Annotated in this window: 100 protein-coding genes and 3 pseudogenes (2 of these 103 cut by a window edge); 49 read left to right on the top strand and 54 right to left on the bottom strand. The window is 71.9% G+C overall.

The window, feature by feature from the left end; translation table 11 throughout:
- On the top strand, nt 1-316 hold the 3' portion of the coding sequence (locus tag ACQB60_RS20750; RefSeq protein ID WP_496927501.1) for a hypothetical protein. It extends 149 nt beyond the left edge of the window; 316 of the gene's 465 nt are visible here — the last part of the coding sequence; the start codon falls outside the window, past its left edge; its stop codon occupies nt 314-316.
- Nucleotides 317-324: 8 nt separating this feature from the next.
- Here the strand turns inward: ACQB60_RS20750 and ACQB60_RS20745 are convergent, their stop codons facing one another.
- The gene (locus tag ACQB60_RS20745; RefSeq protein WP_496927500.1) at nt 325-1,470 is read right to left on the bottom strand and encodes an FAD-dependent oxidoreductase; all 1,146 of its coding nucleotides are present in this window, start codon (nt 1,468-1,470) and stop codon (nt 325-327) included.
- A 109-nt stretch (nt 1,471-1,579) separates the two neighbouring features.
- Here ACQB60_RS20745 and ACQB60_RS20740 point away from each other — a divergent pair, with 109 nt between their 5' ends.
- Complete coding sequence (locus ACQB60_RS20740; protein ID WP_496927499.1) at nt 1,580-2,299, top strand: TetR/AcrR family transcriptional regulator C-terminal domain-containing protein; 720 nt, start codon at nt 1,580-1,582, stop codon at nt 2,297-2,299.
- 36 nt (nt 2,300-2,335) lie between these two features.
- Here the strand turns inward: ACQB60_RS20740 and ACQB60_RS20735 are convergent, their stop codons facing one another.
- Together ACQB60_RS20735 and ACQB60_RS20730 are read right to left on the bottom strand one after the other, a co-directional pair.
- The gene (locus ACQB60_RS20735) at nt 2,336-2,659 is read right to left on the bottom strand and encodes a WhiB family transcriptional regulator (RefSeq protein WP_496927498.1); all 324 of its coding nucleotides are present in this window, start codon (nt 2,657-2,659) and stop codon (nt 2,336-2,338) included.
- Between the two features lie 137 nt (nt 2,660-2,796).
- Nucleotides 2,797-3,192, bottom strand: a complete 396-nt coding sequence (locus ACQB60_RS20730; RefSeq protein WP_496927497.1) for a cupin domain-containing protein — start codon at nt 3,190-3,192, stop codon at nt 2,797-2,799.
- Between the two features lie 52 nt (nt 3,193-3,244).
- Between ACQB60_RS20730 and ACQB60_RS20725 the strand changes: the two genes are divergently transcribed.
- Complete coding sequence (locus ACQB60_RS20725; protein ID WP_496927496.1) at nt 3,245-4,294, top strand: GlxA family transcriptional regulator; 1,050 nt, start codon at nt 3,245-3,247, stop codon at nt 4,292-4,294.
- Here the strand turns inward: ACQB60_RS20725 and ACQB60_RS20720 are convergent.
- Entirely contained in the window at nt 4,291-4,629 is a 339-nt protein-coding gene (locus ACQB60_RS20720) for a cyclic-phosphate processing receiver domain-containing protein (protein ID WP_496927495.1), read from the bottom strand. The genes ACQB60_RS20725 and ACQB60_RS20720 overlap by 4 nt on opposite strands.
- A gap of 32 nt (nt 4,630-4,661) precedes the next feature.
- Nucleotides 4,662-5,348, bottom strand: a complete 687-nt coding sequence (locus ACQB60_RS20715) for an IclR family transcriptional regulator (RefSeq protein ID WP_496927494.1) — start codon at nt 5,346-5,348, stop codon at nt 4,662-4,664.
- A gap of 88 nt (nt 5,349-5,436) precedes the next feature.
- On the opposite strand from ACQB60_RS20715, the gene ACQB60_RS20710 reads away from it, so the two are divergent.
- From ACQB60_RS20710 to ACQB60_RS20695, 4 genes are all read left to right on the top strand, one after another.
- A complete protein-coding gene (locus ACQB60_RS20710) occupies nt 5,437-6,087 on the top strand; it encodes a nitroreductase family protein (protein WP_496927493.1) in 651 nt (216 codons plus the stop codon).
- A gap of 68 nt (nt 6,088-6,155) precedes the next feature.
- Complete coding sequence (locus ACQB60_RS20705) at nt 6,156-6,578, top strand: NlpC/P60 family protein (protein WP_496927492.1); 423 nt, start codon at nt 6,156-6,158, stop codon at nt 6,576-6,578.
- Nucleotides 6,579-6,687: 109 nt separating this feature from the next.
- Nucleotides 6,688-8,526, top strand: a complete 1,839-nt coding sequence (locus tag ACQB60_RS20700; RefSeq protein ID WP_496927491.1) for a histidinol-phosphate aminotransferase family protein — start codon at nt 6,688-6,690, stop codon at nt 8,524-8,526.
- A complete protein-coding gene (locus ACQB60_RS20695) occupies nt 8,523-9,326 on the top strand; it encodes a phosphatidate cytidylyltransferase (protein WP_496927490.1) in 804 nt (267 codons plus the stop codon). Before ACQB60_RS20700 ends, ACQB60_RS20695 begins: the two co-directional genes overlap by 4 nt.
- 62 nt (nt 9,327-9,388) lie before the next feature.
- On the opposite strand, the gene ACQB60_RS20690 is transcribed toward ACQB60_RS20695, so the two are convergent.
- The gene (locus ACQB60_RS20690) at nt 9,389-10,036 is read right to left on the bottom strand and encodes a winged helix-turn-helix transcriptional regulator (protein WP_496927489.1); all 648 of its coding nucleotides are present in this window, start codon (nt 10,034-10,036) and stop codon (nt 9,389-9,391) included.
- Nucleotides 10,037-10,101: 65 nt separating this feature from the next.
- Here ACQB60_RS20690 and ACQB60_RS20685 point away from each other — a divergent pair, with 65 nt between their 5' ends.
- Nucleotides 10,102-10,584 carry a PaaI family thioesterase gene (locus ACQB60_RS20685; RefSeq protein ID WP_496927488.1) on the top strand — a complete coding sequence of 161 codons (483 nt, stop codon included), beginning with the start codon at nt 10,102-10,104 and terminating at the stop codon, nt 10,582-10,584.
- On the opposite strand, the pseudogene ACQB60_RS20680 reads toward ACQB60_RS20685, so the two are convergent.
- Nucleotides 10,554-11,485: pseudogene (locus ACQB60_RS20680) on the bottom strand (GNAT family N-acetyltransferase). The gene ACQB60_RS20685 and the pseudogene ACQB60_RS20680 overlap by 31 nt on opposite strands.
- Before the next feature lie 128 nt (nt 11,486-11,613).
- Between ACQB60_RS20680 and ACQB60_RS20675 the strand changes: the two are divergent.
- The 4 genes from ACQB60_RS20675 to ACQB60_RS20660 all read left to right on the top strand — a co-directional run bounded on the left by ACQB60_RS20675 (nt 11,614) and on the right by ACQB60_RS20660 (nt 15,676).
- Nucleotides 11,614-12,501, top strand: a complete 888-nt coding sequence (locus ACQB60_RS20675) for a LysR family transcriptional regulator (RefSeq protein WP_496927487.1) — start codon at nt 11,614-11,616, stop codon at nt 12,499-12,501.
- Nucleotides 12,502-12,649: 148 nt separating this feature from the next.
- Nucleotides 12,650-13,708, top strand: a complete 1,059-nt coding sequence (locus ACQB60_RS20670) for a tartrate dehydrogenase (protein WP_496927486.1) — start codon at nt 12,650-12,652, stop codon at nt 13,706-13,708.
- Between the two features lie 27 nt (nt 13,709-13,735).
- On the top strand, nt 13,736-15,187 hold the full coding sequence (gene dctA, locus ACQB60_RS20665; protein ID WP_496927485.1) for a C4-dicarboxylate transporter DctA: 1,452 nt from the start codon (nt 13,736-13,738) through the stop codon (nt 15,185-15,187).
- Between the two features lie 174 nt (nt 15,188-15,361).
- Complete coding sequence (locus ACQB60_RS20660) at nt 15,362-15,676, top strand: hypothetical protein (protein ID WP_496927484.1); 315 nt, start codon at nt 15,362-15,364, stop codon at nt 15,674-15,676.
- Here ACQB60_RS20660 and ACQB60_RS20655 read toward each other — a convergent pair.
- A complete protein-coding gene (locus tag ACQB60_RS20655) occupies nt 15,636-17,261 on the bottom strand; it encodes a PH domain-containing protein (RefSeq protein ID WP_496927483.1) in 1,626 nt (541 codons plus the stop codon). The two genes, ACQB60_RS20660 and ACQB60_RS20655, sit on opposite strands and share 41 nt — an antisense overlap.
- 193 nt (nt 17,262-17,454) lie before the next feature.
- Here ACQB60_RS20655 and ACQB60_RS20650 point away from each other — a divergent pair, with 193 nt between their 5' ends.
- Nucleotides 17,455-18,606, top strand: a complete 1,152-nt coding sequence (locus ACQB60_RS20650) for a serine hydrolase domain-containing protein (RefSeq protein ID WP_496927482.1) — start codon at nt 17,455-17,457, stop codon at nt 18,604-18,606.
- Here the strand turns inward: ACQB60_RS20650 and ACQB60_RS20645 are convergent.
- The 7 genes from ACQB60_RS20645 to ACQB60_RS20615 are packed head-to-tail and all read right to left on the bottom strand — an operon-like array spanning nt 18,545 to nt 30,505.
- Nucleotides 18,545-20,233 carry a PucR family transcriptional regulator gene (locus tag ACQB60_RS20645; protein ID WP_496927481.1) on the bottom strand — a complete coding sequence of 563 codons (1,689 nt, stop codon included), beginning with the start codon at nt 20,231-20,233 and terminating at the stop codon, nt 18,545-18,547. The genes ACQB60_RS20650 and ACQB60_RS20645 overlap by 62 nt on opposite strands.
- Before the next feature lie 41 nt (nt 20,234-20,274).
- Entirely contained in the window at nt 20,275-21,423 is a 1,149-nt protein-coding gene (locus tag ACQB60_RS20640; protein WP_496927480.1) for a GNAT family N-acetyltransferase, read from the bottom strand.
- A 1-nt stretch (nt 21,424) separates the two neighbouring features.
- Nucleotides 21,425-24,796: a serine hydrolase gene (locus ACQB60_RS20635; protein WP_496927479.1), complete on the bottom strand. Its 3,372-nt coding sequence runs from the start codon at nt 24,794-24,796 to the stop codon at nt 21,425-21,427.
- A gap of 14 nt (nt 24,797-24,810) precedes the next feature.
- A complete protein-coding gene (locus ACQB60_RS20630; protein ID WP_496927478.1) occupies nt 24,811-25,827 on the bottom strand; it encodes an ABC transporter ATP-binding protein in 1,017 nt (338 codons plus the stop codon).
- A complete protein-coding gene (locus tag ACQB60_RS20625; protein WP_496927477.1) occupies nt 25,824-27,872 on the bottom strand; it encodes a dipeptide/oligopeptide/nickel ABC transporter permease/ATP-binding protein in 2,049 nt (682 codons plus the stop codon). Before ACQB60_RS20625 ends, ACQB60_RS20630 begins: the two co-directional genes overlap by 4 nt.
- On the bottom strand, nt 27,872-28,867 hold the full coding sequence (locus tag ACQB60_RS20620) for an ABC transporter permease (protein ID WP_496927476.1): 996 nt from the start codon (nt 28,865-28,867) through the stop codon (nt 27,872-27,874). Before ACQB60_RS20620 ends, ACQB60_RS20625 begins: the two co-directional genes overlap by 1 nt.
- Nucleotides 28,868-28,879: 12 nt before the next feature.
- On the bottom strand, nt 28,880-30,505 hold the full coding sequence (locus ACQB60_RS20615; RefSeq protein WP_496927475.1) for an ABC transporter substrate-binding protein: 1,626 nt from the start codon (nt 30,503-30,505) through the stop codon (nt 28,880-28,882).
- A 435-nt stretch (nt 30,506-30,940) separates the two neighbouring features.
- Between ACQB60_RS20615 and ACQB60_RS20610 the strand changes: the two genes are divergently transcribed.
- Entirely contained in the window at nt 30,941-31,237 is a 297-nt protein-coding gene (locus ACQB60_RS20610; RefSeq protein WP_496927474.1) for a hypothetical protein, read from the top strand.
- 42 nt (nt 31,238-31,279) lie between these two features.
- Here ACQB60_RS20610 and ACQB60_RS20605 read toward each other — a convergent pair whose 3' ends face one another.
- The 3 genes from ACQB60_RS20605 to ACQB60_RS20595 form a co-directional block, all read right to left on the bottom strand.
- Nucleotides 31,280-33,670, bottom strand: coding sequence for an FAD-dependent oxidoreductase (locus ACQB60_RS20605; protein WP_496927473.1), 2,391 nt, complete (start codon nt 33,668-33,670; stop codon nt 31,280-31,282).
- A 1-nt stretch (nt 33,671) separates the two neighbouring features.
- Nucleotides 33,672-34,760, bottom strand: coding sequence for an alpha/beta hydrolase (locus ACQB60_RS20600; protein ID WP_496927472.1), 1,089 nt, complete (start codon nt 34,758-34,760; stop codon nt 33,672-33,674).
- Nucleotides 34,761-34,978: 218 nt separating this feature from the next.
- Nucleotides 34,979-35,998, bottom strand: coding sequence for an NAD(P)H-dependent flavin oxidoreductase (locus ACQB60_RS20595; RefSeq protein WP_496927471.1), 1,020 nt, complete (start codon nt 35,996-35,998; stop codon nt 34,979-34,981).
- A gap of 20 nt (nt 35,999-36,018) precedes the next feature.
- On the opposite strand from ACQB60_RS20595, the gene ACQB60_RS20590 reads away from it, so the two are divergent.
- Nucleotides 36,019-36,237 carry a hypothetical protein gene (locus ACQB60_RS20590; RefSeq protein ID WP_496927470.1) on the top strand — a complete coding sequence of 73 codons (219 nt, stop codon included), beginning with the start codon at nt 36,019-36,021 and terminating at the stop codon, nt 36,235-36,237.
- 74 nt (nt 36,238-36,311) lie between these two features.
- On the opposite strand, the gene ACQB60_RS20585 is transcribed toward ACQB60_RS20590, so the two are convergent.
- Together ACQB60_RS20585 and ACQB60_RS20580 are read right to left on the bottom strand one after the other, a co-directional pair.
- On the bottom strand, nt 36,312-37,955 hold the full coding sequence (locus ACQB60_RS20585; RefSeq protein WP_496927469.1) for a GMC family oxidoreductase: 1,644 nt from the start codon (nt 37,953-37,955) through the stop codon (nt 36,312-36,314).
- An 80-nt stretch (nt 37,956-38,035) separates the two neighbouring features.
- Entirely contained in the window at nt 38,036-39,079 is a 1,044-nt protein-coding gene (locus ACQB60_RS20580) for a DUF5954 family protein (RefSeq protein ID WP_496927468.1), read from the bottom strand.
- Nucleotides 39,080-39,194: 115 nt separating this feature from the next.
- On the opposite strand from ACQB60_RS20580, the gene ACQB60_RS20575 reads away from it, so the two are divergent.
- The 3 genes from ACQB60_RS20575 to ACQB60_RS20565 all read left to right on the top strand — a co-directional run bounded on the left by ACQB60_RS20575 (nt 39,195) and on the right by ACQB60_RS20565 (nt 41,659).
- Nucleotides 39,195-39,680 (top strand): hypothetical protein, encoded by a 486-nt coding sequence (locus ACQB60_RS20575; protein ID WP_496927467.1) that lies wholly within the window; start codon nt 39,195-39,197, stop codon nt 39,678-39,680.
- A gap of 135 nt (nt 39,681-39,815) precedes the next feature.
- On the top strand, nt 39,816-40,478 hold the full coding sequence (locus tag ACQB60_RS20570) for a response regulator (RefSeq protein WP_496927466.1): 663 nt from the start codon (nt 39,816-39,818) through the stop codon (nt 40,476-40,478).
- A gap of 92 nt (nt 40,479-40,570) precedes the next feature.
- Nucleotides 40,571-41,659: a sensor histidine kinase gene (locus tag ACQB60_RS20565; RefSeq protein ID WP_496927566.1), complete on the top strand. Its 1,089-nt coding sequence runs from the start codon at nt 40,571-40,573 to the stop codon at nt 41,657-41,659.
- Between the two features lie 15 nt (nt 41,660-41,674).
- Here the strand turns inward: ACQB60_RS20565 and ACQB60_RS20560 are convergent, their stop codons facing one another.
- Both ACQB60_RS20560 and ACQB60_RS20555 read right to left on the bottom strand, forming a co-directional pair.
- A complete protein-coding gene (locus ACQB60_RS20560; protein ID WP_496927465.1) occupies nt 41,675-42,202 on the bottom strand; it encodes a SigE family RNA polymerase sigma factor in 528 nt (175 codons plus the stop codon).
- On the bottom strand, nt 42,195-42,815 hold the full coding sequence (locus ACQB60_RS20555; RefSeq protein ID WP_496927464.1) for a TerD family protein: 621 nt from the start codon (nt 42,813-42,815) through the stop codon (nt 42,195-42,197). Before ACQB60_RS20555 ends, ACQB60_RS20560 begins: the two co-directional genes overlap by 8 nt.
- 318 nt (nt 42,816-43,133) lie before the next feature.
- Here ACQB60_RS20555 and ACQB60_RS20550 point away from each other — a divergent pair, with 318 nt between their 5' ends.
- Nucleotides 43,134-44,354 (top strand): DUF418 domain-containing protein, encoded by a 1,221-nt coding sequence (locus ACQB60_RS20550; RefSeq protein ID WP_496927463.1) that lies wholly within the window; start codon nt 43,134-43,136, stop codon nt 44,352-44,354.
- Nucleotides 44,355-44,438: 84 nt separating this feature from the next.
- Nucleotides 44,439-45,737 (top strand): chloride channel protein, encoded by a 1,299-nt coding sequence (locus ACQB60_RS20545; RefSeq protein WP_496927462.1) that lies wholly within the window; start codon nt 44,439-44,441, stop codon nt 45,735-45,737.
- 55 nt (nt 45,738-45,792) lie between these two features.
- On the opposite strand, the gene ACQB60_RS20540 is transcribed toward ACQB60_RS20545, so the two are convergent.
- Nucleotides 45,793-46,536, bottom strand: a complete 744-nt coding sequence (locus ACQB60_RS20540; protein WP_496927461.1) for a Type 1 glutamine amidotransferase-like domain-containing protein — start codon at nt 46,534-46,536, stop codon at nt 45,793-45,795.
- A gap of 253 nt (nt 46,537-46,789) precedes the next feature.
- Here ACQB60_RS20540 and ACQB60_RS20535 point away from each other — a divergent pair, with 253 nt between their 5' ends.
- Nucleotides 46,790-47,098 (top strand): hypothetical protein, encoded by a 309-nt coding sequence (locus ACQB60_RS20535; RefSeq protein WP_496927460.1) that lies wholly within the window; start codon nt 46,790-46,792, stop codon nt 47,096-47,098.
- A gap of 87 nt (nt 47,099-47,185) precedes the next feature.
- Here the strand turns inward: ACQB60_RS20535 and ACQB60_RS20530 are convergent, their stop codons facing one another.
- Nucleotides 47,186-47,767 carry a TetR/AcrR family transcriptional regulator gene (locus tag ACQB60_RS20530; protein ID WP_496927459.1) on the bottom strand — a complete coding sequence of 194 codons (582 nt, stop codon included), beginning with the start codon at nt 47,765-47,767 and terminating at the stop codon, nt 47,186-47,188.
- Between the two features lie 328 nt (nt 47,768-48,095).
- On the opposite strand from ACQB60_RS20530, the gene ACQB60_RS20525 reads away from it, so the two are divergent.
- Nucleotides 48,096-49,256 (top strand): agmatine deiminase family protein, encoded by a 1,161-nt coding sequence (locus ACQB60_RS20525; RefSeq protein WP_496927458.1) that lies wholly within the window; start codon nt 48,096-48,098, stop codon nt 49,254-49,256.
- Nucleotides 49,257-49,354: 98 nt separating this feature from the next.
- On the opposite strand, the gene ACQB60_RS20520 is transcribed toward ACQB60_RS20525, so the two are convergent.
- Nucleotides 49,355-50,860, bottom strand: coding sequence for a serine hydrolase domain-containing protein (locus ACQB60_RS20520; protein WP_496927457.1), 1,506 nt, complete (start codon nt 50,858-50,860; stop codon nt 49,355-49,357).
- 156 nt (nt 50,861-51,016) lie between these two features.
- Between ACQB60_RS20520 and ACQB60_RS20515 the strand changes: the two genes are divergently transcribed.
- Entirely contained in the window at nt 51,017-51,679 is a 663-nt protein-coding gene (locus ACQB60_RS20515) for a TetR/AcrR family transcriptional regulator (RefSeq protein ID WP_496927456.1), read from the top strand.
- 129 nt (nt 51,680-51,808) lie between these two features.
- Here the strand turns inward: ACQB60_RS20515 and menC are convergent, their stop codons facing one another.
- The 4 genes from menC to ACQB60_RS20495 form a co-directional block, all read right to left on the bottom strand.
- Nucleotides 51,809-52,930 carry an o-succinylbenzoate synthase gene (gene menC / locus ACQB60_RS20510; protein ID WP_496927455.1) on the bottom strand — a complete coding sequence of 374 codons (1,122 nt, stop codon included), beginning with the start codon at nt 52,928-52,930 and terminating at the stop codon, nt 51,809-51,811.
- A gap of 14 nt (nt 52,931-52,944) precedes the next feature.
- Nucleotides 52,945-53,685 (bottom strand): GNAT family N-acetyltransferase, encoded by a 741-nt coding sequence (locus ACQB60_RS20505; RefSeq protein ID WP_496927565.1) that lies wholly within the window; start codon nt 53,683-53,685, stop codon nt 52,945-52,947.
- Nucleotides 53,686-53,783: 98 nt separating this feature from the next.
- On the bottom strand, nt 53,784-54,866 hold the full coding sequence (locus tag ACQB60_RS20500) for a M20 family metallopeptidase (protein WP_496927564.1): 1,083 nt from the start codon (nt 54,864-54,866) through the stop codon (nt 53,784-53,786).
- A 91-nt stretch (nt 54,867-54,957) separates the two neighbouring features.
- Nucleotides 54,958-56,130 carry a dipeptidase gene (locus ACQB60_RS20495; RefSeq protein WP_496927454.1) on the bottom strand — a complete coding sequence of 391 codons (1,173 nt, stop codon included), beginning with the start codon at nt 56,128-56,130 and terminating at the stop codon, nt 54,958-54,960.
- A 353-nt stretch (nt 56,131-56,483) separates the two neighbouring features.
- Here ACQB60_RS20495 and ACQB60_RS20490 point away from each other — a divergent pair, with 353 nt between their 5' ends.
- Nucleotides 56,484-57,563 (top strand): serine hydrolase domain-containing protein, encoded by a 1,080-nt coding sequence (locus ACQB60_RS20490; protein ID WP_496927453.1) that lies wholly within the window; start codon nt 56,484-56,486, stop codon nt 57,561-57,563.
- A gap of 17 nt (nt 57,564-57,580) precedes the next feature.
- Here ACQB60_RS20490 and ACQB60_RS20485 read toward each other — a convergent pair whose 3' ends face one another.
- From ACQB60_RS20485 to ACQB60_RS20470, 4 genes are all read right to left on the bottom strand, one after another.
- Entirely contained in the window at nt 57,581-58,132 is a 552-nt protein-coding gene (locus ACQB60_RS20485; RefSeq protein ID WP_496927452.1) for a hypothetical protein, read from the bottom strand.
- 525 nt (nt 58,133-58,657) lie between these two features.
- Entirely contained in the window at nt 58,658-60,325 is a 1,668-nt protein-coding gene (locus tag ACQB60_RS20480; RefSeq protein ID WP_496927451.1) for a PucR family transcriptional regulator, read from the bottom strand.
- 154 nt (nt 60,326-60,479) lie between these two features.
- Nucleotides 60,480-60,989 carry a DUF3291 domain-containing protein gene (locus ACQB60_RS20475; RefSeq protein WP_496927563.1) on the bottom strand — a complete coding sequence of 170 codons (510 nt, stop codon included), beginning with the start codon at nt 60,987-60,989 and terminating at the stop codon, nt 60,480-60,482.
- Nucleotides 60,990-61,095: 106 nt separating this feature from the next.
- The gene (locus tag ACQB60_RS20470) at nt 61,096-61,779 is read right to left on the bottom strand and encodes a helix-turn-helix transcriptional regulator (protein WP_496927450.1); all 684 of its coding nucleotides are present in this window, start codon (nt 61,777-61,779) and stop codon (nt 61,096-61,098) included.
- A 121-nt stretch (nt 61,780-61,900) separates the two neighbouring features.
- Here ACQB60_RS20470 and ACQB60_RS20465 point away from each other — a divergent pair, with 121 nt between their 5' ends.
- The 3 genes from ACQB60_RS20465 (at nt 61,901) to ACQB60_RS20455 (ending at nt 63,850) form a co-directional block, all read left to right on the top strand.
- Complete coding sequence (locus tag ACQB60_RS20465) at nt 61,901-62,620, top strand: Clp protease N-terminal domain-containing protein (RefSeq protein ID WP_496927449.1); 720 nt, start codon at nt 61,901-61,903, stop codon at nt 62,618-62,620.
- A 279-nt stretch (nt 62,621-62,899) separates the two neighbouring features.
- Complete coding sequence (locus ACQB60_RS20460; RefSeq protein WP_496927448.1) at nt 62,900-63,229, top strand: 5-carboxymethyl-2-hydroxymuconate Delta-isomerase; 330 nt, start codon at nt 62,900-62,902, stop codon at nt 63,227-63,229.
- Nucleotides 63,230-63,433: 204 nt separating this feature from the next.
- Nucleotides 63,434-63,850 carry a hypothetical protein gene (locus ACQB60_RS20455; RefSeq protein WP_496927447.1) on the top strand — a complete coding sequence of 139 codons (417 nt, stop codon included), beginning with the start codon at nt 63,434-63,436 and terminating at the stop codon, nt 63,848-63,850.
- A gap of 21 nt (nt 63,851-63,871) precedes the next feature.
- Here the strand turns inward: ACQB60_RS20455 and ACQB60_RS20450 are convergent, their stop codons facing one another.
- On the bottom strand, nt 63,872-64,411 hold the full coding sequence (locus ACQB60_RS20450; RefSeq protein ID WP_496927446.1) for a hypothetical protein: 540 nt from the start codon (nt 64,409-64,411) through the stop codon (nt 63,872-63,874).
- Between the two features lie 25 nt (nt 64,412-64,436).
- On the bottom strand, nt 64,437-65,627 hold the full coding sequence (locus ACQB60_RS20445; RefSeq protein WP_496927445.1) for an MFS transporter: 1,191 nt from the start codon (nt 65,625-65,627) through the stop codon (nt 64,437-64,439).
- 207 nt (nt 65,628-65,834) lie between these two features.
- Here ACQB60_RS20445 and ACQB60_RS20440 point away from each other — a divergent pair, with 207 nt between their 5' ends.
- Nucleotides 65,835-66,503 carry a DNA alkylation repair protein gene (locus ACQB60_RS20440; RefSeq protein ID WP_496927444.1) on the top strand — a complete coding sequence of 223 codons (669 nt, stop codon included), beginning with the start codon at nt 65,835-65,837 and terminating at the stop codon, nt 66,501-66,503.
- Between the two features lie 70 nt (nt 66,504-66,573).
- On the opposite strand, the gene ACQB60_RS20435 is transcribed toward ACQB60_RS20440, so the two are convergent.
- On the bottom strand, nt 66,574-67,002 hold the full coding sequence (locus tag ACQB60_RS20435) for a MarR family winged helix-turn-helix transcriptional regulator (protein ID WP_496927443.1): 429 nt from the start codon (nt 67,000-67,002) through the stop codon (nt 66,574-66,576).
- Between the two features lie 196 nt (nt 67,003-67,198).
- On the opposite strand from ACQB60_RS20435, the gene eno reads away from it, so the two are divergent.
- Together eno and ACQB60_RS20425 are read left to right on the top strand one after the other, a co-directional pair.
- Entirely contained in the window at nt 67,199-68,485 is a 1,287-nt protein-coding gene (gene eno, locus ACQB60_RS20430; protein WP_496927442.1) for a phosphopyruvate hydratase, read from the top strand.
- Nucleotides 68,482-68,793, top strand: coding sequence for a hypothetical protein (locus tag ACQB60_RS20425; protein WP_496927441.1), 312 nt, complete (start codon nt 68,482-68,484; stop codon nt 68,791-68,793). Before eno ends, ACQB60_RS20425 begins: the two co-directional genes overlap by 4 nt.
- Before the next feature lie 424 nt (nt 68,794-69,217).
- Here the strand turns inward: ACQB60_RS20425 and ACQB60_RS20420 are convergent, their stop codons facing one another.
- Nucleotides 69,218-70,120 (bottom strand): hypothetical protein, encoded by a 903-nt coding sequence (locus ACQB60_RS20420; RefSeq protein ID WP_496927440.1) that lies wholly within the window; start codon nt 70,118-70,120, stop codon nt 69,218-69,220.
- A 175-nt stretch (nt 70,121-70,295) separates the two neighbouring features.
- On the opposite strand from ACQB60_RS20420, the pseudogene ACQB60_RS20415 reads away from it, so the two are divergent.
- The 3 genes and pseudogenes from ACQB60_RS20415 to ACQB60_RS20405 all read left to right on the top strand — a co-directional run.
- Nucleotides 70,296-70,427 (top strand): annotated as a pseudogene (locus ACQB60_RS20415) (maleylpyruvate isomerase N-terminal domain-containing protein); the annotation flags it as partial.
- 73 nt (nt 70,428-70,500) lie between these two features.
- Nucleotides 70,501-70,638 (top strand): hypothetical protein, encoded by a 138-nt coding sequence (locus ACQB60_RS20410; RefSeq protein WP_496927439.1) that lies wholly within the window; start codon nt 70,501-70,503, stop codon nt 70,636-70,638.
- Nucleotides 70,635-70,718 (top strand): annotated as a pseudogene (locus ACQB60_RS20405) (hypothetical protein); the annotation flags it as partial. The gene ACQB60_RS20410 and the pseudogene ACQB60_RS20405, both read left to right, overlap by 4 nt.
- 213 nt (nt 70,719-70,931) lie before the next feature.
- Here ACQB60_RS20405 and ACQB60_RS20400 read toward each other — a convergent pair.
- The gene (locus ACQB60_RS20400; RefSeq protein ID WP_496927569.1) at nt 70,932-71,402 is read right to left on the bottom strand and encodes a hypothetical protein; all 471 of its coding nucleotides are present in this window, start codon (nt 71,400-71,402) and stop codon (nt 70,932-70,934) included.
- A gap of 70 nt (nt 71,403-71,472) precedes the next feature.
- A complete protein-coding gene (locus ACQB60_RS20395; RefSeq protein WP_496927438.1) occupies nt 71,473-73,473 on the bottom strand; it encodes a hypothetical protein in 2,001 nt (666 codons plus the stop codon).
- 171 nt (nt 73,474-73,644) lie between these two features.
- On the opposite strand from ACQB60_RS20395, the gene ACQB60_RS20390 reads away from it, so the two are divergent.
- Entirely contained in the window at nt 73,645-74,394 is a 750-nt protein-coding gene (locus tag ACQB60_RS20390; protein WP_496927437.1) for a hypothetical protein, read from the top strand.
- 39 nt (nt 74,395-74,433) lie between these two features.
- Here the strand turns inward: ACQB60_RS20390 and ACQB60_RS20385 are convergent, their stop codons facing one another.
- The gene (locus tag ACQB60_RS20385) at nt 74,434-77,484 is read right to left on the bottom strand and encodes a CARDB domain-containing protein (protein ID WP_496927436.1); all 3,051 of its coding nucleotides are present in this window, start codon (nt 77,482-77,484) and stop codon (nt 74,434-74,436) included.
- Nucleotides 77,485-77,699: 215 nt separating this feature from the next.
- On the opposite strand from ACQB60_RS20385, the gene ACQB60_RS20380 reads away from it, so the two are divergent.
- The 3 genes from ACQB60_RS20380 (at nt 77,700) to ACQB60_RS20370 (ending at nt 81,952) form a co-directional block, all read left to right on the top strand.
- On the top strand, nt 77,700-79,751 hold the full coding sequence (locus tag ACQB60_RS20380; protein WP_496927435.1) for an ATP-binding protein: 2,052 nt from the start codon (nt 77,700-77,702) through the stop codon (nt 79,749-79,751).
- Nucleotides 79,752-79,881: 130 nt separating this feature from the next.
- The gene (locus ACQB60_RS20375) at nt 79,882-81,264 is read left to right on the top strand and encodes an FAD-binding oxidoreductase (RefSeq protein ID WP_496927434.1); all 1,383 of its coding nucleotides are present in this window, start codon (nt 79,882-79,884) and stop codon (nt 81,262-81,264) included.
- A 154-nt stretch (nt 81,265-81,418) separates the two neighbouring features.
- A complete protein-coding gene (locus ACQB60_RS20370) occupies nt 81,419-81,952 on the top strand; it encodes a cupin domain-containing protein (protein ID WP_496927433.1) in 534 nt (177 codons plus the stop codon).
- A gap of 10 nt (nt 81,953-81,962) precedes the next feature.
- Here the strand turns inward: ACQB60_RS20370 and ACQB60_RS20365 are convergent, their stop codons facing one another.
- Nucleotides 81,963-82,583, bottom strand: coding sequence for a TetR family transcriptional regulator (locus ACQB60_RS20365; RefSeq protein ID WP_496927562.1), 621 nt, complete (start codon nt 82,581-82,583; stop codon nt 81,963-81,965).
- 49 nt (nt 82,584-82,632) lie between these two features.
- Here ACQB60_RS20365 and ACQB60_RS20360 point away from each other — a divergent pair, with 49 nt between their 5' ends.
- Nucleotides 82,633-83,100 carry an SRPBCC family protein gene (locus ACQB60_RS20360; RefSeq protein ID WP_496927432.1) on the top strand — a complete coding sequence of 156 codons (468 nt, stop codon included), beginning with the start codon at nt 82,633-82,635 and terminating at the stop codon, nt 83,098-83,100.
- 13 nt (nt 83,101-83,113) lie between these two features.
- Here ACQB60_RS20360 and ACQB60_RS20355 read toward each other — a convergent pair whose 3' ends face one another.
- A complete protein-coding gene (locus ACQB60_RS20355; RefSeq protein ID WP_496927431.1) occupies nt 83,114-83,521 on the bottom strand; it encodes a hypothetical protein in 408 nt (135 codons plus the stop codon).
- Between the two features lie 158 nt (nt 83,522-83,679).
- Here ACQB60_RS20355 and ACQB60_RS20350 point away from each other — a divergent pair, with 158 nt between their 5' ends.
- The 4 genes from ACQB60_RS20350 (at nt 83,680) to ACQB60_RS20335 (ending at nt 87,618) form a co-directional block, all read left to right on the top strand.
- On the top strand, nt 83,680-83,946 hold the full coding sequence (locus tag ACQB60_RS20350; RefSeq protein WP_496927430.1) for a hypothetical protein: 267 nt from the start codon (nt 83,680-83,682) through the stop codon (nt 83,944-83,946).
- Nucleotides 83,947-84,408: 462 nt separating this feature from the next.
- Nucleotides 84,409-85,506 carry a cytochrome P450 gene (locus ACQB60_RS20345; RefSeq protein ID WP_496927429.1) on the top strand — a complete coding sequence of 366 codons (1,098 nt, stop codon included), beginning with the start codon at nt 84,409-84,411 and terminating at the stop codon, nt 85,504-85,506.
- Nucleotides 85,499-86,749, top strand: coding sequence for a cytochrome P450 family protein (locus ACQB60_RS20340; protein WP_496927428.1), 1,251 nt, complete (start codon nt 85,499-85,501; stop codon nt 86,747-86,749). The genes ACQB60_RS20345 and ACQB60_RS20340 overlap by 8 nt, the downstream gene beginning before the upstream one ends.
- 110 nt (nt 86,750-86,859) lie before the next feature.
- A complete protein-coding gene (locus tag ACQB60_RS20335) occupies nt 86,860-87,618 on the top strand; it encodes a PIG-L deacetylase family protein (RefSeq protein ID WP_496927427.1) in 759 nt (252 codons plus the stop codon).
- A 50-nt stretch (nt 87,619-87,668) separates the two neighbouring features.
- Here ACQB60_RS20335 and ACQB60_RS20330 read toward each other — a convergent pair whose 3' ends face one another.
- The 3 genes from ACQB60_RS20330 to ACQB60_RS20320 form a co-directional block, all read right to left on the bottom strand.
- Nucleotides 87,669-88,853: a hypothetical protein gene (locus tag ACQB60_RS20330; RefSeq protein ID WP_496927426.1), complete on the bottom strand. Its 1,185-nt coding sequence runs from the start codon at nt 88,851-88,853 to the stop codon at nt 87,669-87,671.
- A 112-nt stretch (nt 88,854-88,965) separates the two neighbouring features.
- Complete coding sequence (locus tag ACQB60_RS20325) at nt 88,966-89,877, bottom strand: helix-turn-helix domain-containing protein (RefSeq protein WP_496927561.1); 912 nt, start codon at nt 89,875-89,877, stop codon at nt 88,966-88,968.
- Nucleotides 89,878-90,000: 123 nt separating this feature from the next.
- Entirely contained in the window at nt 90,001-90,810 is an 810-nt protein-coding gene (locus tag ACQB60_RS20320; protein WP_496927425.1) for an alpha/beta fold hydrolase, read from the bottom strand.
- A gap of 186 nt (nt 90,811-90,996) precedes the next feature.
- On the opposite strand from ACQB60_RS20320, the gene ACQB60_RS20315 reads away from it, so the two are divergent.
- On the top strand, nt 90,997-91,647 hold the full coding sequence (locus ACQB60_RS20315) for a maleylpyruvate isomerase family mycothiol-dependent enzyme (protein WP_496927424.1): 651 nt from the start codon (nt 90,997-90,999) through the stop codon (nt 91,645-91,647).
- A gap of 822 nt (nt 91,648-92,469) precedes the next feature.
- Here ACQB60_RS20315 and ACQB60_RS20310 read toward each other — a convergent pair.
- Both ACQB60_RS20310 and ACQB60_RS20305 read right to left on the bottom strand, forming a co-directional pair.
- The gene (locus tag ACQB60_RS20310; RefSeq protein WP_496927423.1) at nt 92,470-93,795 is read right to left on the bottom strand and encodes a phosphatase PAP2 family protein; all 1,326 of its coding nucleotides are present in this window, start codon (nt 93,793-93,795) and stop codon (nt 92,470-92,472) included.
- A 383-nt stretch (nt 93,796-94,178) separates the two neighbouring features.
- The gene (locus ACQB60_RS20305; RefSeq protein WP_496927422.1) at nt 94,179-95,153 is read right to left on the bottom strand and encodes an AsnC family transcriptional regulator; all 975 of its coding nucleotides are present in this window, start codon (nt 95,151-95,153) and stop codon (nt 94,179-94,181) included.
- A gap of 142 nt (nt 95,154-95,295) precedes the next feature.
- Here ACQB60_RS20305 and ACQB60_RS20300 point away from each other — a divergent pair, with 142 nt between their 5' ends.
- Nucleotides 95,296-96,801 carry a carboxylesterase/lipase family protein gene (locus ACQB60_RS20300; RefSeq protein WP_496927560.1) on the top strand — a complete coding sequence of 502 codons (1,506 nt, stop codon included), beginning with the start codon at nt 95,296-95,298 and terminating at the stop codon, nt 96,799-96,801.
- A 49-nt stretch (nt 96,802-96,850) separates the two neighbouring features.
- Here the strand turns inward: ACQB60_RS20300 and ACQB60_RS20295 are convergent, their stop codons facing one another.
- Nucleotides 96,851-98,419, bottom strand: a complete 1,569-nt coding sequence (locus tag ACQB60_RS20295; RefSeq protein ID WP_496927421.1) for a monooxygenase — start codon at nt 98,417-98,419, stop codon at nt 96,851-96,853.
- Between the two features lie 65 nt (nt 98,420-98,484).
- Between ACQB60_RS20295 and ACQB60_RS20290 the strand changes: the two genes are divergently transcribed.
- Nucleotides 98,485-99,321, top strand: a complete 837-nt coding sequence (locus ACQB60_RS20290) for a TetR/AcrR family transcriptional regulator (RefSeq protein ID WP_496927420.1) — start codon at nt 98,485-98,487, stop codon at nt 99,319-99,321.
- Between the two features lie 7 nt (nt 99,322-99,328).
- Here ACQB60_RS20290 and ACQB60_RS20285 read toward each other — a convergent pair whose 3' ends face one another.
- Nucleotides 99,329-99,784: a DUF6368 family protein gene (locus ACQB60_RS20285; protein WP_496927559.1), complete on the bottom strand. Its 456-nt coding sequence runs from the start codon at nt 99,782-99,784 to the stop codon at nt 99,329-99,331.
- Nucleotides 99,741-100,358 (bottom strand): TOPRIM nucleotidyl transferase/hydrolase domain-containing protein, encoded by a 618-nt coding sequence (locus ACQB60_RS20280; RefSeq protein ID WP_496927419.1) that lies wholly within the window; start codon nt 100,356-100,358, stop codon nt 99,741-99,743. The genes ACQB60_RS20285 and ACQB60_RS20280 overlap by 44 nt, the downstream gene beginning before the upstream one ends.
- Nucleotides 100,359-100,513: 155 nt before the next feature.
- Here ACQB60_RS20280 and ACQB60_RS20275 point away from each other — a divergent pair, with 155 nt between their 5' ends.
- The 3 genes from ACQB60_RS20275 to ACQB60_RS20265 all read left to right on the top strand — a co-directional run bounded on the left by ACQB60_RS20275 (nt 100,514) and on the right by ACQB60_RS20265 (nt 103,976).
- Complete coding sequence (locus tag ACQB60_RS20275) at nt 100,514-101,332, top strand: hypothetical protein (protein ID WP_496927418.1); 819 nt, start codon at nt 100,514-100,516, stop codon at nt 101,330-101,332.
- Nucleotides 101,333-102,353: 1,021 nt separating this feature from the next.
- Nucleotides 102,354-102,788, top strand: coding sequence for a hypothetical protein (locus ACQB60_RS20270; RefSeq protein WP_496927417.1), 435 nt, complete (start codon nt 102,354-102,356; stop codon nt 102,786-102,788).
- A 315-nt stretch (nt 102,789-103,103) separates the two neighbouring features.
- Nucleotides 103,104-103,976, top strand: a complete 873-nt coding sequence (locus ACQB60_RS20265; RefSeq protein ID WP_496927558.1) for an arylamine N-acetyltransferase family protein — start codon at nt 103,104-103,106, stop codon at nt 103,974-103,976.
- Between the two features lie 55 nt (nt 103,977-104,031).
- On the opposite strand, the gene ACQB60_RS20260 is transcribed toward ACQB60_RS20265, so the two are convergent.
- A complete protein-coding gene (locus ACQB60_RS20260) occupies nt 104,032-105,549 on the bottom strand; it encodes a sulfatase family protein (RefSeq protein WP_496927416.1) in 1,518 nt (505 codons plus the stop codon).
- Between the two features lie 110 nt (nt 105,550-105,659).
- The gene (locus ACQB60_RS20255) at nt 105,660-106,193 is read right to left on the bottom strand and encodes a CbrC family protein (protein ID WP_496927415.1); all 534 of its coding nucleotides are present in this window, start codon (nt 106,191-106,193) and stop codon (nt 105,660-105,662) included.
- A 284-nt stretch (nt 106,194-106,477) separates the two neighbouring features.
- On the opposite strand from ACQB60_RS20255, the gene ACQB60_RS20250 reads away from it, so the two are divergent.
- Entirely contained in the window at nt 106,478-110,365 is a 3,888-nt protein-coding gene (locus tag ACQB60_RS20250) for a CARDB domain-containing protein (RefSeq protein WP_496927414.1), read from the top strand.
- Between the two features lie 72 nt (nt 110,366-110,437).
- On the opposite strand, the gene cydB is transcribed toward ACQB60_RS20250, so the two are convergent.
- Nucleotides 110,438-111,445 (bottom strand): cytochrome d ubiquinol oxidase subunit II, encoded by a 1,008-nt coding sequence (gene cydB, locus ACQB60_RS20245; RefSeq protein WP_496927413.1) that lies wholly within the window; start codon nt 111,443-111,445, stop codon nt 110,438-110,440.
- Nucleotides 111,446-111,466: 21 nt separating this feature from the next.
- A protein-coding gene (locus ACQB60_RS20240) for a cytochrome ubiquinol oxidase subunit I (protein WP_496927412.1) crosses the window boundary here: on the bottom strand, nt 111,467-112,340 show its 3' portion. Its footprint extends 632 nt past the window's final position; the window shows 874 of its 1,506 coding nt (coding positions 633-1,506); the start codon falls outside the window, past its right edge; its stop codon occupies nt 111,467-111,469.

The raw sequence follows: 112,340 nt of genomic DNA, 5'->3' as shown, positions 1-112,340 counted from the left end.
GCTCTGGCTCACGAGGCATCGGCTACGGGATCTTCAGCGCGGCGTGGAGCTCACCAGGGAGGAGCGCCGCGAGCAGTCCGGGGAGATCCTCGGGGCCGCCAACGCCTTTCAACTCCTCTATCAGATGCGCATCATGGCGCCCGAGCCCCTCGATGACGTGGCCGTGCACGCCTTCCGACGGCTGCTTCGCCTACGGGATCGTTTCGACGAGCCCGACGTGCGCACGGATCCGGAGTGGTCGGCGACCCAAACCGCGCTCAGCGAGGCGCTGGAGGACCTTCGGCAGGCCATGCGCGCAGACCTCAGGTCGCTGTAGGGCCAGCCTCAGACGGTCTGTTCCTGCCCCTGCCCCTGTCCCGTGAACATGTCGATCAGGCCGTAGGGCGCGTCGGCGCCGAACATGAGGTCGATCTGGCGCACGGCGTCGTCGGCCTCCTTGGCGCTGCGGGGGAACATCGCCTGCTCGTACGCGGTGAGCGCGGCCTCGGTGTCGTCGGGGTGCGCGGCGAGAGAGGTGGCGAGTTCGGCGCCGTCGAACATGGCCAGATTGGCTCCCTCGCCGGACGGAATCATGAGGTGCGCGGCGTCGCCGATCAGGGTCACGCCGGGTATCCGGTCCCACTGGTGTCCGGTGGGCAGGGTGTGCAGGGGGCGCAGGACCGGGGCGGTCTCGCCGTCGGTGATCAGGGCGGTGAGCTCCGGGGCCCAGCCGTCGAACTCCTGGGCGATGCGGGCCGCGGCCGTGGCGGCGTCGGTGAAGTCGACGGCGGCGAACCAGTCCAGCGGCCTGCTGAGCGCGACGTAGGTGTGCAGGGTCCCGCCGCTCTCCCGGTGCGCCGTGATCCCCTTGCCCGGGGCGAGCGCGTACATCGCGCCGTCGCCGACGGCCTTCGCGGCGGCCGCGTGCCGGGTGTCGGCGTCGTAGAGGTAGGTCTCGACGAATGACGTACCGGAGTAGACGGGTGTGGCGTCGGAGAGCAGCGGGCGGACCCGCGACCAGGCGCCGTCCGCGCCGACCAGCAGGGCGGTGGCGACGGTGGTGCCGTCGGCGAAGGCCACCTCGTGGCGGCCGTCGTCGAGGGCCCGGACGCCACTGACCTTGTGGCCCCAGCGGACGGTGCCGTCCGGGAGCGAGTCGAGGAGCATCCGGCGCAGCTCGCCGCGGAGCACTTCGGGGCGTCCCCCCGAGCCGTCGTCGGGTTCGTCGAGCAGGACTGTCCCGTCCGCGGCGAGGGCCCGCGACGCCTCCCGTCCCTCCAGGATCAGGCCGCGGAACTCCTCCGTCAGACCGGCCGCCTCAAGGGCGAGCTGGCCGTTGTAGTCGTGGATGTCGAGCATCCCGCCCTGGGCGCGGGCCATCGGGGAGGACTCCGCCTCGTAGACCGTGGCGGGGATGCCGTGGACGTGCAGGACGCGGGCGAGCGTGAGGCCGCCGAGTCCGGCGCCGATGATCGTGACGTGCGTGGTCATGGTGGCTCCTCGGGGTGGGCAGGCCGGCCGGCGGGGCCCGGACAGCTCTCTGGAACGTCGTTCCATCACCCATGTTGGAACAACATTCCAGACGTGTCAAAATGGCGGCATGGCAACGCGGACACGCCGGACACAGCGGCGCACAGAGGCGCTCTCACGCGAGCGCATCATCGAGGCGGCCGTCGAGCTGCTCGACACGGCGGGCGAGAGCGGACTGACCTTCCGGGTGCTGACCGAGCGCCTCGCGACCGGGCCCGGGGCGATCTACTGGCACGTCGCGAACAAGGGCGAACTGCTCGGCGCGGCCACCGACGCCGTCGTCGCCGACGCCGTGTCCAGCGCGCTCGCGGCCTCCCCCGACTCGCCGCAGGACGGGATCCGCGCGGTCGCGCTCGGCCTGTTCGACGCGATCGAGGAGCACCCGTGGCTCGCCACGCAGCTCGCCGTGCAGTTCTCGCGCAGCCCCGGGGAATCGGTGGCACCGCGGATCTTCGAAGGCATCGGCCGCCAGGTCCGCGCGCTGGGCGTGCCCGAGGCCGGCTGGTTCACGGCGACGTCGGCGCTGGTGCACTACATCCTGGGCGCGACCAGCCAGAACGCCACGAACACCGCGAGCGCTCAGAATCTCGGACCGGACGCCGACCGCGCCGGCTTCCTCGACACCGTGGCGACGGCGTGGAAGGCCCTGGACCCCGACGACTACCCCTTCACCCGGGCCGTCGCCGACCAGATGCGCGACCACGACGACCGCGAGCAGTTCCTCACCGGGATCGATCTCGTCCTCACCGGCATCACCGCGCTGCAGCCGGGACAGGGCGGGAAGAAGTAGGCGGCCGCAACAGGACGTCCGCGGCGCCCCGGCGCGTCAGGACGCCTCCGCCGACTGCCCCTGCGACGCGGGCTGCCGCGCGTCGTCGTACTCGGCGCGGGCGGACTTGAGCAGCTGGCGCCAGGAGGTGACGGTCGGGCGGCGGCGCAGCAGCGCGCGGCGTTCGCGCTCGGTCATGCCGCCCCACACGCCGAACTCGATGCGCTGGTCGAGCGCGTGGGCAAGGCACTCGGTCCGCACCACGCAGCCCGAACAGACCCGCTTGGCACTGGACTGGGCGGCGCCCTCGACGAACAGTTCGTCCGGATCCGTCGTGCGGCATGCCGCGCGCTCCCACCACGTGTCCCTGCTGGCTGTCACTGCCCACCCCTTTGATCCATCGGCTACTGACCTCAGTTGGCGGGTGACTGTACGGCACCCGGGCACAAGGAGCAGCCCATCACCAGTGGTTGAACAGCGAGTTACCGCCATCTTCAAACATCCGAGGCCGCGCGACCTCAGACGTCGAGCGCGTGCCCGATGGTCGCGTCGACGTGGTCGGGGATCTCGTCGTGGCGGTCGCCCACCGTCGGTGTGCCGGTGGGCTCGAAGAGGAGGATCGCGGCGCCCGTGGGCGCGTACGGCTTGTGTTCGGTGCCGCGCGGGACGGTGAAGACCGACCCCTTGGGGAGGTGCACCGTGCGCTCCCCCGCTTCCTCGCGCAGCGAGAGGAACAGCTCGCCGTCGAGCACCAGGAAGAACTCGTCGGTGTCGTCGTGCACGTGCCAGAGGTGTTCGCCCTCCACCTTGGCGACACGTACGTCGTAGTCGTTGACGCGCGTGACGATGCGCGGGCTCCACAGCGCGTCGAAGGAGGCCAGGGCCTTGCCGAGGGCGATGGGTTCATTGGTCATGAGGGAATCCTCGCCGGTTGAACGGAGCCTGCGCGAGTGCTAGAAATCGCGCATGCCGCAAGAATCCTCGCACGGTTCGACCGCCACCCACGGCACGCGGGCCGCGCGCCTCCACCGGGTCGTCGTCATCGTGGACGAGAACTCCAACCCCTTCGAACTCGGCTGCGCGACCGAGGTGTTCGGCCTGCGCCGCCCCGAACTCGGCCGCGACCTCTATGACTTCCGCCTCTGCTCGCCGAGGCCGCGCACGCTGATGCGGGACGGCTTCTTCACGCTCACCGGAGTCGCGGGCCTGGAGGCGGCCGATGCGGCGGACACCGTGATCGTCCCCAATCGGCCCGACGTCGAGGTGCCGCGCCGCACGGCCGTGCTCGACGCCGTGCGGCGCGCGCACGAGCGCGGTGCGCGCCTGGTCGGCTTCTGCAGTGGGGCCTTCACCCTCGCCGAGGCCGGGGTGCTCGACGGGCGCCGGGCCACCGCGCACTGGCAGTGGGCGGACTCCTTCCGCGAGCGCTTCCCTGCGGTACGGCTCGAAGAGGACGTGCTGTTCGTGGACGACGGCGGCATCCTCACCGCCGCGGGCAGCGCCGCCGCCCTCGACCTCGGGCTGCACATCGTCCGCCGCGACCATGGTGCGGAAGTGGCCAATTCCGTCAGCCGGCGTCTGGTGTTCGCGGCCCACCGGGACGGCGGGCAACGGCAGTTCATCGAGCGCCCGGTGCCCGACCTGCCGGACGAGTCGCTGGCGCCGGTCCTGGCGTGGGCCCAGGAGCGGCTGGACTCGCCGCTCACCGTGTCCGGCCTGGCGATCCGCGCCGCCGTCAGCCCGGCGACCCTGCACCGCCGCTTCCGCGCCCAGTTGGGCACGACGCCGCTGGCATGGCTCACGGGGGAACGGCTCGCCCTGGCCTGCCGGTTGATCGAGCGGGGCGAGTCCCGCTTCGAGGTGGTCGCACGCCGCAGCGGGCTCGGCACCGCGGCCAATCTGCGCGCGCTGATGCGCCGCGAGACCGGCCTCACCCCTTCGGCATACCGGCACCGGTTCGGCCCATCGAACACCGCTCGGTCGGCGAACGGCAGCGATGCGATGCTGCCGAACTAGGCCGTGGCACGCCTGACCTGGTAGTTCCAGCGCGCGAGCGACCTGACGACGTTCTCGGCGCCGATGGGGTTGGCGCTGTGGACGTGGACCGTGCCGATACGGAAGGGCTGCCCGCTGAAGGCGGCCTCTTCCAGCAGGGTCACCACGGGCATGATGGTGTCGTCGCCGCCGAGATCGTGGTCGAGCCAGAGCTCGTCGATGAAGACGCCGCGGTGCTCTCGCAGGAGCGCGATCCCTTCGCGGCTGGTGCGGGCGATCCGGGTCGCTCCGGGGAGCGGCCGGAGGTCGTCGATGCCGAGGATGACGGGCGTCGGCGAGGCGGGGTCCACATGCACCTGATCATCATCCCAGGTGGGGCGGGCGCGGCTCACGGGGGCGTCAGCGCCCGGCCGACGGCGCGTGCCGCCTCCCGTACCGCCGCGGTGAGACGCCCCTGCGGGACGCTGCCCGTGCGGGCCGTCACGGTCACCGCCGCCACCGGCCGTGCGGCGGACAGCACGGGGGCGGCGACGGCCAGTTGGCCGCGGCGGTGCTCCTCGTGCGCGGTGGCGAGTCCGGTGGTGCGGACCCGGCCGAGCTCGGCGTGGAGCAGCCGTGGCACGGTCACCGTGTGCGGGGTGTACCGGGTCGGCGGGGCGGCGGTGTCCAGGGCGGCGAGGCCGTGGGCCAGCAGGACCTTGCCCGCGGCGGTGGCGTGCGGGGGCAGGCGTTCGCCGCCGACCAGGAGCAGTGCGGCGCCGTCCGAGGCGACGGCGATGTCGGCGTGCCCGCCGGTGCGGGCGGACAGGGCGCGCAGGGCCGGGAGGGCCGCGTCGAGCAGCACGCGCGGGCACGGCGCGGCGGCGCCGAGCGCCCGGATGCGGATGCCCAGGCGGTACGAGCCGTCCGAGGCCCGTTCGAGGCCGCCCCATGCGGCCAGTTCGCGTGCCATGCGCAGTGCCGTCGGCAGCGGCAGGCCGGTGCGGCGCGCGATGTCGGTGAGCCGCAGCGTGTCGGGGCCCTCCGCGAACGCGTCGAGCACCGCGAAGATCCGCCCCGCCACGCTCTGGCCCATGCCGTCCACCGTCCCTTGTCCGTACGGGGTTTCACTCAGCGAAAGCGATCCGTTGCCGCCGCACGACCCCGCGCGTCAAGGTCAACACATGGCACTCGATCTCTCTTCCGACGAGCTTCTCTCCACCACCCGCGCGGTCCGGCACCGCCTCGACTTCGACCGTCCCGTCGCCCGTGAACTCCTGGAGGAATGCGTGGACTTGGCGGTGCAGGCGCCGACCGGGCGCAACCGTCAGCGCTGGCACTTCGTGATCGTCACCGGCCCCGGGCGGCGGGCCGCCCTCGCCGACGCATGGCGTGCGGGGGTGCGGAGCCCCGGCGTCTCACCGCAGTTGCACGCGCGGGACGTGCGCCGCATGGACGTCGCGCCCGGCGTCATGAACCGGGTCTTCTCCGGCTCCTCCTACCTCTTCCGGCGGCTGCACGAGGCCCCCGCCCTCGTGGTCCCCTGCGTCGAGGGCCGCACCGAGGGCGCCGAGGCCGTGCACCAGGCCGGGACCTGGGGTTCGATCCTGCCCGCCGTCTGGAGCTTCGCCCTCGCGGCCCGCGCCCGCGGCCTCGGCACCTGCTGGACGACGGGCAACCTCGCCAACGAGAAGGAGGTGGCCCGCATCCTGGGCATCCCGTACGGGGACGTGATGCAGGCGGCGCTGCTCCCCGTCGCGCACACCCTGGGCACGGACTTCAAGCCGGCGCGGCGGGTGCCGCGCGAGGAGGTGCTCCACTGGGACCGGTGGTGACGCCTCAGGACACCAGTCGGCGAGCGGGGCAGCCACCAGGTGACGGCGAGGGCGGCCACCATGGCGTCATGGGAACGATCCTCGCCCGACTCCCCGCCGCCTTCTGGACCACTCCCTACGTCGGTTCACGCTTCCCGGGAGCGGCAGCCGTGCGGGACCTGCCCGGACTCGGCGCGGGTGCGAACTGCCAGCTGTTCGCCTACGAGGTGCTGCGCCACTTCGGCCTGTCCCCCGCGCCGCTGCGCTCCAGCGAGCTGTGGGAGGACACGGACTCCACCGTCCACGCGGCGGAGCCGGAGCCCCTCGACCTCCTGCTCTTCAACGGCTCCGCCGCCGCCTACGGTGCCCACGTCGGCGTGTGGGCCGGTGACGACGCGGTCCTGCACCTGTGTGCGGAGGTCGGGCGTCCGGCCGTATGGCGTCTGGAGGACTTCGCGGCGCGCGAGCGGTACCGGGTGCTGTTGGGGGCCAAGCGGGTGCGAGGGGAGTAGACGGCCTGCGCCTGAGTGCGCGTACTCAATTCGATTGCGTCACTTGCCCCTGCCGCGGACGCCCCGTGGTCCCGACGATGGGGTCCACGTGATGTGGGGAGAGAAAGCCATGGCCTGTGACCTGCAGCTGCGCACCGCTGCTCCGGAGGATCTCAAGTGGATCCACGAACTGCGTCATCGTGTGTACGCGGAGGAGTTGGGCCAGCACGCGCCGGATCCAGCCGGGCTGCTGCGCGACGGGCTGGACGGGGAGAACGTCTATCTCGTCGCGGCGCGCGGAGCGACCCGCATCGGGTTCGTGAGTGTGACCCCGCCGTGGCTCGGGCGGTACTCGCTGGACAAGTATCTGCGCCGGGACGAGCTGCCGTCGCTCGACGAGGACGATCCCTTCGAGGTGCGCATCCTGACCGTGGAACCGCGCTGGCGGACCACCGTCGCGGCGCCGCTGCTGATGTACGCGGCGCTGCGCTGGATCGCCTCCCGCGGCGGCCGCCGGGTGGTGGCGATGGGCCGCACGGAGCTGCTCGACATGTATCTGGCGGCCGGTCTGCGCCCGGTGGGCCGTACGGTTCGCTCCGGTGCGGTGTCGTTCGAGGTGCTGACCGGGGGCGTCGTCGAGCTGACGCGCGGCACGCTGGAGCGGCACGGGGCCACGCTGCGGCGCCTGGCGGACTCCGTGGACTGGCGACTGGACATGCCGTTCGCGCCGGCGCCCGACGGCTGCGAGCACGGCGGGGCGTCGTTCACCGCCATCGGGGCGGACTTCCGCAGCCTGCATCGGCGTCAACAGGTCGTCGCGGCCGATGTGTTGGACGCCTGGTTCCCGCCCGCTCCCGGTGTGCGGGCGGCTCTCGCGCAGGATCCGGAGTGGGCCGCGCGCACCTCGCCTCCGACCGGCGCCGAGGGGCTGTCGGCGGAGATCGCCGTGGCCCGGGCGCTGCCGGTGGAGGCGCTCGCGGTGGGGGCCGGTTCCTCGGACCTGATCTTCCGGGCGTTCGGGCAGTGGCTGACCGCGGACAGCCGGGTGCTGCTCATGGACCCGGGCTACGGCGAGTACGCCCACGTCACGGAGCGGGTGATCGGCTGCCGGGTGGACCGGCTCCGGTTGCGTCGCGAGGACGGCTGGCGGATCGATCCCGCCCGGCTGTCCGCCGCCGTCGGCTCCGGCCGCTACGACCTCGTGGTGGTGGTCAACCCGAACAATCCGACCGGACGTCACGCACCGGCCGCGCAGCTGCGCGAGGTGATCGGGGCGGCGCCGAGCGGTACCCGCTGGTGGATCGACGAGGCATACCTGGGCTATGTCGACGGCGACCTGGAGGAGTCGCTCGCGGGGCTCGCCGCGACCGACCCGCGGGTGGTGGTCTGCAGTTCCCTGTCGAAGATGTACGCGCTGTCGGGCATGCGGGCCGCGTACCTGGTGGCCGAGCCGGGCACCGCGGCGCGGCTGCGCCGCTGGACCCCGCCGTGGCCGGTCAGCCTCCCGGCACAGCTGGCCGCGGTGGCGGCGCTGCGCGACCCGGCGTACTACCGCGACTGCTGGCGGCGCACCCATGAGCTGCGCCGCCAACTGGCGGCGGACCTGGCGGAGTTGGATGCGCCGGTGATCGTCGAGGAGGGCGTGGCGAACTTCCTCAGCGTGACCCTGCCGCCCGAGGGGCCCAGCGCCGCGCGCCTGGTCGCGGCATGCCGCCGCCACGACGTGTACCTGCGCGACCTCTCCCCCTTGTCGCCGCGGTACGAGGGCCGCACCGTGCGCATCGCGGTCCGGGACACCGCCGAGAACGCGCGCATCGTGGCCGCGTGCCGGGCCGCCCTGGACGAACTGCGGCCGGGCACGGCGACGCCCGCTCCGGCGCCCTCACCCTCACCCTCGCCCTCACCCTCGCCCTCACCGTCTCCGTCTCCGTCTCCGTCCCCGTCTCCCGTCACCGAGCCCGTTCAGTGACCGGCGTGGCCTCCCTCGCTCCGTATCTGGGCGGGGCGTTGGTGCTGGGCGGCGTCGGGGCGGCGGCGTCCCGGCGCCGTGAGCTGATGATCCGGTGGTGCTGCTGGGCGGTCGGGGTGCCCCTGGTGACCGCCGCGTTCTGGTGGGGGCATCCGGGTGTCGCGGCGGTCGCCGTCGTGGCCGGGGTCGTCGCGGTGCTGGAGTTCGGCGGGCTGATGCGCCTTCCCCGTACGGACCGGGCGGTGCTGGCCGCGGCGGTGGCGGGTGTCGTGGTGGCTGCCTGGCTGGTGCCGGGGCAGGTGCTGCGCGTGGCCGCGATCGGGGCGCTCGCGGTGGCCGCGGTGCCGCTGGTGTCGGGCGACGCCGACGACGGTCTGCGCCGGTTGAGCTCCGGCCTGCTCGGACTTGCCTGGCTCGGCGTCCTGGCCGCGCTGGTGCCGCTCGGGGCCGACGGGCTCGCGCTCTTCGTGGCGGTCTCGGTCGCCGACATCGTGGCGTACTTCGCGGGGCGGCGCCTCGGCGGGCCGCGCCTGTCCCCGCTGTCACCGGCCAAGCGGTGGAGCGGGACGCTGGCCGGGGCCGCGGCCGGTCTGGGTGTGCTCGCGGTGCTCTCGGCGCTGAGCCGGCCGATGGCGCTCGCGGTGGCGGTCGGGGGTCCGGTCGGCGATCTGCTCGAGTCGATGGTCAAGCGGGGTGCGCGGACGAAGGACGCGGGCAGCTGGCTGCCCGGCTCCGGCGGGCTCCTGGACCGGATCGACTCGCTGCTCGTCGCGCTGGCCGTGCTGCTCGTTCTCCGGTGACCCCGTGGGGCACGGGCTGCCGATGCGGGCGGGCTCGCGCTCCCCGAGCCTCCCCGGACCCGCTAGGAGCGCAGCACGTACCCGGAGAACCACGTGGGGAACGCCCTGCGCAGCGCGCTCGGGCCGCTCAGCGCGACCTCGCCTGCGCGCACGATGCCCGACCAGGAGCGCTCGCCCAGCCAGTACTCGGTCAGCGCCCGCAGCTCGGCGTCCACGCGCAGGGCCGTCTCGAAGCCGCCGTCGTCCGTGCACAGGTCCACACCCGCGCGCGCGACGTGCAGGAAGTACGGTCCGGTGTCCGCGCCGCGGAACCTCAGCTCGACCACGACGCGGTCGGCCGGGAGCCGCTCGGGCACGACGCGGCGGCGGATGTCCCACACCAGTGCCTGCGGATCGAGGTGCTCGGGCCGCAGACCGCGACGGTCCCACTGCATGGCCCAGCCGCCCAGCTCCCGTACGACAGGCGCCAGTTGCTCACCCGCCTCGGTGAGGCGGTAGCCGCCGCTGTCGTCCTTGGTGACCACGCCGGCCTTCTGCAGGGTCTTGAGACGGGCCGACAGCATGGTCTTGGAGATGCGCGGCAGCCCGCGCCGGATGTCGTTGAAGTGCCGCTCGCCCAGCATCAGTTCACGCACCACGAGGAGGGTCCAGCGCTCGCCCAGCACCTCCAGCGCGCGGGCCACCGCGCAGAACTGTCCGTATCCGCTCACACCGCCACCCTAGCGGTCCAGAATCCGTACTTGAGGCTCCCGCTCACTGATCTAGCGTTGCGCCCATGACCAGCGAAAACACCACCATCTCCGCGCTCACCGGCCTGGAGTTCCTGCAGTCGATCATCGACGGGCGGACCCCGCAGGCACCCATCAGCCACACTCTCGGCTTCACCCTCGTCTCCGCCTCGCCCGGCTCGGCGGTGTTCGAGGGCGAGACGGGCGGGCACCTCCACAACCCGATGGGGACGGTCCACGGCGGCTATCTGACGACCCTGCTCGACTCGGCGCTCGGCTCCGCGGTCCTCACGCGGCTGTCCGCCGGGCAGGCGTACACGACCGCGCAGCTCAACGTGAACCTGATCCGGCCGGTGACCGCGCGCACCGGCACGCTGCGGGCCACCGGTACGGCGATCCACGTGGGCCGCACGATCGGCACCGCCGAGGCGCAGGTCGTCGGGGTCGACGACGGGAAGCTGTACGCCCACGCGACGACGACGTGCGCCGTCTTCGCGCGTCAGGACTTCACGAGCACGGCGCGCGTGTAGAGCAGGCCGAACCCCCGGCGCTGGGCGTTCTGTTGGGACGTGGACGCGGGCTGGGTGGTGACGACCGCGAGATCGCAGCCCTGTGCCTCGGCCTCCGCGAGGCGGACGGCCAGGAGCGCGCGCTCTGCACACCGCGCCGACGGTACGCGGGCAGGGTGGCGGCACCCGTGAGCTGGGCGATGCCCTCGCTGATGCGCATGCTGGCGCCCCCTGCCACCTCCCCGTCGACCCGGGCGAGGTAGCGGCGCATACCGGAGGCGGCCGTCATGTCGCGCACGGCGCGCTCCAGGATGTCCCGGGGGAACTCCTCGTGCGACGGGACGCCTTGGGTGTCGGGGGCCGCAAAGCCGCTCACCACCGCGTCCAGCCACTCCGTGAGGCCGTCCTCGCCGCTGTGCCGTACGTCGACGCCGGGGGCCCGGGGTGGCGCGGATTCCCCGGGCGGCCCGGAGAGCCCTGCTGCGCCGCCTGCCGCCCCCAAGGCGCGGCCCAGGACGTTCTCGAAGCCGACCAGACGGTAGCCGCGGGCGGTGAGCGCCTCGCCGAGCGCGGGGTCGGCGAGGTGCGCCAGCTCGACCTGGACCGGCACGCCCCGGGCCGCGAACTGCCGCTCGACCGCGTCGAGTTCGTCGGCGCTCGGCACTCCGGCGAAGCCGAGCCCGGCGACCTTGTTGAGGGGTGAGCCCTCCTCCGTGCAGCAGGCGACGCCGCCCGCGAGCGGGGTGACGAATCCGTCGCCCCCTCCCCCCGCCGTGTCCGTTTCCGTGTCCGTTTCCGTGCCCGTTTCCGTGCCCGTCTTCTTGTCCGCGCCGATGCGGGCGAGGGCGGCCCGGCTGCCGGTCGTGATCAGCTCCGCCTCGGCGCGCTCGATGCGCTCGCCGAGCGCGAGGTCACAGAACAGCGGCTCCGCGTCGTATGCCATGATCCGACCCTAGCCGCCCCCGGACCGGGACGGCACGTCCGCCGTGGAGCCAAGGACGGGCACGAAGAGGGGCACGGGGCGGAGCACGGGGAGGGGCTCGGGCAGGCATGGACATCCGGCAGCTGTCGTACTTCCTGGCGGTCGTCGACCGCGGCGGGTTCAACCGGGCCGCCTCGGCGCTTTACGTGTCACAGCCCTCCCTGTCGCAGGCCGTCCGGTCGCTCGAGCGTGATCTGGGGACGGATCTCTTCCACCGGATCGGGCGGCGGGCCGTGCTCACGGAGGCGGGCCGGGCGCTGATCGAACCGGCCCGCGAGGCCGTGCGGAGCCTGGAGACCGCCCGGGCGAGCGTGGCGTCCGTGCACGAACTGCGCGAGGGACGGCTCGACATCGCGGCGATGCCGTCCCAGGCGGTCGAGCCGCTCACCACGCTGATCCGCTCCTTCGCCGAGCGGTATCCGGGCGTGACCGTGGCGGTCAAGGCGGCCTTCACCGCCCGCGACGTCGTCGACGCCGTGCGGACGGGGGCCGTGGAGCTGGGCCTGCTGGCGTCCGTCGGTGCCGTGCCGGACCAGGAGGTCCGGGCGCATGCGCTGGGCGAGCAGCGGTTCGTGCTGGTGGTCCCGCCCGAGGGGCCCTTCGCCGGGCGACGGGCCGTGCGGTGCGAGGAGTTGGCCGGTCGGCGGCTGATCGTCGGGCAGCCGGGGACGGGGATGCGGGCGTACGTGGATTCGCTGCGGGACCAGGGCGTCGACTTCGGCGTCGCGGCCGAGACCGAGCACCGCGTGGCGCTGCTGCCGCTGGTCCTTGCCGGGGTCGGGCTCGCGGTCGTGACCGAGTCGTGGCGGGAGATCGCCCGGCGGACGGGGGCCGTCGTCCTGGACATCGAACCCGCGACCGCGCTGTGCGTGTCGCTGGTCAGCCGTCGCGCGGTGCTGTCTCCGGCGGCGGCCGCGTTCTGGGAGACGGCGCGGTCGGTCCCGGCCGACGGCTGATCACTGACCGTTCATCACTAACCGCTGATCGCTGTGCGGCTTGTGCATGCGGCGCCCGTATAGGTGGGGCCTATATAGGTGGGGCCTATAAGGCAGATCCGCATTCCGTCTTGGACGCGCCCGTCGGCGCCTTGCTGGAATCGACGGCATGACCAACCACCGCATCGCTCTCATCCCCGGTGACGGCATCGGCGCCGAAGTCCTGCCTCCCGCCCAGCAGGTGCTCGACGCCCTCGGCCGCCGCCACGGCTTCGGCCTGACCTACACCGCGTACGACGACTGGTCGTGCGAGCGGTATCTGCGCGAGGGCGCCATGATGCCCGCGGACGGGCTCGACCAACTCCGCGACAAGGACGCCATCTTGCTGGGCGCCGTGGGGTATCCGGGGGTGCCCGACCACGTCTCGCTGTGGGGGCTGCTCATCCCGATCCGGCGGAGCTTTCGGCAGTACGTGAATCTCCGGCCCATACGGGTCTTCGACGGCATCGACAGTCCGGTGCGGGGCGCACGGCCCGGCGAGGTGGACTTCGTCGTCGTACGGGAGAACGTCGAGGGCGAGTACAGCCAGGTCGGCGGGCGCCACAACACCGGGTTCCCCGACGAAATGGCCGTCCAGGAGGCCGTGTTCACCCGGGCCGGTGTCACGCGCGTGCTGGACCACGCCTTCGCGCTCGCCGCACGGCGCAAGGGCCGCCTGACGTCGGCGACGAAGTCGAACGGCATCGTGCACACCATGCCGTTCTGGGACGAGCTCGTGGCCGAGCGGTCCGCTTCCTTCCCGCAGGTCGACTGGGACCAGGAGCACATCGACGCGCTGGCGGCGAAGTTCGTCCTCGAACCGGACCGGTTCGACGTCGTGGTCGCCTCGAACCTCTTCGGCGACATCCTCAGCGACCTCGCCGCCGCGGTGGCCGGTTCGATCGGCATCGCCCCGGCGGCCAACCTCAACCCGGAGCGGGAGTTCCCCTCGATGTTCGAGCCCGTGCACGGGTCGGCTCCCGACATCGCAGGGCGGGGCATCGCCAATCCGCTGGGGGCGATCTGGTCGGCGGCGATGATGCTCGACCATCTCGGACACGCGGACGCGGCCAAGGACGTCACCGACGCGATCGCCGCGGTGCTGGCGAAGACCGATGTGCGCACGCGTGACCTGGGCGGCACCGCCACGACGTCCGAGTTCACCGAGACGTTCCTCGAACTCCTGTGACCTGTCGGCCCCGCGAGGAGAGCTGCCATGACAGCACCTGACACCCCCGCACCACCGCGTGCCGAAGCCTCCGGCGGGAAGCCCTGGTACCGGCAGCTGTACGTCTGGGTCCTGACCGCCATCGTGGCGGGCATCCTCACCGGGTGGCTGTGGCCTGCGACGGGCTCGGCGCTGGAGCCGGTCGGCACGACCTTCGTCTCCGCGATCAAGATGCTGATCGCGCCGATCGTCTTCCTGACGATCGTGGGCGGGATCGGCAGCGTCGACAGTCTCGGCCGGGTCGGCCGCGTCGGACTGAAGTCCCTGCTCTACTTCCAGGCCGGTACGCTGGCCGCCCTGCTCGTCGGGCTGGTCGCCGTCAACGTCTTCCGGCCCGGCGCCGGTGTCCACGCGGACCCCGACACGCTCCGGCTCACCGGAGACGCCGGCCAGTACGTCAAGGAGGGCGAGGCGCAGGGCTGGTGGCACTTCCTCACCGACCTCGTGCCCACCAGCGTGGTCGGGGCGTTCGCCGAGGGCGACATCCTCCAAGTCATCTTCTTCTCCGTGCTCTTCGGGGTCGCGCTCAAGGCCGTCGGCCCGGTCGGTGAGCCCGTCGTCGACGGCATCCACCGCCTCAGCGCCGTCGTCTTCAAGATCCTCCAGTACGTGATGCTGGCCGCGCCCGTCGGTGCGTTCGGGGCCATGGCGTACACCATCGGCACCTACGGGATCTCGACGCTCACCAGCCTCGGGCAACTCATCGGGCTCTTCTACGGAACGTCCGCGTTCTTCGTGGTCGTCGTCCTCGGTGCGATCACCGCCGCGCTCAGGATCAACATCTTCCGCCTCCTCGCCTACCTGCGCGAGGAGTTCGTCCTGGTCCTCGGCACGTCGTCGTCCGAGAGCGCCCTGCCCCGGCTGATGGAGAAGCTCGAACGGCTCGGCATCCGCCGGGACATCGTCGGCCTCACCGTCCCCACCGGCTACTCCTTCAACCTCGACGGCAGCTCCATCTACCTCTCCCTGGCGGCCGTCTACATCGCCCAGGCCACGGACACCCCGCTGAGCATCGGCCAGCAGCTCGGCCTGCTGGCGATCATGCTGCTCACGTCCAAGGGTTCGGGCGGCGTCACGGGAGCGGGCTTCATCGCGCTCGCCGCCACGCTGTCCAGCGTCGGCACGGTGCCCGCCGCCGGGATCATGCTCATCTTCGGCATCGACAAGTTCATGTCGGAGTGCCGCGCCCTGACCAACCTCGCGGGCAACAGCGTCGCCACGCTGGTGGTCGCACGGTGGGAGAACGCGCTGGACACGGCGCGCGTCAACGCGATTCTCCGTACCGGCACGGCGCGACCCAGCGGATCACGCCGTGGGAGTCGAACTGGAGCTGTGCCAGCGGGAGTTCAGGCACGTAGGCGGCATCCGCCTCACCCACCGGAACAGCAAGCAGGAACGACGCACACGGCCGAGGGCGAGACCACCATTCCGGGCAGGTAGGCACCACTGCCCTCGATTCAGGCCCAGGGTAAAACCTGGGCACCGACCCGCAGTTGCTCCGGCTTGCGTGCGAACTCCCACAAGTCGACGAGGACCGCGGCGCGTTGCTCGGCGATGGCCGTCCGGGGGCAGGGTCTCCTCGTGACGGTTGACCGGGTCTGCGAAAGTGCTTCCGTGACGGATGATGAGGTGGTCGAGGAACTTCGGGAGCGGGCCCGGGCATTGTCTCTGCCGGCGCCGGCAACGGAAGCGGCGGTCACAGAAGCGGAACTGGTCATCGGCTTTCCGCTCCCACCGCTGCTGCGGCGCCTCTACCTGGAGGTCGCGAACGGAGGGTTCGGTCCCGGCGAGGGCATCGTCGGTGTGCGGGGCGGTGCTTCCCAGGGCGACCGCTGGCCGCAAGGAGTGGACCTGGCGCAGTGGTTGGGCGAGGCCATGAACAACACCCTCAGCGTTCACCGGCTTCTTGCGAGCCAACCTGCCCGTTGACACCGGCGGTGTCTGCGCGGTCCAGCTGGGCGATGAGGACGTGCAGGTCCGCCGGGGCCGCGGCCAGGCGGATCGGGGTGGTTTCGTCCATGAGGTCCGCGACGTACCAGGTCGATGAGACCTCTTCCGTCGGGAGCGGGCGGCGCATGCCTTGGGCGCGCAGGCGTTCCAGCGGGATGTCGTGGGCGCCGAAGCGGCCCGGACCGGCGTGCGGGACCACGGCCATCGGGCCGGCGCCGAGCACGATGTGGGTGCCGAGGAGGTTGGGGTTGTAGGGCGTGCTGTCCAGGAAGCGGGCCTTGATGAAGACGTCCTCGCCCGCCGGGACGGGGCGGGGGCGGGACGGCAGACGTCGGCCCGTGGCCCACCAGGCCACCCCCGTCAGCGCCAGGGTCCCGGCGGCGCAGCATGCCACCGCCGGGAGTGCGATGGCGTCGGCGGGCCGTACCGCGGCCAGCGTCACGGACCACACCCACGTGAAGCCGAGAGGCAGGAGGAAAGGCAGGCCGGTGGGGGCCAACGGGGCGTTGGGGCCGACCGGTTGGCCGTGCTTGCGGCGCCGGGCGAGCGTGATGAGCGTGGCGCCCGCGAGCGCGGGGAGCACGAGGGTGACCACGACCGACAGGGCCTTGGGCTCCGGCATGCCTTCGTTGTTGCTGTAGCCGGGGCCCGATACGGACATCAGCCGGCCGCGCCACCAGGTCAGCGTGACGCGGTCGCCGGGTGCTGCGGGTGAGGCCGTGTCGTACTCCACCTCCAGGTGGTGCACCGGTATGTCGTCGACGAACTCCAGCCAGTTGTCGCTGCTGCCCCGTTTCAGTTCGGAGTGCGTGCGCTCGATCACTCCCGTCGCGACGGTCTTGCAGTCCCGTCCCATGTCATCCGGACCGGGCATGTCCGGGCACAACTGCGCCTGCTCCCACGTGCGTTCGGCGCTCTCCTCGAAGGGCACCCCGTAGACCGCCACGTACGCCGACGGCACGATCGCCACTGTCGCGAGCAGCAGGGGCACCAGCCGTGTGTGCACGAGGCGGGTGCGGGCGGATTCCGCCGGGCGGGCGCCGAAGTGCGGGAGGGCCGGGTCGGGTCGGCGCGGCGCGTGGCGCGCGTGCAGTGCCTGCAGTCGTGCCTCGTCCTGTTCGAAGGCCGCGGAGCGGGTGCTGTCGATGGGGAGCGGAAGGGGTACCAGTCGGCCGTCGGTCAGTTCCGCCGCGATACGGACGCTGCTGCCCTTGCTGTAGCGGCGCTCGACGACCCCGAAGCGCACGATCCGGTCCCAGCGCAGTCGGCGCCAGCGCCACAGGGTGCGCATCCGCAGCCCGTCCGGCCCGACGAACATCCTGCGCCGCAGGTACGCGGCGCACACCACGCCGATCAGCAGGAAGGAGAGCGCAAGCGTCGCCCACAGCACCTCCGGCCCCCGGCCTGCGGCGAGCGGCACGAGCGTCAGCGGCGCTGCCAGCGTCCCGCCCAGGGCAAAGCCCCGCAGCGCGCCCCGCCCCGGCAGCTCGAACACCGCGTCCTCGCCGGGTGCGGGACATGTCGCGCCCGGGCTGTCGGGTCTGGGAGGGGGCGTATCAGTCATGGTGTTGCTCGCTTCTTCTCTTGTTGTGCCGCTCAGGGTAAGCCGCGCCATCGGTGCGGTCGACGGGCGCGTTCGTTGGCCTCGATGACCTCCCCTTCCCACGTTGTCGCCCGCGACGAAGCTGCGGCCTTCTCGCGTGCCCTACCTTCCGGGATCACCGGTTCGAGGAACCGGCAACCGAAAGGGGAAGCACATGGCAGTGCGCACAGCACGGGTCGGCGCGGTGGGGCTGGTGGCAGCGGCGGCCCTGACCGCCGCTTCGTTCACGTCGCCCGCGGCGGCCGGCGGCAGTGTGGGGCACACGCAGACCCAGCAGGCCATGGACGCCGCGGTGAAGGCGGGGGTGCCCGGGGTCGCCGGGCAGGTCAAGGAAGCCGTCTCGGTCTGGCCGGGGAGTTCGGGGGTCGGGAACCTCAAGACCGGCCAGCCGCGCAGCGCGTTCGACCGCTACCGGATCGGCAGCATGACCAAGACCTTCGTCTCGACGGTCCTGCTCCAGCTGGAGGCGGAGGGCAAGCTCGACCTCGACGACACCGTCGAGAAGTGGCTGCCGGGCGTGGTGCAGGGCAATGGCAATGACGGAAGCCGGATCAGCGTGCGGCAGCTGCTCAACCACACCAGCGGGATCTTCAACTACGTCACCGATCCGGAGTTCCTGGAGAACGGCTTCACCAAGAAGTTCCTGGAGCACCGCTACGACACGTACACCCCCGCGCAGTTGGTGGGCATCGCCATGCGGCACCAGCCGTCCTTCGAGCCGGGCTCCAACTGGGGCTATTCCAATACCAATTACGCCCTGGCCGGCATGGTCATCGAGAAGGTGACGGGCAGGTCGTACGAGGACGAGGTCCAGCAGCGCATCGTCGGACCGCTCGGCCTGACAGCCACCACGGTCCCGCGCACCGCCTCCGCGATGCCGCAGCCGAGTTCCCGCGCGTACTCGAAGCTGTCCCTGCAGCCGCAGCCGTCGGACCCGACGTACGACGTCACCGAGCTCAATCCGTCGGCGGCGGGCTCGGCAGGTGCGATGATCTCCGATTCCGGTGATCTCAACCGCTTCTACTCGGCCCTGCTCGGCGGCAAGCTGCTGCCCGCGGAGCAGCTCAAGGAGATGAAGACCACCGTGCCGGTCAGCGGTGCGCCGTTCTCGGGCTACGGGCTCGGACTGATGAAGTTCGACCTGTCCTGCGGCACTTCGGTCTGGGGGCACGGCGGCAACATCCAGGGCTCGGCGTCCCAGGCCGTGACCACGCCGGACGGCAAGCACGGGCTCGCCTTCAACTTCAACGGCGACTGGGCGGGCGACACGCAGTCGGTGATCGAGGCCGAGTACTGCCCGAAGTAGGCGGGCCAAGCCGCAGCTGCAGCATCAGCGCGAAGCGCACATCGGGGTCGGTGAGGTCGGCCTCGGCGACCTCGGTGGCGCGGCGCAGGCGGTAGCGGAAGGTGTTCTGGTGGACGTACATCGTCTCGGCGGCGGCCGGGACGTCGCCGAAGGCGTTGAGCCAGGCGCGCAGGGTGTCGACCAGTTGGGAGTCGTGGTCGCGGTCGTAGGCGAGGAGCCGGGCCAGGGGGCCGGTGGGTGGGTCGCCGCGTTCGGCGGCGAGGTCGGCGAGGTCCAGGAGGAGCGCCTCGACGTGGACGTCCGTGATGCGGGCGAGGCGGCGGGTGCCGTTGTTGGTGCGCAGGACGCGCAGGGCGCGGTCGGCTCCTTCGCGGGAGCGGGCCAGTGCTCCGGCGTCGTGGGCGGTGGGGCCGATGCCGATGAGCGGGGTCAGGCGGTCGCCGATGCGGGTGAGGAAGTCGGTGCCGGTGCGGGCCGCCCGGTCCTGCGCGTCCGGCTGGTGGTGGGGCACGGGGAGGATGCCGTACGCGACGTCGCCGATGAGGGCGGTGGCGGCGCGGGCGTGGATGGCGGTGAGGTGCATGGCGAAGGCGTCGGCCAGGCGCTGGCGTTCGGCGGTGTGCTGGGCGTGCAGGTCGGGTGAGCCGATCAGTTCGGGCGGGTCCGGGACGGCCAGGGCGAGGACGACGCCCGCGTAGTCGGTCAGGCCGAGGCGGCTGAGCGCCTCGGTCGCGCCGGGTCCGCCTTCCAGGGCGGTGGCGACCAGGTCGGCGCGGAGCCGGCGCTCGACGTCGGCACCGGCACGCAGTCGCAGCAGGTGCAGGGCCACCAGGTTGGCGGCGTCGTGCAGCGCCTGGCCGCGCTGCGGGGTGAGCGGGGTGCGGACGGCGGCCCAGATCGAGCCGAGCACTTCGTCCCCCGCGCGCACGGCGATGGCGGCGCGCGGGACGTGGAACTCGTCGGTCTCCGGCGGGGCGACGTGGACCGGCTGGTCGCTGCGGTAGAGGGAGCGGAAGATGCCGCTGTCCTCCAGGAAGCGGGTGAAGCGCTCGGGCACCTGGCGGCCCAGGACGGTCTCCACCCGGGACGGGTCGGCCTCGTCCTGGCGGCCGGAGAAGGCCAGGACGCGGGAGCTGCGGTCCTCGATGGTGACGGGGGCGTCGATGAGTGCGGCCACCGCGTTGGCCAGGGCGAACAGGTCGCCGGACGGGGTGCCGCCGAGCGTCTGCGGACCTGCCTCGCCGACGTCGCCGTCCGCCAGCAACGAGCGCAGCAGTGCGGCGAGTTGGGCCCAGGAGGCGCCGCGGGTCAGGGCGAGCAGGGCGACGCCGGAGCGTTCGGCGGCCGCCGTCACCGTCGCGTCCGCGGGGGCCGGGGCGCGGACCACCAGCGCCGCCGCCCCGGTGTCACCGAGGGCGTCGAGCAGCCGGGCGGTCTCGTCCGGCCCCTCCACGCCGATGCCGAGCACCAGTGCCTGCCGGGGCAGCACCGGTGCGTCCAGCGGATCGTGGATGACCACGCCGCCGATGGCGTCCGCCGTGTCCGGGTCGCCGCACACGAGGTCGAGCAGGGTGGTGCCGAGGTCCTCCAGGACCCGTCTGAGCCCGGCCCGCGGCTGTCTGTTCACGATGTCCGCACTCCCGCTCCCCGTCCCCCGGGCCGTGGTGGTCACGGCCGCTCTTCGTCGGTGTCGACGGGATTGTGCGGTGCTGTGGTCGGCTGCGACAAGGGACCGGCCGCAGGAGCCGCAAGAGCTGCGGGAGTTTCAGGAGCTGCAGGAGCCGCAGCAGTCACGGACGGACGGGCGAGGAGGTACCAGCCGACGCGGTCGAAGCCCGTGACCTGCCAGCCGTCGGCGAGGAGCCCGCCGAGGGTCTCGCGCACGGCGGCACGCCAGTCGGCGGCGGACCGCGGGTCCGTGCGGCGCAGTTGCTCGATGTCGTCGGGCACGGCGACCAGGCACCGCGGCCCCGGCTCGGTGACGGGGTGCGCCTGCGGGCGGCCGCCGGGGGTGGTGTCCAGGGCGACCGCGGTGCCGCGTGCCCGTTCTCCCGCGGCGTCGGCGAGGCGGTGGCGGCCGTGGCAGGCCGCGGCCACCTCGGGCGCGGCCAACGGCCACTCCACCAGCAGGCGGTCGGTGTCGTCGGCGCCGTTGATGCCGTCGTCCATGCGGCCGTAGAAGTTGGGCAGGTACTGGGCGGGCCGGGCGGCCAGCTTGCCGATGTTGAAGTAGGCGTTGCGCCGGACCAGCGGGTCGAAGGTCCAGGAGACCTGGGTGGCGCCGCGCCGCAGGGCCCAGGCGCGCTGGTGCGTCTTGAGGGCGAAGCCGACGCTGCGGCCGCGCATCCGGGCCGAGACGCCCGCGATGTGGCTGTGGAGGGAGCCGTCGGGGGGCGGGCCGAAGAATCCGATGCAGGCGCCGACCAGTTCACCGCCGCCGTCCACGAGAGCCCCTCCCGCTCCACGAGCCCCGCTGTCGGTGAGAGCTCCCTCGCCCGCGAGGGCTCCTCCCCCGCCCCGGACTCCCGTGGCCGCCCCCCTGTCGAAGGCCGCCGCCACATAGCTGCCCGCCTTGTCCATGGCGCGCAGCAGTTCGGTGGTGGCCAGTCCGTTCTCGGCGCCCGGCTGCCAAATGCCGTGGAACAGGCGGCAGGTCGCCGCCAGCTCCGGCAGGGCGCTGATCGGCCGTACGAGACACCCGGCCGCGTCCGCCGCGGCCTCGGCTGCGGTCAGCGCGTCGGCCGCGATACGGTGCGCGGCTTCCGTCGCCCATGCGGTGCCCGCCGACGTGTCCGTCATGGTGTGCTGCTGTCTCACGTCAGGACACCTTCGGGGTCGCCCGCACGGCGAAGTGGAGGTACGGCTCGCCGGTCGGGAGTGCGTAGAAGGTCACCGGGGTCCACGCCGTGCTGCCGGGCAGCCGTACGACGAAGAGGTCAGCGGTCACGGGCACCAGGTCGGCCTCCTGCACCGTCTCGGGCACCAGCGCGGCGAGCGGCCCCGTCACCGTGTGCCGCAGCCGCAGCCCGTCGGCGCCCTCGAGGACGTCGAAGCGTGCACCGGCCCGCTCGTACCGGCCGAGGTGGCGGCCGGCATCCGGCGCCGGGGGCTCGGCCGGGGGCTGCAACGGCCGTGGCAGCGTGACCCCGGCCAGCTCCTCGAAGATCTCCCCGAACAGCTCCAGATACAGGTCGCGCGCTCCCCCGCCGTTGGTGAGGAGGGTGACGGCGAGGTCCTGTTCGGGCAGCAGCCGCAGGAAGGCGGACTGGCCGAGGGTGTTGCCGTCGTGCCCGATGAGCCGGTGGCCACCCCCGGCGCCCCGGTGACCGCCGCCGTCGAAGCGGATCCAGCCCAGCCCCCACGAGTCGCCGAGCGAGTGCACGTCCGGCAGGTCGACCTGCTTCTCGGTCATCGCGCGCACGGCCTGCTGCGACAGGACGCGGGTGCCGTCGGCCGCGGTGCCACCGGCGAGGTGCAGGCGGGCGAAGGCCAGGACGTCGGCGGCCCTTGCGGTGATCAGCCCGGCGGGTCCGGCCGAGCGGGGCAGTCCCCAGGCCGCGACGGGCCGCGGGTCCTGGCCGCCCTGCGCGGCGTGCCCCATCGCGGCGGCGAACCGCAGCGCCTCCTCCGGCAGCGTGACGGTGTGCGTCAGGCCCAGGGGTGCGCACAGCCGCTCGCGCAGGGCGTCGTCCCAGCTCGTGCCGGTGAGCTTCTCGATGACCCGACCGGCAAGGACGAAGCCCGAGTTGCAGTAGGAGAAGGTCGCGCCCATCGGGTGGATCTGTGCCGCCGCCGTGTCCAGGTGGTCGACGAAGCGCTCCAGGCAGTCGTCGCCGCGGCCGGTGTCGGTGAAGACGTCGCCGTCGATGCCGCTGGTGTGGGTGAGCAGGTGCCGCATGGTCACCTGCTTTGCCACGGCCGGGTCGGACAGGCGCAGCTCCGGCAGGACGTCGGCGACGGGGGCGTCCAGGTCGAGCCGTCCCTCGTCGACGAGTTGCATGACCAGGGTGGTGGTCCACACCTTGGTGAGGGAGCCGATCTGGAAGAGGGAGTCCTCGGTGACCTGCGCGCCGGTGTCCTTGTTGAGCACCCCGCAGGCGGCTGTCGCCGTGTCGTCGCCGCGGGCGATGCCCAGGACGGCGCCCGGTACCCGGTGCCGGGCGGCCAGTTCGGCCAGCCGTCGCTGCCAGTGGGCGAGGTCGAGCGGGGCGCGGGCGGGGCGTCCGGGCCCGGTGGTGTGGTGTTCGACCCAGTCGACGATGCGGTGGGCGAGGTCGCGGCGGTGGGAGGGCGGCCCGTCGAGCAGGAACAGGTGTGAGCCGCCCGGGTAGAGCACCAGGCGTGCGGGCACGCCGCGTTCGCGCAGCACGGTGAACCACTGCTCGGCCTGGCCGACCGGGCAGCGGTCGTCGTCGGCGCCGTGCACGACGAGCGTGGGGGTGCGGACGTGCTCCACGCGCGTGTACGGGGAGAGCTCCGCGTAGCGGTCGCGATGCTGCCAGGGCGGTCCGCCCAGCTCGGCGGTGGCCAGCGGATGGCCCTGGTCGCTGGTGCCGCACATGCTGGTCAGGTCGCTCACCACGCCACCGGCGACGGCCGCGGCGAAGCGGTGGTCACGGCTGGTCAGGTAGCAGGTCAGGTAGCCGCCGTAGCTGTAGCCCGCGACGGCCAACCGGCGTGGATCGGCGACCTGTTCGGCCACCAGCGCGTCCAGCGGTTCGAGGAGGTCGGGTGCGTCGGCCCTGCCCCACGCCCCGCGCGCGGCGGTGTAGAACGCCTCGCCGTAGCCGTCGCTGCCGCGGGGGTTGAGCAGCAGCACCGACCAGCCGCGGGCCGCCAGGAGCTGGTGGTAGGGGTGGAAGGGATCGGCGGCGCCGTTCCAGGCGTTGTGCGGGCCGCCGTGGATGTCGAGCAGCAGCGGGGTGGGGCCGGTGACGGCCGGGTCGCGCAGCAGCCAACCGTGCACCGTGGTGCCGTCGTAGACCGTGAACTCCCTTTCCTGCGGCGCGAAGAGTCCCACCTCGCCCAGTGCCGCGCCGTGCCGGGTGAGCACCTGCTCGCGGCCGGTGGACAGCTCGACGGTGGCGATCTCCCCGTACGAGGTGGGGGTCGCCAGGACGACGACGGCGGTGTCCTCGGCTGCGGCAAGGCCGGAGACGACGCGGCCCGCGCCGCCGAGCAGCACCCGGGGTGCCCCGCAGTCGGCGTTCATCGCGTACAGGTGGGTGCAGCCCCGCTCCCGTACACAGAACAGCACCCGTCCTTCGCCCGCCGCCTGCGGCGGGGCTCCCGGGTAGCCGGGGCCGCCGGGCATCACGTTGCGGTCGAGTCCGGCCGTCAGGTCTACGGGCTCACCCCCGTGCAGCGGGACGCGCAGCACGCTCGCATGGCCGAGGGCGGTGTCCTCACGGCCGACGACCAGCAGGGCGTCGCCGTCGGCGGTCCAGGTGGCGGTGTGCGCGATGCCCTCGGCGCTGCCGACGAGGCGCGGTTCGGCGCCGGGGGCAGCGCAGTTGACGACGTACGCGGCGGAGCGCAGCGTCAGGTCGGCGTCGGCGTCGCGGGCCGCGCAGAAAGCGATGCTGTGTCCGTCGGGCGACCAGGCCGGGCCGCCCGCGTGCCAGTCGCCGTGGGTGAGTCGGCGTACCGCCCGGCTGGCGGGGTCCACGAGGTGCAGGTGGTGGCGGACCGTGCCCCACAGGCCCTGCCCGTCGGCCTTGTGGTCGATCCGGTCCGTCACGACGGGAGGCGGGGTCCGCTCGGGGACCGGCTCCGCGTGGTTGAGGACCGCCTCCGCCTGGTTGCTGTCGGCCGGGGCCGTGAAGGCGATCGCGATGCCGTCGGGGCTCCACACCGGTGCCCCGGCGCCCGCCGGGAGGTCGGTGAGCGGCTCGGGTTCGCCGCCCTCGGCGGGCAGCAGCCACAGCTGCGGCGGGCCGTCGCCGCCGCGCAGGAACGCGAGCCGGCGGCCGTCGGGCGACCACGCCGGTGCGGTGTCGGCGGGGCCGCGGGTGAGCCGGCGCGCCGCCCCTCCACCGGTGGGCACCGTCCACAACTCCCTTATGTCACGGTCGCGTTGAGGGTCGGTTGTGCGCAGCACGTACACGATGCGCGTGCCGTCCGGGGACAGTGCGGGCTGCTCCGGCAGCGCGATGGCAGAGAGGTCGTCGAGGCCCAGACGTCGCGTCACGGTGTGCGGTCTCCTCAGGGACGGAGTGATGGCGAGGGCGGTACGGGGGTCGTGAAGTGGCAGGCCGCGCGGTGGGGTCGTTGCCCGGCGCCCTCGGCGGGATCCGCGGTGCGGCACAGGTCGCGGCCGGCGTGGACGAGGGGGCCCGCGGGGCAGCGCGGGTGGTAGTGGCAGCCGGGTGGCGGGTGGTGCGGGTCGGCGGGTTCGGACGCCGCGAGGGCGGCGGGTTCCGGGGCGGGCGGCCCGAAGCCTGCTGCCGGTGAGGTGCGGCTCGGCACGGCGGCCAGCAGGTCGCGGGTGTAGGGGTGGCGTGGATCGGCGAGGACCTCCTCGGTGGGACCGGCCTCGACGATCCTGCCCAGATACATCACGGCGATGTGGTCGCTGAGGTAGCGGACCACGGCCAGGTTGTGCGAGATGAACAGCACCGTCAGGCCAAGCTGCCGCTGCACGTCGCGGACCGTGTTGAGGACGGCGCCCTGGACGGAGACGTCGAGGGCGGAGGTGATCTCGTCGGCGATCACGACCTGCGGCTGCCCGGCGAGGGCCCGGGCGACGGCGACGCGCTGGCGCTGACCGCCGGAGAGCTGTCCGGGCAGCAGCACGGCCCGCTCCGGATCGAGGCTGACCTGTTCAAGGAGCCGGGCGACCTCGGCCCGGCGTACCGCCTTGCCGCCGAGGCCGCGTCCGCGTCCGCGTCCGCGTTCGCGGGGCAGCGCTTCGGCGATGGAGTCCCCGATGCTCATGCGCGGGTCGAGGGAGGAGTAGGGGTCCTGGAAGACCATCTGCACGGGACGGTGCCGTCCGCGCGGCCGGCGCACGTCGTTGCCGTCGAGCAGGATGCGGCCCGCACTGACCGGCGCGAGTCCGACGGCGGCGCGGGCCAGCGTCGACTTTCCCGAGCCCGACTCCCCCACCAGGCCCACCACTTGACCGGACGGCACCGTCAGGCTCGCGCCGTCCACGGCGGTCAGCGCGTGGTGGCGGGTGCCGTAGCGCACGCTCACCTCATCGAACACGAGCTCGCTCATGCCGTCCCTCCGGTCGTGCTCTTCTCTCCCTGCGCGGTGCTCTTCTCTCCCGGTGCCGTGCTCTTCTCTCCCGGCGTCGCGCCTGCCTCTCCCCCTGCGGTCTCGTCGTCCGCGACGGGGTGCCAGCAGGCGATGCGGTGCCCGATGGCGTGTGCGACCGGCTCGGGGTCCTCGCGGCGGCAGTGGTCGTCGGCGTGGGGGCAGCGGGGCGCGAAGGCGCACCCCTGGGGCACCTGGTCCGGTTCCGGCGGGCGGCCGGGGATCACGGCCAGGGGACGGGTCCGGTCGGTGTCGAGGTCGGGCACCGCGGCCAGCAGGGCCCGCGTGTAGGGGTGGCGGGCCGCGGTGAACAGGGCGGCGGCGGGCAGGTCTTCGACGATCCGGCCCGCGTACATGACGAGCACCCGGTCGCAGTTCTGGGCGACGACCGTGATGTCGTGGCTGATGAGCAGGACGGCGGTGCCCCGCTCGGCCCGCACCTCGGCGAGCAGGCGCAGCACCTGCCGTTGCACGGTGACGTCGAGGGCGGTGGTCGGCTCGTCGGCGATGATCAGCCGGGGGTCGCCCATCAGTCCCATGCCGATCATCGCGCGCTGGCGCATGCCGCCGGAGAACTCGTGCGGATACTGCCGTGCCCGCCGCTCCGGCGCGGGCACGCGCACGGCGCGCAGCCGGTCCACGGCGCGCGCGAACGCGCCGCGCCGGGACAGGTGTTGGTGCTGCTCGGCGCCCTCGGCGAGCTGCCGTCCGACGCTCATGCCCGGGTGGAACGAGGACATCGGGTCCTGGAAGACCATGGCGAGCGAGGTGCCCAACAGCGGCCGCAGGGCACGCTGTTCGGTGTCGAGCAGCGGTGTGGCGCCGAACTCCAGCCGTGCGGCCCGGACCTGGGCGGGTGGCTCGATGAGCCGGGAGACGGCCATCGCGGTCACGCTCTTGCCCGAGCCCGACTCCCCCACCACGCCGACGGCCTCGCCCGGGTCGACGGTGAAGCTGACGCCGCGTACGGGGGTGGTCCATCCGGTGGGCCCGGGGAAGGCGACCTGCAGGTTCTCCACCGCGAGGACGGGCTGTCCGTCGCTGTCCGGCCGGGGCGCGGCGGCGTCGGGGGCGGGGCGGGAGACGGGCCGGGGGCCGACGATGCGGTGCGCGAGGGTGCGGACGCCGAGTGCGGCCGCCGCGGCTTCGCCGAAGAGGTTGAAGGCGAGGCCGGTGACAACGACCGCCGCACAGGGCGCGAGCGCGGGCGCCGGGGTGAGGCTGATGCGGCCCAGGCCCTCCCCGAGCAGTCGGCCCCAGTCGTAGTCCGGCGCCTGCACGCCGAGCCCCAGGAAGGAGAGCCCGGCGAAGGCGAGGAGTGAACTGCCCGCTCCGATGGTGGCGTTGACGGTCAGCGGCTCGGCGATGTTGGGCACGATGTGCCGGACGAGGAGCCGGGTCCGGCCGACGCCGACGGTCCGGGCGGCGGCCACGAAGTCCTGGCCCGCGACCGACGCGCTCAGCGTCTGGGTGAGCCGCGCGAAGGCGGGCGCCATGGCCAGGCCGATCGCCAGGACCGCGCCCGTCGTGCCGACACCGAAGATGACCGCGAAGAAGAGGGCGAGCAGCAGGCCGGGGAAGGCGACCGCGATGTTCACCACCGAGGTCACCCACCTCCCCGCCCGGCGCGGCAGCACCGAGGGCACGGTCCCCAGGACCAGTCCCACGACCACGCCCAGCAGTGTCGCCGCCACGGCCAGCAGCAGCGAGAGGCGGGTGGCCACGAGCACGCGGTAGAGGATGTCGCGGCCCAGGTTGTCCGTGCCCAACGGGTGGGCGGAGGAGGGCCCTTGCTGGAGGGCGGCCGTGTCCACGACGGAGGCCCGGTCGCCCCACAGGATCGGGGCGAGGACGGCCAGGAGGACCACCGCGAGCAGCAGCAGCCCGGCGCAGGCGCCCACGGGCGTGCGGGCGACGGCCGTCCATCGGGAGGGGGGCCGGGAGTGCGTCCGCGAGTACCTCCGGGAACCCGGCCGGGACTGAGTCCGGGGGCGAGGCAGTGACATCAGACCTCCCTGATCGCCGAGCGCGGGTCGAGCACCGCGAGCGCCACATCGACCAGCAGGTTCACGACCAGCACCCCGGCCCCGTAGACGAGCACGATGCCCTGCACCAGCGGATAGTCCTTCTGCAGGATGGACTGCACGATCGTCGAGCCGAGCCCTGGCCAGGCGAACACGTTCTCCACCAGCACCGTGCCCGCGACCATGGCCGAGAGCAGCAGTCCGCCGAGGGTGAGCGTGGCGGTCAGGGCGCCCGGCAGGGCGTGCCGCACGTACACGCGGCGCGAGGGCAGCCGCTTGGCGCGCGCGGTGCGCACGTAGTCCTGGCCCAGGACCGACAGCATCTCCACCCGGCCGATCCGGGCGAGGACCGAGGCGGGCCCGATGGCCAGGGCCAGGACCGGCAGCACGTACGAGCCGGGCCCCTCCCGGCCCGCCACCGGGAACCAGCCGAGGCGCACCGCGAACACATAGGCCAGCACGACCGCGAGCAGGAACTCCGGTACGACGGCCAGGAACACGCTGACCGAGGTGAAGGTGAGTTCGGCACCGCGGCGGCGCCCGCCCCGGGTCAGGGCCGCCATCGCGGTGCCCAGGGGCACCGCGACGGCCAGGGCCAGGAGGAAGGCGAGAGAGGCCAGTTGGAGGGTCGCGGGCAGTCGCTCGCCGATCGTCTGCGCCACGGGCTGTCCGCTGACGGTGGAGCTGCCCAGATCGCCGCTGAACAGCCCGCCCAGGAAGTGCAGATACTGCTGCCACAACGGGTCGTCGAGACCGAGCTCGGTGCGCCGTGCCGCGACCATCTCCGGCGAGGCGGTCATGCCCAGGGCGGCGCGCACCGGGTCGCCGGGGATGAGGTGGATCATCAGGAACGCCGCGGTCACGAGCGCCCACAGCGACACCGCGAGGCGGGCCGAGCGCCGCAGGGCGAACAGCGGCCACCGGTTGCCGCGCCACGCGGGGAGCGGCGGAGCGCCGCCGACCGTCGCAGTCGTCATCGGACCGGCCTCCTAGTTGGCGTACATGCGGATCGAGGACGGGACGATCGCGCCCTGGCTGACCTTGAAGCGGGCCGCCTTGCCGAAGACGGGCGTGAGCGAGTTGTAGTACGGCACCACGTCGACGTGCTTGACCAGTGCCTCCTCGGCCTGCTGCCACTGCGGGCACCCGGCGGTCCCGACCTCGGCCGACGCCTTCCGCACGAGGCTCTGGTACGAGGCGTTGTCGACTCCGGCGAAGTTCACGCCCTTCGGCGGGGTCGGCCCGCTCATGAAGGGGACGAGCTGGGTGGGCACGGAGAGGGCGACGGGGCCCATGGAGACGTCCCAGTCCCCGGAGCCGAAGAGCGCGCTGTTCACGCCGGGGCTGTCCAGCGGCTTCAGTTCGACCTCGGCCCCGACGCTCTTCCACGCCTTCTGGATCAGCTCGGCGCCCGCGGCCATGGTGGCTCCGTGCTGGGAGCCGTACATCAGGCTGAGGGTGAGCTTCTTGCCGTTCTTGGTGCGGGTCCCTCCGGCACCCGGCCGCCAACCGGCCTCGTCCAGCGCGGACTTGGCCGCCGCCAGGTCGTGTCCGGGGAGGTTCCCGGTGACCGCGTCGCCGGTGCAGGCGCGTGGTGTGTCGGTGAGCATGCCCTGGGAGGGCTTTCCGGTGCCGTTGGTGATGACCTTGCCGACGTCGGACAGGTTCAGCGCCCGGACCAGCGCCCGGCGCACCTTCTCGTCCGCGCCGGGGCGGGCCTCGGCCTGGTTGAACCACAACTCGCCCAGCGGCGCCTGCACATCGGCGTGGAACAGCTTCTGGGCGGCGAGGCGCTTCTGCTCGGGGCCGGTCATCGCCGCGGCGTTGAGCCGGCCCGACTGGAGCAGGTTGGCGGCCGTGGTCTCGTTCGGGATGATCCGGACCGTCACCTTGTCCGGCAGCCCCTTGGTGTCGCGCTTGAAGTCCCCCGGCCCCCACGCGTAGTCCTTGCGCCGGGCGAGGGTGTAGTGGTCGCCCGCCACCGACTCGGTCAGGGTGAACATGCCGGTGCCGCTGCCCTTGCCGCCCTTGGCCAGCGCCGTGCGGTCCTTGAGCCCCTTGCCGCAGGCGATCGGCACGGACCCGGCGTTGCGCAGCAGGAACGCGTCCGGGGCGCCGCTCTTGAGGGTGACGGTGCGCTGCTGGTCGTCGGCCTTCGCGGTGGTGCCCGGCTGGATCTGCACACCGGCCAGGGGCGACTTGTTCTTGGGGTCACCGATGTAGTTGATGTTCGCGGCCACTTCGCCGGCGGTCAGCGGCTTACCGTCGGAGCAGGTGAGGCCGGGGCGCAGCGTGAAGGTGGCCTTCGTGGTCGTCGCCCGCCACTTCTGCGCGAGCCCGGCGACCGGCTTGCCCTGGTCGTCGAGGTGGATCAGCGGGTCGTACAGGTAGCGGTTGATGCCGATGGCGATCGACATGACGGTCTTCGCCGGGTCGAGGGTGCCCGGGTCGGAGGCGAAGGACGTGGTGAACGTCTTGCCGTCCGCGAGGGCGCCGCCCCCCGCGCTGCCCGAACCGGCCGTCCCCCCGCACCCGCCGGCCACCAGCGCGGCGACCGCGGCCAGTGCCGCCACGGCTGTTGCGGGCGGTCGGCCTGGCTTCTCCCACGTGGACATGCGGATCCCCACTTCCGAGGCTGCGAACCGGTGATGTCGGGAAGGTAGGGCACGGGATCAGCGAGGGCTTCGTCGTTCACGACAAGGTGGAGCGGCTCGTTCATCGGGGCCGACAGAAGAGGGCCCATGACGTTGCGTCAGGCCGTGGCTCGGGGTGTCCGCAGCGTGAGATGGCGTTGCCGGGCGCGCCGGTCCGTGCCAACATCCGCGCCATGCTGCGTCAGCTCATTATCAGCCGCGGCGTGCCGGCCCCGAGGTGACCTGGAGGCAAGCCCTCCCGGCAGCTCACCGCCCGCACGCAGACCTCTCGCGAACAGCGAGGGGTCTTTTTGTTTTCGCCCGCCACGACATCGCCCGCCGAACACCGATCACCGATCACCGATCACCGATCACCGATCACCGATCACCGATCACCGAGACAAGGAAGCACCTGTCATGACGAACACCACCGTCGAATCCGCCCCCTGCGTACTGCCCCAGCCGCAGACGGCACCCGCGCAGAGCCCGACCTGCCGGTTCACCGTGACGCTCCACGACAGCCGCGAGGTCCTTGCCAAGATCGTTTCGACACTGCGCTCGGTGCCGGTCCAGGAGCTGTCCTACGCGGCCTCTGATTCCGTACGTTCGGCCTGGGCCACCGCCGAGATCGTGGTGGACCGGGCCGACGCCGCCCGCACCCGCCGACGGCTCCATCGCATGGTGGGCGTCCTGGCGGTGGCCGAAGGCCGTTGACGTCCCTGGGCGTTCGCGCGTCGGCCCAGGAGCGTTCGCGCGTCATCGCGGGGAGGTGATGCCGTACAACTTCCAGAGGTGGTCGAGGAAGAACCGGTGGAACCGGGCGAGTGCCGCGGGACCGCGCGGTCCCGTGGTGCGCAGCGTGGTGAGCTGGCGGAGGAAGTCGGTGGCCCTGATGTGGAGCACGCCCGTACCGATGCGGGGCGCGGCGCGTTCGTCCCCCTGCGGCACGTGTCCGCTCAGCAGCCGGAAGCGGAGCGTGGTGCTCTCCGGCCACAGGCGGGTGACCGGGGCGGGCGCCAGGTACTTCGTCCCGACCAGGGTGCAGGGGCGCTGCGCGGCGTCCGCGAGGTACAGCCGGTAGCGCAGTTCGCGGCGCCCGGGTGCCGTGCCCGTCGCGAAGATGTTCACCACGCCGCGCTCCACGGGACGGCGGCCGCCCAGCGCGGCGGCGTCGATCCAGCCGTCGGCGCGGGCCGGGTGCTCGGGGTCGTCCAGGAAGTCGTCGATGTCGTCGACGGTCACGGTGAGGCGCGCCGAGAGGTGCTCCTCGGCGGCACGGTGTGCGACGGGGTCCGCTGCGGGCGGGGTCACGGCGCAGTGTCCGCGGAGGGTTTCCGTGAACTGGACGGAGGTGTGCGGCACGTAGGTGTCGCGGTGGGTGGGGCGTTCCGCCGCGCCGGGGCGTCCTGCCGTGCCGGGGCGTCCTGCCGTCGCGTCGGGCGCCTGCTCCAGCAGATGTGTGCACGCGCGGTCCGCGAGCGCCGCGATGGTCAGCGCCGGATTGGTGCCGACCGGTCCGGGCAGTGCCGCGGCGTCCATGACGTACAGACCCGGATATCCGTAGACCTCCCCGAAGGCGTCACAGACTCCCTCCGCCGGGTCCCGGCCCATCGGGCTCCCGCCGCACGGGTGCACGGTGACCGTCCGGTTGAGCAGCCAGCTGGGGCTGTCCGCGTAGCGGGCGCCCATCTCCTCGGCGACGCACCGCAGTGCCGTGCGGAGGCGGGCGAAGTAGGCGGCGCTGGAGGCGGGCGACCACGTGGCGTCCAAGGTCCCGCCGCGCAGCCGCAGTTCGCCGTCGGGGACGTCCCGGCCCATCCCGAGCAGCGGAAGGCTCGTGTCGGAGAGGGCGCCGTCTCCCAGGAGGTCGGAGACCGGCTTGGCGAGGCGGACTTCGGGGCGCCGCGTGGCCCGGGACGCCAGGTGGCGCAGCACGAACCGGGAGGCGCGGGTGGCGTCGTGCCGGACGTCGGCGGCCTCCACGAGCCAGGTGACGAACGCCGGGTAGCCCCCGTCCTGGATGTACGCCCCGCGTCCGAGGCCGTCGTCGCCGTCGAGTTCGTCGGGCAGCCGGATGGTGCCGGTGATGACGGGGCCGCGGCTGGGCCCCATGCTCCGGCCGCGGCCGTCCGCCCCCTTGGCCCGCACGGCGAAGGAGAGGAGGTCGCCGTTGCCGGAGAAGCGGGTGCCGAGCGCGGTGCTGATCCCCGGGAACCCCCGGGCGCTGCGCAGCAGCAGGTGCGTGGTGCCGAGCGCGCCCGCGGCCAGGACCAGCCGGTCGCAGGTGAGCGTGCGCGGCGGCCGGTCGTCGGCGGCGGCCGGCCGCCCGTCGTCCTGTGGCGCGTAGGTGACATACCGCACCTCGTACCCGCCGCCCGGACGGGGGCCGATGCGGCGGACGTCGTGGCCGGTGCGCAGGTCGGCGCCGTGCCGGCGGGCGGCGGCGAGGTAGGTGAAGTCGAGGCTGTTCTTGGCACCCTCGTTGCAGCCGATGTTGCACTCCCCGCACAGCTTGCAGGTGCGCCGGCCCACGCCGTGCAGATCGCCGTACTCCGGGGTGACGACGGGCGCTCCGGGGCGGGGTTCGGCCCCGTCCTTGGGTGCGAAGCGCACGGCCAGGGGCGGCAGCGAGAAGTCGAACCCGAGGCGGTCCGCGGCCGCGCGCAGCGCATGCGTCTTGGCCGTGTCCGCGTATCCGGGGCGGTCCAGCGGGTAGGGCACCGGGCCGAGCATCCGCTCCACCGCGTCGTAGTGCGGGTCGAGTTGTGCGCGCGTCACCGGCCAGCATTCGTATCCGCCGCCCGCAAGGGGCTGTTCCTCGACGAACCAGCGCTCGTCCTTGCGCAGCAGCACGTTCGCGTAGATGAGGGAGCCGCCGCCGAGTCCGCTGGCGGTCACCGCGTCGAAGCCGCGGAATGCGCGCACGTCGAAGAGTCCGTACAGGCCGTCGTCCGGCGCCCAGAAGGCCCGCGCGGCCTGCGCGGGGGTGCGCGCGAAGCTGCCCGGCGGGTAGGCCCGGCCCCGCTCGAGGACCACCACGCTCCGGCCGGCCTCGGCGAGCCGGTACGCGGCGACGGAGCCGCCGAATCCGGAGCCGATGACGACGGCGTCCACGTGCTCCGCCCCGCCGGTCGTCTCCCGCCCCATGTCAGACCGCCCGCCGCTTCAGGAAGTCGACGATCACCGGGAAGACGTCCCGGTGCGCGTCCTTGCCGATGATCGGGTCGACGTATCCGTAGCCGGGCAGGACGGCGAGCTCGTACGACTCGGGGGCGTGCCGCGACAGTTCGCGGTGGCACACGACGTTGGCGTCGCCGAAGACGCGGTTGCGGTCGCCGGTCAGGAAGAGGACCGGGGTCCGCTGCCGCTCCGCGTCCGCCAGATAGTCGTCGGGGAGCGCGGCGTGGCGGGGGTCGGCGGGGTCGTGCTTGACCGCGTGACCGGCCCGGATCATGTCGCTGATGTGGTGGTAGTAGTGCAGCCCCGACGGCCCGAGGAGGTCGCCGATGCGGTCGTGGGTGACGGGTGACAGCTTGTCGTGGCTGTAGAGCGCGGGCCATCCGGCGCCCCACATGAAACTCACCATGTGGCAGGCCGAGTTGTCGCACTCGGGGTGCGCGAGGGACACCAGACGGGAGAGCGTCCATGCCGGGCTGAAGCGCGGTGCCTGCGCCATCCGCGGCCCGACCTCGGGGAGGACGCGCGCCAGCAGGGGAACCGTCGCCGTCTTCCACCGCGACCAGGTGGGCACCCGCACGATCAGCGAGACGCTCTGGGCGACGAAGCTCGCGATGCCGTCGACCACGCCGCCGAACAGGCTCATCGAGAAGGTCGTCGAGCCCATGCAGTGCGCGATGACGTGGACCCGCCGGTCCCCGACGTGCCGGCGCAGCTCCGCGAGGGCCGCCGGGTGGTCGTAGTGGGCGACGTCGTCGAGCGTCGCGTCGCCCGCCTCGGTGTTGAAGGGGTACCGGTTGCTCATCCGCAGATCCACGGCCCACACATCGGTGAAGCCGTGGTCCAGCAGGAAGTTCGTGAGGTTCTCGTGCTCGGGCATGATGAACAGGTCGCTGGACGCGGTCAGCCCGTGCACGAGCAGCACGACGTCGTCACACGCGCCCCTGCGGAACCGCGTCAGGTTCAGCGTCAGCCCGTCCTCGGTGCCGAACGGATGCGTGCTGATCCGCGCGTCCCGCACGCCCTCGACGGTGTGCCGGGCAATGATGCGCCGCTCCACCTGCCCTCCCCTCCCGGGACCCGCCCCCTGATGAGTCCGGCCATCGAGGACGGCGCCCCCTGTCTCCTCGGCAAGCTACGGCCCGGCCACGGCCGGGACGTCCCGCAGTGGGTTGATTTCGCCGTAAACCTGAGACGTAGTGGGCGGGTTGAGCGGCTTGGAGGGGGAGCTGGGCCGGAGCAGGTCAGCTCGGCCGGGTCAGGACGCGTGCGGCCTGGTCAGGACATGTGCGGCCGGGTCAGGACGCGTGCGGCCTGGTCCATCACCTCGCGGACGATGTCCCCGGCGGGCCGGACGTCGTGGACGAGGCCGACGCCCTGCCCCATCAGCCAGGGCATCTCCTCCCAGTCGGCTTCGGTCGCCGGCACCGGCGGCAGCACGTTGAACTTGCGCAGCACGGTCTCCGCCCCCTCGAAGACCGTGGTGCCGACCTGTTCGAGGTCGTCCCGGACGGTCGGCACCTCGGCCCGCCGGTCGTTCCACTCGGCCACCACGCGGTCGCGCTGCACCCGCATCGGGTTGAACTCCGGCCACTCGGGGCCGAAGATCCCGCTGAGCACCGTGTCCTCGCCCAGCGAGTTGATCAGCCGGCGATGGTGCTCGGGATGGACCTGCGCCTCGCGCGAGGCCACCAGCCGGGTGCCCACCCACACGCCGTCGGCGCCCAGGCACAGGGCCGCGGCGACCTGGCGCCCGTCGGTGATGCCGCCCGCGGCCAGGACCAGCGCCCGCTCGCCCACGGCGTCCACGACCGCGGGCACGCCGACCATGGTGGGCAGACCGCCGTAGTTGTGCCCCCCGGCCTCCCAGCCCTGGGCGACGACGGCCTCCACGCCGTCGTCGACGGCCCGCCTGGCCGCGTCGGCGGAGCCGATCTGCTCCCACACCGAGACCCCGGCCGCGCGCAGCCGCGTGAGCTGGTCGGCCGGCGGGTGACCCCAGTGGAAGGAGACGATCGGCACCCGCTCCTCGGCGCAGACGCGTACGAGGTCGGTGTTGTCGAAGTACGTGATCAGGTTGATGTGGAACGGAGCGCTTCCCGCGCCCTTGCGGAGCTCATGGACGGTCTGCCGGAGCCTCTCCGGGGGCATCAGCCCGGCACCCACCGCACCGATGCCGCCTGCCGTGCAGACGGCTGTCGCCAGCTCCGCGGTACCGCCCGCGAAGGCCATCCCGGCGCAGACGAACGGGTACCGGACCGCGTACTGCTCGGTGAGCCGGGTGGACAGCACGCCCATGTCGGCCTCCTCCTGGAACGGTGCTTCTATGGGCGGGGGTCGGCGGGCGCCGCGCAGCTCACAGCTGTACGGTCCGGACGCCGCACCGTACGTACACGAACTCCGTCGGCGACCACACGGTCGAGCAGTTCCAGCTGACCGTGTACGCACCGCAGCCCGACAAGCAACTCTGCGACAGCGCGCGGTCGTTCGCGGCCACCGTCGTGCAGAACATCGCGCGGCGGCTGCCGCGGAGCTGACACGGGGCACCGCTCGGCCGCTGTCAGCTCTGCATCGCCGTCGGCGCTTCATCGTCATCAGTACTTCATCGTCGTCAGCGCTTCATCGTCATCAGCTCCGCGCACCGCTCCCCGATGAGCATCGCCGGTGCGTTGGTGTTGCCGCCGGTGATGGACGGCATCACGGCGGCGTCGGCGACGCGCAGGCCCTGGATGCCGCGCACCTTCAGCTCCGGGTCGACGACCGCGTCCGCGTCGTCGGCTCCGCCCATCTTGCAGGTGCCGACCGGGTGGTAGACGGAGTGGATGCGCTGGGGGAGTTCGCGGGCGAGGTCCGCGTCGGTGGCGAGCGCCGCGCCCGGGTGCAGCTCGCCGGTGACGACCTCGTCGAGCCGCTTGTGCGCCATGACGTCCCGTACGAGTTTCATGCCCTCGATCAGGAAACGGGCATCGGCCGGGTCGGAGAGGAAGCCGGGGTCGATCAGCGGGGCGGTGGCCGGATCGGCGGAGGCCAGGCGCAGCTCGCCGCGGCTCTTGGGGTAGATGAGGGTCGGCATCACGGTCAGCGCGGGCCGCTTGTCGACGCTGTGCCGGATGGGGGCGTCCTGGTTCGGGCTCGGATACGACCAGGGCAGGGCGTGCAGCTGCAGGTCGGGCTGGTCGGCGGGGGTCTCGGCGGCGGCCGTGCGGACGAAGCCCATCGCCTCGAAGACGGTCCGGCCGAGCCAACTGCCGCCGCGCAGCGTCTCCGCGAGCATGCCGCCGAAGAAGTGCGAGGCGGTGCCCCGGTGTTGGGCGGTGGGGGCGAGGAAGGTCATCGGCACGAAGAGGTGGTCGTGCAGGTTGCGCCCGACCGGCAGATCGGCGGCGACGTCGAGGCCCAGGCCGCGCAGCTGCTCGGCCGGGCCGATGCCGGACAGGAGCAGCAGTTGCGCCGAGCCCACCACCCCGGCGGACAGGACGACTTCGCGTCCGGCGCGCAGCACCTGGCGCCGGTTGCCGTCGGCGATCTCCACGCCCACGGCGCGGTCGCCGTCGAGCACGACGCGCCTGACCATGGCGGCGGAGCGTATGCGCAGGTTCGGCGGGCGGTCGTCGCCGAGGTAGGCGTGCGAGGCGCTGTAGCGGACGCCGTCGCGCGCGCTCATCTGGACGATGCCGACGCCGGTCTGCTCGGCGCCGTTGTAGTCGTCGTTGCGGGGCGTGTCCAGCCCCTCGGCGAGCGCCTCCATCAGGGCGCGGGAGGCCGGGGTGAGGCCGCTCTGCCGGGTGACCGCGACCGGGCCGCCGGCGCCGCGCACCTCGCTCGCGCCGCCCTCCCAGTCCTCCATCCGCTTGTAGGAGGGCAGGATGTCCTCGTACGACCAGCCGGTGCAGCCCGCCGCGGCCCAGTCGTCGTAGTTGCGGCGGTGGCCGCGCACGAACAGCATGCCGTTGACGGCGCTGGAGCCGCCGAGCAGCTTGCCGCGGGTGACGGGGATGCGGCGGTCGGCCGCGTGCTTCTGCGGCACGGTGTAATAGCCCCAGTCGAAGCGCTTCTTGACCTGGGGCACGGAGTGCATGACCGAGATCATGCCGGGGACCCGGATGACGCGCGATCGCTCAAGGCGCCCGGCCCCCGCCTCCACCAGGATCACGCTCGCCCCGGCGTCCGCGAGCCTGCGCGCCACGATGCAGCCGGCGCTGCCCGCGCCCACGACGATGTAGTCCGCCTCAAGACCTGATGGTGTGTCAGTCACGCGGCGCAGTGAAACACGTTCCAGGCCAACGGACAATACGCAGGACGGATGTGCCTCCGGCCCGCCCTGCGTCTGTGACGTCAGGTGCCGAAATGAACAGTGCCGTCGTCGTCCATGGTCGGGTGCATCTTCATCGGCCCGTAGGTGTCCTCGTCGCTGGGGCGCGGGGTCTCGGGCCCGTCCGGCCCGATGCGGACCAGGCGCTGGATGCGGCAGATCCGGAACAACAGCTCCCCCACGCGCACCTCGTTGGCGTCACCGGCCGCCCGGAACTCCTCGGCGGCGCGCGCGTATCGGGCCCTTTCCTCGGCGTCGAACTGGTGGACCATCGGCCAGCTCTCCGTCATCGCGCCGTACAGCGTCCGCCGGGCCTCGTGCGGAGTGGACTTGGGCCCCGTCCGCGGCTGCCAGCCCTCCTCGGCGCTGAGCTCGGCCACTCCGTAGCCGACGGGCAGCAGGGCGATGTCGGGGTGGGTGACCACGGCCCGCTCGGAGTCGGCGGTCACCTCGTCGGGAAAGCGTGCGCCCCGGTAGGCGAAGTCCCGCAGCGCCGCGAGCAGGGCGCCGGTCATCGGGCTGCCCGTCCGCGTGCCGCTGCTCACCTCGAACCCGATGTCGATCATCCCGTCCGCCCCTGCCGACGCGGCCGTCCTGCGGTGCTCCCGCCAGGTCCGGTCGGTCGCGTCCCGGTCGGTGGGCCGGGGCGGCTCCAGTCCGTCCTCGCCGATCCGCGCGATCTCGTCCCCGCGCACCACCCGGTAACGGAGCCCCAGCACCTCCAGCTCGTCGACCGGCTCGTTCTCCAGCACCTTGACCGCAGCGAGCAGGTCGCGCCGCATCGCGGGCCCGTCCGCCTCGTCCTTGGCCTTGAACCACAGATGCGAGTTGAGCGCGTCGCGGGCCTGCTGGGGCATGCCGTCCACCACCGGCGAGAGCACCCGCCACTCGGGACCGTCCGCGGGATCCTGCACCGCGATCCCGAACACCGGCCCGCGCAGGGCCAGATGCGGATACCGGACCGAGGCGTCCACCGCATCGGACTCGGCTGCGAGTTCGACGGGATCGTCCCGGTCCACCAGATCCGCATGCAGCCGGGCCAGACGCCGTTGCCAGTCTTCGGTCATGGCGCCATCGTGGTGCTCTCGGGGAACGCGGCAGGTCGGAAGGCCGCAACTGATCGAATTCTCCTGCCGGAGGACGCCGAATGATCACCTTCGCTCTGCCTCGGAGGGAGCCGACGTGTCCCACGATCTGGTGGTCCGCTGCCGTGAGGTCAGCGGTGCTCTCATGGCGTTCATCGAGAAGACGCCCGACCTTAAGGCGCGGCTGGACAACAGGTACGACCGGTGGAACGTGAACAGGGCCCTCTTCAAGAAGCGACTCTCGGCCCTCGCTCTCGTCGTCTGCTACGCACTGGCCGTCGATGACCCGCGCGGCGACGTCGGCGCCCTCCGCCTGGAGAAGTTCCTCGACGTCTTACGGGACAGCTCACTGGCCGAGCTGTTCGCCCCTATCAGAATCGCGCCCGAGTTCCACGACATGGAGGACGTACGGGATGTCTGGGTCGTCTCGGTGTGGGCGACCGGCATGACTCCCCACTACTTCGGCCGCCTGCACGCCTGTCTCGGCGACCTCATCAGGAGGGTCCTCACCAAGACCGGGCCCGACTGCACGGCCGCAGACCTCATGGCCCGGGCGGCGCAGCCGCCGGACGACACAGCATGACCGGCCCCGGACGTCCCGCCAACCGGCTGGAGACACCCCGCTGACCGGCTGCTCTCTCCCGTGGTGGGACGCCGGTGCCCGCTGGTGGACATAGCCTCGACAGGTCAGGGTCGGGCGGCGTACGGAGGAAATCGCGTGATCCGGGTAGTGGTCGTGGACGACGAGGCGCTCGTCCGGTCCGGTTTCGAGCTGATCCTCGGCGCGGCCGACGACGTGCGGGTGGTCGCCACGGCGACGGGCGGCGACGCCCTCGCGACCGTGCGCGCGGCCGAGCCGGACGTCGTCCTGCTCGACATCCGGATGCCCGACGTCGACGGGCTCACCGTGCTGCGCGACATCCGGGCCCTGTCCGATCCGCCCGTCGTGGCCATGCTGACGACCTTCGACACCGACGAGTACGTGCTGACCGCGCTGCGCTCCGGCGCCGCCGGGTTCCTGCTCAAGGACACCGACCCCGCGCAGCTGGCGCAGCTGGTGCGCACGCTGGCCGCCGGCGGAGTGGTGATGTCGCCCAAGGCGTCCCACGCCGTCCTGCGCGGCCACCCGGCCGGGCCCGCGCGCGACGACGCCGAGGTCGCGCGGATCGGCAGTCTCACCGACCGCGAGCGCGAAGTGCTCGTCCTGATCGCCGAAGGGCTCTCCAACGGGGAGATCGGGGCCCGGATCCACCTGAGCCCGGGCACGGTGAAGGACTACGTCAGCGCGATCCTCGGCAAGCTGCGCGTGAGCAGCCGCGTGCAGGCCGCGCTGCTCGCCCAGCGCGGCGGTCTCCTGGACGACCGGCAGGCACCGCAGTGACCCCGACGACCGCACAAGCAACGAAGAGCGCCAAGGCCGCGAAGGCCGCAAGGCCCGCCGGGTTCGCGGGGTTCGCGGGGATCCTCGGGAGGCTGCCTGCCTGGCTCGTCGACTGCGCGCTCGTCGCCGTCTCCGTCTTCGACGTGTGGTGGAACCTGGAAGAGCCCTCGACGCTGGAGCAGGCCGTGGCGGACCTCACCTGCGGCTGCCTCTTCTTCCGGCGCCGCTTCCCGATCACCGTCACCGTGCTGACCCTGCCGGGCTCGCTGTTCCTGGACGTCGTGGCGGCCCCGGTCATCGCCCTGTTCACCCTGGCCGAACGCACCCGCAACCGCCGGCTGCTCGCCGTCCTCGCGCTGCTGTCAGCACTCACCTCGTCGATCACGTGGCCGCCGACCGACCTCGACGCCAGTGACCGCACCTGGACCCTGGTCTACTTCGGCTATGTGCTCTGCATGGTGCTCGCACCGGTCCTCGTCGGCCAACTCGTCCAGGCCAGGCGGGACTTGTCGCACCAGCTCGACGAGATCGAGGAGGCCCGTGAGCACGAGCGCGCCCTGCACGCCCAGGCCGCCGTCGCCCGCGAGCGGACCCAGCTCGCCCGCGAGATGCACGACGTGGTCTCGCACCAGGTGAGCCTGATCGCCGTGCAGGCGGGCGCGCTCCAGGTCTCCGCCAAGGACTCCGGTACCCAGGACGCGGCCCGCACCATCCGCTCGCTCAGCGTCGACACCCTCGACGAACTGCGGCACATGGTCTCGCTGCTGCGCGCCTCGGGCAGCAGCGGTACGGAACTCACTCCGCAGCCCACCCTCGCCGACCTGCGCCAACTGATCGCGGGGAGCGGCATCGAGACGACCGTCACCGGCGACCTTCCCGCGGACATCGCCACCCCCGCGCAGCGCGCCCTGTACCGCGCGGTGCAGGAGGCTCTCACCAACGTCCGCAAGCACGCCCCGGGAGCGCGCGCGACGGTGGACCTCTGGGACCGCGGCGACGAGTTCGGCGTCACCGTCACGAACACGGCCCCCACCCGCCCCTCGCTGACCCTGCCCAGCGCGCACCAGGGCCTGGTCGGTCTGCGGGAGCGCGCCGAGCTGCTGGACGGCACGTTCGTGTCGGGGCCGCTGCCCGACGGCGGCTACCGCATCAGCTTCGGCATCCCCGCCCGCGCCGACTGACCGCACGCCTACGGCTCACCCGGTTCGGACAGCTGTCTCCTGCGCGGCGAGTTCCTGCCGCAGGAGCGTCAGCGACCGGTGCAGGGTGCTCTTGACCGTCCCGGTCGACATCGCCAGTGCGTGCGCGGTCTCCTGGGTGCTCAGCTCCTCCCAGTACCGGAGCACGACCACGCTGCGCTGCCGGACGCTCAACACCATGAGCGCGTCCAGGAGTTGGTGCCGGTCGAGCAGCTGCCGGGTGCTGATCTCCTCCTCGCCCGTCTCCGGAAGGTGCTCGATCGGCACCTCCTCCAGCCGTCGCGCCCGCCACCACTCGGTCCGCAGGTTGATCATGGCGCGCAGCAGATAGGCGTCGGCGAGGGACTTGTCGGCGATGCCCGCCCAGTACGCGCGCGTGCGCATCAGGGCCGTCTGCAACAGGTCCTCGGCGTCGGCCGGGTCGGCCACGAGGCGGCGCGCGCTGCGCAGCAGGGCCGGTCTGCGCAGCCGTACGTACTCCGCGAACTCCTCGTGCCGCGGGAAGCACACCGTGGGCTCAGGCATGGCGGTCGATCACCCGCAGCAGATCGGGGAAGGTCTGACCCGCGGCGGTCCTGCCGATCGCCGACATGCCCCAGCCGCCGCCGCTGCGCCGCACGTCCGCCATGATCAGCGACGTGTGTGGGCCGGCCTCGGTGAACGTGTACCGCGCGAACTCGCGTCCGGAGCTCTCGTCGACCAAGCGGCAGTAGGCGTTGCCCACTTGCTCGAAGGTCTGGCCCGAGAACGAGCTCACGACGAAGACGATCCGGTCCGCGGAGGCCGGCAGACGCGACAGATTGACGCAGACGTATTCCTTGTCTTCCCTGCCTCCCCTGTCCCCCTTGTCGCCCTTGTCGCCCTCCCCTGCGATGCCCTTGGGCAGGGGCCCGCCGATGTGCTCGACCGAACCGTCCGGGCTGGCCGGATTCTCGGTGAAGATCACGTCGATGAACCGCCCGCGCCCGTACAGGACGGCGAAGGTGCCCAGGTGCACGCGGTGGCGGCGTCCCAGGGCCCCGAGCAGCCCGTGGTGCGGGGTGGTGCGCCAGCCGAGGCCCATCCGCATCAGGCCGAGGGGGCGGCCGTTGTCCTTGGTCAGTTCGATCTGCTGGCCCTTGGCCATGAGCACGGGCATGGGGGTTCCTGAGCGTGAGTGCGGGCGGAGCGGCACGGTCGAAGGGCCGTGACCACGGCTTCGGCGGGGGCCTGCGCCGGTGACATCAGCCTCGTGACGGGGACGTGCGGCCGGTATCCGGCAGGTGTCCGGCGCTGCCCCGCCGCCCGGCAGGTCCGCCCCCGCCGCCCGGCGGGGGCGGCGCTCCCGCACTCCGCGCCACCCACCGGGCCCCGCGCGCCACCCGCCGGGTGGGGGTCGCTCCGCAGCCGGTCGGCGGGGGCGGCCCGGACCGCTGCCGGATACCCGCCTCCGTACCCGCCGATCAGCCTCGAATACATGACGCAGAACGCAGCTCCCACCCTCCCTGCGCCCGGCCCGACGCCCTCCGCGCCCGCCGCCCCGCCCGGCCCTTCCCCGACCGGACGCCTGATCGGTGTGGACCTCGCCCGCGGCCTGGCGGTGTTCGGGATGTACGCGGCGCATGTCGGCCCGGACCCGTCCCGGGGTGGCGCGACCGGGTTCCTGATGGAGCTCGCGCACGGCCGGGCGTCGGCGCTCTTCGCCGTCCTGGCCGGGTTCTCGATCGTCCTGATGACCGGCCGCCGGACACCGAAGGCGGGCCGGGCCGGTCGCCAGGCCGTCGCCAAGGTCGTCATCCGGGCCCTGATCCTGCTGGTCCTGGGCACGGCGCTCACGCTCTACGGCACTCAGGTCGAGGTCATCCTCGCCTTCTACGGCCTGTACTTCCTGCTGGTCCTGCCCCTGTACCGGCTCTCCGCCAAGCCGCTGGCCGTCATCGCCGCGGCGAGCGCGCTCGTCCTGCCCCAGGTCCTGTACGTGATCCAGCAGCACCTCCCGTACGAGCCCGGCCCAGGCTCCCTCTGGACGTGGCCCGCCAACGCCGACGGCCTGGTCTCGCTGCTGTTCACCGGCAGCTACCCGGCCCTGTCCTGGCTGCCGTTCGTCATCGCGGGCATGGCCGTGGCCCGGCTCGACCTGGCGGCCACGGCGGTACGCATACGCCTGGCGGTCACCGGCGTCTGCCTGGCCGTCGTCGGCTACGGCGGCTCCTGGCTGGCGCTGCACCTCGTGCCCGGCGCCGCCTCCGCGCTCGCCGACTCCGGCTACGGGGAGGGGGGTTCGGCCCTGTCGGCGTGGTGGTCGGACGTCGCCGGCCACCCCACCGGGGACACCGCGGCCTGGCTCCTGGCGGCCTCCCCGCACAGCGAGACGACCCTGTCGATCGTCGCCAACACCGGCGTGGCCGTCGCGGTCCTGGCCCTCTGCCTCCTCGCGACCGACGCGCTCCCCCGCTTCCGCCGCCTGGCCACCCCCGTCATCGCGGTCGGCACCATGTCCCTGACCGCGTACGTCTTCCACATCGTCGGCATCCGCCTCCTCGGCGTCGAGGAACTGCCCGGCCCGTCGCTGCACGTGCTGCTCGGCTTCGTCGTGGCGGCCATGGTGTTCGCGACGCTGTGGTCCCGGTTCCTCGGGCGGGGGCCACTGGAGTGGCTGCTGGGCCGGGCGACACGGCCGGCGCGGTACGTGAAGTAGCCCGGCAGGCCGGTCACACGCCCGATGGGGCGGGCACCGGCGTGGAGCCGGTCTCACCCTCTCCTTCACGGTTAGTGTTCGCCCGTGACTGACCGTGACTTCCCTGGTGCGCGCCCGTACCGGTTCGCCCTGATGACCGTCGTGGTCGGTGTGCTCGCCGGGGCGGCCGGCACCCTGCTGGCCCTGCTGCTGCACGCGGTGCAGCACCTCGCGTACGGCTACTCCGGCGGCCCGTTCCTGGCGGGTGCGGAGGCGGCGTCGCCGCTGCGGCGCGTGGCCGTGATGGTGGTCGCGGGCGTCGTCGGCGGGGTGGGCTGGTGGGCCCTGTATCGCTTCGGGCGGCCGCTGGTCGGCGTCGGGGACGCGGTGCGGGCCGAGCTGCCGCGGATGCCGTTGCTCACCACCACCGTCCACGCGCTGCTGCAGATCCTGACCGTGGCGCTCGGCTCCCCGCTGGGCAGGGAGGTGGCGCCGCGCGAGCTGGCGGCCGCCTTCGCCGGGGAGGCGTGCCGACGGGCCGGGCTGACGAAGCGTCAGTGCCAGGTGCTTGTGGCGTGCGCGGCCGGGGGTGGTCTCGCCGCCGTGTACGACGTGCCGCTGGGGGCCCTTGTCTTCACCCTGGAGGTGGTGCTCGGCACCTGGGCGGTGGGCGCGGTGATCCCGGCGGCGGCCGTCGCGGCCCTCGCCACCTGGGTGTCCTGGCTGGCGCTGCCGGACGAACCGGTCTACCACCTGCCGGAGTTGAACGTCGGCGGGTCACTGATCGTCTGGTCGGTGCTCGCCGGGCCGGTCATCGGCGGCTGCGCCTACCTGTTCAGTGCCACCGCGCGGGCCGCCCGCGCCCGGGCCCCGCGCGGCCGGACGCTGCTCCTGGCCCTGCCCGCGGCCTTCCTGGCCACCGGGCTGCTCGCCATCCACTACCCGCAGCTCCTCGGCAACGGCAAGGCACCGGCCGAGGTCGCCTTCTCCACGCAGCCCGGCATCGCCCTGGCAGCCGTCCTGCTGGTCCTGCGCACGGTGGTCGTCGTGCTGTGCCTGGGCGCGGGCGCCTCGGGCGGCCTGCTCACCCCGTCGTTCGCCAACGGGGCGCTGCTCGGGGTGGTGACCGGCGGCGCCTGGGTGCTGCTGTGGCCGGGGGCGTCGATCGGCGCGTACGCGGTCGTGGGCGCCGGAGCGTTCCTCGCCGTCGCGCAGCGCATGCCCGTCACCGCCGTCGTCCTGACCCTCGAATTCACCGATGCCCCCTGGGACTTGGGGGTGCCGGTGCTGCTCGCGGTCGCGGGCGCCATGGCGGTGCGGGCGCTGTGCGTGCGGGGGACGGCCGCTCGGGACGCGGCGCGGCAGGAAGGGGAGCACGCCGAGGCCGGGACATCCCCGTCGTGAGGGGTGTGGTGAGGAGGGCGGCCCGGCCTGGGGTGTGGTCCGCCCTCCTCACAGGTCATGCGGGCGACGCGGGTCGGCGTGCCCCGTCGAGCAGGCGGCACGGGTGGGCCCGCTCCACCGCTCCTCGTCCGTCGCCGTCGGGCTCCACCCGGTAGAGACCGGCCCGCGAGGTGCGGGTCACCGCCTCCGTCAGCCGGCCGTCGGTGAAGAGGGCGGCGGCACCGTCCTCCACCGCCCAGCCGGGCGGAAGCGCACCGCTCGCCACGGCCTCCTGGTAGGACGGCCGCCGCCCCGGTTCGCTGTCGTAGTGGGGGCAGACCGAGCCGGGCAGCAGCCCCAGCCCGTCGGACAGGTGCGTCAGCGGCCCGAAGGAGTCGGTGTGCGAGCCTTCGGCCCAGCAGTTGGCACCCGCGCTGATGCCGCACAGCAGCGTGCCGCGCCCGTACGCCTCGCGCAGGATCCGGTCGACGCCGTGCACGCGCCAGACCGCCAGCAGGTTGGCGGTGTTTCCCCCGCCCACATAGATGACGTCCTGGGAGAGCAGGAACGCCCGCAAGGCGGCGTCGTCCCTGTCCCGCCGGAACAGCGGCAGGACGCTCGGCTCGCAGGCGCGCGCGTCGTACGCGGCGTGGAACTGCTCGACGTAGGCGGGGGCGTCACCGCTGGCGGTGGGCAGGAAGCACACCTTGGGCCGCGGAGCGCGTACGTGACCGAGCACCCAGTCGTCCAGCAGGCCGTCGTCATCGGTGGAGAAGCCTCCCCCGAGAAGGGCCAGCCGGGGCTCCGGAACGACGGACACAGGAACGCCTCCTCGCGCGGGCTGACGGGTTCCCCGCACCCTGCCAAGCCGTCGCGGCCCGCGCAATCGAATACCCCGGCGCCGAAAATCCCTTTCCTCTCCCCCGGGCCGGTCCATAAGCTGCCAGGTTCCGTTCCATCGGGGCCATGGCCGGAGAAAGGGAGGGCGTCATGCATTCCGCCGTGAAGGGGCGAACCCAGCCGCCCGCCCGGAAGGTCCGGGAGCCCGGGCGGCTGGTTCCAGAAGGAACGCGATGTCCCGTACGGACAAGACGAAACCGCTGTGGGTGCGCCACCTCGAACACCGCCCCCGGCCGGTGCACGACCACCGCTTCGGCGCCTGCGACCTGCCGCCCGCCCCGACACAGGAGGACACCGACGACACCCGCTGCCGCTGGGAACACCCCGGCGCCCTGCTGTTCGGCCACAGCTGCTGTGCGGGCTGCAGCGTGCGCTCCTGCAACAAGGAGCGGCAGGGGATGAACAAGGCCGCGAACCGCAAGGAGCGCTATGCGGGGCGGCACGAGGCACGCCGGTCCGCCACGCGCGAGGACGGCGACTGAGCGGAGTGCGGCGCGTCTAGGGCCTGTCCGGCTGCTGTGTGACGCAGTGGATTCCGCTGACTGGATTTTCAGTCACCGCGGGAGCGGCTACTTCTGCCGCAGCAGCGTCAGTTCGGCCTCGATGGCGCCGCGCGCGAGGTCACGGGCATGCTCGAGCTGGAGCCCGCCGCTGAGCCAGCGCATGCTCAGCCCCTCCACGAGAGCGGTGAGCCGCTCGCCGGCCGCCGCCAGGGCGGGCGCCGGGGTCATCGGCTGCACCTGTCCGATGAGGGCCGCGACCTCCTGCACCCACACGAGCGTGGCCCTGGCGAGATCCTCGCGCAGCACTTCGTCGAAGACGGCGCTCGCACGCAACTCGCCCCAGGCGGAGCTGTTCTCCCGTACCTCCGGGGTGTCCTGGAGCTCCAGGAGCAGGGTCTCTTCCAACTCCTCACGGGGAGGCAGCGGTTCGGCGTCGCTGTCGCGGCTGGTGGTGTAGCGCTCGGCCCGGTTGTTGATGAACTCCAGGGTGTGGCGCAGGATCCCGGTGCGGTCCTTGAAGTGGTAGTAGATCAGCCCGGTGGAGACGCCCGCCTCGGCGGCCAGCTCTTCGACACGCAGGCCGCGCACACCGCGACGGGCGATCAGCCGTGCGGCAGCTTCCAGGATCTGAGTAGTGCGGGGCGCCATGGATCCGAACCCTACCCGCCCCTTCCCGGCCCGGTGATCTCGGCCGAGCGCCCGACACCGCACGCCGGGGCACACGGCGCACCGTCACCACTCTTTGACTGAATTTTCAGTACGTGCGACAGTGAAGGAACAGCGTGACGGCACGGCCACCCCACCCGCCCTCACGGCATCCGGCCGTCCCTCGGCGCGGCACACACCGCCGACGGTTCGCGTGACTCAGACGCGCGCGCCCCCACCCCACCCACGCCGCCCGCACCCCGCCGCGCTCGTCGAGCGGCCCGCCACACCGGCGGCTAGCTTGACCCCATCACGATGATCGGAGTTCACCGTGTCCCACCTCCTCCCCTCCCGCCGCTCGGCCCTGCGCGCGATCGGCGGCATCGGCGCCGTGATCCTCGGCGCATCGGCCTGCGGGCCCGGTGACTCCGGCGTCGCGAGCGCCGCCGACACCGACCGGGACACGGACACGGACGCCAAGGGCCGCCGCATGGGCGCCGAGTGGGAGAGCCACGCGCGCACGTTCATGTCGTGGCCCGCACTGGAGTCGGTGTGGGAGGACGACCTGCGCCATGTGCGCGAGGACATCGCCCGCGTCGCCCGTGCCATCGCCGAGTACGAGTACGTCGTGATGATGGCGCGGCCCGACCAGCAGAAGGCCGCCCAGAAGGCATGTGGGCGCGACGTCGAGGTCATTCCGCTGGCCGTCGACGACCTGTGGGCCCGCGACACCGTGCCGGTCTTCGTGGAGCAGGACGGCAAGGTCCTGGGCGTCGACTTCAACTTCAACGGGTGGGGCAACAAGCAGGAGCACACCAACGACGGCAAGGTGGGCCAGACCCTGCTCGCCGAGTACGACATCCCGCGCACGAAGGCCCCGCTGGTCGCCGAGGGCGGCTCGTTCGAGACCGACGGCGAGGGCACGCTCCTGATCACCGAGAGCTCGATCGTCAACGACAACCGCAACCGCGGCAAGAGCCGCGACCAGATCGAGGCCGAGCTCAAGCAGACCCTGGGCGTCAAGAAGGTGATCTGGCTGGCCGGGGTGCGCGGCCAGGACATCACCGACGCCCACGTGGACAGTCTCGTCCGCTTCACCGAGCCCGGTGTGGTGCTGCTTGACCGGGCGCACCCCGACACCCCCGCCGACTCCTGGTCGCGCGCCGCCGACCAGGCCAAGGCCGTGCTCGGCAAGGCGACCGACGCCGAGGGACGTTCCTTCGAGATCGTCGACCTGCCGCAGCCCGACCTGTACGAGATCACCGGCGAGGGCGACGACTTCGTGTCGACGTACGCGAACTTCTACGTCGCCAACGACTCGGTGTTCCTGCCCGAGTTCGGCGACCGCAAGGCGGACAAGCGGGCCAAGGGCATCCTGCAGGAGCACTTCCCCAAGCGCGACATCGTGCAGGTGCAGATCGACACCATCGCCTCGGGCGGCGGCGGCATCCACTGCTCCACCCACGACGAGCCCGGCAAGCCGGTCGACTGATCCCGCCCCTCCCCGTCGGGGCCCGGCTCCCGTTCGGCGAGCTCCAAGCGCTGGACTCCCGCTAGCGGGCGGGGGCGGGCCCCGACGAGAGATGACCGTCACTCGTCTCCGGTGCGGGCCGGTCGGATCACGTGGACGGCGCGGAGAGCCACGGTCACCAGCCCGGCAACTGCCGCCCCGGCGGCGGCGATCAGGACGTCGGGGGCCCAGGTCCACAGCTGGCCCGGGCTCATGCCGTCGGCGAACAGCAGCACCGCGACCGGCACCACGGCCGCGGTCAGGCACCAGGGAAGGGCACCGAGCAGGCGGCGCACGCGGGACGGGCGCGCGACGGGACGGCGCAGGAGGAAGACCGAGCGGACGGCCGCCCCCAGCAGCAGTACCGCGAGGGCGGTGGTGCCCCACAGGGTCAGCACGTACGGCGACAGCCACGCCGTGCCACTGGAGGGCGCCGCACCACCGGCCAGGATCCGGGCGGCACCGAAGCCGACCTTCATGACCTCGTCGTCGTCGAGGAGCTCGTACAGGTTCTGGTGCAGTACGAGGGCGATGTTCCGCTCGGGCAGCAGGAACAGCATTCCCGCGTAGCCGGGAGTGCCGCCCGTGTGCCAGACCGCCCGGTCGAGCGGGGCGTCCAGGCCGCCGACGCGCCAGCCGAGGCCGTAGCCCGTGCCCTCCCCGGAAGGCCGGAGCCGGCCCTCCGTACGCGTGGCCCGTACGGATGCGGGGGTGAGCACGGAGGTGTCGCCGTCTCCGGCGCGGAGCTGGAGCGCGGCGAAGGCGGCGAGGTCGCCCAGGTCGCCGCCCGTGTAGCCGTAGGCGGCCCCGTGCTCGTCGACGCCGTCGGCGGTCGCGGCCGGCAGCCCCCACAAGTACTGGTGCCCCGGGGCCAGTTGTCGCGCGCGGGCCGAGGCGCGGTCGACGACGGCGCTGTCCATGCCTGCCGGGGCGAGCACCGCCCGGCGCAGATACGCGGCGAAGGGCTGTCGTGTGACGGCCTCGACGACGGCGGCGAGGACGAGGTAATTCGCGCTGCTGTAGGCGTACTTCGCACCGGGCGGGCCCAGCGGTTTCACGTCGTCCAGTGCGCTGACGCGCTCCGCCGGGCGGGGGCAGTCGTCGGCGAAGCAGTCGGTGACCTTGAACGTGGCCGACGCCGGGATCCCGGCGGTCTGCCCGAGAAGGTGACGGACCCGCACCCGGGAGGCGTGCGCCGGTCCGCCGAAGCGGAAGGCGGGCACATGGTCGGCCACCCGGTCGTCCAGGCTCAGCCGGTGGTCCTGAACGAGCGTCATCACCGCGGTCGCGGCCACCGGTTTCGCCACGGACCCCCACAGGAAGGGGGTCTTGGGCGTCACCTTCCGCCCCCGTCCGTCCGTACCCCAGGCCCGTTGATGGACCGGCCCGTCGGGTCCGACCACCGCGTAGGCGAGGCCGGGCACACGGGTCGCCTTCATGCGCTCCCGTACGTAGGCGTCGATCGCCGCGTAGCGCCCGGACGGTGACGAGGTGTCAGCCGCCGCGGCCGCGGGCGCCGGGACCAACAGGAGCAGAAGGACCAGGGAGACCGCGTGCGCGGCCACGCGTCGTAAGTACCGGGACATGGGTTCTCCTCACCGTCGTGAACGTCCGGGCAGGACGCGCCAGTTGATGGGGCGGGCCGGATGAAGGGCAGGCCGAATGAAGGGGCAGGCCCGGCTCGAATAACCGTACCGCCATATGGTTATTGGGTTTTTACCGTACGCTGCTACGGTTATCAAGTGCCGAGGATCGCTGACCACGAAGAACGCCGCCGTCAGATCGCGGACGCCGTCTGCCGGCTCATCACCGAGCAGGGCCTGGACGCGGTGACCGTGGCACGGACCGCCGCGAGCGCCGGGATGTCGGTCGGGCTCGTGCAGCACTACTTCCGCTCCAAGGACGAGATGCTGCTGCACGCCTTCAAGGAGGTCAGCGCACGCATCAAGGGCCGGGCCGACGAACGGATCCGGGCCGGCATCGAGCACCGGCGGCCGATCTCGCACGTCCTGGCCGAGGCGCTGGCCGAGTTCCTGCCGCTGGACGAGATCCGCCACACCGAGTTCCGGGTGACGCGGGCGTTCGCCGGGCGGGCCCTGGACGCGGCCGCGCTCGCCGTCGTCGACGTGGAGACCGCCCACCGGCTGCGCGAGGACGTGGCGCGGGCCGTGCACAACGGCAAAGAGTGCGGCGAGGTCGCGCCGGAGCTGGACCCGTGGCCCGCTGCCGTCCGCCTGACCGCGGTCACGGAGGGCCTCGCCATGCAGGTCTACCGGGACGCCGCACGGGCGGCGGGGGCGTCCGCGGCCGAGGTGGCCGCCGCCGTCATCGCGGACGAACTCGCGGTCGTCTTCACGGGCGAGTGCCGGCAGTACGCCGCGTCCGGGCGCACCGGACCGGCCTGACCGTCGCGCGGTGCGGGTGGATGCCCGGCTGCTCGGGCGCGCCACAACTCCGCATGTTCTGCGGCATGTCGACGAGGGCGGCGCCCGCAGTCGTGTCGCGGGTGCCGCCCTCGTCGTGACCGGGCTGCCTTACAGCTCGATCCATTCGGTGGAGGTGGTGACCTCCTTGAGCAGGTCGGGCAGCGGTGCCACGCCGAGGCCGGGGCCCGTCGGGACGTCGAGGTGGCCGTCGTCGAGGACGAACGGCTCCGTGATGTCCGTGGCGAAGTAGCGGTGGGAGCCGGAGGTGTCGCCGGGCAGGGTGAAGCCGGGCAGGGCGGCCAGGGCGACGTTGGCGGCGCGGCCGATGCCGGTCTCCAGCATGCCGCCGCACCAGACCGGGATGCCGTGCGCGCGGGCCAGGTCGTGGATGCGGCGGGCTTCCAGGTAGCCGCCGACCCGGCCGGGCTTGACGTTGACGATGGAGCAGGCGCCGAGCGAGAGGGCCGCGGCCGCGTGGGCGGCGGACTCGATGGACTCGTCCAGGCAGATCGGGGTGCGCATCAGCTTGCCGAGCTGGGCGTGCTGGACCATGTCGTCGTTGGCCAGGGGCTGTTCGATCAGGAGCAGGTCGAAGGCGTCGAGCTTGGCGAGGTGCTGGGCGTCGGTGAGGGTGTAGGCGGCGTTGGCATCGACCTGGAGGAGCAGGTCGTCGCCGAAGCGCTCGCGGACCGCGCGGACCGGCTCGATGTCCCAGCCGGGCTCGATCTTCAGCTTGATGCGGACGTAGCCCTCGGTGACGTAGCGGTCGACGGCGTCGAGGAGTTGCGGGACGGTGTCCATGATCCCGACCGAGACGCCGCAGGGCACGCGGTCGCGGGCGGCGCCCAGGTAGCCGCCGAACGACTCGCCCGTGGCGCGGAGTTGGGCATCGAGGACCGCCGTCTCCAGGGCCGCCTTCGCCATGCGGTGGCCGGTGAAGGGGTCCAGGATCCGGCCCACTTCCTGCGCGTCCACGCCGTCCTTGGCGCCCGCCTCCAGCAGGGCGGGGACCAGGAAGGAGCGCAGGACGTTCTGGGCGCCGTCGACGTACTCGGAGCAGTAGCGGGGCTCGGACATCGCGCCGCACTCGCCCCAGCCCTCGCCGTCGGCGGTGACGACGCGGACCAGCAGCACGTCGCGGCTGGTCTCCACGCCGAAGGAGGTGCGGAACGGGGCGACCAACGGCATCGCGATGCGGCGCAGTTCGACGCCGGAGATCTTCGTCTTCATGGGGTGGGGGCTCCTCAGGGCTGGAGGTCGGGGCGGTGGGGGCGGCGGACGACGTAGCGACGGCGTTCGTGGAAGCCGGTGACCTCGGCGCCCTCGGCGAGCAGGCCGCCCAGGCTCTCGCGTACGGCGAGGCGCCAGGCGCGGGCGGCGGCCGGGTCGGTGCGGCGCAGGGACTCGATGTCGTCCGGGAGGTCGATGAGCACGGTCTCGGCGTCGGTCGCGAGGGGCTCGGGGAGGCCGCCGTGGTCGCGCAGGGCGTGCGCGGCGCCCGGAGGGAGCTCGGCGGCGGGCGGGGCGGGCTCGGTCAACTCCCAGACGGCGAGCACCCGGTCGGACTCGTCTCCGCCGTTGATGGCGTCGTCCATCTCCCCGTAGAAGGAGGTCAGGTACTCCTCGGGGCGGGCGCCGAGCTTGACCAGGTTGAAGTAGGCGTTGCGGCGGATCAGCGGGTCGTAGGTCCAGGTGATGCGCTGGAGGCCGCGCTCCAGGGCCCACTGCCGCTGGTGCAGCTTCAGGGCGAGGCCCGCGCCGCGGCCCATGACGGCGCCGGTGATGTGGGAGTGCAGGCAGCTGCCGACGGGCTCGCCGAAGAAGGCGACGGAGGCACCGGTCAGGCGGTCGCCCTCGTATGCTCCGGCGACGTAGTTGCCCGCGTGCGAGAGGGCCTTGATGACCTCGGCGGAGATGGGGGTGCTGCCGGGTTCGCTCCCCCAGATGTCGGCGTAGAGGTGGCTGACGGCTTCGAAGTCCGCCATGCCGTGGAGCTCTCGTACGGTCGGCCGTATGCCGGTGGCCGGAGTCGTCGAAGTCGGCGGGCTCGTCGGGCTCGTGGGGGTCATGGGCGTCATGGGGGTCACTGGAGTGCTCCGACGAGGCGGGTCAGCAGCCGGGCGCGGTCCGGCATGGTGGCGGTGACGACGTGTTCGTGGTCGGCGTGCGCGCCGTCGCCGACCGGGCCGAGGCCGTCGAGCGTGGGGCAGCCGGCCCCGGCGGTGAAGTTGCCGTCGGAGGCGCCGCCGACGGCGGCCTGCCGCAGCGGTTCGAGGCCGAGCCGGGCGGCCTCTTCCGCGGCCTGGGCGAAGAGCTTCCGGGAGGAATCGGCGTCCAGGGGCGGGCGGTTGGGGCCGCCGCCGACGTCCAGGCGGGCGCCGGGGACCTGCGGAGTGAGGGCCTTGATGTGGCGGTCGACGGCCTGCTGCGCGGCGGGGTCGGGCACGCGGACGTCCACGGTCAGTTCGGCGAGGGCGGGCACGGTGTTGTTCGCCGTTCCGGCGCGCAGCAGCGTGGGGGTGACCGTCGTCCCTGGTCCGGTGGCGGCGGTGACGTCGGCGGCGATGCGCTCCAACGCCAGGAGCTGGTGGGCGAGTTCGGTGCCCGCGTTGATGCCCTTCTCCGGTTCGAGCCCGGAGTGGGCGGCGCGGCCGTGGACGGTGAGCTCGTACAGCGATACGCCCTTGCGGCTGGTCTTCAGGGCGCCTCCGGGCGCCGAGGGCTCCAGGACGAGCGTGGCCGAGCACTGCCGCGCGAGGGCCTCGATGAGCGCACGGGAGGTCGCCGAGCCGGTCTCCTCGTCACCGGTGACGAGCACGCACAGACCGTCCAGGGACGGGAGTTGAGACAGGGCGTGGAACATCTGGACCAGCCCGGCCTTCATGTCGAAGACGCCGGGGCCGCGGGCGATGCCCTGCTCCATCGACCAGGGGTGGGTCTTGAGCGTGCCGGTGGGCCAGACGGTGTCGTGGTGGCCGAGCAGCAGGATGCGCGGGGTTCCGAAGGTCCACTGAAGGTGGGTGATGCCTTCGGTGACGAGGGTTTCGGGTGCGGCGCCGAGCAGTCGGCGGCCCTGTGCGGCGACGACTTGGGCGCTGCGGGCCAGGGCGTCGTGGTCGGCGGAGAAGGACTCGCAGGTGACGAGCGTTTCGAGGTCGGCGAGCATGGCGTCGAGCGCCGGGGCGCGATGGTCCGACGCATGGCCCTCCGACGCATGGCCCTCCGGCGCACGGTCCTCGGGCGCGGTCGTGCGTGCGTCATCGTGCGGCATGGGCGGTTCCTTCCGTGCGTGCTGCCTTGTGCGCGTCCTTGTGCTCGTCGCGTACTGCCTTGTGCCCGTCGCATGCGGCCGTGTGGTCCTCGCGGACTCCCGGGTGTTCCTTGCGCACTCCCGAGTCCTCCTTGCGCACTCCCATGTGCGCGGCCATGAGCCGCCGCACGTTCCCGCCCAGGATCTTCAGGGCGTCCTCCTCGGGCAGGCCCCGGCGCAGCAGCGCCTCCGTGACCAGGGGCATCCCGGCCGGGCCGTCGAGTTCCGGGAAGTCGAAGTGGGGGTCCTCGCCGTCGGTGTTCTCGCAGCAGGGCGGGGTGACGTCCGCGATGACCTCGCGGACGAAGTCGGCGCCGAGGCCGACGTGGTCGATCCCGGCCACAGAGGCGACGTGTTCGATGTGGTCGACGACGCGGTCGACGCCGACCTTCGCCTGGTCGTCGGTGAGGAAGTCCGGGATGAAGTTCACGCACACCACGCCGCCGGTTGCGGCCACGCCGCGGATCTGCTCGTCGGTGAGGTTGCGGTGGTGGTCGCGCAGGGCGCGGGCGTTGGAGTGGGTGGCGATCAGCGGGCGGGTGGCGAGCTCCAGGACGTGGGCGACGCCGGAGGCGCCGAGATGGGAGATGTCGAAGAGCATGCCCAGGCGCTCCATCTCCTGGACCGCCCGGGTTCCGGGGGCGGTCAGGCGGCTGCCGGTGGCGTCCTCCCGGCTGCCGTCGGCGAGCGGGGTGCGGCCCCAGTGGGCTATCGAGGCGATCCGCACGCCGAGCCGGTGGACGGTGGAGAAGAGCTCGACGGAGGCGTCGAGGCCCGGTGCGCTCTCCAGGGCGAGCACGAGGGCGATCCTGTTGTCGGCCAGGGCCCTGTCGATGTCCGCGCCGTCGAGGCACAGCGCGACGTGTTCGGGGTTCTCCTCGGCGAGGACGTGGGCGCACTCGATCATGCGGAGGGTCTGGCGCAGCGCCCCCTCGGGCCGGTACTGGTCGTCGATGAAGACGGGCAGGACCTGGATGTCGATGCCGCCCGCGCGCAGTTGCGGCAGCCACCGCTCCCGGAAGAAGCTGCCCCAGCGTTCCGGCGGGCGGGCGGCGACGGCCATGAGAAGGTCGTTGTGGGCGTCGGCGACGACGGCTCGGTGATGCAGGTCCAAGGACACGACGGGGCCTTTCACGGTGCGGAGCCCAGGGTTACGGAGAGGGGTCTGGGTCAGGACCTCAACGTAGGCAGGTCGCCCCGCCCTGCTCTTTGGCCTGCAGAACAAATCAATGGGCGCCCACTTGGACGGCAGCACAAGTCGGCCGATCGGGACCGTGCCCGTGCAACCCCGGAAACCGCCTAGCAGATCGCGCGAGACGGCCCCTTGGCCGCACGGCCAAAACCCGCCCCGGATGTTTGGCTGGGCACCGCATGCAGCGGGCCCGGCCAGGCCCGACGGTGTACGGCATGCACAAGGACACCTTGCGACGAAGGACAACTCTTGCCGCAGCACTGGCAGTCACGGCCTCGCTGATGGCTGCCCCCGCCGCGTCGGCCTCGTCGGGCGCCTCCGCCCCAGGATCCGGCTGTGATGCCCGGACGGTCCAGAAGGCGCTGGACGCGCTGAAGCACGTCGGCGCCTCCGGCCTCAGCGTGACGGTGAAGAGCCCCCGCTGCGGCCTCCTCACCACCGGCATCGGCCTCGCCGACCTGAAGACGGGCCGCAAGGTCGTCGGGAACGAGCACAGCCGCATCGCCAGCAACACCAAGACCTGGGTGGCCACGGTCGTGCTGCAGCTGGTCGGCGAGGGCAGGCTCCGGCTCGACGACACGGTCGACCACTTCTTCCCCGGCCTGATCCGCACCGACCACTACGACGGCCGCAGGATCACGGTGCGGCAGCTGCTGCAGCACACCAGCGGCCTGCCCGACTACCTGGACGCGTACGAGAACGAGGACGACTACCGCTGGGACCACCTCGAACCGCTCGACACGGTCAAGATGGCCCTGAAGCTGCCGCCGCCCGACGACCGGGCCCCGTCCGGCTTCGCCTACTCCAACACCAACTACAACCTCGCAGGGATGATCGTCTCGAAGGTCACCGGACGCGGCATCGGCACGGAGATCAAGCAGCGCATCATCAATCCCCTCGGGCTGCGGCACACGTCCTGGCCCGGCGACCGGACCACGCTGCCCAAACCGGAGCTGCGCGGCTATGCCGAGCGCCAGGGCAAGTTGGCGGACCGTACGGAGTGGAACGTCTCCGGCGCCGACGCCTCGGGGGCGCTGGTCTCCAACGGGGCCGACGTGACCGCGTTCTGGTCGGCGCTGCGCGGCGGGAAGCTGCTGGCCCCGGCCCAGTTGGCCGAGATGGAGAAGACCATCACGACGGACGCCCCGGGCGAGCGCTACGGCCTGGGCGTCGAGCGCTACGAGACCGTCCCGGGCTTCGTCACCTGGGGGCACAGCGGCTCCATGGAGTCCGGGCACAAGCTCAGGAACGCCGTCACGGGGGACGGCCGGCGGGCCGTGACGCTGCTGATCGGCTCGGAGCGGTTCGACTCCGACAAGGTCGACGCCGTCATCGGCAGGCTCATCCACGACCTGCGCTGAGGGCCCCGGGGGTGGGGCTATGACGCGAAGGACGAAGACGACGAGGAGGACGGTGGTTCCTCCTCGGCCCGGGCCGCGGCCGACGCCGCCTCGACCTTGAGGAGGTTGTAGCGGAACTCGTAACTGTGGGTGTGGCTGCCGAGTTGGCGCTGGTAGTAGGAGACGATGGTGTTCCCCCACTCGATGCGCTCCGGCTCGCGGGCGTAGTACTGCGCGGGCGGCATGCCCTCCCGGGCCGCGAGCCGGTCGAGCTCGCCGCTCCTCACCTGCTGGTCCAGGGCCGAACGGCGCGGCTCCGCCGCGGCGTTGAGGAGTTCGAAGACGGCGGCACCGAACAGCCGGCTCGGACCTGCCCGGCGCACGGCGGAGTGCACCGGGTTGAGCATGACCGTCCGGCTGCCCGCCCGCCACTCGCCCACGCCTCCCCCCTGGGTGCGGCCGAACCGCACCGTGACGCTGCCCGCGGCGGTCAGTTCGCGCTGGAAGTGCGGGGCCACGCGGGCGATGAGCTGGCCGAGCTGGCGCATCATCCGGCCGTCCTGGCTGGTCTGGAAGCTGACACTTCCCACCGAGCCATTGAACGAACGCCCCTCCTCGGACTCTTCGGACTCCCGCTCGGAGCGCGGGCCCTCCGTGGGCGATCCGTGGATCGAGCCGTACGCAAGGGGATCCGGTGAGGCGGAACGGGACGACGAAGCGGACTCGGCGCCCCCCTCGTGTCCGCCCGGCCATCCGCTGGACCGCGATGGCCTCGCTCACCCGCGCGTTGCCGGCCTGGCCCTGGAGCGCCAGGTGGCCCGCCAAGTGCGACGAAATCGCCGCCTCCGGCCGGGATCCCGGCGGGGTTCCTTCCCGTCCCGCGCCACGGGCACGGGGGGGGGCTGCCCGGCCCCTGACGCGTGCGCCCCGACCGCTCACCACGTTCGGACCTGTCCTGCATAGCAACGCTCCCCGGCCGACCCCACTGAGAACGTCTCGGGGCGACGGGTACGACGGGTACGACGGGTGCGACGGGTGCGACGGGCCCGGCCGAAGCGTCCGTCGATCTCGTCACCAAGACGAAGACGATCCACAAAGCGAAGTTGACGCCCCGTTCACCCCTCTTCCGGCGGTGAGTCACTTCCGTTCACCCGCGACCTCGCCCTCCTGCCCGAAAGGGCCCGGCCCGCCGCCTTGTCCGCTGCCCTGACGGCCCCCTGCTCCGCCAGAACCCTCAACTGCAGCCACAGCACCAGCCGTTCGTCGGCGTCGTCGAGGTCGATGCCGAGCTGTGCGCCGATCTGCTTGAGGCGGTAGCGGCAGGTGTTGGGGTGCACGGAGAGCTGCCTGGCGGCGCTCGCCACGTCGCAGCCCGTGCCGAACCAGGCCGTCAGGGTGCGGGCGTACTCGGTGCCGTACTCGGCGTCCGCGTCCAGCACCCGCTGCCAGGCGCCCGCCCTCAACTCCCCGCGCTCGCGCATCACATCGGCCAGCCGCAGCAGCGTCACCCGTGGCCGTATCTCGTCGACTCCGGCCACCGGCAGGGCGTCGTCCAGCAGCCGCAGCACCGTATCCGCGTCCGCGCGCGAGTCCGTCACCCCGTCGCGGCAGGGCACCACCGCGCCGAGCGCGGCCCGTACGGGCACCCGCAGCGACGGCCCGGCCCGGCCCACGATGTCCTCGGCCAGCTGCCGGTGCCGCCGGTCGGCCGTCGTGCGCGCCTCCGATCCGTCCGCCCCGCCGCACGCTTCAGGGGCGGGCAGCAGCGCGTACACCACTCCGTCCAGGAGTACGCAGGCGTGCCGTCCGTAGCGGGCGTCGCACTGCAGTCGTACGAGGTCCAGGAGGCGCAGCGAGGTCCGCTCGGCGTCGGGCACGCCGGCCGCGGAGTGCAGCGCGAAGGCGGCCACCCGGACCGCGTCCCAGCCCAGCCGGTGCGCCGCCGTCGCCGCGCCGGCCGAGCCGTCCAGCAACCGGCGCAGCAGGTCGGTGTTCTGATGCCGGGTCAGTTCCTGGGTGGCGCGGCGGCGCAGCAGGAGCAGCGCGGCCGTGGACACGCCCTGGGCCAGGGTCTGTTCGGCGTCGGGGGCGAGGGTGCCGGTGTCGACCACCCAGATCGAGCCGAGGGGTTCGCCGCCGGCCCGCACCGCGCAGGCAAGGCGGGGCAGGTCGGCCGGAGTGAGCGGGGGCAGCCGCACCGGTGCGGGCGCGGCGAACACCTGCCGGACCTGCTCCGAGTTGTCCACGCTGCCCGGGACTTGCAGACCGAGGATGCCCTGGCGGCGGTCCTCGTCGACCGGCTGGCCCGGCACGGTGGAGTAGGCCAGGATCCGCTGGCGCGGGTCCTCCACGGAGGTCGCGCCACCGGTCGCCGCCGCGATCGCGTCGGCCAGCGCGAACAGGTCCCCGAGTCCGGCGCCCTGCGCGGAGCGGGCGTCGACGGCCGAGGCCAGCATCAGGTGGACGTGGTGCCAGGCGGTGTCCTCGCCGACCGTCAGGAGCGCCACGCCGTGCGCCTCGGCCTCGGCGACCGGCCCGCCCGGGCCCCGCACCACGACTCCGGTCATGCCCGCCCCGGCCGCGGCCCGTACGAGCGGACCGGCTTCGGCGGCCCGCACGCCGACCGCGAGCAGCAGGGCCCCGGGCGCGTGGGGCAGCGGGGCGTGAGCGTCGTACAGGAGCACCTCACCGACCGGCGAAGCGGTTCCGGCGGAGGCGGTGTGGAGCCGCAGCGCCGGGCTGCCGACGACGTCGATCAAGTCGCCGAGCGTACAGACGTCCATGGGCCCGGGTGCTCCTCACTGCCTCGGCCCCCGGCCCGGCCTCACCGCCGTCCCGGGTCGGCTGCCACCGTGACAGCCACAAGGATGATGACGGTTGGGCCGCGGAGGTTCAGGCGGCTTCGAAGATCGGGGTACTCCCCATACCGCTACGCCGCTACACCGCTGCCGCGCTCTCCGTCGGCGGCGCGTCCTGGAGGTGGGCGGCGGATTCGGCCGCGGTGTACGAGGAGGCGAACGTGAACGCGCGCGGGGACGGTCCGTGCCCCCGCAGCTCCGCCAGCCGCTCCAGGGCCTCGCCGACGGTCGGGAGGTGACCTGCGGGCACCCACCAGAGCACCAGATGCGAGGTGACGTGCCGCTCGAAGAACTCGCGACGGCGCCGCATCACCTCCAAGTGCCCGCTGCGGTACGCGAAGTCCCACAGCGCCTCCTGGGTCTCCCACACCGAGAGGTTGACGATGACGTCCTCGCCCGCCGGGCGCAGACCGGTGGCGTCGGGTGCCCCGTCCTCCACGAGCCGCCACACGAAGCCGGGCGCGCCGTCGGCGGCGGCGTTGACCGGGTCGAGCATCTCGACGAACGGGGCCAGGCTCGGGTGGTCGAGGGGGTGGAGGAGCGTGGCGACGTTGAGTTGGGCGAGGTGGGCGGCGGGCGGGGCGGGCACGGAAGAAGCAGAGAGCGCGGAGGAAGCAGAGGACGCGGAGGAAGCGGAGGACGCCGAAGGCACGGATGCGGTCATGGCCTCATCCCAGCAGTCCCGCTTTTCTATGTCAACGGTCATTGTTTTTAGAGGCTTCGATCACGACACAGCACTCCCCCGGCCTGGCGTCCATGCGGGCGCGGACCGGGCCGTCCGTGCCGAGCAGCCCCTCCAGGAGTGCGAGGTTCATGCCGCAGACGAGCGGCGGGAAGCGTTCGGCGACGGCATGGAAGGGGCAGTTGCGCATGCGCACCGCAGGTGCGTCTTCGGCGTCGCCGGCGTCGTCGGCGCCCTCCATGTGCGGTTCATAGCCGCGGGCGGCCAGCACCTCCATCGCCTCGTCGAGGCCGCCGCAGGGCGCCGCCTCGCCGCGCAGTTCCTCGCCCCGGCGGCGCGCTGCCGCGCACAGCCCGGCGTCGAGACCGGCCTGTTCGGCGGCCTCCGCAAACAGCTCGGCGGCGGTGCGGTAGTCGCGGGCGGGCAGCGACACCGAGCGCTCGGCCCGCGCCCGCGTGTAGACCTTGGCGGGACGGCCCGCCCCCGGCCCCGAGCGCCCGGTCAGTCGGCGGCTGCCGCTCTCCAGCAGCCCGGCCTCGGTCAGCTTGTCCAGGTGATGGGCCGCGAGCGTGCGCGCGACCCCCGCCGCCTCGGCCGCTTCGTTGCGGCCGACCTCTCGGCCCTGTGCCGCCACGTACTCGTACAGGCGGCGCCGTACCGGATCCTGCAGCGCCGCGATCGCCTCGATGTCTTCCACCCGGACATTCTAGAAACAACGCAGATTGGACATAGAAAGGCGGGCGGCGGACCAACATCGACATCCGGAAAAGACGCAAGCACTTCTTGACAGTCTCGGATTGTCAAGGCGTACTTGCCTCATGGCTCTTCCGGACCTGGACGAACTCATTGCCGAAGTCGACCGGCGCTGCGACACCGCGCACCGCCCCGACGGACAAGAACAGCCCGACTGGCTCGCCCTGTTGACGGTCGCCGCGCAGCTCTCGGGCCAACTCCAGTCACTGGCAGACGACTTGGTCGAGGACTATGTGGAGCACTGCCGGATGCACGGCTCCTCGTGGACCGACATCGGCGCCGCGCTCGGCGTGACCCGGCAGGCGGTCCAGCAGCGCTTCCACGCGCCGCACAAGCGCTACAGCCCGGAGACGATGACCGAGGACCTGCGCCGGGCGATGGCGCACGTCAAGAAGGCGGCGGTGCAGCACCGCAACAACTACATCGGCACCGAGCACCTGCTCTGGGGCCTCACCGCGGAGGACAACAGCGCCACCCGGCTTCTGCAAGCGGCGGGCGTGGCGGTGGAGGCGGTCCACCGGGGCGTCGGCGACCGGCTGAGCATGGGTGCCTCCCAGGCGGCCGAGCGCATCGCGTGGACGCCCTACTCCCGTAAGGCGATCGCGCTCGCGGAGGCGCGGTCCGAGCGCGACGACGCCGAGGGCATCGACTGCCACCACCTGCTGATCGGCCTGGCCGAGGTGGGGCGCGGCGTGGCCGCCGACGTCCTGACCGGAGCCGGATGCGACCAGGCCGCCCTCGACGCCGTGCTCGCGGACACCGCCCACCCGGCCCAGCAGGCGTAACTGCGCTGCTGGCGTGGCCCGTTGATCTGGCTGATCGGGGGGGGGGAGAAGGCGGCACGTGGCATCGACGACGTTCAGCATCGACCATATCGAGGAGAACCTCGGAGCCGAACCCCTCCGCCTGCCCCGGCCCAGCGTGACCTTCTCGACGCCCTGCCCCAGGTGAGCGGGATGGGGCTCTGCGCCCGGTGCGGCGGGGCTCCCTCTCCCCCCCCGATGAGGCCGTACGGCAATATAGGTGCACCTGACACTTAACACTGCCGCACCGCCGAGGACCCCATGCCGCACATCACCGTCGACTACACGGCGACGCTCGACTTCGACCGCCGGGCGTTCATCGAGGAGCTCCATCCGATGGTGCGGGAGCAGTCCGCGACCCGCGGCGTGTGCAAGACCCTGTGCCGCGCGGTCGAGAGCCACAGCGACGGCCCCCACGCGTGCGTCGCACACGTCACGATCGGGCTCATGCCGGGCCGCACCGAGGCGGTGAAGGCCCGGCTCGCGGACGATGCGCTGGCGCTGCTCGGCAAGCACATCACCACCCCTGGAACCGTGACGTCCGCCGAGGTCCGGGACCTGCCCACGAGTTACCGCATCCACACGCCCTGAGAGTTCGGGGGCGGGACACGTCCCAGGACGTTGTCATGACTGGGGTTGTTTGCGCAGGTCATAACGGTGTACGTCCCAGATTGTCGTCATCTCGGCGGTGGTTGTGGTGGGGGTGCGGCGGTGGCGGTGAGCCTGGTGGTCATACGGGTCGCGGTGCCCCGGCGGCGCGGCGACCACGGTGATCCAAGGGGAGGAACAGAACTCATGGCGACTCAGACCCTTCGCCGGTCCCTCACGGCCGGTGTGCTGGCCGCGGGGCTCAGCCTCGGCCTGCTGTCGAGCGGTGCGCTCGCCGCGCCCGCCCACTCGACGGTGGCGCCGTCGTCGTCACCCGGGGCGGCCGGGGACGTGCACATCCAGAGCAAGGCGTCCACGACCCTGTACATCCAGGGGGCCAACGCCCGGGTGTGGAAGACCTGGTACCGCTACAGCGGTGGCGGCTACAAGGGACACTTCGGCGCGAGCCGGGTCAACGGCGCGGACGTCTACGCGCACATCTACTGGAACTCGGGCCGCTATCAGTTCAAGAAGCTGAAGCCCGGCAAGTCGTACGTCTACTACGGGGCCAAGAAGGTCCTGCTCCAGCTGTGCGGCGACTACGAGTGCTCAGGGAAGTGGTGACCCGGCGACGGCGCGACGGCGTCAGCCCTCGTCGTCCCTGACCTCCAACGCCCGTCTCGCCCGATCGACGAAGGCGAGATGGGCGTTGCGGAACTCCTGGTAGGCGGCGTCGTACTCGTGTCTGCGCTCGGGGTCGTCGTCGCCCATCAGCGCCTTGAGCAGCGACTGCACCCGGCGCGCCCGGTGCCTGACCTGCTCGGCGGCGGTGGACACCTCGGCGGGGCCGTCGAGCCGGACCTCGCGGAGCGCCTTGCTCATGTCGCCGATGACCGGGCCGATGCGCTCGTACATCTGCGCAAGGATGCGGTCCCTGTCGGCCCGGTCGCCCGCCGCGTCCACGGCGTCGATCTGCCAGACGACCTCGCTGAAGGCGTGCACGCAGGTCATCAACTCCCGGTAGGTGGAGCGGCGTCGGTCGCGCTGTTCCCGAACATCCTGTGCGCGCGCGATGGTTCGGGCCTGGGCCAGGGCCGCGCGCGAGGTCGCCCGCGCGGTGATGTAACTCGCTCCGAGCGCGGTCAGCGCGGTGAGGACGCCGACCCACAGTCCGCTGTTCGCCATGGGCGGAGATTGTGTCAGCCATGGGTCAGCCGTGGGTGGCCTCCAGGGCGAGAGGGGACTGGGCGGGCTCGCGGCGCAGCCACAGGGACCCCATGGCGCAGAGCACCGACAGCGAGACCAGGGCGATGCCGACCCATGGGGTCCAGTCGATGCCGACCAGGCTGATCACCGCACCGCCCAGCGCCGCGCCGAGGACCACGCCCAGGTGCATCGCCGAGGTGTTCAGGGCCACCCCGGCGCTGCCGCTGTCCGGGTCGCTGCCCAGCAGATAGCTCTGCACCGCAGGCGAGATCATCCAGCTGACGGTGGACCACACCATCAACGCGCCCAGCAGCAGCCACGGTTGCCCGACGGCGCGGGTGAGGGGGATCGCGAGCATGGCTGCGGCGAACAGCACCGGGACCACCACCAGCGCGCGGCGGTGGCCGATGCGGTCGCTGAGCCAGCCGCCGAGGTAGCCGCCGCCGATGGCCGCGGCGCCGGTCAGCAGCAGGGTCAGGGCGATGCTCCGGCTGTCGGTGATGCCCGCGACCTGCTCGAACCAGGGGGTGATGTAGGCGAACAGCGTGAAGTGGCCGCCCAGCAGCAGGATCGACACCAACTGCGCCAGGTTCAGGGCCGGGTCGCGCAGCTGGCGGCGGTACGCGGCGCCGTCGGCCGGGCTGTCCAGGGCGTGGCGCGGCAGGGCGAAGCGCAGCAGGGCGGCCAGCGGCAGCGAGTACAGGGCGATGGCGGCGAAGATCCAGCGCCAGCCGAACCACTCGTCGACCAGCACACCGGCCGGGACGCCGAACACCAGCGCACCGCTGATGCCCATGAAGATCAGCCCGATGGCGCGTCCGCGCTGTTCCTTCGGTGCCAGCTCCACCGCCAGCAGGCTGGACTGCATGATCAGCAGCCCGCTGCAGGCGGCCATGCCGATGCGCATCAGCAGCAGCGGAACGTAGCCGGGGCTCAGCGCGGCGCCCGCGTTGAACGCGGCGGACACCACCAGGGTGACCGCCAGGAGGCGGCGGCAGTCGGCGCCGCGGGTCAGCCAGCCGAGCAGGGGCGCGGCGACGGCGAAGCTCAGCGAGTACAGGCTGGTGAGCTGGCCCGCGAGGCTGAGCGAGACGTCGAGGTCGGCGGCGAGCGAGGGCAGGACGCCGGTGAGGATCGCCTCGGCGAGGCCGGCGGCGAACGTACAGAGGGTCAGCAGCAGGAGGCGAAGATCCACGGTGGCCCCGATTCCCGGTAGAGGGTTTCGGGCACAGGGCCTCGGTTATCCCGGCTGGATGGCGAAGAGACTCCGGAAGGTTAGGTGAATCGGAAACCGTGTACAAGCTCCGGGCACGGGCGGTCGGCCCCCGACGGCCACGTCCCGGCTTCCGGCTTAGGGTGGATGTCGCATGTCAGGGACCCGCGCGACGGACAGGAGGCGGCGGTGGCCGAGACGACTCTGGCCGAGGTGAGGGCCGAGCTGGCCGGGCTCGAGGACCCGAAGGCACGCGCGGTGAACGAGAAGCACGGTGACGATCACGGTGTGAACCTCACGAAGCTGCGCGCGATCGCCAAGCGGCTCAAGACGCAGCAGGACCTCGCCCGGGAACTCTGGGCGACAGGCGACAGCGCGGCACGACTCCTCGCGACCCTGATCTGCCGACCGAAGGAGTTCGGGCGGGACGAGCTGGACGGCATGCTGCGCGAGGCGCGCACGCCCAAGGTCCATGACTGGCTCGTCGTGAACGTGGCGAAGAAGAGCCCGTACGCCGAGGAGCTGCGCCTGGCGTGGACCGCCGACCCGGATCCGGTCGTCGCGAGCGCGGGCTGGGCGCTGACCACCGACCGCGTGCTGAAGAAGCCCCAGGGCCTCGACCTCGCGGGGCTGCTCGACGTCATCGAGGCGGAGCTGAAGGACGCCCCCGACCGGCTGCAGTGGGCGATGAACTACTGCCTGGCCCAGATCGGGGTCAAGCACGCCGAGCACCGCGCCCGAGCCCTCGCCATCGGTGAGCGCCTGCGGGTGTTCGAGGACTATCCGACTCCCCCGGGCTGCACGTCCCCGTACGCACCCACGTGGATCAACGAGATGGTGCGCCGCCAGGGCGAGTAGGACCTGGCCGGCGGGTTTTCGCCGGCTCTCCCCCTGACCGAGGCCAAGGGTTCGGCCCACACGACAGGCCCTAGTGCGCCGCGAGCCGCTCCACCAGTCCGATCCCCCGGGCCAGCAACTCCCGCTCCTCGCCCGTCAGTTCCGCCTCGATCGCCCGCGCGAGCCAGTCCGCCCGGCGCCCCCGCTCCTCCTCCAGGAGCTCCTGCCCCGCGGTGGAGAGCTCGACCAGGCTCTTGCGGCCGTCGGTGGGGTGCGCCCGGCGTGTGATGAGCCCCTGTTCCATGAGGAGTCCGACGGCTCGGGCCATGGACTGCGGGCGCACCCGCTGGTCGGCCGCCAGCTCGCTGGTCGTCATCGCGCCGCTGCGGTCCAGCGCACCGAGGACGGCCACCTGGCCGTGCGGCATCTGGTCCTCGAGCTTCACGCGCCGCGTGAGCTTTCCCATCGCGGTGCGCAGTTCGGCCGCGACGGTGGCGGATTCCGGAGTCGTCAGGGGCATACCGGATTTTAACGCAGCACTGCTGCTCAGACGCCCTGCGCAGCCGAGCTGTTCAGCAGAACTGTACAGCAACACTGAGTAGCAAAGCTAAACAGCACAACTGCACAGCATTGCTGTAGAGTTTTCCGTGCCGGGTTCAGCGCCACCGTCGCCGCAGCCGGACCCCGGCACGCATGCGACAACGGGAAGGGCTCCCATGACCGCCATCACCACCGTCACCGGCCGCCGCGTCCTCGACAGCAGGGGCAACCCCACCGTCGAAGTGGACGTGGAGCTGGCGGACGGATCCCTGGGCCGGGCCGCAGTCCCCTCCGGCGCCTCGACCGGCGCCCGCGAGGCCGTCGAACTCCGCGACGGGGACCCGGCCCGCTGGCACGGCAAGGGCGTCGACCAGGCCGTGCGCCACGTCAACACGGAGCTGGCAGCCGCCGTCACCGGGCGCGAGGCCGAGGACCAGGCGGGCCTCGACGCCGCGCTCGTCGCCGCGGACGGCACCCCCACCAAGTCCCGGCTCGGCGCCAACGCGATCCTCGGGGTCTCCCTGGCCACCGCCAAGGCCGCGGCCGCCGCCCACCGCCTGCCTCTCTACCGCTACCTCGGCGGCTCCGACGCCCGGCTGCTGCCCGTCCCGATGATGAACATCGTCAACGGGGGCGCGCACGCCGACAATCCGCTGGACTTCCAGGAGTTCATGATCGCCCCGATCGGCGCGGATACCTTCGCCGAGGCCGTGCGGATGGGGTCCGAGATCTTCCACACCCTGCGCCGCGACCTCCTCGCCGCCGGGCACTCCACGGGCGTGGGCGACGAGGGCGGCTTCGCGCCCTCCCTGCGCACCGCCGAAGAGGCCCTGGACTTCGTCGTGGCCGCCGTCGAGCGGACCGGGTACCGGCCGGGCACGGACATCGGCCTGGTCATGGACCCGGCGTCGTCCGAGTTCTTCCGCGACGGCGTCTACGACTACACGGGGGAAGGCGTACGGCGCACGCCCGCCGAGAACGCCGACTACCTGGCCAAGTTGATCGACGCCTACCCCATCGTGTCGATCGAGGACCCGATGGCCGAGGACGACCTGGCGGGCTGGCAGGAGCTGACCGCGCGGGTCGGTGCGCGCTGCCAGCTCACCGGTGACGACGTGTTCTGCACGAACGAGACCCTGCTGCGCGAGGGCATCGCCTCCGGTGTCGCCAACTCGGTCTTGGTGAAGGTCAATCAGATCGGCACCCTGACGGAGTCCCTGGCCACCGTGAACGCGGCCCACCGCGCGGGCTACACCGTCGTCATGTCGCACCGCTCGGGCGAGACGGAGGACACGACGATCGCGGACCTGGCGGTGGCCACGGGCTGCGGCCAGATCAAGACCGGATCCCTGTCCCGCTCCGACCGCACCGCCAAGTACAACCAACTCATCCGCATCGAGGAGCAGTTGGGCGACAGCGCCCGGTACGCGGGTGCGGAGGCGCTGCGTCTGCGGCGCTGGTGATCTGGTTCGGAGATCCTGTCGCAGTCGCGGCAGATGCGGCAGTAGCGGCAGGTGCGGTCGATGATCTGGTCTGCGGTCTTGGTCCGTCTGAAGGGCCTGGCATCGTCGTTCCAGACCTTGATCCACACGGGCGCCTGGTGGGCGGAGAGGTTGTCGCAGATGACGTGTACCGCCAGGCTCTTGTCGGTCTGACGGTCGATCTCGTCGAGGAAGTCGCGGAAGTCGCGGAAGTCGACGGCATTGGCCGGCGGGGCGAGGTAGAGGCCGACGACATCGCGGATCTTGTCGATCAGGAACGGGTCGGGTGAGATCTTGAAGGTCTCAGTCGACCACGGCTGCGGGCTGAATGCGTGCCAGATCCGCAGCACGCTCGCCGGCGAGATCCCCCACGACCTTGGCCAACTCCCGCTTCGACCAGTGCGTCCCGCCCTGTGGCGTCTGCTCCAGGGTGCGGACCCCGCCCGGAATCTCTGCCGACACCGAGTCGCGCGGCGACCACGGTGTTGTTCCAGCCCTCTGCGCACACCAGCACGGTGCGTGCGCGAACGGCCAGTCCCTGGGCGGTCGAGCGGCGCTTGGCCTAGCTCCCCAGCGTCAGCCGCTCGGCCTCAGCACAGCGCGAGCGCGCTACCCGCCGCAGCAGCACGCCGCAATCTGAAAGAAGGGACGCCTCATGTGGCGACCCCACGACCTCAGAACCAGATCACTGGTACGTCCTGCGAGGCGCCGTTCCTAGCGCATCAGCAGTCCCCGCATCCCCAGCCCGTAGTGCACGCGCAGCCGGTGCAGCTCCCACAGGCCCACCGCCGTGACGGAGAGCGGGGCACCCAGGATGAACACGTACCGGATCACCGTCGGCACGCCCTCGTGGGCGCCGGTGAAGATGTCGATCAGTGCCATCCCCCACGCCAACGCCATGATCAGCAGCGGCGGCACCGTCTCGTGGATGTCCGCGGTGCGGAACACGTGCTGGACGGCGAGTCCCACGCCCCAGACGACGAACGGCGTCACCCAGAAGAGGACGAAGAGGATGACCGCGAGCATGAGGCCCTTCGTCACGGTGAAGTGGCCCTCCACGAGGGGTTCCTCACCCTCGAAGAGCCCTGAGAGCACGATGATCGGGAAGACGGAGGCCGCCGCCATCATGGCCACGATCGCACCGAAGCACCGCCCCGCCCGGCGCAGCAGGTCCCGTCGCGCCGCCGGAGCGGCCAGGCCGTACAGGACGCCGACGACGACCGGGAGGGTAGCCGCCAGCACGAGGGCGCTGGTCCACGACTTGTCGACCTGCTCGTCCGCCGCATCGCTGAGCTTGGTGGAGAGCTTGTAGGCGTAGGACATCCACAGGAACGCGCCCACGCCGACCAGGGTCCTGATCTTCCGCATCCGCGCCACCTCAGGATCCGAGACGATGCCCGGCCGTGACGGGGTGAAGACCCTGCGCGCGGTGTGGATGGGTCCGATCCGCCGCCGCAGCCGGGTGATCGGCCCGCCCGGCGGCGGCACCGGCGGTCCCGGGTAGGGCGGCTGGGGCTGTGGCGGCACGTAGGGCTGGGGCGGATAGGGCTGCGGTGGCTGTGGCTGGTAGGGCTGCGGCCCCTGGGGCGGCTGTCCGCCCGGGTTCCAGTTGCTCATCGTTCGTCCCCCGATATGCGAGTGTGCGCCGCGATGGGCGCGATCACCGAGTGTATTGAGACACAGGGTCCGCGCAGACCTCGCCCCGGGGGGCGTGCACCGAACGGCCACAATTATGCAAGCACCCTTACTCGCTTGTTTTCTTCGGCGCTGCCATGCCCGAGGGGAGCGTCCCGTGTCCGATCCGACGCCCGTGTTCGACGACCTGCGCGAGGAGAGCGAGGAACTCGACCGGCTGGTGGCCGAGTTGGGCGCCGAGCAGTGGGCGCTCGCCACCCCGGCGCCCGGCTGGAGCGTCGCCCACCAGGACAGCGCCGGTGCTGCCGATGGTGCCGGGTACCCCTGAGCGCCGCAGCTTCGACTAAGTCCGGCACGGCACCGTGGACCTCTTCGCCGCCCTGAACACCGCCACCGGCAAGGTGATCGGGAAGCTCTCCGCACAGCACCGGGCGGTCGATTTCCGTGACTTCCTCGACGAGATCGACCGCCAGACCGATCCCGGCCTGGCGGTCCAGTGATCTGCGACAACCTCTCCGCCCACAGGGCGCCGGTGGTGCACAAGTGGCTGCTTGCGCATCCCCGGTTCCGCCTGCACTTCACCCCGGCCTACTCGTCCTGGATCAACCAGGTCGAGCGGTGGTTCGCGGAGCTGGAACGGACAGGCTGGGCCCTTCAAGTGGACCAAGACCGCAGACCAGATCATCGACCGCACCTGCCGCACCTGCCGCTACTGCCGCTACTGCCGCTACTGCCGCTACTGCCGCTACTGCCGCTACTGCCGCTACTGCGACAGGATCTCCGGACCGGGACACTAGGCCGTGTCCGGCGGCGCCTGGAAGCCGTCCTGGGTCCACGTGGCCTCGAACGGCATGTCGGGGTCGAGGTTGCGGATCCGTGCGGACATGTCGCGGTCGACGACGAGCAGGGTGATGTCCGTCGTCGCGGGCAGATCGATGTCGTGCCGGGTCGCGAAGGCGTACGGGTCGGCTGCCGCCTCCCGGGCCAGGTCGGGGTGGGTGGCCAGCGACTGGAGGAGTTCGCCGATGTGCGCGTCGTCGCCGAGCGCGATGAGGCGCACGTGCTTGGCGATCGACCGCTCGACGTCCGCGAGGTCGCTCTCCAGCGCCGACCGCGACGGGCCCGGCTTGGGCTCGTCGGGCCAGGGCGGCCTGCGGCGGAGCAGTCGGCGCAGCCTGGCCGACTGCTCGCGCAGGTCGGCGAGATCCTGCCGGTGGCCTTCGAGCAGGCGCTGGAGCGTGACCTGGTGCGGGTTGTCGGGCATGGGCGGTCTCCAAGACGTGGCGGTGCGTCAGAGGCTGGCGCGTCGGAGGCGGGTGCGTCGGAGGCGTGCGTCAGAGGCGGGTGGACCAGTCCCCGTGCTGGTACGTCATGACGGGGGCGACGGTCAGCTGTCCCTGAGCGTCGAGGGTGAACGCCACCACCGACCACAGCCGGTCCGGGCCGCCGGGGACATCGGTGACGACCCAGCGACCGCGCTGTGCGGGCACGGAGTTGGCGTCGAGGCTGAGCAGCGTCACCGAGGCACCGGAGTCGGTGAATGTCTTCTCGCCGGAGTAGTTGTCGATCCAGCAGTGGTACTCCCCCGCGACGAAGGCGCCGGCGACCTTGCTGACAGTGATGCGCTCGGGGCCGGTGGCGTCGCGGTCGTCGACGTCCAGGCGGACGAAGGGCACCGGCTGCATGGTGGTGAACAGGCAGTGGAAGCGCCCGTTCGCGTTGTCGGGACCGGAGGCGTGCAGATCGAGGTCGCGCGGGGCGGCGCCCCAGTCGAGCTGCACGATGAACGCGGCCGGGGCCAGCACGGCCATGTCGCGGCGGAGCCGGATGGTGATGGTCAGCGTGCCGGAGCCCGGGATGCTCGCGCTGACGGTGCTCGGCAGATAGCCGGACTTGCCCGCCCGTACGGTGGCGCCGCCCGCCGGGCGGACGGCGGTGAAGGTGGCCTGGGGCGGGGTGCCGCCGGTGGTGGCGGTGCGCACCGCCGTGTCGCTGGTGGTCAGGCGCACGCCGGCGCCGTCGAGGGGCTGGTCGTTGTCGGCGTCCAGGACACGGACGACGACGGTGGCCGCGCTGAACTGCACGACGATCTCGACGTGCTTGCCTTCGGGCCCGATCGTCACGACGCGGTCGGAGCTGGGGTCCTGGTCGGTGGACACCTTCAGCTGCCGGTGCGGCACGCAGGCGAACTGGAAGCGCCCGCTCAGGTCTGTCCTCGTCTGGTACGGATTGCCGTCCAGGTCGAGGAGCGCGTTGCCCTGCAGGTCGGTGAGGTAGACCCACTCGCCGGGCATGGGGCTGCCCGCGGTGTCAGTGACCCGCCCGGTGACCATGGTGCAGTCCAGGCCGACGGGCACGTCGACGGAGCCCCGGTCGGGGACCTGGGCGGTGACGGTCTTGGTCTGGAAGCGGTCGGCTGTGGCGCGCAGTTGCAGGGGTCCGGCGGGTACGCAGTCGCGCTCGGCTCCCTCGACGACCGCGGTGAGCCGGGCGCGGCCGTCGGACGGCGCGGGCGGTGTGTCACCGGCGAACGGCACGCTCGGCGCCAGGGCGGTGACGTGCGCGTCCGCGACGGGCCGCCCCGTGGCGTTGCTCAGGACCACCGCGGTGACGCCCGCGCAGCTGCGGCAGGGCGTTTCGGTGGACGGCCGCCAGCCCAGGTCGGGCCGGACCTCATTGAACTCGACGGTGAAGACGGTGGCCGCCGCCGCGCCGGGCGCCGCGTCGCCGTCGACGCGGCGGGGGCTGGTGTCGTCGCGCAGCCGCCAACTCCGCGTCGGCTGGGCCGCGTTGTGCGTACGGAAGGTGAACGTCGCCTGGTCCCCGCTGCCGATCGGCGTGCCCGCCGGGGCCGGGTTGCCGCCCTCGATCTTGGTGATGGTGAACGTCCACTCGAGGGGGTCGCCGGGCCGGTAGGCGGGGTATCCCTCGGAGAGCGGGGACGTCACCAGGACGGAGCGGTCGGGGCCACCGAACTGGTACCGCACGAGCTGCGGATCCTTCTTGCTCTTCTTGGGAAGGAACAGCACGCCGTGGTCGATGCGCACGAGGACGTCCGGCAGCGGCCGCCAGGTGTCGTCGACGGCGCGCAGCACCATCTGATCGCCGCTGCGCACCGGCCACGTCGTCGGCTCGTCGATGAGGAACGTGTCCCAGGGGCCCGGCTGTTCGGAGGTCGGCCCGAGGTAACCGACGTATGCGGTAGGCCCGTTGATGGCCCTCAGATACCGGCCGTCGCCGGTACGGATGCGCAGGGCATTGGCCTTGAGCGGCGCGGGCCTGCACCCACCGTCGACACACTCGCACCATTCCGAGCAAGGCGGCCAGCAGCTCATCCGCTCCCCCGTTCCCGCGCGCCGTCTCTCCCGTCGGCAGCGTTCCCGGTCGGGCCGCACCCGAGGCAGGGCCCGTCGGACCCCTGTCCCGGTCCGTTCGGCCGGGCCGTTCAGCCCTGTCCCCTTGGGCGGGGGCCTGGCGGAGCCCGCACATCATTACGATCAACTTCCATGAACGACGACGTGCGCAACATCCTGCTCGGCCTGGTGGCGACCGGGATCAGCGCGGGCCTCGGGTGGTTCACGCGCACCTCTCTGTGGCGCCGTGCCCTGGGGCGCAAGCAGCGCTTCTTCGGGCTCCCGGCGGACACGGAATGCCTCCTGGTCGTCAACGGCAAGGCCGGGGAGCCGCGTTGGACGGTCGCGCGGCGTGACGTGTTCGCGCTGCTTGAAATCTCCATGCTCATCAAGGAGTGCGGGGCGAGGGCGGAGATCGTCGCCCACGACACGGCGCGCCGGGGTCTGGGCGAGACGACCGAGTTCTGCATCGGCGGCCCCGTGTCGAATCAGCGGATGGCCGCGCATCTGCGCAATCTGCTCCCGGGCTTCTCCATGAACACGGCGGACACGACAGGTCCTCGACTCGGAGCCTTCACTGTCGGCGGCCAGCAGTACCGGATGGACAAGGGGCGTGTCGAACATGTCCTGCTGGCCCGGCTGTTCAGCCGGGACGAGGGCGGAGGCGGGCGGCCGGTCTTCCTGATCTGCGGTCAGCACTCCAACGCCAATCACGCCGCGGCCCGCTATCTGGCGCGTCGGCACGTGCAGTTGGCGAAGACGTACAAGGACGCGCCGTTCTGTCAGCTGCTCAAGGTCGTCGACTCAGAGGCGTACGGTCCGGACGTGGTCGAGTTGGTCGGCGATGTCACCCGGGCCGCCGTCACTCCCGCGGTGCCGAGCGCGCCGCCCGGACCTCCATGAGGTCCGGGCGGCCTGGCGGGGAGGCCAGGGGTGGGAGCGTTACCGCTCGCGTCGCTTCGGTGGTGCGGTGGCGCCGGACTTCGTGCTGCCGCCGTGGATGACGAACTGTGAGCCCGGTTCGGTGAGGATGTCGCCGTCGCGGGAGTCGCTGATCTTCACGCCGGTGAGCGTCGCGCTGCCGCGGGCCCCGCTCATGGCGAGGATGCCGGAGCCGTTGGTGGACCTGGAGATCGTCACGTCGCTGATCTTCACGTCCGGCATGGCGCCGCCACCCGTCTTGAACTGGATGCCGTCGTAGGTCGAGTCGTGGATGTCGGTGTCGCGGATCGTGACGCCGGGGATGTCCTGTCCCTGGGCGAACAGGGTGATGGCGCCGAACTCCTGGTCCTCGTTCCAGAAGGCGCCGCCCGTGCGGTAGAGGCCGTTGTTGGCGATCAGGGTCTGGCCGGAGAAGGGCAGCGGGTCGTGGTCGGTGGCGAGCATGATGCCGGGGTAGTTCATGGTGTCGTGGACGAGGTTGTTCTCGATCTTGTTTCCGTAACCGCCGTAGACCGCCAGTCCGTTGGCGCGCCAGGGCAGCTGGATGGTGTTGTTGCGGAAGGTGTTGTCGTGGCCGATGTCGGTCGCGGGGTCCTTGACGTACTTGTTGGCCCACACCGCGAGCGCGTCGTCGCCCGTGTTGCGGAACGAGGAGTTGTAGACGGTGGAGTTGCGGGTGCCGTTGGTGAAGTTCACGCCGTCCGCGTAGGTGTTGCGGATGCGGACGCCGCTGAACTCCAGGCCGTCGCCGGGGCCCCACAGTTCGGGGATGTTGCTGTAGTCCCGGCCGACCCAGGCGCCCACGTTGGCGTGCTCGATCCACACGTTGCTGATCTTGGTGTTCTTGCCGAAGCGGCCGTTGAGTCCGATGCCGCCCTCTTGGTTGCCGTCGCCGCCGCGGATGGTGCCCGAGCCGAAGATGGCGATGTCGGAGATCTTGGTGTTGTCGTCGATGTCGAAGCCGAAATTTCCCTCGTGCGGGTGGTTGATGCCGCCCGCGTCCTGGGGCGGGGTCAGGGTGTAGAGCTGCGAGTGCCACATGCCCGCGCCGCGGACGGTGACGTCGCGGATGCCGACCTGGTTGTAGTCGCCTCGGTTGAGCGGGTCGTCGGTGAGGATCTTCTGTTCCTGGCGCCACTGCCCGGCCGGGATCCACACGCAGGAGATGTCGCCGTTCTGGTCGGCGGTGACGGCCTTCTGGATCGCGGTGGTGTCGTCGATGCCGTCGTTGGGGATGGCGCCGTACTCGGTGATCGAAGTGCACTCGGCGGGCTTGTCCTTCGGCGGGGCCACCTGCTCCAGGTCGACCAGGTCGACGATGTAGAAGGCGGCGTCGTCTCCGGCGTCGCGCTGCAGCCGGAACTTGGTGCCCTGGGGATAGGTCTGGTCGAGCAGCGCGTGCGACTCGTCGAACAGGCGCCGTGCGTCACCGCCCGGCCGGTTCGTCAGGCCCTCGGGCTGGTCGGTGTTCCCGTACAGCCAGCTGTGCTTGGAGGAGAGGGTCACCTTCTGTACGAAGGTTCCGTCGGCGTAGAGGCTGAGGGTCTTCTCCTGGCCGCCGCCGCCCGGGGCGTCGGGTATGGAGTTGCGCACGACCAGGGAGTTGGCGGCGCTGGTGGAGGTGAATTCCACGTACTGGCCGGTGGAGTTGAGGCGCACGGACTTGCGGCCCGAGGACTCGGTGGCGAAGTTGGTGTGCCCGAAGGTGCGCTGGGCGTCGCTCTCCAGGAGCGTGCCGTCGTACTTGGCGTCCTCCGCCTCGTACTCGGTGTAGGGCACGGCGGCGCCGCGGCCGACGACGATGGAGCGGGCGAAGACGTTGTTGTCCTCGTTGGTCTCGGGGACCGTACTGGTGGCGTCGGCGGTGGCCGTGAGGGTGGCGCCGCCGCTGGTCGCCTTCCAGCTGCCGCCGATGTCGACGGTGGCGGTGTCACCCGCGGGGATGGCGGGCGCGGTGCCGTTCAGGGTGGTGTCGCCCACGGTGAGGCGGGTGACCGAGCCGGCGCCCACGGCGGTGGTGCCGCGGTTGTGCACCTTGACGGCGAAGGTGACCTCCGAACCGACCGCCGGGCTGGCCGGGTTGGAGGTGATGCCGGTGACCTCCAGGTCCGGTCCCGGTGTCTGGCCGACCGTCAATTTCTTGTCGGCGATGCGGCTGTTGTTGTCGTTGTCCTGCTCGGGGACCGTGTCGTCGGGATCGACCACCGCGGACACGGTGTAACTGCCCTGCTTGCGCTTGCCGATGGTGACGGGAACGGTCGCGCTCGCTCCGGCGTCCAGGCCCGCGACCGGGGCGCTGCCGACGACGGTGCCGTCCAGGCTGACCTTCACCGTCGTGGCCCGTGCCGCCGCCGAACCCGCGTTGCGCACCGTGGCGTTGACCTTGACGTCATCACTCTCGGTGGGGTCGTCGGGCTGCCAGGTGAGGTCGGTCAGGGTGAGGTCCGGGTTGGGCGCCGGGGTGCCCATGACCTGGAACTCGGCGACCTGGGCCCCGTATCCGGAGCTGTTGTCGAAAATTTTCAGCTGAATGTCGGAGTACCGTCCGTTGACGGGGATGGTCACCGAGTTCTGGTTCGACGAGGGGTCGAAGGTGTAGGTGTCCCGCGCCTTCAGGGAGGTGAAGCCGTCGGCGTTCTGCGCGCGCCCCAGCACCTCGATGCTCTGGGTGCGCTTTGACCAGGCCGCGTCGGGGTTGAGCTTGACGACGACCGATTCGAGGTCGGCGTCGGCTCCGAGCTTCACCGTGAGCGTCGAGGGATGACCGCTCGACTCCCAATAGGTGCTGGTGCTCTTGTCGTTGGCGTTGCCCGCGACGTAGTTCTGCGTGGTGGAGGAGGCGTCGATCGGCTTGCCCGGTGCGAGGTTGGTGGCCTGGGCCGCGTCCGGTACGGGGGCCGGTCTGGCGGGCGCAGCCGCCGGGGCCGGTCGTGCGGGGGCGGCGTGGGCGTGCGCGGACGCGGCGTGCGCGGTGGCGGGCAGGAGCCCGATGGTCATCAGTCCCGCGGTGAGCGCGGCGGCGGTCAGCCGCTTGCCCGGTTTCCATCTCATGGGGGTTCCTCTGCTTCCTGGGGGTGGGGTGCAGTTCTTGCGGGTGAGGTACAGGGCGAACTGTTCTCAGGAAATTGCAGAGCTCAAGTCTCAACTTGAGCTAGTTAGTTCAAGAGTTGCAGACACGGCACCCTAGGTTTGCCTCGCCGTATGAGACTGTCAACGCTTCTCACACGACTTGCCACGCGCCGCAGCGCGATCGGCACACTGGACGCGTGGTGAAAGCGATGCATGACGAGCCCGACCTGTTCGTGGGACGCCGTACCGAACTGGCCTGTGTGGCACAGGCACTTGAAGAGCACCGCGTGGTGACGCTCACCGGGGCGGGAGGCGTCGGCAAATCACGGCTGGCACGGCAGAGCGTCCAGGCCGGGCTCCCCTCCGGTGCCGAGCGGGTCTGCTGGGCGGACCTGTGGCCGCTCCAGGACGACGTGCTCCTTGCGGCGGCGGTGGCGGACGCCTGCGACCTGGCCGACCACACCGCGCGCCTGCCCGCCCAGGCGCTGTCCGACGGGATCGGCGGCCAGCGCCTGCTGCTCGTGCTCGACTCCTGCGAGCACGTGGTCGACGGCTGCCGCCGGCTGCTGGCCGAACTCGTCGACGGCTGCCCACGGCTGACGGTCCTGACCACCAGCCGCGAACCCCTGCACCTTCCGGGCGAGCACATCATCCGCGTCGATCCGCTGCCGGTGGACCGTGAGGCCGTCGAGCTCTTCGCCGACCGCGCGGCCACCGCCGGGCATCCGCTGCGCGGCGACGCCGACCTGGCGCTGGCCCGGAAGGTCTGCGCCGACCTCGAAGGAGTGCCCCTCGCCCTGGAATTGGCCGCCGCCCAGCTGCGCACCCGCGACCTGCGCGAGAGCGTGCGCCGCGCCCACACCCGGCTGGACCTGACGGGGCCGCCGCAGGAATGGGCCCCGGCCTGGCACCACACGCTGCGCACGACGGTCGGCTGGAGCCACGAGCTGTGCGCACCCGAGGAGCGGCTCGCCTGGGCCCGCCTGTCCGTGCTGCGCGGACGCTTCGACGGGGACGCGGCCACGGCCGTCTGCACGGACAGCCCGCTGACGCCGTACGGGGCGCGGCGGGCCATCGCCGCACTCGTCGACAAGTCCGTCCTCACCCTGGAGCGCGACCGCTACCGGATGCTCGACACCCTGCGCGAGTACGGGCAGTGGTGGCTGGAGGCGCTGGGCGAAGGACCGCGGGGGGCCGACCGGCACGCCGACCACTACCTGGAGCTGGCCCGCCTGGCCGACGCCCAGTGGGCCGGACCCCACCAGGCGTCCTGGTACCGCACCCTGCGCGAGTTCCACCTCGACGTGTGCGCCGCGCTGGAGCACCTGCTCGCACACCGCCCCGACGACGCTCTCGAACTCGCCGGTCTGACGGGCTTCTTCTGGGTGTGCTGCGGCCATCTGCACGAGGCGCGGGCCTTCCTGAGCCGCGCCCTGGAGGCCAGCAGCGCCACCGGGCCGGTGCGGGCACGCGCGCTGTGGGCCCTCGGGCTCTCCCACATCCTGCAGGGCGAGCACGAGCCGGGCCTTCGGCTGGCCGCGGCCTGCCGCGACGAGGCCGCCCAGGCCAACAACCGCGAACACCTCCTCAAGGGCGCCTACTTGTACGGCCTCACCGACCTCCTCGACGGCCGCCCCGAACGGGCCCTCATGGAGGCCGTCACCGCGCTCGCCACCCCGGACGCACCCCGGGGCGCCACCCTCCTGTGCCGCCTCGTCCACGTCTTCGCCCTCACCGCGCTCGGCTCACTCACCGAGGCGGCCCGGGAGGCCCGGCTCCTGCGCCAGGAGTGCCGGGCCGACGGCGAGCACTGGACCCGCTCGTACGCGGACTACCAACTCGCCGTCATCGCACTCCTGGAGGGACAGCACACCGACGCCACGCGGCACGCCCGCTCCATGCTCACCTCCAAACGCGAGATCGGTGACAGCTTCGGCGTCGCCCTGGGCCTGGACATCCTGTCGGCGGCCCTCGCGGGTGACGGAAAGGGCGAGGACGCGGCCCTGGCCTACGGGGCGGGACACCGGTTCTGGCAGAACGTCGGCCACCCCCGGCGCGGCACCCCCGAGATCGCCCCCCTGCGCGACCACGGCGAACGCACCGCCCGCCGGCTGCTCGGCGACCCGGCGTACGACCGGGCCTTCCACCGCGCCGCGCAGGCCGAGCCGGAGGCGATGCTGGCCTGGGCGGTCGGCAGCGGCGGAGCACCCGGCGTGGCCGGTGCCGGGCCGGAGGGCGGCGGCCGGTGAGCCGAGGACACAGAGGCGCCGCGCCCCGCCGAGCCACCGCCGCCCCGGCGGGCACTGTCCCCGGCACGAGCGCTCCAGCGCCCCCTGCTCCAGCCACCACCGCCCAGGCCGAGCCCACCCGAGAGGACCAATGATCATGAGCGCCCCCGTCGTCAGCGCGATCCTGGAGAACCTCCCCGCCCACCAGGTCATCACCGACCCGGACAGCGTCGAGGGGTTCAGCCACGACCAGGCCGCCTGGGCGCCGTACGGGCGCCCCGCTGCCGTGGTGCGGGCCGCGTCCGCGCAGGACGTCGCGCACGTCGTCCGCGCCTGCGTCCGGCACCGCACCCCGGTCGTGGCGCGGGGCGCGGGAACCGGGCTCTCCGGCGGCGCCAACGCGGCCGACGGGCAGGTCGTCGTGGCGCTCGACGGGATGGACCGGATCCTCGAGGTGAACCCGCTCGAACGGCTCGCGGTCGTCCAACCCGGCGTCGTCAACGACCACTTGCGCGCGGCCGCGGCCGAACACGGCCTGTGGTACCCGCCCGACCCGGCGAGCTCCCCCTGGTCGACCATCGGCGGCAACGTGGCCACCAACGCCGGAGGCGTGTGCTGCGTCAAGTACGGCGTCACCCGCGACTACGTCCTCGAACTCGAACTGGTCAACGGCCTCGGCGAGGTCGTGCGCCTCGGCCGCAGGACCGCGAAGGGCGTCGCGGGCTACGACCTGGCCGGTCTCGTCGTCGGCTCCGAAGGCACGCTCGGCATCGTCACGGAGGTGACCGTCCGGCTGCGCCCGCTGCCCGGCCCCGCCGTCACGGTCGCCGGATTCTTCTCCTCCGTCACCGACGCCGGAGCCGCCGTGCGCGCCGTCGGGGCCGCCGGACTGACCCCCTCGGCGCTCGAACTGGTCGACCGCCACTGCCTGCGCGCGGTCGACGCGTGGAAGAACATGGGCCTCTCGGTGGACGCGGACGTCGTCCTGCTCGGCCGCCTGGACGACCCGGGCGATACGGGTTCCAAGGCGGCCGAGCGGATGGTGGAGTGCTTCCGCGGGGCGGGCGCGACATGGGCGGAGCGCTCCACCGACGAACAGGAGGCCGACGCCCTGTTCGCGGCCCGCCGCCTCGCCTATCCGGCCCTCGAACGCCTGGGCCCGGTGCTGACCGAGGACGTCTGCGTACCCAAGGAACACGTCCCGGAGATGCTCGGGCGGATCGAGAAGGCCGCGGTCCGCCACGACGTCGTCATCGCGAACATCGCCCACGCCGGGGACGGAAACCTGCACCCCCTGCTGATCACGCCGCCCGGCGACGAGGTGGCGAAGGCCCGCGCCCAGGCGGCCTTCGACGACATCATCGCCGACGCCATCGCACTGGGCGGGACGGTCACCGGGGAGCACGGCGTGGGCCTGCTGAAGAGGCCGGGCCTGGCCGCGGAGATCACGCCGGAGGTGATGGCGATGCACCGCGCGGTCAAGCAGGCCCTCGACCCGCACGGGGTGCTCAACCCGGGCAAGGTCCTCTCCTGAGCCGCTGATGCCGGGGCGGCTCGCCGATGCCCGTTCAACTGCGCGATCCTCGGTGGTCCCCGCCGCGCGCCCGGGTGTTGGCTGACACGTGCGAGGGCCACGGTGCCCGTCGCGCCCACACAGCCACCCCGCGGAGCGAATCGGAGGTCCTGACATGCCGGTGAGGCGAGTGGTGACCGGCCACGACGGTGACGGCAACTCGAAGGTGGAGAGCGACGTCGAGGTCCCCGAAGGTCTGGTGTGGCACGGGAAGTTCGACTCGCTCAACGACTTGGTCGCCACGGTCGACGCGTCCGCGCTGCCCTTCGACCTGTCGGGCCCGCCGGGCGGCTTCATCTTCCAGGTCGACCGCATACCGCCGGATGCGGTCATGAAGCCGCTCTACGGCGCCGGCGGCAACATCCGCGAGGTCACCGGCAACAGCCCGCGGGTCGAACTCGACGCCGAGGGCTTCCACTCCACCACGACGGTCGACCTTCTCTACATCGTGGACGGCGAGTTGACCTGCGAGTTCGACACCGGCAGCGTCAAGCTCCGCCCCGGCGACACCCTCGTGCAGCGCGGCACCCGGCACGCATGGCGCAACGCCGGGACCGAACCGGTGCTGGTGATCGCCGTGCTGTTGAACACGCAGCCCGCAGAGACCGAGAACGACAAGACAGATACCGAGAACGACAAGCAGGACTAGCCGGGCCCCGTCACGCCGTCGAGCCGTAGTACAGCCGCAGGAACTCCTCCATCGCCGCGTCGACCCCGGCACGGTCCCCGGTGGCGAGCAGGTCGAGGAGCAGCCCCCGGACGGTGGCGAGCCCCAGCCGGGCACGGCTGCGCGCCACGTCAGGGTCCACCCCCGCGGCGAGCTCGGCGGCCACAAGAGGCTCCAGCCAGTCCTTCACGAGCCCCTCCAGGAACGGGGCGGCCTCGGGACGGCCCCGCAGCGCATGCCCGTAGATCTCGAAGAAGAGCCTTTCCTGAGGGGCCAGTTGAGGGTCGGCCAGCTGCCGCCACAAGAGCCGGGCGGCGTCGGCGGGTGCGAGTGCAGGATCCAGGCGAAGCCGGGACAGCAACTCCCGCCGCCGCTGCTCCGATGCCCGGACGATCTCGACGAGCAGCTGTTCCTTGGAGCCGAAATGGTGGATCAGCATGCGGTGGCTGACACCGATCCCGGCGCCCAGGGCGCGCAGGCTGAGGTCCGCGATGCCGTGCGCCGCGACGTAATCGACGGCGGCGTCGACGAGTTGGGCACGCCGCCCCCCGTTGCCGCCGTTCCCGTCCGCGTCTCTCTCGTTGCCCTCTTCCGTTTCTTGCTCCCTCTTCATCACGACGCGAGCGTACCGATTGGTACACGCCTCATGTACCGTCTGGTACATGAAGTCTGTCACTGTGTCGACCGACGTACCCCAGACGCCCGAGCAGGTCTTCGACTTCCTCGACGTCATGGCGCACCACGAGCGCTTCACCGACCACTACCTGACCAACTGGCGCTACAGCGGCCCCGCTCACGGCATCGGCTCGTCCGCCACGGTCACGGCCTCGCTCGGCGGCACGAAGGCCGACGTCACCATCGAGGTCGTCGAGGCGGACGCGCCCCGGCGCATCGTCGAACGGAACGTCAGCGCGGGCGGGCAGCGCGTGGCACACGGCACCTACACCGTCAACCCGCGCCCGGCCGGCGGAAGTCACGTCTCCTTCACGTACGCCTGGGAGCGCGCCCCACGCACCGACCGCCTCCTCGCACCCCTGGTCCGGGCCACCATCCGGCGCGCCAACCGCACGGTCATGCACCGCCTGGCGGCCGAGCTGGCTGACCACGCGACGGACGTGGACCGGACATAGACGTGCCCCCCAACTAGGTTGCGGGCTGTCTCAGTTGCGCGACTCCCCCCAGGTGGGCGAGGAGACCGTCCAGGGCCTCCTTGAGGGCTTCGGCGTTGGCCGGGTCGAACCAGGTGGCACGGATGCGTTCGTTGTTTCCGTTCGGGGTCTCGTGGTCGGCGGCGAGCTGGCCCAAGGACCGGGACTCGTCATCCAGCGCACGGCCAACTCCCTGAAAAGGACTCCGGACATAGCGCTCGGCGCCGTCGGAGGCGATGCCTTGGGCTGCGGCCCAGGACGCGAGCGTGGCGAGGCAGGAGTAGTGGGTGGTGAGGGTGCCCGTCAGCGCGGAGAAGACGTCGAAGGCCGCCTCGTCCGCGACGGGAAGCACTCCGCCCAGGGGCTTGAAGAGGGCATCCGCCTCGGGGCGCGAGGGGCACATGACCGTGACGGAGCGGCGTTCGCGGATGGCGGGCAGGGGATGGCGCGGACCACCGGGGCGTCGGTGGCGAGCACCTGCCGCAGATCGTCGTTGGCGACGCCGGCCATCACATTGACGACCACCTTGTCGGGCCCCACGCGCAGTCCTGCCAGGGCCTCGTGCCGGTCCTGGCCGCGCACTGCGACGATCACCGCATCGACTGGATACCCTTCCCCTCCGCCGAGATCCGCTGGGATCACTCCTGCGGCATCGGGCCTGACGGCCACTGGCACGGCTGGTTCCACGTCCGCGTGCATCCGACGGCCCTGCGCCGCATCGTCCTGCACCCCGACCAGCCGACCGCCGAGGTCACGGGACCCTCACCACCGGGGTGGTGGCAGGCCGCGGCAGAGCGCGCCCACCAGAGGCCACGACATAGGACGTGAAGCAACTCCGCACATCTGAGATTGAGTTGACCAGCGAGAAAGCAGCACGTTAGCCGGACGAAAGCGACACGTCAGCAAAACGTGAGTGGTGCCCCCCAGACTCTGGAATGTCCGCAGCGGGCACGTCCTGCCACTCAATACGGTGGTTGGCGCACCTTCCCCTCATCTCTCGTGAGGGCGCCTGCGGGTGAGTCCTGTCCGGTTGATTCTGAGGGGAGGGAATACCCATGGCGAAGATCCTCACGACGGTGCGCAACGCCGGCGCGATCTGCCGCTCGGGCTTGAAGCGGAGTGAGCCGAGTCTGAAGCAGAGCGCTTGGTACTTCTGGTACTAGGCCGGCGGACCGGCATTCCAGCGGGCCGGCTCAACGGCCCCGCACCGGGCCCGCACCCGGCGAGCCGATCGAGGTCTGACGGCGCCGCGTGCGGGCCCTCCGCATCTTCCGAGTACCGGAGTTCTCCATGGCATCCCCAGGCACCGCGCTCTCCGTCGTGCGGACCCCGCACCACCGCCGCACCACCGTCTTCGCACCCCGCCTCGAAGCCCTGATCCGCGAGCACTTGGGCAAGGACCTCGTACGCCTGGAGCCCGACACCATCGGTGTCGCCGGGGTCGGACTCTCGGACCGGATCCTCGCCGCCCGCAAGGCGACGGAGACGGAACGACCGACGTTCAAGCCGCTGCACGGGCGGTCGATCTCCAAAACCGAGGCGTCCTCGGTGATGCGCACGATCGGACGCGACGTGCGCGAGGCACTCCAGCAACCCCTGCCGGAGCGGCTCGACTTGTCGGGGCCGTGGCCGATCACCGGGCACCTGTTCCTGCGGGATCTGCTGCTGCGCGACGACCCGTACCGACTGCGGATCCTCATGAGCCGCAAGCTGGAGATCGACCCGAGGCTGACGTGGACCACGATCGTCGCGGGCGCGGCCCTCCCGCGACGGCCGAAGCCGGGGCCGGGGCCAGGGCTTCAACTGACGCACATCGCACGGCTGTTCGCGGAGGCCGGAAGCTACCACGACCGGCGCTACGCGATGGGCATGTACCGCCGGGCGGCGGCCCCCGTCTGCTTCACCGTCTCCACACTCGTCGCCAACGCGCTCTGGCTCGGCTCACCCTTCGACGACCACGCCTCGAACCGCAACATCCTGTACGAGGCCATGCGCCTGCTGCCCCCGTCGTGGAATCTCCTGCGCAACCGCTCACCGGAGTACCCGGCCATCGACGACCGGATCGGCCCCGGCGACGACGTTCTGCTGCTGCCCCTGCTCACCCACCGCGACCCCACGCTGTGGGAGGACCCGAACGAGTTCCGCCCCGAGCGCTGGGACACCCTCGACCCCGACGACACCCCCGGGTACCTGCCGTTCGGCCATGTCAGCGAGCGCTGTTGGGGCCGCCACATGGTCATGCCGCTCGCCGAGCTCCTCCTGGAGAACATCCGCCGCAGCGGGCTGATCGTCGCCCCGGGGCAGCGCACCGCTGACGTGCCCCTCGTCGGGCTCCTGGGCGTCAAGAAGATCCATCTCGGGCACGCGAGCAAGGTGCGGCATGTCTGACTTCGACGCCGCCCCTGGCTCCGACCACGCCCACGGCTCCGACGACTCCGGCATCGAGGTCCTCGACCCCTCCTTCTTCGGGCGCGCCCACCACGTGTACCGGTCCTGGCGCGAGGCAGGCGGGGTGCGGCGGGCGCGCTTCCCGGGGCCGACCCCCGTCGAGGGCTGGGTCATCACCTCGTACGCGGAGGCGAAGGCCGCCCTGGCCGATCCCCGGCTCAGCAAGCACCGGTCGGTCGAGAAGTTCGGGCAGCACGTCGGGCTCACCAGCGGTCCGGGCGGCGCGCTCTTCACGCACATGCTCAACTCCGACCCGCCCGAGCACACACGGCTGCGCAAGCTCGTCCAGCGGGCCTTCACCGCCAAGCGCGCGGCCGGACTGCGTCCGCTCGTCGAGGGCCATGTGGCGTCACTGCTCGATGCGTGGGAGGACCGCGAAGAGGCGGAGCTGATCGGTGAGTTCGCGCTTCCGCTGCCCGTCGCGGTGGCCTTCGACCTGTTCGGCGCGTCCGACGCCGACCACGAGGCGCTGCAGGTGCGCGGCAACACCCTCACCGGCGGGCAGGGCGACGGCGAGGTGTCCGTGTTCACGGCGGAGAGCATGCTCGCGTATCTGCGGGCGCTGCTCGACCTCAAGCGCGAGCACCCCGACGACGGGCTCCTCTCCGCCCTCCTCACCGCCCGGCACGAGGACGGGGACGCCCTGAGCGAGGACGAGATCACCTCGATGGCATTCCTCTTGTTCGTCGCCGGCCACCAGACCACCGTCAACCTCATCGCCAACGGAATCCACACCCTCCTCACGCACCCGGACCAGCGCGCGGCGCTGACGGCCGACCCCACGCTCATGCCCCGGGCGGTCGAGGAGATCCTGCGGTACGAGTCCCCGTCCGCCCTGGCGTCGTTCCGCTACGCCACCGAGCCGGTCACCGTCGCCGGAGTGACCATCCAGGAAGGCGAGTTCGTGCAGATCTCCCTCCTCGGCGCGAACCGCGATCCCCGCCTCTTCCCCGACCCCGACCGGTTCGACATCCACCGCGAAGAGGCGTCCCGGCACATCGCGTTCGGCCACGGGATCCACCACTGCCTGGGCGCACCCCTGGCCCGCCTCCAGGCCGAGGTGGCCTTCACCCGGATCCTCGAGCGCTTTCCCGGCCTGCGCCCGGCGGAGGGCGAAGACGCCGTGTGGCAGTCCAACCCGCGCCACCGCGGCCTGCTGGAACTGCCCGTACGGCTGCGCTGAGCCGCTGCAGGGGGTGACGTACGATCGGCCTCCCTCTGTCCCGTAGGACGCGGCCTGAAGGCGCGTCCGAAAGGCGCGTCCGGAAAGCGCGTCCGGAAGGCGGTCCGTCCATGCCCGTGCCGAGCCTGCTCGCGGTCTTCGCCCACCCGGACGACGAGTCGCTGTCGGCGGGCGGAGTGCTGGCCCGGCACGCCGCCGCGGGCGCGCGGACCGCGGTCGTGACGGCGACCTGGGCCCAGGACACCCATCGCGCCGCCGAGTTGGCCGAGGCCCTGCGGATCCTCGGCGCGGGCACGCCGCGGCTGCTCGGCTACGCCGATGCGCGGGTGCCGGAATCCGCTCCCGGCCGCGCCCGGTTGTGCGACGCGCCGCTCGACGAGGCGGTGGGCCGGCTCGTGGCGCACCTGCGCGACGTCTGGCCGGACGTCGTGGTCACCCACGACGGCTACGGCGGTCTGCCCGGCCACCCCGACCACGTCCAGACCCACCGGCTCACCCTGCTCGCCGTGCACGCGGCCGGACTTGAGCAGCTCTACCCGGAGGCGGGTCCCGCCTGGCAACCCCGTGCCCTCTACCTGGCCACGCACCCGCACTCGGCCGTGCCGGCGCTCCGCGAGGTGATCGGTGCACGCAAGTCGGTGTACAGCGTGCCGGACGAGGACGTCACCGCGACCGTGGACGTCGCCCCCTGGCTGGAACAGAAGATCGACGCCGTCCTCGCGCACCGCTCCGAGGTGGAGCGCGGGGCCCTGCCGGGGGTCATCGCCGGGCTCTCTCCGCAGGCCCGGCGGCCGCTGTTCGCGACCGAGTGGTTCATCCGGCACACCCCGGCGGCCGTGGCCGGGAACCAGAGCGAACTCACGGTCTGAACCCCCCTCTCCGGCGCCTCGTCCCCGCCGTCCCCCTTCTTCCGCCTCCGCTACTTCTCCGCGTCGCGCGAGCGCCCGAACGCCTTCGAGAAGGTCCCGCGCAGGCCGCCCGACTTGGCCTGCCCCTTCCCGGACACTCCGGGGATGCCGGGCAGGGCGGGGAGCCCGGGGAGGCCCTCGCCGCGGGTCGCGTCGGCCAGCGCCGACTGCGCCGTCTCGGCGGCTTCCCGGTACTGGTCGCGGGAGGCGGTCATGGCGTCGAGCGCCTCGGCGTACTGGGTGACCATGGCCTGGGCGTGGGCCAGCTCCTCCTCGGGGGTGAGCAGGTGCCAGCCCTGGCGCAGCCGTGTCAGGGCCTGCTCGGCGGCCTCCGGCAGCGGGCGCGACAGCACGAGGAACTCCTTGATCCTGTCGAGGAGTTCGGTGGGCTCCGAGCCGTCCAGGAAGACGTTGCGCACGGTGAAGCGCTCCGCGTCGTACGCCGGTCCGGACGGTGTCGCGGGCAGGACCGGCAGCACGACGGCACCGCCGCGCGGCACCCGCAGCTTCAGCTCCCGCTTCATCGCGAAGTCGAGGATCTGGGCCTGCTCCGGCGTGCCCCGGTGCTCGACCACCCGGTGGCGCAGGCTCGGCGGCAGGTGCGAGGAGACGGGCCGCTCCCCCTTGGGGTCCGGCGTCATCGCCTCGTGCACCACGACGTGGACATACCAGCCCTGCCGGGTGACGTCCCGCAGCCGGTGACGCAGCTCGTCGTCGTCCTTGGGCAGATAGTTCGCCGCGCGCAGGCGCACGTCGGACACCATGTCGTGGTCCCAGGGGACCAGGTCGCTGTCCGGCCAGAAGATCGTGGCGGGCGAGGGCCAGTGGGCGTCCCACGCCCGCTCCGCCTCGGCGGCCAGGACCCACTGGACCCCCTCACCGTCCTTGCGGCGGCTCTCCGGGTCGTACGTGGTCAGCTGTGCGCGCACCGTCACCTCGTCGTCCACGCGCCAGCGCGCCTCGAAGAGACGGCGGGCGGACGGGCCGGGGTCGGCCGACGCGTCGCGCGGGTACAGGACGGTGGACCGGGCCGCCTCGACGGGGTCGAGCTCCGCGAAGTCGTCGAGCACCCCGGCCGCCTTGAGGGCGATCAGGTTGCGCCGGACGTCCAGCTCGGGCTCGGGCCCGAGGTGGCGCCCGCGCGCCAGCCACGCGGTGTCGGGGGCGGTGGTCACGGAAGTGCTGTTTTTGGTCATGGAGTCACTTGGTGAGTGGGCAGGACCTCACCAGTATGGGGCGCGATGCTGTCAAAGGAAGGGGCGCCCCGGCCAAGCCGTCCGCTTTGTCATGATCTTCTGCGTGGCTTGGTCACGCCCCCCGGCGCGGGCCGGGGCCGTGTCGGCCGCCCGCTGCCGGGCTCCCGGCCCCGGACTCCCGGGCCCCGGGTTCCGGTTTCCGGCTCCGGGGCGGCATCGTGCCCGGCCAGGCCACGTCGTCGATCGCGAGCCACGGCGCGGCAGCCACGCCCGTGGGCGTGAGCCCGGTGAACTCCTTGGCCTCGCGATGGAGGTGCGACTGGTCGACGTATCCGCACGCGGCGGCCACGCTCGCGGCGGCGTGTCCGGCCGCGAGCAGGTGGGCGGCATGGTCGAAGCGCACGAGCCGGGCGGCGCGTTTGGGCGGGATGCCGAGCTGGGCGCTGAAGCGGGCCGACAGGTGCTTGCGGCCCCAGCCGACCTCGTCCGCCAGGCTGTCGACGCGCACGCGCCCGCCGTGGCCGAGGGTCCGCCGCCAGGTGTGGGCGACCTCCGCGTCGACCGGCCGGTGCGCGGCCAGCCTGCGGCCGAGGATCTCCGCCGCGACATCGAAGCGTGCTTCCCACGACGCGGCGGCGCGCAGCCGCTCCTCGACCCGCCCGGCGTCGCGGCCCCACACGTCCTGGAGGGAGACCACCTCCCCGCTGAGCTCGGCCGGGCCGCCGAGCACCGCGGCCGCCACCAACGGCTGGAGCCGGATCTGCAGGCACCCGCCGACCCCGTGCCCGGCCACCCGCAGCTCGCCGGGGAGGAGTCCGACGACGACATTGCCGCGCTCGTACCGTCCCTTGCGTCCCCGGCTGTCGTAGACGGCGATGTCGGCCTCACCCAGGCCGAAGAGAAGGGTCACGGACGGGTGCGCGACCATGGCCAGGTCCACGTGCGCGGGGCCCGGGTGGCCGAAGCCCGCCATGCTGACCCCGGGCAGCAGCCGGGCCGGTCCGCGGGGGACGGCGATGTCCACGCGCCCCCAGTCCGGCGGCGCCCCCGCTGCCCGGTGCGATGCCCCCTGTGGTGCTTCTGTCTCGCTCTCGCTCTTCGACAGCACGTGTTCAGCCTAGACCTCGGTGACCGCGCGCGACCGGGGTCAGCGGTCGGCCGCCGCGAAGCTCAGCAGCAGTTCGCCGGTCACCTCGGGCGCTTCCAGCATCGGCAGGTGCCCGACGCCCGGGAGCAGTTCGACGCGCGCGCCAAGCACCGCCTCGTACTGGCGCGCCGACGAAGGCTCCCAGCGCGGGTCGGCGCCACCGAAGATCACGTGCACGGGGACGCCCAGCCCGGCGAGCCGTTCGGGCACGCTCCGTTCGGTGAGGTACGCGGCGTTCCCGCGCAGCACCGCCCGCGTCGTGCGGTACGTGATGGTTCGCAGGTCGCGGACCATGTCGTCCGGCACGCGCACGGGGCGCGCGGCCGTCGCGCCGATGCCCTTGCGGATCATCGCGTCCGAGCGCCGCGGCCACAGCAGCGGGCCGAGCGGCGGTTCCAACAGGGCTCGCAGGATCAGGGGTTGGGGCAGGAGCGCGTCGAGACGCGGCCCCGTACTGACCAGCGCCAGCGACCCCACCAGGTCGGGGCGGAGCTCGGCGAGCGCGGTGGCGACGTAGCCACCGCTGGAGTGCCCGGCCACGGCGACCCGCCCCAGGCCGAGCTCGTCGAGCACCGCCGCCACTTGGGCGGCCTGCGCGGGCACGTCGTACGACGCGGCGGACGGGGACTGGCCGCAGCCCGGCAGGTCCACCCGTACGACGTGGTGGCGGGTGGCGAGCGCGGGGACCACCGGCCCCCAGAAGGCGCCCGAGGCCCCCGATCCATGGATCAGCAACAGCGGAGGCGCCTGCCGCGGCCCGTCGTGGACCACGTGCATCGGGTGCGCGCGCTTGATGTCGTAGGCAGTCATGGGGTGATGGTGCGCGGGCCGCCACAGGCCGGTCTTGTACGAATGTCCGCCAGGACGCCAGGAGACTCCGTGACGGATCTCCGCCGTCCTCCTGGTCCTCTACATTCGGACGCGATCACTCAGCCGGATTCCGCCCGGATTGCGTCCGGAGGGCGTCCGGCGCCCCACCCCGGAGGTCACGCCCTCATGTCCCGCCCCGTCGACGCGATGGAGTTCGCCCGCGAGGAGCGTGCCGAGCTGGCCGCTCTGCTGGCCACGCTCACCCCGGCCCAGTGGAACGCGCCCTCCCTGTGCGCGGGTTGGCGGGTCCGCGACGTCATCGCCCACATGTTCAGCTATGACGGGCTCGGCCCCTTGGCTCTCATCGGCCGCTTCGTCAAAGGCGGCATCCTCCTCGACCGCGTCAACACCGTCGGGGTCGCCGCCTTCGCCGACCGCAGCACGGACGAACTCCTCGCCCTGGTGGCGGCCCATCCGCGGCCACGCGGACTGACGGCCGGATTCGGCGGACGCGTCGCGCTCACCGACGCGATGATCCACCAGCAGGACATCCGCCGCCCCCTGGGCCTGCCCCGCACCGCGCCCATCCCCGAGGAACGGCTGCGGTGCGTCCTGCAGTTCGCGACCATGGCGCCCCCGCTCCGGGCACGGAAACGCATCCGGGGCCTCACGCTCAGCGCGACCGACCTCGACTGGAGGCACGGGGACGGCCCCGTGGTGACGGGTACGGGTGAAGCACTCCTCATGGGGATGGCCGGGCGCACGGTCGTCGTCCCCGAGCTCTCCGGTCCGGGCCTGCCGACGCTGGCGCGACGACTGCGCGACGCGCCCGCGTGACGGACCCACGGTCCCCCCTCCGAGCCCTCCCAGCCCCCGCTCTCCCCTCTCCAGGCCCTCCCCTCTCGTTGACGACAAGTCCCTGACTTGCGGGTCCTGCCGCCCGCAGAAGGGGACATTCGCGGCCGTTCCGCGCCCCTGTCCCGGTGTTTCCTGAAATGGACCGGTCATCCCGGCCGGCCACGAGCACCACGTCACAGGGGATTCACCATGACCATCACCCACGAGGCACAGCTGGGAGCAGCGCTACGACATCCGGCACTACCGCGACGGCACGGGGACCGACCGCGTGCGGTGCACCTCGGACGGGGAGCCCATCGCGCCCCCGCTGCCCCGCCCCGTCCGCGAGAGCTGCAACAGCTGCAAGAGCACCGTCGTGCATCCTGCGCGCCGGGACCGTCGCGTCGGCGCGCGCCGCGGAGGACCACCGCCGCGTCAAGCCGCTGCACACCGGCCTCGGCCACAACCTGCTCGGGCTGCTGACCGGGCTGCGACAGGACCGCTGGCCGCACCCAGGGGGTCAGCGCCTGGGCATCCTCATCCCGACCACGCGTACCGACGAGGACTCGGTGGCGCGTGTGCTGCGGACGGTGCTCGCCGTCGCCGACGGACTCGGCAACCGCGACATCGCCGGACTCCTCGGCATGGCCGAGGGCACGGTCAAGACGTAGGTCTCCCGCGCCCTGCACAAGCTCGGCCTGGACAACCGCACGCAACTCGCCCTGCTGGCCAACGACCACCGCGGGCTGCTCGCCCGCGTCCTGGAGCGGGCGAGCACGTGATCCACGGCCCGCCCGGCTCCGGCCGGACGAGTCCGGGCTGTCAGACGAGTTCGGGCTGCGGCGTGGGCTGCACCACAGGCGCCAACTTCGGATCCCACTGCCGGGTCGTCCGCACGTAGGCGTAGATGACGGAGACCATCGCCAGAATGAGCAGCGGCCCGAACACCCACGGGTGGGTGGCCATCTGCATCGGCAGATAGCGGTACGACAGCAGCAGCGCGGCGAAGACCGCGGCGCCATAGGCGACCAGCTGAACTCCCGAACGGTCCCAGCCGCGCGTGATGGCGCGCAGCCCCGCCTCGATGGTGAGCGTGAACACCACGCCGGCGATGATGTCCGCGCCGTAGTGATAACCGAATCCCAGCGTGGCGCCGAGCGTCGCGATCAGCCAGAAGGTGCCCGCGAACCGCAGAACGCGCGGCCCCCTCCGGGAGTGAATGAAGATCGCGGTGGCCCATGCCGTGTGCAGGCTGGGCATGCAGTTGCGCGGCGTGATGTTGTTGAAGGGCATGTGCTCCGGGGTGGCCAGCGTGGGCATCGTGTCCGGCCACAGAATGCCCACCGCATAGTGCCCGCCGCCGCCGTCGCCGAACGCCTCACCGGTGCCGTACGCGAAGATCGGCCCGACCACCGGGAAGATCATGTAGATGGCCGGCCCTATCAGGCCGATCACCAGGAACGTACGCACCAGGTGGTGGCTCGGGAAGCGGCGCTCGGCCGCCACGTTGCGCAGCTGGTAGACGGTGACGCAGACCGCGGCCACCGCGAGCTGGATGTAGACCCAGTCCAGGACATGGGTGCCGACCGAGCCGCTGGCCTCGACCAGCCGCCCCACCAGCCACGACGGGTTGCCCAGCGCGTGGTCGGCCGTCGCCACGTACTGGTCGAGCACCATCGGGCGGGTCTTCGACGTGATCAGCAGCCAGGCGTCACCGGTCTTGCGGCCCGCCACGAGGAGCAGGCCGAGCCCGACGCCCTTGAGCAGCAGGACGCGCTCCGCGCCGGTGCGGCGCGTGACGGCGATGGCCGCGCAGCCCAGCAGGACCCACAGCGCGCCATTGCCGAACATCATCTGGGCGCCGACCGCCCACCGCACCAGGAAGAAGACGACGTCGATCCCGACGGCGACACCGAGCGCGATGAAGCGTTCCCGCCAGGTGAGCACCACCATCATCAGGCCCATGCTGGCGTAGAGCAGCGGACCCGACTTGGGGGCGAAAATCACCTCTCGCGCCTGATTGGTGATCGGCCCCGGCATGCCGTAGTGACGCGCGGCGACCTCCAGCGCAACGAGGAACCCGAGGGTCACCACGCTCGCCGCGGCCCACAGCATCACCCGCGGCTGACGCCACGCGGCACGATTCATTGTGGAGTTTTCACGCGCAGACGCCTGCGATGCTTTTGATATCAATTCTCTGGCCGATTTTTCGGTTGTAGTCGATCCATCCCCCTTCATGCCGGACAGCGTGGCTTTCCGGCGAAGGACGACCGCTGGCGGCGGCCGTGGCGAGTTGGATCATGCTATCGGAGGGGTTTGGGTGGGTTCCGCTGGTCAGGAGCGGCGTGAGGGTCAGTCGATCCTACGCGCCATGGGCCGCGGGCTCGGCGGCGGCCAGGAATCTCGCGTCAACCGGCAGCCGGGACGGGGAGGTTGACGGACCGCCGTTGACATGTCCGATACGGCCATCAGTTCCCCCTTGGTGACGAGTGCGCCCTCGGACAGATAGACGCCCCCGTCGGCGTCCCGGTTCAGCGGACGAGTCCGGTCCTCTTCACTCCGGTCAGGATCGGGGCGACCTCGGCGGTGGCGACGTGGCCGAGGGAGCCGAGGTTTTCGCTCATGAAGTCGTAGAGGGCATCGAGGTCACCGGCGGCGACGGCCACGAGCAGATTGGCCGGGCCGGTGGTGGCCGCGGTGAAGCGGACCTGTGGGTGACGGCTGAGCCGCCGCCCCGTCTCCTCCACTCCCCCGGGTGCGACGGTGAGCCACAGCAGCGCCTCGACGCGGATGCCCAGCCGAGCGAGATCCACTTCCGTCGCGAGCCGGAGCACCTGGCCGCCCACCAGGGCCGCCACGCGGCGCCGGGCGGTCTGGGCGGTGGTGCCCGCGCGGCGGGCGAGCTCGGTGTAGGAGGCGCGCCCGTCCTCGGTGAGCGCGGCGACCAGCCGCTCGTCGAGGGGCAGGAGGGCCGGGCGGCCGGGTCCTGCGGGCTGGGCCTGGCTGCTGCCCCGCAGGCTGGACAGCTCGCCCTGCGACAGCAGACCGCCGCTCCAGTCGAAGGCGGCCGGGAAGACCCGCAGGAGCACATACGAGGTCCACGACAGCACCGCGGGGGTGGCGGGAAGATCGCGCAGCAGCAGCGTATTGCGCGCGTCCGGACCGTCCAGGAACAGCACGGTGCAGATCTCGTCCCCGCCGCCCAGGACGTCCACCCAGATGGTGTCCGGGCGCCGGGCCAGGGTGGCGGCGATGGCGCGGATCCGGTTCGGCCGGCACCGGATCCGCAGGGCCAGCGGAATCAGACCGGGAAAGCACGCGGGATTGCGCACGGCGGTGGCACGCAGCGTCCCGTCGTGGAACAGCGGGCCCGCCCGGCGCACCACGGTGCGCTCCGAGATCTCCAGGACCCGGCCGACCGTGCGCCAGGAAGCGCGCGGGGCAGCGAGCAGCGCGGCGGCGATCCGGCTGTCCGTGTCATCGAGGGGATGGCGTGCTTTCTCCATGCGGCACGACTCTATGTCCGTCTTTCTCGATACAGAGGGCCTCTTCTGGCCCGGATGGTCCCCCACGGAATCAGATGGCCTCGCACGGATACGGAAGCGGAGGGAGACGCCTCCGCGCGCCACGACGAGAGGGGTGAGCACGGTGACGGGCATCGAGGGCCAAATCGTGGACACGGACCGGGGCAAGGTCAGGGGCGTGGTGGAGGGCGAGGCGATCGCGTTCCGCGGCATTCCGTATGCCGCGTCGCCGGTCGGTGCGCTGCGCTTCGTCCCGCCGCAGCCGCACCCGGGATGGGCAGGGGTGCGGGAGACGGCGCAGCCCGGTCCCGCCGTGCCACAGGCGGCCTCACGGCTCGAACCGGTGATGGGGCGCCGCGAGCCGGACTGGGACGAGGACGGCTGTCTGACGGTCAACGTCTTCGCCCCGCGGCGGGCGCTCTCGGACGGGGCGCCGCGCCCGGTCCTGGTCTGGTGGCACGGGGGCGGGTTCACCAGCGGTTCGGGCGGCTGGGACTGGTACGACGGGGCCCGTCTCGCCGCACTGGGCGACATCGTGGTGGTGACCGCCAACTACCGGGTGGGACCGCTGGGTTACCTGTACCTGCCGGAGATCGGCGCCGCGAACCTCGGGCCGCAGGACCAGGGCGCCGTGCTGCGCTGGGTGCGCGACAACATCACCTCGTTCGGGGGCGACCCGCGTGCCGTGACGGTCGGCGGGCAGTCGGGCGGGGCGTACTCGGCGCTGTGCCTGGCGGTCGATCAGCAGGCGTCGACGCCGACGTCGAGGCCGACGTCCGAGCTGGTCGCGCGGCTGCTGCTGCAGAGCGGCCCGTTCGGCCTGCCCCCGCAGGATCCGGAACAGGCGGCGGAGAACGCGGCGGCGTTTCTACGCCTGCTGGGTTTCGCGGACGGCGCGGACGCCGCAACGGCGCTGCGGGCGGCGCCCGTTGAGCAGCTGCTGTCCGCGTACGGCCGACTGTCGGCCCGGCTCGCCCGCCCGGGAAACGTCGCCCCGCCGATGTACCCGGTGCTCGGGGGCCCTGGAGTGCCCCGCGCGTGGCAGGCAGCGCTCGCGGACGGCGCACTGGCGGGCAAGCCGCTCCTGCTCGGCACGACCCGGGACGAGGCGACGGCTTTCTGCGCCTTCGACCCGCGGATCCAGAACCTCACGTCGGCTGCGGCGGTGGACATCCTCACCGCCCAGCTCGGCGAACGGGCGGCCACGACGCTCTACCAGCGGCATGCCGCCCGGCTCGACCAGGAGCTCAGGCAGACACATGAGCAGGCCACTCCGCCGCAGATCTTCACCGCGGCGCAGACCGACATGCTGTTCCGCAACGGCACTCTGGAGATCGCCAACCGCCACGCGGCTGACGGCAACCCGGCCTACGTCTACCAGTTCGACCACCAGCCGCAGCCGGACGAGCACGCCCTGGGCGCCACACACTGCGTCGAACTCCCCTTCCTCTTCAACACCTTCGACGCCTACCCGGGCAGCCCGATGCTGGGTACGCCGGGTGCGGCCCAGCGCGCCCTGGGGCGCCGCTTCGCGGGTGCGGTGGCCGAGTTCGTGAGGACGGGGGCGGTGAGCGACTGGCCGCCGTATGCGACGGCGACGGCGACGGCACGGGTACGCCACTTCGTTTGAGAGGCAGGAGCCCGGGTGGTCAGCACTCGGGTGGTCAAAGCTCTGGCAGTCAGCGCCCGCTCTTCGCCGGGCTGCCCGCCCACGCGGTCAGAGCCCGGGTGCGTTCCTCGCGCCGCGTCGGCCCGTCCTGGCTCCGGGTGGCCCAGGCGACGTGGCCGTCCGGCCGGATCAGGACCTCCGCGACCCCTTCGAGGGCGGGGTGCGCGTCGTGCCGGGCGACGCGCACCGGCCGGACGCGGGGCGCCCACCGCTCGGCCTCCCGCACGCCGCTGCCCCCGTCGAGTCCGAGCAGGACGAAGCACCCTTCATGGAGCAGGTCATAGACCCTCCCCGCCGCTTCCACCTCTGCTGCGCCTGACGCGCCTTCCTCACCTTCCGCACCCACCGCACCTACCGTGGCAGCGAGCGCGACATCGGGCATGCGTCGGCCGGTGAGCGGGTCTCCCTGCGACGGATAGGCCGTCCCGATCGCCGAAATGGCGTCGGCGAGGCGGCGGTTGACCTGCTTCATGCCCAGGAGGTCGTTGACCAGCGCGCGCAGCGCGCCGGCGGGACGCACGTACTGCGGTACGAGGGTGAGTTCCGCCAGCAGGGTCTGGATCTCGGTGTTCTCGGTGACCGCCTGCCCGACCGGATGGCGCTCGGCGTGATAGCTGTCGAGCAGCCCCGGCGGCGCCCAGCCCCTGACCTCGGCGGCGAGCTTCCAGCCCAGGTTCATCGCGTCCTGGAGCCCGGTGTTGAGCCCCTGTCCGGCCGCGGGGAAGTGGATGTGCGCCGCGTCGCCCGCCAGCATGACGCGCCCCGCCCGGTAGGAGTCGGCGAGCCGGGTGGCGTTGCCGAACCGGGACAGCCACTGGGGTTCGCCGATGCCGCAGTCGCTGCCGCAGGCGTCCTTGAGCGCGGTGCGGAACTCCTCCAGCGAGACCGGTTCCGTGGACGGCACCCGCATCCGCCCGGGGGCGATCACCACGAATCGGGTCAGTCCACCCTCCAAGCCGACGATCAGGATGCCGCTCGCCCGCGCCGCGTCCAGCGCGCCGGAGTCGGCGCCGACGACGGCGAAGTCACCCAGCATCCCGGTCAACGTCTCGTCGGTTCCCGGGAATCCGATCCCGGCCGCACGGCGCACCACGCTGCGCGCGCCGTCGCACCCGACCACGTACCGACTGCGCAGAGTCCGCGATGCCCCGGCCCCCCGCACATCGACTTCGACACCGTCGAAGCTGTCGCTGCCCTCCCGCACGCCGACGGTTTCGTGGCCGCGCAGGATCTCCACGCCGAGCTCTCGCGCCCGCTCCTCGAGCAGGGCCTCGGTACGGGCCTGGGCGAGCAGGAGCGCATAGCCGTGCCGGGAGTCCAGAACCGCGAAGTCGAGCTTCGTCTCCAGGCCGGCGAAGTGCCAGGCGGGCATGGTCCGGCCCAGGGCGAGGAAGCGGTCGGCGATGCCCCGCTGGTCCAGTAGCTCCACGCTGCGTGGATGCAGGGTCAACGCCCTTGATTGGAGCTGCGGTTCGCCGCGGCGCTCCACGATGAGCGTGCGCACGCCCGCCAGTGCCAGCTCGCAGGCGAGCATCAGCCCGGTCGGCCCGGCCCCGACGACGATCACCTCTGCGTCCACCCGCCACCACCCTCTCCATTTAGTGAACAGCGTTCACGTGAACGCTGTTCACTATATTGGGGTCCATGAGCCACTCGTCAAGCCCCGCAGAGCCGTCCCCTCGCACCGCTGTCCGGGGCCGTCCCCCGAAGCTGGACCCGGACCGCACCGTCACCACCGCGCTCGCCCTCCTCGACGAGACCGGCCTCGACGCGCTGACGATGCGACGCCTGGCCGAGGCGATGGGGGTACAGGCGGGGGCGCTGTACCGGTACTTCGCCACCAAGCAGGACTTGCTGACGGCGATGGCCGAACGCATGCTGGCGGGGCTGGCCGACCCGGCGGACGGCCACACGACGGCGCCCATGGGCGCAGGGCCGAGGGCGGGAGCGACGGGAGCGGCGGGAGCGGCGGGAGCGGCTCCGAGGGCAGGAGCGGCAGGAGCGGGCCCGAGAGCAAGAGCAGGAGCAGGAGCAGGAGCAGCGACAGACGCAAGGTCACGGCAGGACTGGGACGCCCAACTGGCCACCTCGGCGCATGCGTTGCGCGCAGCGCTGCTCCGCCACCGCGACGGCGCCCGCGTCTTCGCCGGCACCCACTCGACGGGCGGCAACACGCTCGGCTTCGCCGAGGCGGTGATCGGCACCCTGCGTGAGGCCGGTTTCGGCTCCGATGACGCGGCGCAGGCGATGCTGACGCTCGTGAACTTCACGCTCGGCCACACCCTGGAGGAACAGGCCGCCCTCGACGCCGACGGCCCGGCCGACGCCGAGCGCCTGCGCCAGGCCGTCGCCGAATCCGCCCTGCCCCACCTGACCGCGACCGTGCCCGTCATCACGGGCGGCGACTTCGACGCCCAGTTCGCGTTCGGCCTGCGGCTGCTGATCAACGGTCTGCGCGCGCAGGCAAGCTCCTCGACGTGATGAGGGGCTACTTCACCAGCCGGAACCCAGGAGCCTCGACCCAGGCGCGGAGAAACTCCGCCGAGCCGTAAGCCGCTCCCCAGGGGTCACTTCTCCTCGCCAGGAGTCCGGGAAGACCGGCCACGAGCGGGAGTTGGTCCTCACGCGGCTCGGCGTTGGCGACGCCGCCGATGACATCCATGATGCCCGCGGTCAGCAGAGCGACGACCACATGGTCGATCCGATCACCGCAGAACGCGATGACATCCACCGCGTGCGTCGGCGTGAACCCGACGAACCGCTCCTGGTCGACCTCGTCGGCATGCTCGGCGTCAAAGACCTCTTCATCTCCGAACCCCGGACCCAAGACGGAGACCAGCATCGGGCGAGTCCCTTCGCCCGGGGCCCGGACCCACCACCCCGAGACTCTCCACGCCCCCTCACAAGCTCGCGAGCAGCTCGTCGAGCGGACCCGGCACCTGATCCGGGCCGAGGGCCTCCACCAGCAGATGCCCGTAGCGGATCTTGCGGCCCTTCTTCGTGCCGAGGAAGCGCCGAAACTGCTGTTCGCGCGGCCGCCCGTCCTGAGCGGGCTGGCGCAGAAAGGTCTCCAAGGCGCGGACGTCACCCTCCGCCCGCACGATCTCCTCGACGTGCGCCGTGCCCAGCGCGCGGATGAGCTCGTCCTCCAGGTCCGCCTCGCACACGAAGAAGTCCCGCGGCGGCGCCCCTGCCCGTTCCAGGCCGCGCTCGTAGAAGCCCTGCTCGTTCCGGTCGCACAGCCCGACCAGGCGCAGGCCGAGCCCCGGCGGCCCGAGCAGTCCGGCGTAGCGGCCGATGCTCATCGCCCCGCCCATCGACAGAACACACACCCCCTCAGCGGCCAGGTCCCGGCCGCGCCGTGCGGCGAGCGTCTCGACGGCCGCGAGGTCGCTGGGCCCTTCCAGCAGCACCACGGTGCGCACCCCCAACTGCTCGGCCGACTCCCTCGCCGAACCGCCGGAACCGCCGCTCGCCCAGTCACTGACCGCGTCCCGAAACGCCTGCATATCCGCCATGCAGCGAGTTTGCACCGCCACCGACGGAACGGCACGGAAATATCTTGCTGCCGGAAGGCGCGACGATGAGCGGCCTCATGCGCGGCATGCCGCTCCCCATGGGCCCGATGCCCAAGGGCATGCGGATGCCCACCTGGCTACGTAGGTTGCGTGGCATGAATCCGTGGCGTGAAGGGGACCGGGTGGTTTCCACCGTCCCCACCGACAGCCCGAACGACCTCGTGGGCCAGGTCGCCATGGTCACCGCTCATGACGATGTCCTGGTCGACTTCGAGGACGGCAGCGGCGGGTACGCGCCCGGCGAACTCGCCCCCGCCCCCCGTACCGCCGAAGCCCTGGAGCGGTTGAGCACGGCCCTGATCCCCTATCGGCGTCTGGACGAGGGCCGCAAGGAGCCGGTCACCGCCACGCCCGAGGAGATCCAGGCCATCGCCTTCACCGCCCATTGCGCCGACGAGGTGCACGCCGCAGGCCCCGAGGGGCGGCGCCTGCGCCTGCTCGACATCAGCGAACGCCGCGCCGAGTTCACCCCGCCCGGCCAGTCCGGCGGGTCCAGTCCACCCAGCCCATCCGGTCCCTCCGCAGACGGCTGGTACGACGCCGCGTCCCCGCCCCCCGCCGCCGCACCCGCGCACGCGCACCTCGCCTGGGCCCTGAAGCAGATCTGCCGCTTCGCCGGGGCCCAGGGCGACCTGCCTGTGCTCCAGGGCTGTGAGCCCTCCCCCGCCTACGGCACGGCCGACCTGCTCATGTCCTACCGGGGCCGTACCTGGCGGGTGCGGCTGCCGCTGGTCCGGCCCGAGCCCGCCGACGAGATCAGCGGGCCCCTGTACAACCTGGCCTTCCGTCTGGACGAGCTGTTCGCCGACGGGCGGGGCTTAGTGGACATCCCGCCGCGTCGGCGCCGCCCCGGCGTCCCGTACGCGGACGGCGACGTCATCCACCCCTTCGGGACTCCCGTCGCACAGCGGTAGCTCGCGGCGGTGGGGGCGGAGGCACGCGCAGGGCATCCGCTATCCGCTCAGAGCTTCTCGACGTACGCCGTCGCGTCGACGTCTTGACCCAGGCCCACCTCGAGAGGGTCTCCGTGCGGCTCAGCACACCGGCATTCGGCGCGGCGTGCGCCGGGGTGCCGGGGTGCCGGCCAAGGTCGCGCCCAGGGCCAATGCCGAGGATGCCGAACGCGAGTTGCTTCCCCGATTTCCTCACTCCGTCCGAAGGTCTGCTCGGTTCTGCCGAGGGAATCGAGGCCATTCTTTCCACGCCTCGCGTAGAAGTTGAACGGCAGATCGGGATTCTCAACTGCCGCGTGCGCACGCCGCGTTACCTGCGGCACTTCGTGGAATGGGCTCCACAGCACCGGAATCGGCTCGGTGCCTCCCTGGACTCGTATGTGCGGCGAGCGATCTCCCCGTATGGGGAGACGATTCTGCGGCGCGCGGCCGCCGATCGCGCTCGGCGCGCCGCGCACCATGCGGAGGGCGGGATCACGCGGGTGCCGTCCCAGCTCTGGCCGACCGTGCGCCGGCGGGCGCCCGTCCTGGAGATTCCCGGGCACCCCGTCACCAGGGACCTCCACCTGCGGGGGCGCGGCCTTGTCCTCGTGCCCTCGCACTTCTGCTGGAGCCGTCCGGTACCGCTGGCCGACCCCGAGCTGCCGCCAACACCAGTGAGACCGCGGCCCGGTTGGGGGTCAGCCCCACGACGGTCAGCGAGCACCGCGCGGTGCTGCGTCTCGCCGGTCCCCTCACCAGCCATCGGCACGCCAACAGCGTGTATCACCTCAGCACACGGCTCGGCAGATCCCTTCATTCGGCCGCATCGGGGGGGGCTGCGCGCGGCGGCCTGAGGCTCCGCACCCCAGCAAGACCGCTTACTCCATGCGCTCAGGCAGGCACGCAACGCCATACCCTGCTGTCCGGTCGCGACCGGCCCCCACCTGTGGTTAGCCTCGAAACGCACAAAAGGCTCAATTCACCCGAATGGGAGTTCAACGTGAAAGCCACTCTGCGCAGCCGGTGCGCCCGAGCGGTGGTCATCGGTGCTCTGACCGCGGGTCTGGCAACAGCCGGGACAGTGAGCGCCTTCGCCGACGCGAACGCACCCGCACAGCCCGTGAAGGCGAGTTCGACGCCCAGCCCTTCGAAGTCCGCCACCAAGGGGTCGCTGACCATCAAGGCGGACAAGAACAAGGTGAAGGCCGGTGAGAGCGTCCACTTCAGTGGCTCCACCAAGGGCGTGAAGCAGGGCAGCAAGGTGGTGCTGCAGCACAAGACCAAGGGCAAGTGGACGACGCTGCACGCCAACACCACGGTGAAGAAGAACAACACCTACGCGCTGGACGCCAAGCTCAACACGAAGGGCAAGGAGACGCTCCGCGCCAAGGACGGTGACGCCGTCTCGCCCACGGTGACGGTCACCGTCAGCTGACCACGACAGGACTCGCAAGGACACGGGTGCGGGGCGCGGCACCGAGAGCCGCGCCCCGCACCCGTGTCACCGGTCGCGTGGTGGTGCCCGCCCGCCCGGGTCCGGCGGAGTAGGGCGGAAGTCCCGGCGTCGACCGGGACCAAAGGACGAGGCACGGGAGGGAATGCCGTCGCGGGAAAGATCGCTTCAAGAGTCGTACAAGCGGTGCCGGTTGGCCGCGGTCCGGTCGGCGTTCGGTGCCCTGCCAGGTCGGCCTCGGTCCGGCCTGCCGGCACCCTGCCCGCTGACGTGACGACCAACCAGGAGACCTTCCACATGTGGGACGGCGACGCACTCGATCTCGACGCCTATCTGACGCACCTCGGGTACGAGGGGGACCGCTCCCCCACTCTCGCGACGCTCCGCGCGCTGCACCGGGCCCATGTGCTGGCCGTGCGCTGGGAGAACCTGGAGGCGGTGCTGCGCAAGTACCGGCCGCTCGACCTCCCGTCCGTCCAGGCCAAGCTGGTCGGCAGCCCGCGCGGGGGCACCTGTTTCGAGCAGGTCACTCTCTACGCGGCGGCCCTGGAGCGCCTCGGCTTCCAGTTCACGGTGATCCAGGGCCGGGTCCAGATGGGGGCGACCCACATCAGGCCCTCGACGCACGCCATGGTGATCGTGGAGCTGGACGGGCGGCGCTGGCTGAGCGACGTCGGGTTCGGGGCGAGTCCGCTGGAGCCCATCGCCGTGCCCGAGGAAGGGGACGCGTCGGACACGACGGAGACGACGGACGGCGTGTGGGCGTACCGGCTGCGCCGCCAGGAGGTCACGCCCGGCGCCCACGGATGGGCCCTCTACCAGCCCGTGCGCGAGGGCGAAGGACAGGTCGACACCACCGGGGACGGCTGGATGCTGCGGCACACCTTCACGTTCGATCCGCAGTACCCGGCCGATCTCCGCGTGACGAACCACTTCGGTTCCAGCAGTCCGCTCACGCCCTTCAGCGACCGGCTCTTCGTGCAGCGCGTGCACCCCGACCGGCTGCACCTCCTGGACAGCCGGCTGCTGACCACGGTCAGGCCGGGCGTTCCCGGGCCCCCGGAGACCCGGGAACTCGAGCCGGTCGAGGTGCCGAAGGTGCTCGCCGACCTCTTCGGGATCGTGTTGTCGCCGGAGGACGCCGAGCTGCTGCTGCCCAAGCTGACCTGAGCGCCGGCCGGCATCAGGGTGGGCCTACCGGCTCGCGCGTCGACCGACCTGTGCGTCAGGCCGTACGGGTCGTCGCGGCCTCGGAGCACTCCTTGGACCCCTTGCACGTCCGCAGCTCGGCGACCGCCGCCGACAGGGCCTTCTTCCTCTCCGCGGACAACTGTCCGTAGATGTTGTGGAGTTGATCGGGGTCCTTGCTGCGGTCGTAGTACTCGCGGGCCCCGGTCTTGTACTCCACGTACGTGTACGTGTCGGTGCGCACGGCCTCGTAACTCGGCGGGTTCCCGCTGCCCTTGCGGGGCTTGTCGGGGTCGTTCGGGGCCGTGTTGGGCCCGTGGTGTTCGATCAGGGCCGACTGCGGCCAGTCGTCGGGCGTGGTGCCCTTCAGCAGGGGTACGAGGCTGCGCCCGTCCGCGGCCGCGTCGGGGGTGGCGCCGCCGAGGTCGGTGAAGGTGGGGCACAGGTCGATGTTGGAGGCCACGGCCTTGGAGGTGGCGCCCTTGCGGATGCCCGGTCCGGTCATGACCAGCGGCACGTTGACGTCCGTGTCGAAGGCGGTCTGCTTGCCGGGCATCAGCCGGTACTGGCCCATGTGGAAGCCGTTGTCCGAGGCGAAGGCGAAGACCGTGTTGTCGTACACGCCCTCCTCCTTCAGCCGCTTCTGCAGGTCGCCGATCATCCGGTCCACCGCCTGCACCGCGCGGACGCGCTTGCGGTAGCTCGTGGTGATCTTCTTCTGCTGCTGGGCGGTGAGGGGCTTCTTGTCGGCCAGCCACTTGGGGGCGTTCTCGGGTGTCGTGTCGTAGGCCGGGGGCTTGGGGGCCGGGAGGTTCTGGTACTTGCCCTCGTCCTGCGGGGCGGGGGTCGCCGGGCCGTGCGGGGCGAAGGTGGAGATGTCGAGCACGAAGGGCTTGCCGTCCTGGGCCGACTCCCCGATGAAGTCCTGGCCCTTGCCGCTGACGACGTCGGTCAGGTAGTCCTTCGGCTCGCTGCCGTAGTCGACGGTCTTGCCGTTCTCGTTCAGGGTGTAGTCGTACTCCTTGTAGCCGTTGCCGGCCACGTCCCACTCGTCCCAGCCCGGCGGGACGTAGTTCTTCTCTCCCCCGACGGTCATGTCCGGCTCGTAGCCGTTGAGGTACTTGCCCATCATCGCCGTGCGGTAGCCCTGCTTCTTGAGCGCGGTGGCGAAGGTCTTGTCCTCGTTGCCGCGCTTGTTGAAGGTGCCGAAGCCTCCGTCGGGCGGGGTGTTGGTGAACACCCCCGTGTTGTGCGGGTACTTGCCGGTGAAGATCGACGAACGCGACGGGCAGCAGAGGGAGTCGGTCACCGTGTAGTTGGAGAAGGAGGTGCCCGCCTTCTGCATCTCCTTCACATGCGGCATGTAGTTCACGAGATCCGTCGACAGGTCATCGGTCAGCACGAAGACGACATTGGGCCGCTCCGGGTCACTCCGTGGACTGCTCTCCGCAACGTTCCCGGAGTCCTTTCCACTGCTCTGACAGGCGACGGCGGTGACCGCGAGGGCTCCTACCGCCACCCACAACGGCAATCGCTTGCGTCGGGTGGGATTCATGGTCTCCTCCGGGCAGGGGGCGGACATGTCAAGGCCGTCACGCTAGGGCCGGAAGCTGAGAGGCCGATGAGAGTGCGGCGGGCGGGGCGGGTGGCGCGGTCCTTGGGGGGCTACGAGTAGTCGGCGTAGGCGAGAGGGGTGCCGCACACGGTGCAGCGGAAGAGCATGGCCGTGGCCCCCTCGCCGAGGTCGGCCAGGAACTGCTCCAGCTGCGCCGGGTCATGCCAGCCGCCCATCCGCAGGTCGAGCCTGAGCTGCTCGAGCGCGTCGGGGTGCGCCGCGAGTTCTGTGTGGCCGACTTCGCCGAGGAAGGCGGCCGCGTCGCGGCAGTGGACGAGCCAGTGCGGGTCCTGCCAGGCGGAGAAGCCGGGGGTGCGGCGGGTCACCTCATGGACGGTCTCGTCGCTGACGCCGTCGAGTCCGTAGGCGTCGCTGAATTCACCCTCGAAGCGCTCGGCGGCACTGCCGTCCGCGATGCACCAGGGGCAGAAGCTCTTGTCCACCTCTTGGGCGGTGTAGAAGGTCGCGGTGTAGATCCAGCCGGTGGCGCGTCCGCAGCAGGAGCATGCGTCGGCACTCATGCGGAAGGCGCCGGTGGCGACGGGGTCGGGGTGGTAGCGGAAGAAGGGCGGCTCGGCGCTCATCGCAGCAGTCTCTTTGCGCGGCAGCCAGTGATCAAGCAGAAGCGTCGGCTGACCTCTGCCGTTGCGGCTGGGGCAGGTGCGCTCTCCGTACGTCGGAGCAGCAAGTCTTGTCATGGACTGTGTAATTCACTCTGTCCTGAACGTAGACCAGTTGACTCTTCTCTGGCAGTCTCCAACAACTGAACGCAAGAAATCGCGTGTGCGTCCAGTGAGCTCTCCGATGGACGTCACACAGAGCCGCCCCTTCGCAGCCGCGCGCCCCGCCGGCTGGAGATCGGAGATTCATGAGAAGACCATCCAGGAGCCGGCCCGTCACGGCCGTTCTCCTCACCACCGCCCTGGCGGCGGTCGGCCTGCCCTCGCTGGCCGTCGCGGCCGCCGACACCCCCTCCTCGGCGGGCAGTTCGCACACGGACCTCGCCCAGGGAAGGAAGCTCACCACCGGCGGCGGCCGCTCCCCGTGGGCCCAGACCGACCTCGCGGCCACCCGGCGCATCGAGCGGGCCGTGCTGCACCTGCCCGCCGCCGCGCACGCACGGACGCAGAACCTCAAGCTCCAAAGCAGCACCAACGGGCGGGACTTCACGGATCTCAGCGAGGTCGAGGGCTACAAGGCCAGGGCCGGGCACGAGCGGTCCGTGAACCTCTCCTTCGGCGAGACCACCGCCCGCTACGTGCGCGTGCTCTTCCCTGCCTCGTCAGGCAAGAGCAAGAACAAGGCCGCGCGAGAGACCGCGAGCCCGGCCGCCGCCGCCGGGAAGCTCACCGACCTTGAGGTGTACGGCCCCAAAAGCGGTGACAATCAGCCGCCCTCGGCGCCGGGCGGGGCCGCCCTCTCCCAGGGGCCCGGCGGGCAGGCCGAGCTCACCTGGCACAAGGCGCGCGACAACAAGCGCGTGACCGCCTACGACGTCTACGTCAACGGCGACTTGCGTACGAGCCTCCCGGCCGGCGTGACGGCGTACACCGACTCCCAGGCCGCGCGCGGGAGTTCGGGCGCCGCCACCACGTATGCGATACGGGCCCGCGACGCCGCCGGGAACCAGTCCCCCGACAGCGCGACGCTCAAGCGCAAGAAGTCGACGGGTGACCGGCAGAAGCCGATACCTCCCGCCGGTCTCAGCGTCACGTCCCAGAAGCGCGGGCACGCGGACGGCGCGGCGAAGCTCACCTGGCAGCCCTCCGCCGACGACAAGAAGCTCGCCGGGTACGACATCTACGCGGACGGCAAGCTGCGCGAGCGCGTGGGCGCCCACACCACCTCGTACGCGATCGGCAAGGCGGCCAGGGGCGGTGTCGTCTACTCCGTGCGGGCCAGGGACGCCGCGGGCAACGTGTCGGCCAGCAACCCCACCGTCACCCGCGCCGGTTCGGCCGACGCCGACGCCGATCTCGCCGCGGGCAAGCCGATCAGCGCCTCGTCCGTGCAGCAGACCTATGTCGCGAAGAACGCCAACGACGGCAGCACCAGCACCTATTGGGAGGGCGCGCCGGGAAGCTACCCCCACACCCTCACGGTGAAGCTCGGCGCCAACGCCGACACCAGTGCCGTGGTGGTCAAGCTCAACCCGGACAGCGTGTGGTCGGCCCGCACCCAGCGCATCGAGGTGCTCGGCCGGGAGCAGAAGGCCAGTGACTTCACCGGCCTGGTGGCGGGCCGTGACTACTCCTTCGACCCGGCGAGCGGCAACACGGTCACCATTCCGGTGAGCGCGCGCGTGGCCGACGTCCAGCTGAAGTTCACGGCGAACTCGGGGGCCACGGGCGGGCAGGTGGCGGAGTTCCAGGTGCTCGGCAAGGCCGCGCCGAACCCGGATCTGGAGGTCACCGGGCTCACCTCGGCTCCGGCGGCGCCGCTGGAGTCGGACCCCATCACGCTCTCGGCCACCGTGCACAACCGGGGCGGTGAAGCCTCGGCGGCCACGGACGTCGCCTTCCAGCTGGGCGGCGGCAAAGTCGCGACCGGGCATGTGGGGGCGCTCGCCGCGGGCGAGTCGAAGGCCGTCGAGGCGGGCATCGGCACGCGGGACGCGGGCAGTTATCCGCTCAGCGCCGTGGTCGACCCCGACAACGGCGTCATCGAGGAGAACGAGGGCAACAACACCTACAACAGCCCGACTCCTCTGGTCGTGAAGGCTGTCGAGAGTTCCGATCTCGTCGCGTCGCCGGTTTCGTGGTCGCCGAGCGCGGCCGCCGCGGGCGACACCGTCACCTTCTCCGTGGCGGTCAAGAACCAGGGCAACGTGGCCTCGGCGGGCGGCGAGCATGCCCTCGCGCTGACGCTCAGCGACGCCAAGGGCGACACGGTGAAGACGCTGACCGGCAGCTACAGCGGGTCGATCGCCGCGGGCGCCACCACCGACCCGGTCAAGCTCGGCACCTGGACGGCCGCCAACGGCAAGTACACGGTGAAGACCGTCATCGCCGACGACGGCAAGGAAGTGCCGGGCAAGCGCGACAACAACTCCTCGAGCCAGCCGCTGTTCGTCGGGCGCGGCGCCAGCATGCCGTACGACATGTACGAGGCGGAGGACGGTGTCCTGGGCGGCGGCGCCAAGGCCGTCGGGCCCAACCGGAAGATCGGTGACCTCGCGGGCGAAGCCTCCGGGCGCAAGGCCGTGACGCTCGACTCGACCGGCAGTTCGGTGGAGTTCACCGCGAAGGCCGCCACGAACACGCTGGTCACCCGCTTCTCCATCCCGGACGCGGCGGGCGGTGGCGGCACCAACGCCAGCCTGAACGTCTACGTGGACGGCACGTTCCTGAAGTCCGTCGACCTGACCTCCAAGTACGCCTGGCTGTACGGCGCGGAGGCCAATCCGGGCAACTCGCCGAGCGCGGGTCCGGCGCGGCACATCTACGACGAGGCGAACCTGCAGCTCGGCAAGACCGTCCCGGCGGGCAGCAAGATCAAGCTGCAGAAGGACGCCGCCAACTCGTCCTCGTACGCGATCGACTTCGTCAACCTGGAGGAGGCCAAGCAGGTCGCGAACCCGGACCCGGCCGCGTACACCGTCCCGGCGGGCTTCTCGCACCAGGACGTGCAGAACGCCCTGGACAAGGTGCGCATGGACACCACCGGCAAGCTGGTCGGCGTGTATCTGCCGCCCGGCGACTACGAGACGTCCAGCAAGTTCCAGGTCTACGGCAAGGCGGTGAAGGTCGTCGGTGCCGGTCCCTGGTTCACGCGCTTCCACGCGCCGAGCGGGCAGGAGAACACCGACATCGGGTTCCGGGCGGAGAACTCGGCGAACGGCTCGACGTTCACGAACTTCGCCTATTTCGGCAACTACACGTCGCGCATCGACGGTCCGGGCAAGGTCTTCGACTTCTCGAACGTCGCCGACATCACCATCGACAACATCTGGAACGAGCACATGGTGTGCCTGTACTGGGGCGCGAACACCGACCGCATGACCATCAAGAACTCCCGCATCCGCGACCTGTTCGCCGACGGCGTCAACATGACCAACGGCAGTACGGACAACCTCGTGGCCAACAACGAGGCGCGGGCCACCGGCGACGACAGCTTCGCGCTGTTCTCGGCGATCGACGCGGGCGGCGCGGACGAGAAGAACAACGTCTACGAGAACCTCACGACCCTCCTGACCTGGCGGGCCGCGGGGATCGCGGTCTACGGCGGCTACAGCAACACCTTCCGCAACATCCGAATCGCCGACACCCTGGTGTATTCGGGGATCACCATCAGCTCGCTGGACTTCGGCTATCCGATGAACGGCTTCGGGAAGGATCCGACGACGTTCGAGAACATCTCCATCGAGCGGGCGGGCGGCCACTTCTGGAACGGCCAGACCTTCCCCGGCATCTGGCTCTTCTCGGCCTCGAAGATCTTCCAGGGCATTCGCATCAACAACGTCGACATCGTCTCGCCGACGTACAGCGGCGTGATGTTCCAGACCAACTACGTGGGAAACCAGCCCCAGTTCCCCATCAAGGACACCATCCTCACGGACGTCTCGATCACCGGGGCGCACAAGAGCGGCGACGAATACGACGCCAAGTCCGGCTTCGGTGTCTGGGCGAACGAGCTGCCGGAGCCGGGTCAGGGGCCCGCGGTCGGTGAAGCCACCTTCAACGGGCTGAAGTTGAGCGACAACGCGCAGGACATCAAGAACACGACGTCCACCTTCAAGATCATCAACAATCCCTGAAGGGAGGCTGCTCAAGGGGTGAGGCACGTCGCCCGGCCGAAGAGGGTCGGCCGGGCGACGACTGGGGAATTGTCAGTGGGCGGGGTCGGCGGCGATGTTCTGGGTGCCGATCCGCTTGCGGAAGACCCAGTAGGTCCAGGACTGGTAGACGAGGACGACCGGGGTCGCGATCGCAGCGCACCACGTCATGATCTTGAGGGTGTAGTGGCTGGAGGAGGCGTTGGAGACGGTCAGGCTCCAGTCCGGGTTCAGCGAGGACGGCATGACGTCCGGGTAGAGCGCCAGGAACAGCATCGCCACGGCCGCGGCCATCGCCACGCCCGACAGGAGGAACGACCAGCCCTCACGCCCCGCCTTGATCGCCCCGATCGCCCCCACCAGCCCGACCACGGCCACGATCATCGCGGCCAGGCTCGCGCCGTCACCGTGGTCGGCCTGCGTCCAGATGAGGAAGGCGAGGGACAGCACGGCGGTGAGCAGGCCGAGTTGGAAGGAAAGGGACCGGGCGCGATGCCGGATGTCGCCGAGGGTCTTGAGCGCGGTGAACACGGCGCCGTGGAAGGTGAACAGGGTCAGGGTCACCAGTCCGCCCAGGATCGCGTACGGGTTGAGCAGGTCCCAGAAGTTGCCCACGTACTCCTTGTGCGCGTCGATCTTCACGCCGCGCACGATGTTGCCGAAGGCGACTCCCCACAGCAGGGCCGGGATCAGGGAGGTCCAGAAGATGGCCTCCTCCCAGTTGCGCTGCCAGGTCTCGGAGGTGCGCTTGGCCCGGTACTCGAAGGCCACGCCGCGCACGATGAGGCAGAGCAGGATGATGAGCAGGGGCAGGTAGAAGCCGGAGAAGAGGGTGGCGTACCACTCGGGGAAGGCGGCGAAGGTGGCGCCGCCCGCGGTGAGCAGCCACACCTCGTTGCCGTCCCAGACCGGCCCGATGGTGTTGATCAGGACCCGCTTCTCGATGCGGTTCCTCGCCAGCAGCCTGGTGAGGATCCCGACCCCGAAGTCGAAGCCTTCGAGGAAGAAGTAGCCGATCCACAGGACGGCGATGAGGACGAACCAGACGTCGTGAAGGTGCATGACGGATGCGCTCCCTGGTCCTTAGTAGGAGAAGGCCATCGGCTTGTCGGCGTCCCGGTCCCCGCCGATCTTCGTGGGCGGGTCGAGGTCGTCGTCCGTCAGCTCGGGCGGCCCGGCCTTGACGTACTTGACCAGCAGCTTCACCTCGATGACGGCGAGGAGCGCGTAGAGCAGCGTGAACACCGTCATGGACGTGAGCACCTCGCCCTGCGAGACGGCCGGCGACACGCCGTCCGCGGTGCGCAGCACCCCGTAGACCACCCAGGGCTGACGTCCCGACTCGGTGAAGATCCAGCCCCAGGCGATGCCGATGAGAGGGAAGACGAGGGTGAGCAGGGCGAGACGCCAGAACCAGGTGTTCAGGCGGGCGCCCAGCGGCTTGTTCTTGAAGAGGACCAGGTTCGGCACCTCGTCCTCGCCCACCCTCAGGTGCTCGGGCAGCAGGAACTTCTCGCGGGTGAGCCACAGGCCGATCAGGCCGACCACGAAGGACGCCATCCCGAAGCCGATCATCCAGCGGAAGCCCCAGTAGGCCACCGGGATGACGGGCCGGTAGTCGCCGGGCCCGTACTTCTCCTGCTCGGCCTTGTTGGTGTCGTTGATGCCCGGCACATAGGTGTCGAAGTCGCTGTCGGCCAGGAAGGAGAGGAGGCCGGGGATCTCCAGGGCGACGGTGTTGTGGCCCTTGCTGACGTCCCCGTAGGCGAACACGGAGAACGGGGCGCGCTCCTGGCCGTCCCACAGGGCCTCGGCGGCGGCCATCTTCATCGGCTGCTGCTTGAACATGACCTTGCCCAGCGTGTCCCCGCTGACGGCGACGAGCACGCCGGAGACGACGAGGGTGACAAGGCCGAGCCGCAGCGAGGTCTTCATGACGGCCACGTGCCGCTTGCGC

The sequence above is a fragment of the Streptomyces odontotermitis genome (assembly GCF_050510915.1).
Classification (GTDB): domain Bacteria; phylum Actinomycetota; class Actinomycetes; order Streptomycetales; family Streptomycetaceae; genus Streptomyces.
This window is presented reverse-complemented; position numbering and strand designations above follow the sequence as displayed.

Excerpts from the sequence above, each read along its gene's own strand:
- ACQB60_RS20605 (WP_496927473.1), bottom strand. The coding sequence starts at position 33,670 with ATGGGGCGGGAGACGACCGGCGGGGCGGAGCACGTGGACGCCGTCGTC.
- ACQB60_RS20625 (WP_496927477.1), bottom strand. The coding sequence starts at position 27,872 with ATGTCACTGCCTCGCCCCCGGACTCAGTCCCGGCCGGGTTCCCGGAGG.
- ACQB60_RS20615 (WP_496927475.1), bottom strand. The coding sequence starts at position 30,505 with ATGTCCACGTGGGAGAAGCCAGGCCGACCGCCCGCAACAGCCGTGGCG.
- ACQB60_RS20705 (WP_496927492.1), top strand. The coding sequence starts at position 6,156 with ATGGGAACGATCCTCGCCCGACTCCCCGCCGCCTTCTGGACCACTCCC.
- ACQB60_RS20500 (WP_496927564.1), bottom strand. The coding sequence starts at position 54,866 with ATGCTCGCCGACCTCGAAACGCTCGTCACCTGCGAGTCCTTCTCCGCC.
- ACQB60_RS20595 (WP_496927471.1), bottom strand. The coding sequence starts at position 35,998 with ATGGGCGTGCTGTCCACCCGGCTCACCGAGCAGTACGCGGTCCGGTAC.
- menC (WP_496927455.1), bottom strand. The coding sequence starts at position 52,930 with ATGAAGACGAAGATCTCCGGCGTCGAACTGCGCCGCATCGCGATGCCG.
- ACQB60_RS20255 (WP_496927415.1), bottom strand. The coding sequence starts at position 106,193 with ATGAGCGCCGAGCCGCCCTTCTTCCGCTACCACCCCGACCCCGTCGCC.
- ACQB60_RS20395 (WP_496927438.1), bottom strand. The coding sequence starts at position 73,473 with ATGAGCTGCTGGCCGCCTTGCTCGGAATGGTGCGAGTGTGTCGACGGT.
- ACQB60_RS20655 (WP_496927483.1), bottom strand. The coding sequence starts at position 17,261 with ATGACTGATACGCCCCCTCCCAGACCCGACAGCCCGGGCGCGACATGT.
- ACQB60_RS20330 (WP_496927426.1), bottom strand. The coding sequence starts at position 88,853 with ATGACCAAAAACAGCACTTCCGTGACCACCGCCCCCGACACCGCGTGG.
- ACQB60_RS20290 (WP_496927420.1), top strand. The coding sequence starts at position 98,485 with ATGAGCCACTCGTCAAGCCCCGCAGAGCCGTCCCCTCGCACCGCTGTC.
- ACQB60_RS20420 (WP_496927440.1), bottom strand. The coding sequence starts at position 70,120 with ATGAGCAACTGGAACCCGGGCGGACAGCCGCCCCAGGGGCCGCAGCCC.
- ACQB60_RS20370 (WP_496927433.1), top strand. The coding sequence starts at position 81,419 with ATGCCGGTGAGGCGAGTGGTGACCGGCCACGACGGTGACGGCAACTCG.
- ACQB60_RS20550 (WP_496927463.1), top strand. The coding sequence starts at position 43,134 with ATGACGCAGAACGCAGCTCCCACCCTCCCTGCGCCCGGCCCGACGCCC.
- ACQB60_RS20740 (WP_496927499.1), top strand. The coding sequence starts at position 1,580 with ATGGCAACGCGGACACGCCGGACACAGCGGCGCACAGAGGCGCTCTCA.
- ACQB60_RS20260 (WP_496927416.1), bottom strand. The coding sequence starts at position 105,549 with ATGAATCCCACCCGACGCAAGCGATTGCCGTTGTGGGTGGCGGTAGGA.
- ACQB60_RS20650 (WP_496927482.1), top strand. The coding sequence starts at position 17,455 with ATGGCAGTGCGCACAGCACGGGTCGGCGCGGTGGGGCTGGTGGCAGCG.
- eno (WP_496927442.1), top strand. The coding sequence starts at position 67,199 with ATGACCGCCATCACCACCGTCACCGGCCGCCGCGTCCTCGACAGCAGG.
- ACQB60_RS20365 (WP_496927562.1), bottom strand. The coding sequence starts at position 82,583 with ATGAAGAGGGAGCAAGAAACGGAAGAGGGCAACGAGAGAGACGCGGAC.
- ACQB60_RS20450 (WP_496927446.1), bottom strand. The coding sequence starts at position 64,411 with ATGGCGAACAGCGGACTGTGGGTCGGCGTCCTCACCGCGCTGACCGCG.
- ACQB60_RS20250 (WP_496927414.1), top strand. The coding sequence starts at position 106,478 with ATGAGAAGACCATCCAGGAGCCGGCCCGTCACGGCCGTTCTCCTCACC.
- ACQB60_RS20520 (WP_496927457.1), bottom strand. The coding sequence starts at position 50,860 with ATGTCCCGGTACTTACGACGCGTGGCCGCGCACGCGGTCTCCCTGGTC.
- ACQB60_RS20480 (WP_496927451.1), bottom strand. The coding sequence starts at position 60,325 with ATGGACGTCTGTACGCTCGGCGACTTGATCGACGTCGTCGGCAGCCCG.
- ACQB60_RS20385 (WP_496927436.1), bottom strand. The coding sequence starts at position 77,484 with ATGAGATGGAAACCGGGCAAGCGGCTGACCGCCGCCGCGCTCACCGCG.
- ACQB60_RS20310 (WP_496927423.1), bottom strand. The coding sequence starts at position 93,795 with ATGAATCGTGCCGCGTGGCGTCAGCCGCGGGTGATGCTGTGGGCCGCG.
- ACQB60_RS20320 (WP_496927425.1), bottom strand. The coding sequence starts at position 90,810 with ATGACTGCCTACGACATCAAGCGCGCGCACCCGATGCACGTGGTCCAC.
- ACQB60_RS20675 (WP_496927487.1), top strand. The coding sequence starts at position 11,614 with ATGGACATCCGGCAGCTGTCGTACTTCCTGGCGGTCGTCGACCGCGGC.
- ACQB60_RS20265 (WP_496927558.1), top strand. The coding sequence starts at position 103,104 with ATGTGGGACGGCGACGCACTCGATCTCGACGCCTATCTGACGCACCTC.
- ACQB60_RS20315 (WP_496927424.1), top strand. The coding sequence starts at position 90,997 with ATGTCCCGCCCCGTCGACGCGATGGAGTTCGCCCGCGAGGAGCGTGCC.
- ACQB60_RS20435 (WP_496927443.1), bottom strand. The coding sequence starts at position 67,002 with ATGCCCCTGACGACTCCGGAATCCGCCACCGTCGCGGCCGAACTGCGC.
- ACQB60_RS20305 (WP_496927422.1), bottom strand. The coding sequence starts at position 95,153 with ATGGAGAAAGCACGCCATCCCCTCGATGACACGGACAGCCGGATCGCC.
- ACQB60_RS20710 (WP_496927493.1), top strand. The coding sequence starts at position 5,437 with ATGGCACTCGATCTCTCTTCCGACGAGCTTCTCTCCACCACCCGCGCG.
- ACQB60_RS20535 (WP_496927460.1), top strand. The coding sequence starts at position 46,790 with ATGTCCCGTACGGACAAGACGAAACCGCTGTGGGTGCGCCACCTCGAA.
- ACQB60_RS20355 (WP_496927431.1), bottom strand. The coding sequence starts at position 83,521 with ATGTGCCCCTCGCGCCCCGAGGCGGATGCCCTCTTCAAGCCCCTGGGC.
- ACQB60_RS20730 (WP_496927497.1), bottom strand. The coding sequence starts at position 3,192 with ATGACCAATGAACCCATCGCCCTCGGCAAGGCCCTGGCCTCCTTCGAC.
- ACQB60_RS20530 (WP_496927459.1), bottom strand. The coding sequence starts at position 47,767 with ATGGCGCCCCGCACTACTCAGATCCTGGAAGCTGCCGCACGGCTGATC.
- ACQB60_RS20390 (WP_496927437.1), top strand. The coding sequence starts at position 73,645 with ATGAACGACGACGTGCGCAACATCCTGCTCGGCCTGGTGGCGACCGGG.
- ACQB60_RS20610 (WP_496927474.1), top strand. The coding sequence starts at position 30,941 with ATGACGAACACCACCGTCGAATCCGCCCCCTGCGTACTGCCCCAGCCG.
- ACQB60_RS20335 (WP_496927427.1), top strand. The coding sequence starts at position 86,860 with ATGCCCGTGCCGAGCCTGCTCGCGGTCTTCGCCCACCCGGACGACGAG.
- cydB (WP_496927413.1), bottom strand. The coding sequence starts at position 111,445 with ATGCACCTTCACGACGTCTGGTTCGTCCTCATCGCCGTCCTGTGGATC.
- ACQB60_RS20490 (WP_496927453.1), top strand. The coding sequence starts at position 56,484 with ATGGCTGCCCCCGCCGCGTCGGCCTCGTCGGGCGCCTCCGCCCCAGGA.
- ACQB60_RS20400 (WP_496927569.1), bottom strand. The coding sequence starts at position 71,402 with ATGCCCGACAACCCGCACCAGGTCACGCTCCAGCGCCTGCTCGAAGGC.
- ACQB60_RS20275 (WP_496927418.1), top strand. The coding sequence starts at position 100,514 with ATGAATCCGTGGCGTGAAGGGGACCGGGTGGTTTCCACCGTCCCCACC.
- ACQB60_RS20685 (WP_496927488.1), top strand. The coding sequence starts at position 10,102 with ATGACCAGCGAAAACACCACCATCTCCGCGCTCACCGGCCTGGAGTTC.
- ACQB60_RS20465 (WP_496927449.1), top strand. The coding sequence starts at position 61,901 with ATGGCTCTTCCGGACCTGGACGAACTCATTGCCGAAGTCGACCGGCGC.
- ACQB60_RS20560 (WP_496927465.1), bottom strand. The coding sequence starts at position 42,202 with ATGCCTGAGCCCACGGTGTGCTTCCCGCGGCACGAGGAGTTCGCGGAG.
- ACQB60_RS20460 (WP_496927448.1), top strand. The coding sequence starts at position 62,900 with ATGCCGCACATCACCGTCGACTACACGGCGACGCTCGACTTCGACCGC.
- ACQB60_RS20725 (WP_496927496.1), top strand. The coding sequence starts at position 3,245 with ATGCCGCAAGAATCCTCGCACGGTTCGACCGCCACCCACGGCACGCGG.
- ACQB60_RS20630 (WP_496927478.1), bottom strand. The coding sequence starts at position 25,827 with ATGAGCGAGCTCGTGTTCGATGAGGTGAGCGTGCGCTACGGCACCCGC.
- ACQB60_RS20745 (WP_496927500.1), bottom strand. The coding sequence starts at position 1,470 with ATGACCACGCACGTCACGATCATCGGCGCCGGACTCGGCGGCCTCACG.
- ACQB60_RS20620 (WP_496927476.1), bottom strand. The coding sequence starts at position 28,867 with ATGACGACTGCGACGGTCGGCGGCGCTCCGCCGCTCCCCGCGTGGCGC.
- ACQB60_RS20580 (WP_496927468.1), bottom strand. The coding sequence starts at position 39,079 with ATGACCGAAGACTGGCAACGGCGTCTGGCCCGGCTGCATGCGGATCTG.
- ACQB60_RS20555 (WP_496927464.1), bottom strand. The coding sequence starts at position 42,815 with ATGCCCGTGCTCATGGCCAAGGGCCAGCAGATCGAACTGACCAAGGAC.
- ACQB60_RS20455 (WP_496927447.1), top strand. The coding sequence starts at position 63,434 with ATGGCGACTCAGACCCTTCGCCGGTCCCTCACGGCCGGTGTGCTGGCC.
- ACQB60_RS20375 (WP_496927434.1), top strand. The coding sequence starts at position 79,882 with ATGATCATGAGCGCCCCCGTCGTCAGCGCGATCCTGGAGAACCTCCCC.
- ACQB60_RS20345 (WP_496927429.1), top strand. The coding sequence starts at position 84,409 with ATGGCATCCCCAGGCACCGCGCTCTCCGTCGTGCGGACCCCGCACCAC.
- ACQB60_RS20715 (WP_496927494.1), bottom strand. The coding sequence starts at position 5,348 with ATGGGCCAGAGCGTGGCGGGGCGGATCTTCGCGGTGCTCGACGCGTTC.
- ACQB60_RS20340 (WP_496927428.1), top strand. The coding sequence starts at position 85,499 with ATGTCTGACTTCGACGCCGCCCCTGGCTCCGACCACGCCCACGGCTCC.
- ACQB60_RS20505 (WP_496927565.1), bottom strand. The coding sequence starts at position 53,685 with ATGGCGGACTTCGAAGCCGTCAGCCACCTCTACGCCGACATCTGGGGG.
- ACQB60_RS20700 (WP_496927491.1), top strand. The coding sequence starts at position 6,688 with ATGGCCTGTGACCTGCAGCTGCGCACCGCTGCTCCGGAGGATCTCAAG.
- ACQB60_RS20670 (WP_496927486.1), top strand. The coding sequence starts at position 12,650 with ATGACCAACCACCGCATCGCTCTCATCCCCGGTGACGGCATCGGCGCC.
- ACQB60_RS20360 (WP_496927432.1), top strand. The coding sequence starts at position 82,633 with ATGAAGTCTGTCACTGTGTCGACCGACGTACCCCAGACGCCCGAGCAG.
- dctA (WP_496927485.1), top strand. The coding sequence starts at position 13,736 with ATGACAGCACCTGACACCCCCGCACCACCGCGTGCCGAAGCCTCCGGC.
- ACQB60_RS20280 (WP_496927419.1), bottom strand. The coding sequence starts at position 100,358 with ATGGCGGATATGCAGGCGTTTCGGGACGCGGTCAGTGACTGGGCGAGC.